Origin of the sequence: Vibrio anguillarum, from assembly GCF_003390515.1 — a bacterium.
Lineage (GTDB): Bacteria > Pseudomonadota > Gammaproteobacteria > Enterobacterales > Vibrionaceae > Vibrio > Vibrio anguillarum.
On the sequence record NZ_CP031479.1, the window covers coordinates 2,380,018 to 2,471,043 of the forward strand.

A 91,026-nucleotide genomic window follows, 5' to 3' on the forward strand; every position below is an offset into this window, starting at 1 on the left:
GCAAGTGGATCAGTTTTTAGGTTGATGCCTTGCTCTTTTTTAAACTCATCAACGAGATAGTTGATCATGCGGTTATCAAAGTCTTCACCACCAAGGTGTGTGTCACCGTTAGTTGCTAGAACTTCGAATGTTTTCTCGCCTTCAACTTCATCGATCTCGATGATTGAAATATCAAATGTACCACCACCAAGGTCATATACCGCGATAACGCGATCGCCACCTTGTTTGTCCAAACCATAAGCAAGTGCAGCCGCTGTTGGTTCGTTGATGATACGTTTTACTTCAAGGCCTGCAATACGACCTGCATCTTTCGTTGCTTGACGTTGTGCATCGTTAAAGTATGCAGGAACCGTAATAACGGCACCAGTAACTGGCTCACCAAGAAAATCTTCAGCTGTTTTCTTCATTTTCTTCAGAACTTCAGCTGAAACTTGAGGAGCGGCCATTTTTTGGCCTCTTGCTTCAACCCAAGCATCGCCATTATCAGCCTTCACGATTTTGTAAGGCATGATTTCAATATCACGTTGAACTTCTTCGTCTTCAAAACGACGACCGATCAAACGCTTAATTGCAAATAGCGTATTGGTTGGGTTTGTTACCGCTTGACGTTTTGCAGGCTGACCTACTAGCGTCTCACCATCTGTATATGCAATTACCGATGCGGTTGTACGTTCACCTTCAGCGTTTTCAATAACGCGAGGTTTGTCGCCATCTAAAACAGCAACACAAGAGTTAGTAGTACCTAAGTCAATACCAATGATTTTACCCATCAGGCTATCTCCAAATAAATTCTATTTTTGTTTTATGCTACCCCCTATGTGGGGGAGGGAGAACAGGGTTTCAACCCTTACTCACAAACTAAACAAGGATGTTCGTTTCTCGTATGCCCAATAAATAAGGTCACTCAGCACCTTTTCAAGGGCAAAATTGAAAAAAGTTATGATATTTCGACTAAACAGCGTAAATAACGACTTTTTCAATCCCGAAATCACTTAGTGAAGGTTTCTATCTCGACATTAATCGATTTCGACATAAAAAAGAGAGGCGACGTACACCTCTCTTTGGCACTGAATAAATTAACGCCAATAAAGCATTTGGCTTATTTCGCAACTCTTTACTTTGATACCATGACCATCGCAGGGCGAATCACTCGGCCATTCAACTCATAGCCCTTTTGCATCACAAACATCACAGTATTAGGTTCATGATCTGGGCTCTCTTGAATTGACATTGCTTGGTGCAATTCTGGGTTGAATGTTTCGCCTTCAGGATTAATCTCTTTCAGGCCAAACTTTTCAACTACGCCAATGAAAGTTTTGTGTGTCAGTTCCACACCTTCCACCAGCGGTTTCACCACTTCGTTCTCAGCGTCAGCAGCTTGAATCGTGCGCTCTAGGTTGTCTAACACTGGCAACAACTCTTCAGCAAAACGGCTCAGCGCATATTTACGCGCTTTATCGATCTCTTGCTCTGAACGGCGGCGCATATTTTCAACTTCCGCTTTCGCTCTTAGCACCGAGTCTTTTTGCTCTTGAATTTTTGCTTCGCTCGACAGTAGCGCCGCTTCTAATTGCGCAATTTGGGACTCTTTCTCATCGACTTCAACTTGTTCGTTCCAATCGATATCCGCGTCAGTACCAACGACTTCAGCTTCTTGACCCACTACTTCTTGCTGTAGTTCTTCTTCTTTGATTTTGTTTTCTTCGTTGTTCATGATATCTCCAGAATCCAACTATTTTGCGCTTAACCTCCACAGTTCAAAAAGTTAAGCACACAAAAATTCGCACAAAGGCATAACTTGCCCTTATTATGGGGATGAACAATCCTGATTCAAGCCTAATTAGTTTGGAAAATTTATGAAAAAACCATTTGAAGTGATCGCTATCATTGGAAAACCAAGAGATCAACAAGCCATTCAAACACATAAAGAGCTTTATCAATGGCTAACTTCAATGGGATATCCGGTCTTTATTGATGATCGTCTCAGCGAAATATTGGAAGGTGTACCTGCGGAACATTTCGCTAGCTTGCTTGAAATCGGCAAAAAAGCAGACCTTGCGGTTGTGGTTGGGGGCGATGGCAATATGCTCGGTGCCGCACGCGTATTATCACGCTTCGACATTTCCGTGATTGGGGTGAATCGTGGCAATTTAGGATTTTTGACCGATCTCAACCCAGAAGATTTTCAACCAAGGCTACTTGCAGTACTCAATGGCGAATATTTAGAAGAACAACGCTTCTTACTGGAAACAGAAATTCATCGCCACGGGCAAGTCAAAAGCCATAATGCAGCGCTTAATGAAGCCGTATTACACCCCGGCAAAATTGCACATATGATTGAATTTGAAGTCTATATAGATAATAGCTTCGCTTTTTCTCAACGCTCTGATGGCCTTATCGTTTCTACCCCAACGGGCTCTACCGCTTATTCACTTTCTGGCGGCGGGCCGATTTTATCCCCCAGTTTAAACGCCATTACACTGGTTCCCATGTTCCCGCATACCCTTTCAAGCCGCCCCTTAGTTGTGGATGGCAACCGCCAGATAAAACTGCTGGTTTCGCCTGATAATCGCGGAACACAGGAAGTTAGCTGCGATGGACAAGTATCCCTACCGGTTTCCCCCGGTGATGAAGTGCATATTTACCAAAGCCCAAATATTCTAAAGCTCATTCATCCTAAAGATTACAGCTACTATCACGTGTTAAGAAAGAAACTGGGTTGGTCGAGTAAATTGTTTTAAACCAACCTCTTCACCTTCTATTGACTGTCGACCTCGATTAATAATATCGAGGTCTTTTTTACAGGGAATCATTAATATTTAATGGGTTTTAAAATTTCTATTTATTTTCTATCATAAATTTACTTATCCTATAGCTGATTATTTGTGAGCCATGATTTATTCCATATTCAAGTTAAGGACTTCGATCACAATTATTATTTCTATCAATTTACTTACTGATCAACTTGGTTAAGAATCGTTCCATCAGTCAACCAGCTATAACTCACCACGGATTTAGATATGAGTAAAAATCTAAAAATTCAAGATAAGTTATGGTCAAGCTCCCTAGCTTGGTACACGCACGACTATCAAATCTCAATTTTACCATCTTTTGCACACGCCTAACCTGCTTGGTTGTTTCTGCATTCTTTCGAATCCATCAAACAATCAGCATCAACACTAAATCTATTTATATCGCTTTTCGATACTTGCATTCATCTTTATTAATTTAAAGTTGTTACTTGGTTATTCTCAAATAGATTTATTTCACTCGAATTTTATCGCTAATTATTTGGCGCGATATTTTGCACTCTAAATATATAAAGGGTGTTGACTAATATCGCCTGACGAAATTTAAATTATTCAAAGGTATTATCATGGAAAACTTTAAACACTTACCAGAACCCTTCCGCATTCGTGTTGTTGAACCAGTAAAACGTACAACACGTGAATATCGCGAAGAGGCCATCCTTAAAGCGGGTATGAACCCATTCCTTATCGATAGTGACGATGTATTTATTGACCTTCTCACTGATAGCGGCACAGGCTCTATTACTCAAAGAATGCAAGCAGCAATGCTAATGGGTGATGAAGCTTACAGTGGCAGCCGCAGCTACTATGCGCTGGCGAATGCGGTGAAAGATATCTTCGGTTATGAGTTAACTATCCCAACTCACCAAGGCCGTGGTGCAGAGCAAATCTATATTCCTGTTCTAATTAAAAAGCGTGAAAAAGAAAAAGGCCTAGACCGTTCAAAAATGGTGGCGCTGTCTAACTACTTCTTCGACACCACTCAAGGTCACACTCAGGTTAACTGCTGCGTGGCGAAAAACGTCTATACCAAAGATGCGTTCGATACATCTGTCAATGCAGATTTCAAAGGTAACTTTGATATCGCGAAACTGGAAATGGCGATTGAAGAAGCAGGGCCTGCGAACGTGCCTTACATTGTCAGCACGATTACTTGTAACTCTGCCGGTGGTCAGCCTGTCTCTATCGCTAACTTAAAAGCGGTATACGAGATTGCTCAACGCTACGATATTCCTGTCATCATGGACTCTGCGCGCTTTGCTGAGAATGCTTACTTTATTCAGCAACGCGAACCGGGTTATCAAAATTGGACTATCGAAGAAATCACTCGTGAAACCTATAAATACGCAGATGGTTTAGCCATGTCTGCGAAGAAAGATGCAATGGTTCAAATGGGCGGTCTGTTGTGTTTCAAAGATGAATCGATGATGGACACTTACACGGAATGCCGCACGCTTTGTGTGATTCAAGAAGGTTTCCCTACTTATGGTGGTCTTGAAGGTGGTGCAATGGAGCGTCTTGCTGTCGGTCTATACGATGGCATGCGTCAAGACTGGCTAGAGTACCGTATCGGTCAGGTTCAGTACCTTGTTGATGGCCTAGAAGCCATTGGGGTTGTGTGTCAGCAGGCTGGCGGCCACGCAGCATTCGTTGATGCAGGCAAACTATTACCTCATATCCCTTCGCATCAATTCCCAGCTCATGCTTTGGCCTGTGAACTCTACAAAGTCGCCGGTATCCGCGCGGTGGAAATCGGTTCGCTACTATTAGGCCGTGATCCTGCAACGGGTAAACAACACCCTTGTCCTGCTGAGTTGTTACGCCTAACCATTCCTCGTGCTACTTACACTCAAACGCATATGGACTTCGTTATCGAAGCATTTGGGAAAGTAAAAGAGAATGCCCACAACGTAAAGGGACTCGATTTCACCTACGAGCCACAAGTGCTACGCCACTTCACAGCCCGTCTAAAGGAAGTTGAATAATCACTAACTAAAGCGCGCCTAATTGGCGCGCTATTTCCTTCTAAATCGAGCAAAACAAAATCTATAAATTTAGCGGGCTTTTTCCTCAACATGAAACTTAAACAAGAGTAACGATTATGAACAATAATCCATCTTTAGTAGGCGGAGCTTGTATCATAGCAAGCGTCTGTGTCGGAGCCGGAATGTTAGGTTTACCGAGTGCGGGAGCAGGCGCTTGGACGACTTGGTCTCTTATCACAATTACCTTCACCATGATCATGATGACACTCTCGGGTTGGATGCTATTGGAAGCATTCAAGCGTTACGATCTTAAAGTGTCTTTCAACACTGTGACCAAAGACATCCTTGGCGATAACGTCAACCGAATTAATAATTTAGCAGTTTATTTTGTCGGCGGTATCTTACTTTATGCTTACATCACATCTTCAGGTTTAATTCTAGAAGGTGTTTTAGGTATCAATAACAAAATCACATCAGTCCTGTTTGTTGCTGTTTTCTCTCTTTTCGTTTGGCACTCTACTCGAGCAGTCGACAGGATCTCTATTGTTCTTATTGCCTTTATGGTACTGAGCTTCGTATTTGGTGTTTCTGGTTTAGCCGTTAACATAGATACTAGCGTACTTTTCGACCGCATTAACGAAGAATCCAATTATGCCCCATACGCTATGGCAATGTTACCTGTGGCGTTAACTTCATTTGGTTATCATCACTCAGTGGCCAGTATGCGTTCTTACTATGGGTGTGAGCATCGCGCAAAATACGCCATTTTGGGCGGTACCGTTATCGCACTATGTCTGTACTTCCTGTGGATGGCCAGTATTTACGGTAACCTACCACGTAGCAATTTCGGCCCAGTGATTGCCCAAGGTGGTAACGTTGAAGTTCTGTTAGCAGCGTTAGGCTCTGTGATTGATTCAGACAAGGTATCGCACGCAATCAACACCTTCTCAATGGCAGCCATTCTTTCTTCGTTCATTGGAGTAGGCTTAGGTGTTTTTGATTTTCTGGCAGACCTGTTTAAATTTGAAGACAACAAACAAGGTCGAACTAAAACGTGGCTAGTGACATTTATTCCACCACTCACCCTTTCTTTATTGTTCCCTTTCGGCTTTATTCTGGCGATTGGCTATGCGGGTGCTGCTGCAACAATCTGGGCTTGCTTAATTCCAGCGTTATTGGCTCGTAAATCACGCACTTTAGAAGGTGGTCAAGAAGGATTTATGGCACCGGGTGGCAACGCAATGATCGGCATGCTGATCTTATTTGGTATCGCAACCGCAGTATTCCACTTTATGTCAATGATGAACCTATTACCGACATTCAGCGGTTAAGTCAGTTTCACTACACCAATGGCAACCCACTAATGACGAGAATTACGATGGTCTTTGAAAGCCACCAAGCCTCTTTTCCAGCGCGCTCATGCGTGGAAGTTGCTCGCCTGCCTATGGATGCGAAAGTGGAAATTGAAGTGATAGCGACCAAGTAAGCGCTATTCTCTAGATGATAAAAAAGACGCATCAAGCGTCTTTTTTATGTGAATTTATGCAATGTAGATTAACCCTAGCAAACCAACTACGGCGATTGTCGCGCCAAACACCATGACACTCGATAGTTTATCAGCCAATGTCGATTGGGATTTACCTTTTTCAGAGGTGCTTTTCTTTTCTAATAGCGAAAGAAGTGCTGAGTTCATCATTTACTACACCTTGTTACATTGTATACAGGTTGCGTATTCTATCTTTTTTGTGAACCTCGTCAAACTATTTAATGAGCATTTAATAATCAATTCAAAACTAATTAACCCCATCGAATGAAGTAAAATTCACTAGAAAGCCAGAGCTATCAAGCAACATAAATCACTTCCTGTCGCATGCACTAAACTCAGCGCAGTTTACAATACTCATAGTTTTCTGACAGGCATCTTTACTGTATAAAAAAACAGTTTATACTGTTCACTTATACAGTGTTATTTGATTATATAGGTACAGAAATGCTGGCTCATTTAAGTGTGAATAATTTTGCTATTGTTAAATCATTGCAGTTAGAGCTTTCCAAAGGAATGACTACCATTACTGGCGAAACCGGTGCGGGTAAATCCATTGCAATTGACGCGCTCAGTTTATGTCTTGGTGGCCGTGCGGAAGCAGGAATGGTCAGGCAGGGTGAAGAAAAAACCGAAGTCAGCGCCGCCTTTATTTTGGACAATAACCTCAACGCCACGCGCTGGTTGGAAGACAATGACTTGCTCGACCAAAAAGAGTGTATTTTACGCCGAATCATCACCAAAGATGGCCGCTCTCGTGCCTTCATCAATGGCAGCCCTGTGCCTCTTTCACAACTCAAAGCTCTAGGTCAATTACTGATCAACATCCACGGTCAACACGCCCATCATCAACTGATGAAAAGTGAGTATCAAATGAGCATGCTGGACCAATACGCAGGTCACGTGAATCTTGTCAAAGAGACACGCTTAGCCTACCAAATGTGGCGTCAAGCAGATAACCAGCTCAATCAACTCAAAGAAAATAGTCAACAAAACCAAGCTCAAGTTCAACTGCTGGAATATCAAATCAAAGAACTCAATGAATTGGCGATTGGTGAAGAAGAGTTCACCGAACTCGAACAAGAGCACAGACGTTTAGCCAACAGTGGCGAGCTTGCTACCACTTGCCAGCAAGCCATTGAACTTATTTATGAGGGGCAAGAAGTCAATGCGCTAAGTTTGCTGCAGTCAGCCAACCACGCCTTGCTTGAACTGGCCGAGTTAGATGAAAAACTTGCCACCTTACCCAACATGGTGGCTGAAGCCATCATCCAACTCGAAGAAGCCAACAGTGAATTGCGAAACTATCTGGACAGTATCGATGTCGATCCTGAACGTATGGCTTATGTAGAAGAACGTTACTCTAAAGTGATGTCCATATCGCGCAAGCACTACATCGCTCCTGAAACGCTTTACCACCACCACCAAGATCTGCTCAAACAAATAGCGCAACTTGACTGCTCTGAAGATAAATTACAAGAACTGGAAAGTAACGTTGCCAAACAGTATCAGCAGTTTGCAACCTGTGCCGACAAACTGCATAAGTCTCGTAGCCGTTATGCGAAAGAGCTGGATAAATTAATCACCAATAGCATGCACGAACTGAGCATGGAAAAAGCCAAGTTCTGCATCGAAGTTAATCATGAAACAACGCATCCATCACCACTGGGTTTTGACACCGTAACCTTCTTAGTCTCGACCAACCCAGGTCAACCGCTGCAGCCTATCGCTAAAGTCGCGTCAGGCGGAGAACTGTCACGGATATCTCTAGCAATCCAAGTGATCACCGCTCAAAAAGTAGACACTCCTAGCCTTATTTTTGATGAGGTCGATGTCGGTATCAGTGGGCCAACTGCTGCGGTGGTCGGAAAAATGTTAAGGACATTAGGCGAATCAACTCAAGTACTGTGTGTGACTCACTTACCACAAGTGGCAGGTTGCGGGCACCAACAACTGTTTGTCAGCAAGCAAGCCAAAGCAGGAAAGACAGAAACACAAATGAAACGGTTAGACAATGAACAACGCGTCGCTGAACTTGCTCGCCTTTTAGGGGGTAGCCAAATCACCGAATCTACCCTTGCTAATGCGAAAGAACTGCTGATCGCCGCCTAAGCTGACATTTTTCTTTTTAGGTTTGCAACCAAACTCAAAATTTGCAGTCTCAACTAGCTCGTAGCTCAGTCTATTTTTTACTTCTGCTGCGAGCTTGTTTATTATCAGTCCAGTTTTACGACCTATTGGCAAAGAATTTTGAATATGCAGTTAAAAAAGTGGTTAATCGCAGTCCCTTTAGCAATGACAATGCTAACTGGATGCTCTTTATTAGAAAAACTCGTTTATCGTATTGATATTAACCAAGGCAACTACGTTGAACAGCAAGCCGTCGATCAACTCAAGTTCGGTATGAGCAAAGAACAGGTTAGGTTTGTCATGGGGTCGCCGATGCTTATTGAAAACGGTTATCCCGATACTTGGTATTACATTTATCACCACACGGAAGGCCACAAAGAATCGATACAGAAAAACCTGATTGCGACATTTAATACCGCAGGTGCTTTGATGGAAATCAGTGGCGACTACCCTCCTAGCGAACGGTTTTTTGAAGGCGTAAACTGAACGAAAACACGTTCAAACAAATGATACCCAAAGTGCACCTCACAATGAGTGACACTAACGGACAGGGCTCATAACGAGCCCTTTATCTTGCACCCAATACCGCAGCAACGTTTACTGTTGCGCTTTTGCCTGCTCGGCTCTCTTGCGACGGATCTCTTTAGGATCGGCCAATAACGGACGATAAATTTCGATGCGATCACGGTCTCTGACCGTCGAATCTAGCTTAACGTTACGACTAAAAATCCCGACCTTATTTTTTGATAAATCAATCTCTGGGTAGAGCTCAAGCACACCGGACTGTTGAATTATCGTTTCGACGGTTGAGTTTTTGTCTACCACCAAATTCAGTACTCTTTGCTCGTGAGGCAATGCATAGACTACCTCAACATGGATCATCTCAGATTCAATACTCATTACTGATACACCTGTTTCGCTCGTTTGGTAAATGCGTTAACCATATTACTGGTCAATTCATTGAATATCTTGCCAAAAGCCAATTCCACCATTTTGCTCGAAAATTCAAACTCCAGTTTAAGTTCAACCTTGCAGGCCTGTTCATCAAGTGCAGTAAAATACCAACCGCCTTTTAAAGCCTTAAAAGGACCATCGACCAAATTCATCAAAATAGCTTCACTGGCCACCAACACATTCGACGTTGTGAACGTCTTACTTATCCCTGCCTTTGAAACATCCACCGAAGCCACCATCGACAAATCGGAAGATTCAATAACGCGAGAACCAGAACAACCTGGCAAAAATTCAGGATAACGAGCAACGTCATTCACGAGATTAAACATTTGTTCTGCACTAAAAGACACTAAAGCAGAACGACTGACTTGCTTCATATTCTCTCCTCATCACCACCGAAAGAGTCTGGTGTGTAACAATTTTACTTTTATTCTTATCCTACGCAAATAAAAGGATTTCCTAAGCTCAAACCAAACCGTATAATGCCACCACTATGGTAAAGAAAAAATCAAACTCAAAAGCAGGTAGCAATACCATTGCTGTAAATAAAAAAGCTCGCCACGAATACTTTATCGAAGATGAAGTAGAAGCTGGCATGGAGCTCCAAGGCTGGGAAGTCAAATCTCTTCGTCAAGGCAAAGCTAATATCGCAGAAAGCTACGTTTTCATGCGAGACGGAGAAGCCTTTGTTTCCGGAATGACAATAACGCCACTGCAGCAAGCATCCACTCACGTGGTTGCCAACCCAACTCGCGTGCGCAAGCTGTTAATCAGCCGCCGTGAACTGGACAACCTTTATGGACGCATCAACCGTGAAGGCATGACACTTATCGCACTATCACTGTATTGGTCTCGCTCTTGGGTGAAAATCAAAATTGGTGTAGCGAAAGGTAAAAAACTGCATGACAAACGTGATGATTTAAAAGAAAAAGATTGGGCAAGAGAGAAAGCACGCGTAATGAAGAGCTCATTGCGTTAATCTTGACCACTTAGACGCAGAAAGCTAGACAGACAAAGGTTTTCTGGTAGTATGCGTCAACACACTTGGGGCTGATTCTGGATTCGACGGGAATTTTGCAGTCTGAGGTGCATGCCGTGGGGCGGTTTGCCACGTTAAAAGCCGCAAAAAAATAGTCGCAAACGACGAAAACTACGCACTAGCAGCTTAATAACCTGCCAAGAGCCTTTCTGCCCTAGCTTCCGCTCGTAAGACGGGGAACAACAGAGAGTCAAAACCAAACAAGCTCGTGCCGCGTCTCCCGCCTGAGAGACAAAGCATTAAAACTAATTCAGGATAGCCATTAGATAGCGTGTCGGTTCGCAGTTTGATGGTGAAATTAAAGATCGAATAAGCATGTAGTACCAATGATGAATGATTTTCGGACGCGGGTTCAAATCCCGCCAGCTCCACCAAATCATAGTTTAAAGACGTCTCCGGACGTCTTTTTTCTTTTCTAATCCCTTGTCATATCTAGCTTTAAGTGGTTCAGGGAGTCTCATCGAGATTCACTTAATCTCTGTCACTTCGTAACATTCCTCGTAACACCGCTACAGCTCACCTCAACCACTTTGTTCATTCAAGGTAACTGTTCATTTATTACGAACAACTTGCATCACTGTACAAACTATTAACGCCCCACTTCCTATCGCAGCTTTCATCGCTGAAATCATCCATTCTGTTCATCAAAACTTTTGACTTACAGATTATGAGTAACAATTTACTCACAAAGAATCTCATTACACATTAACGAGTAAATAGTTACTCATAACTTAAAAGAAAAGAACTTTAAGAGTAAAATTTTACTCATTGATAAGTAGAGGTGTTGTCGATGGAAGAACTAACCGTACAAGCTTTTATCAAAGGTGAATGGATAGATATTGGTATTATCTCGTTCCCTAAAAGTAGCCAACATAATTTCCGAGTGACTGAACTCAACTACCTCAGCGACTATGCTCTAGAGCATCACGATAAAGATGAATTTCACGCTGTTTCACTCAACCACCCTGTCTCATTCTTTTTTGATGACATGGGTAAACCCAGATGGTTAAAGTTTCTAGACGATATTATGCCTAGCGGCGCTAGTAGACGGTACTGGGTTAAATACCTAGATATTGAAGACCTTAGTTCAGATGAACAAGACTATGTTTTGCTCAAGTTTGGCACGATGTCGCCTATTGGCAACTCAAACCATTTGGCTTAAAAGTCGGACTGCTCCCCTCTTCTCCCGATGCGTTAAAATCGCTATTGATAGATGGTGAGGATGGGTAAAATGCTCAGTATCAGCGCTCTTGATTTAGATTAAGTTGCTATAACAAGCTAACATTTTAAAGTGAGTTGGAAATATATGGACGCGGGTTTAGTTCCTTTTGAAGCAGGAAATTGATGATTTTACCAAGTAGCTCTAAATAATGGCAGCTCAATGACTATCGCTTAATAAATAGAAGGCGCGCCAATCTCAACTTAGGACGCCACCCTGATGTTTCTCTTGTACAAATGCGGAGGTCAGTTTACACACCCGCAGTTATGCATTCGTTTGTTGCTGATGGGTAGCGACTGTCGTGAGTTTATCGGCGCGGAAAAGCTTGTAAGCCATAATGCCAATAACCAACGCTTTGATAATCATCATTTGTGGGTTACCGAAATAGGCAGCCATACCAACAAACCCCGATAAGAACATGAGCAAACGGAACCTTTTCAGGTCAGTCATATACAGTGCCAACAAAATTAACGCGAGATCGCCAAACTGCAAGGCTTCGGCAAGTGTGGGGTTATTGATAAAGCTGCTTACGGCCACATAAGCAATATAAAGAATACCGCTCGCCATCAAAACCGCAGCAGAATTGATCACCATTTTGCTGGTGTTAGTAAAATCTTTCACATATCGATATGCGTTAATGGCACCAACCGACAGGTTAAGGATGACTTTAGGCCACCAGCCCATCAAAATTGACCAAGCAATGTCATTCGCAGCCGAAGCAAATGCAGCATAGCGAGTAAACTTCATCGAATTAAAAATAGTGAGTGATATATAGAATGCGACAGATGTCCATCCTAATACTTCGCGTAATATATCAAGCAAAATACGGTCTCTTTTTACATAGAATCATCATCCACAACAATGAAACTATCTGCTACTAATAAGGCCTGTAGTGGTTTATAAACCCACCACCTGACCGTTGGGCGCAGGATAATATCACGGCATTCGGTATAAATCCTAGAAAAGACTCTTATCAATACACGCTTATTCTCGAAAATATGTTTCTCAATTTTGGAAACAAAAATGCAAACTCAACAAACGCATCACCACCCCCCTTTTGACACATTCAATCATCCCTGAATAAAAATTGACTGACGTACGCTAACTCATTCAGCGAGGAGAACGAACCGCAACCACTTTCGTCTCGATCAACTGATAGTGAATCCCTGCTTGGTCAAACGACTGGCGCAGCGCCGTTAAATTCCGGTGATAGGTCACTTGCCGACCAGATGCCGTCTTCACTTTCATTACCATATTACTCATACACTTATCCTCTACACTTAACCGATTGGTTGCATCAAACTATGCTATTTTGAATATTTATCACCAAACAACTTGGAGTTGCAGGTAGCAAGGAAATCATTATTGTGCGAACTCTTTGAGTGCCGCCATCGCCTTTTCTGCCTTCTCTTTTTGCACAAAAATATGGTCATGATAATAGCCCGCCATCACATTAGCGCTGATGCCATACGAAGCTAGCTTAGTTGCAAAAGCGGCCGTTAAACCCACCGCCTCTAAACTTGAATGAACCGTCAGCGTAATTAAGCTGAATACCGATTCAAAATCGAGCTGCGCCGCAACGGCCTTTTGCTGCTCAACGACCAAGGTCAGCCCTTCACGCTCTTGAAATGTCGCCACGGGTTCTAAATGCAAATAATCGACTAATGCCCCTTGCACAGTACAAAACACATAACTTCCGCCCACCAACTCGGGTGACATGGATTGCAGTAAAACCTCTAAATCAGTAATCGCTGTCATATTTTTCTTTCTCATTCAAATTGAAGCCGAAGTGCAGAGTAAAGCCCTCTGTGGAATAAGTGAAATTAATAATATTAATGGTTAATTAGTCATTCTTATTGAATAGAACATCACTTGAGTTCTATGGCGACTTTAGGCTAGCTGTCTGCGCACGAAAAACTTAAAACAACTCAGTTGATCACACTTGTATTGCAATCAATTGAGCCTTTGGTATTAGATAGTTAGAATAGCGTTCACTTTGAGGAGCGATTATGTCTATCGAGTTCTACAACCAAAATGCCCAACTGTTTTTTGCATCAACCAAAGAAGTAGATACCCATTCGCTGATGGAACACTTTACGCCCCATATTCCAAAAGGGGGCATCATCCTTGATGCTGGTTGTGGTTCTGGCAGAGATGCAAAAAGTTTCATTGAGCAGGGTTATAAAGTGGTGGCATTTGACGCCAGTGAAGAATTAGCAAGCTTAGCATCTCAACTGCTTCAAATTCCGGTCACCGTTTCAACCTTTGCTGATTTTCAAAGTGATCAATCTTTTGATGGTATTTGGGCTTGCGCATCGTTACTGCATGTTGGTGAGTTGGATCTTCCAGATACCTTTACTCATTTAGCTTCTCAGCTAAAACCATTAGCCCCTCTATATTGTTCTTTTAAATATGGGACAGGGGAAGTAGAACGTGATGGCCGTCGATTTACCAACGGTGATGAACAACGTTTAGCACAGTGGATCGCTCATGCCCCATTGAATGTGGCAAAAATCTGGATAACCAATGATTTAAGAGCGGATCGCCAAAACGAACAGTGGTTGAATGCTATTTTAATAAAAAGTGAAGAGCGATGAGCGCTCATAGAAACAAGGGTCTAGCCACTTTATATAGCGGTCCAAAATTAAGTGCGGGAGGGAAACAAGACCCGCTACTTCCTAAGTTAATCCAAGCCATTAACCACGCTAGTGAAATAGAGATCTCGGTTTCTTTCGTTCAACCTTCCGGATTGGATTTACTATTTGACCCTATTCTTGACGCTCTAAAAAGTGGAGCCTCACTCAAATTACTGACTTCGGACTATCTAGCAATAACCCACCCAGTCGCATTACGACGCCTTATGATATTGGCGGAACGTGGAGCGCAATGCCGTATTTTTACTTGTGAAAGTCAACATAGCTTTCATATGAAATCTTACATTTTTGTTAAAACAGAACAAGGGACCATCAGTGAAGGGTGTGCTTGGGTCGGTTCAAATAACATCAGTAAAACAGCATTACTACAAAGCTATGAGTGGGCTTTACGCCACGATTTTGAGCAACCAGCCACTTCACCCGCAGCGCAAGAATTTGAATATATTCGTGAGCAGTTTTCAGCTATTTTTTCTCATGAACAGAGTATGACTCTCTCCCATCACTGGATAGATGACTACTTACTGCGCTACAAAAAACTGTCAATGCAACGTTCATTAACACTGTTGGATGGAGCCGATGAAGCACCGGAGATACCTACCCCAAACTCAATGCAAGTGTTGGCTTTATCAGCGCTAAACCAGAGCCGTGAGCAAGGCTATGTACGTGGCTTGGTTGTCTTAGCGACTGGAATGGGAAAAACATGGTTAGCCGCTTTTGATGCTCAACAGATGCAAGCAAAACGCGTCTTGTTTGTTGCCCATCGAGAAGAGATTCTGACTCAAGCTGAAAGCACATTTAGTAAATTAATACCTAACGCTAAAACTGGCTTATACAACGGAGCTGAAAAAACAGAGAAAGCTGATTATCTTTTTGCTTCAGTCGCCACCTTAGGTAAAAAAGCGCAGTTAGCGCGCTTCAAAGCCGATGATTTTGACTATATTGTTGTCGATGAATTTCATCACGCGAGTGCACGTAGTTACCGAGATTTACTCGCTTATTTCCAACCAGCGTTTCTTTTAGGCTTAACCGCAACACCCGAGCGCTCTGATCAAGCCGATATATTATCGCTTTGCGACAACAATTTAGTGTTTGAGCGTAACTTGGTGCATGGCATTGATGAGAAAATTTTAGTGCCATTTCATTACTACGGTATTTACGATCAATTCGTCGATTATCAAGAAATCCCTTGGCGCAATGGTAAATTTGACCCCACAGCTTTGGACAGTGCATTTGCAACCAAGCAGCGTGCCGAACATATTTATCAACATTGGTTTGGCAGAAAACAACAGCGCACATTAGCTTTCTGTATTTCTAAACGTCATGCCGATTACATGGCGAAATACTTTTCCAAACAAGGCATTCGCGCTATCGCCGTCTATAGTGACTCTCGAATACGTCGAAACGACGCCCTAAAACAGTTGAATGAAGGAAGTATCGACATTCTTTTTTCTGTCGACCTGTTCAATGAAGGAACCGATCTACCCGCGATTGATACCATTTTGATGATTCGTCCCACCGAATCAAAAATACTCTTTTTACAGCAATTAGGCCGCGGTTTGCGCCAATCTCCGAGTACAGGTAAACAGCAATTAATGGTGTTAGATTTTATCGGTAATCACTCTTCATTTTTAAATCGGCCCGCAACCCTACTCAATGTGGGTTCACTGAAAGAAATAGTCAAAACGACCAACCAAACCACTTCGTTAGCGGCCGGTTGCTATGTCAACTTTGATCCACAACTGCTGCAATTTTGGCAAACCTTAGCAAAACAGATACGTTCAACTGCGGCTGAAGATTACCAAGATCTCAAGCATCAACTCGCACACCGACCAAGTGCCGCCGAATTTTTCCACCATGGCTATGATCTCAGTAAAGTACGCCGCTTGATGAAAAGTTGGTTTAGGTTCGTGGCAGACCAAGAAAGTGACTTAGCACTGACTCAACGACTGACGAAATATGACGAGTTTTTGCTCAAAGCAGTCGAAATCACAGCGATGAGCAAATGCTTTAAAGCCGTTTTACTTGAAGCACTATTAGAGCTTGATGGTTTGCGAAAGCCCCCAACATTGAATGAGCTAGCGATTCAAAGTCATAAAGTGTTATCACGTAGACCTGATTTGATGCGACGAGATCTCACCGAACAAGCCAAGCAATTTAGCGCAACAGGATCCGAATGGCTAAATTACTGGAATCGAAACCCAGTCAAAGCGTTTACAAGCCCAGACTCTTCTGGCCATGCATGGTTTAAGGTGGATAATCACCGCTTTTTACCCACTTTTGCTGTAGACAATGCCGATTTGCCACAGCTTCATGATCTTATTCAAGAACTTGTCGATTTGCGTTTTGCCGAATACATACAGCGAGTCAGTAAGCAAGAAGCACATTCAAACTCGAAGCCAATCCAAACTTCGGCCAAGATCCTTCCGTTACCAAGCCAAGCAAGCGAAAAAGGTACCTATTTGCCCCTCTACCCCGATCTAAAAATTGCTTGCGGTCATTTCAAGCAAGGTACTCATGATACTCAAGATCAATATTTAGTCGCCGATGGTTACGGTAAGCTTGACCCAACAAGACATTTCATTGCCCCCGCTTCAGGTAATTCAATGAATGGAGGTAAAAACCCGATTCAAGATGGTGATTTACTACTACTTGAATGGGTCACACCAAAGAGCGCAGGTTCAATTTCTAATCTGGTCATGGCGATTGAAACTCAAGATGAAACGGGTGATAACCACTACTTGCTACGCGTAGTACGCAAAATAGGACCAAACCATTATCAGCTTGAGGCACAAAACGCTGACTACGCTCCCATGCTCGCAACCGACAGCATGCGTACTTTTGCTCGGCTCAAAGCTATCCTCCGTTAATATTGCATGCTTCCTGATGCTCGATTGGGGAAATAAACATAAAACCAAAATAACCGTCAGTTATTTTGTGATAAGCAGCAAATAAAGAGACGATAAATTTGCGCTTAAAATAGCGATTCAAATCACCTTTTCAGCGCATTTACTCCCATAAATCTTCTTCACACATCACATAAAACCGCGCGAATGTTACTAGCCACGGTTTATTTCCATTTGGAAGTGGAAATAGGGCTTATCCACCCTTGATCCCTTTTACGCTATTTTCTTCTCCAAGCTAAACATTTGGAGAATCCCACGGTGCAAAACTCTCAACCCATTAGCATGGATGATGCACAGATTATAGAGCTTGGCTTGTCGCTCACCGAACGAGCCATTGCCTTGCTTAATTCACACGCTATCTACCCCGATTCGCTACAGAAAAAAATGCTCGAAACACACATCAAAGCGATGGTTTGGCGCTCATTTAGCGGTGAGTCGTTACCTGAACTCGATATGGAGATGTTTGATGAAATCTCTCCCATTTGTTTCACCTTGGCCGAGCAAGTGTGTCGTTGGATGGAAAACCTCGCTTATGAAGAAGCGCATCTGCTTTCGGTCCATTTTGAAGTAGCTAAAGAAAACGAATTAAACCCAACAGCAGGAGAAACAACATGTCAGTAATCAAAGTCGTTATTGGTGATCGCATGGGCAAAGGTCAGAAAGTAGGAGCTGGTGCTCAAGCGGCAGGCGCTGAAGTGACCGTTATTCCCGGCATGGCCGCAGACATGAAGCTAGGTGATGTCATGCATCAGCAGCAAGCCGATTTAGGGATCTCTTTTTGCGGCAGCGGCGGCGCTGGTGCTATCACAGCGCAAACAAAATATGGCTATCAATGCCGTTATGGAATGCGCTCTGTTGAGGAAGGAATAACCGCGATCAATGAAGGCTGTGTGGTTTTGGGTTTCGGCTTTATGGATAAAGAAGAGCTGGGCGAAAAACTGGTGAAGGCGTTTGTGGCTAAGCATGGCGTCAAAGCATGAAAGAGCAGTTAACCACTAAGGTAACCGTGAGTGGCAAGGGCGAAACAAAGCAGCAGGCTTTTGCCGCGGCTTTAAGCCAAGTACAACCCACGTTGCTTAAGAATAACGCAAAAGTTCTCCTCCGGATTGAGCCGTTAGACGTCAACGTTTTGCAAGCAGAAGAGAAAGTAAAGCGAGAGAAATTCCTTTTCTTCTTTCTTGCAAGAGATCGACGCCAATACAGCGTCAAGCTAGAGGTTACGGTCAGCCTGACCCACATCGATGTGGAACAGGTCGATTTCAAACGTTAACAGGTCACTATAAGGATCCCTGACATGTTTCTTATCATTCTCTTTAAGTCCATCATCATTGGTGGCTTAGTCGGTATCGGCGTTGGAGTAGGCGCGGCAAGGATGTTCCATGCTCCAACTATCCAAGGTATGGGTGCATTTCGTACTCTGGGAGAGTTGAACTCGTGTGAAGGCGACCCTGCCTCTCACTTCTCTTTTGGGCTTGGATTCTTCTTTAATGCTTGGGCCTCAACGGTTGCGGCAGGGGCATTCACTCAAGATGTTGACCACCGCATCATCCCGAACTGGGGCGCGGCGGCGCTGATGATAAAAAACCGCGACCTTGCCACTACCTTGCATGATCCAAAACGAATGGGCATTGCTTGCGCCATTATCGGTGCAATTGTGGTTGCGTTTCTTAACTCAACGGCGGCGGCCGTTCCTGCGGCGCTGCAAGTCACGGCAGTAAAGGTATTAGTACCAGCGGCAAACTTACTGGTGAATACCGTCATGCCGGTTATTTTCTGGCTAGCGGCAATTGAAGCGGGTAAGAAATCGGGCTTTTGGGCCACTATCTTTGGTGGTTTAGCTCAGATGATTATGGGCAACGCCGTTCCTGGTTTGGTGCTGGGTATTTTGATTGGTAAAGGTGTTGAAGAGAGTGGTTGGAACAAAGTAACCCAGATCATGATGGCGGCGATTATTGCACTGTTTGCGTTAAGTGCTTTCTTCCGCGGGTTCGACATGAAATTTATCGAAGCTTTCCATATGCAAGTTCCTTTGTGGCTTGAAAACATCCATCTCATGATCAGTGGTAAATAAGGAGTTGACCATGGACGAAAAAATGAAACACAACTTTTGGTATGCCGACTGGTCTTTCCCGATCTTTGTGGGCTTGCTTTCAGCCGGGGTTTTTGCCGGAACGCACATGTACTACTTATACGGTGTCGGTGCTTTTAACGAAGTGGCGTTTGTTTCCATGCTGCGAGCAGGGATGGATACAGGCGCGTACGGTGCGGTGGCCGCTTTTGGTGCAAGCTTTCTGTTTGCTCGCATCATTGAAGGTTCGCTCGTGGGCATTTTGGATATCGGTGGCGCAGTGCAAACCGGTGTGGGTTTAGGGATTCCAGCTTTACTACTGGGTGCTGGCATTGTTTATCCTCTTGAAAATTTCACCGCTTCGTTAATCACAGGCATGCTCGCTGGTTTGGCGATTGGTGGCTTAATTGTGCTGGCACGTAAATTTACCATCAACCAAAGCGATTCAACCTACGGGGCTGATGTGATGATGGGAGCAGGCAATAGCTCCGGCCGTTTTCTTGGACCATTGATCATTTTATCTGCGATGGCCGCTTCTATCCCGATTGGGATCGGCTCTCTAGGTGGCGCATTAATTTTCTATGTGTGGGGTAAACCGATTACGGGTGGTGCAATTCTCGGAGCGATGGCGTTAGGAGCTCTTTTTCCTATCGCACTGTAAAACAAGCTGGGGTTTAAATTCTACTGAGAATCGCTCTTCGCGCCGATGAGCGAAGAGCGTGAGATGCAAATTATGTATGACATCCTGATCAAAAATGCCCAACAAGCGGGTGGGTGTAGTATCGATATCGCCCTTCAGGGCAACAAAATAGCGGCGGTGGGCGATCTTGCTGGTTCATTGGCAAAACAGACCGTCGATTTAGATCATGACGTTTTTGTGAGTGCTGGTTGGATTGACGGCCACACTCACTGCTATCCGAACTCGCCTATTTATAACGACCACCCCGATAACGTTGGGGTGTCCGGTGGCGTGACGACTGTCATTGATGCGGGCAGCACAGGCACAAACGATGTGGATGATTTTGCGCAGCTTGCAGCGCAATGCACAACCCATGTGCACGCACTACTTAACATCTCGAAAATTGGCTTGTTGCGCCAAAATGAACTGGCCGATGCTAACGACATTGATCTGGATAGCGCAAAGCAAGCACTGCTTCGTCATCCCGAATTTATTGTCGGCTTAAAAGCACGCATGAGCGGTAGTGTTGTCGGCCACAATGGCTTAATGCCACTTCATGCAGCCAAAGCATTACAACAGCAATGCGGCTGCGTTCCATTGATGGTGCACGTCGGTAATGCGCCGCCAGATTTGGATGAGATTGTCGCTCTGCTGGGCAAAGGCGATATTCTCACTCACTGCTTTAATGGCAAGCCTAACCGCATTCTTGATTGTCATGGGGAAATAAAAAGCAGCGTTCAACAGGCCAGAGCTCGAGGCCTGAAACTTGATATCGGCCACGGCAGTGCCAGTTTCAGTTTTGAGGTGGCGGAGCAGGCCATCGCACAAGGGATTTTGCCCGATACAATCAGTTCTGACATTTACTGTAAAAACCGGCTCAATGGCCCGGTTTACGGTCTTGCCCACCTGATGTCGATGTTTTTTACGCTCGGATTATCCCATGAGCAGATCATTGAGCGCGTGACGAGTCAAGCAGCGCAAGCACTTCGCCTAGCGAAAAAGGGGCACTTAATTGCAGGCTATGATGCCGATTTAACGCTCTACACCATCAATAAAGCGTCGGTTAACTACACCGATACTCATCACCAGCATCGAACTGGACAACAGAGATTTACGCCTCTTGCTGCCATTATTGACGGCAAGCTTGTATTGACTGAACAAGGACAACAGCATTATGTCTTCCATTCTTGAAAAATATCACTTGAAACAAGTGATCAACGCATCTGGCCGTATGACAGCTCTTGGTGTTTCTACTCCGCAACCCGAAGTGGAACAGACTGTCTGTTTTGGGATGAACAACTACTTTGAAATGAGCGATTTGGTGAACAAAACTGGCCAATATATTGCTCGTTTGCTGCAAGTTGAAAATGCAGTCGTCGTCTCATGTGCTTCTGCGGGGATTGCACAGAGTGTCGCGGCAGTCATTGTGCGTGGTAACCCTTATCTGCTTGAGCATCTGCATGCAAAAACGCACCCGATCGCAACGGATATTGTGATCCCCAAAGGGCATAACGTCAATTATGGTGCCCCGGTTGGCAGCATGGTAAATCTTGGCGGCGGTAACCTGATTGAGGCCGGTTGGGCTAATGAATGCAGCGCAGAACAATTAGCCGCGGCAATCACCCCCAATACCGCCGCCATTCTCTACATTAAATCGCACCATTGTGTGCAAAAAAGCATGTTAACCGTGGCACAAGCGGCCAAAGTGGCTCAAGACCACCAGCTTCCGTTGATTGTTGATGCAGCAGCAGAAGAGGATCTACAACTCTATTATCAGCAAGGGGCTGATCTGGTTATCTACAGTGGTGCGAAAGCGATTGAAGGCCCAACCAGCGGTTTAGTGATTGGGAAACATCAATATGTTGAATGGGTTAAGCAGCAATCTGCAGGGATTGGCCGTGCCATGAAAGTCGGTAAAGAAGGCATTTTAGGCCTAACGCATGCCATTGAGTTGTACTTAAGCCGCCAACAAGAAACTGGCCAACAAATGGTGTATAAAATGACGCCATTTATCGAGGGGTTAAACCGTATTGAAGGGATAAGCGCGCGCGTGGTTTGGGACAGTGCAGGCCGAGATATCGCACGTGCAGAAGTGAGTTTTGATGCCAAACAATTTGGTATCAGCGCTAATGAAGCCGTCACACGCCTCCAAAATGGTAACCCAGCGATTTACTGCCGCGCTTACAAATCCAATGAAGGTTCAGTTGAATTTGATGTCCGCAGTGTTTCATCTCATCAACTTGAACTTATTCTTAGCGCCATGAACCAACTGAATCAGGAGTCATTAGAATGTCTTTAAGCCCTAATTTTTACGCTGACCGTGTATGTCTCAATGTGCTGGCGGGCTCTCATCATAATGCGATTGAAGTCTACCAAGCCGCAGAAGGCCATGTGTTGGTCGGTATGCTCTCGAAAGATTACCCAGATACCGCAAGCGCTGCGGCTGATATGAAATCGTGCGCTGAAAAAATAGAGAATGCTTTATCGATTGGCCTTGGCGCAGGGGATCCCAAACAATCGGATATGGTGACGGCTTTAGCCGGAATACTACAGCCTCAGCATGTCAATCAAGTCTTTACTGGTGTGGGGGCTACGCGTCAAGCGCTAGGTCAACATCACACTATCGTGAATGGTTTGATTTCACCATCAGGCACTGTTGGCTTGGTTAAAATCTCAACTGGCCCGAAAAGTTCAGGTATGGAAGAAGCGGTTGTTCCCGTTGATACGGCGATTGCCATGTTGCAAGATATGGGCTGCAGCTCAGTCAAATTCTTCCCAATGCAGGGGCTAAAATGCAAAGCTGAGTACCAAGAAGTTGCCAACGCCTGTGCTCGTCACCACTTTTGGTTAGAGCCAACGGGTGGTATTGATCTAAACAACTTTGAAGAGATTTTACGCATCGCTCTCGATGCTGGAGTCGAAAAAGTCATTCCACACATTTATAGCTCAATCATCGATGAGAAAACCGGACAGACTCGCCCCGAGGATGTGAAAACCCTGCTGGCCATGACTCAAAAACAACTGGCACATTCATAACACCGACGCCGGAGCATGTGCTCCGGCATAACAAAGCGTTGGCTATCTATTGCCTTTAGTGCATTTTACCTTTTAGATAGCGCTGTTCATGCTGGAATGGGAATCGATGATGTACAAGCTACCGCACCCTCGCCTAATTCATCTGTTGGATGCTGTATCCGCCTCGCCTTTGACTCAGGACGAACTTGCGCAACGGCTTAATGTTTCGACACGCACCATACGCACCGATGTCGCGCTGCTCAATAATGTGATGGTCAATCATGGCGCACATCTTCTCCACCAGCGCGGTTCCGGTTACCAACTCAATATTTACAACCCATCAACTTTCGAGCATTTTTTGTCGAGGGTGCAAAATGCAGAAACGATTCCAAGGACCAGTAAAGAGCGCATCATCCAGATTCAAGTACTGCTATTAACGGCAGAACAAGGCGTAAAAATTGACGAATTGGCCGAGACATGGAATCTAAGCCGCACCGTTATTCAAAATGATATGGTTGATGTACGCAGCCAACTGGCCACATTTGGTTTATCGATTGAAAGTAAACCTCGTTTGGGCATGCTGATCCAAGGCCCAGAAATGGCGATTCGCTCCCGTTTAACACAACTTATCTACATCGAACAAAAAGAGACAAAACAAGCTCTGGGCTTTATTAGTACGATTTTCCCTGAAAAATCTCAGCAAATTTTTGCAGCGCGCTTTCGTGAAGTGTTGACCAACCATACACTCTATATCAACGATATTGGGCTGCGTTGGTTAACCCTTTATGCTGCCGTCACACTGCACAGGCTCGCGTGTGGCAAAGAGCTTACCGAATTTTCTAAAAACGATGTTCATGAAACGACGCTACCAATTGCCAAAGCGTTATTTTCTGCGCTACCGATGCTGTTACCCGCCAATAACCATGAAATTGCCGCCTTGGCGATTCACATTCAAGCGAGAATTGCGACGAATCAAGCACTCCTTAGCCAGGGTGTACAGCATGAAGCCGATGCTCTAGTCACTCACATCTTTGATTATATCTATCAAAATTACCCTTACGATGTGCGTGACGATGCGCTATTACGCCGCGATCTTCACAACCACGTCTGCCATATGATCATTCGTGTCAAACATCATGTCGCCACAATTAACCCATTGGCCGAACATATCAAACAGCACTACCCACTCGCTTACAGTATTACCTTATCGGCCATCGCAGACTGGATCAGAGAGACGGGTTACTGCATGACACAGCACGAAATAGGCTATCTTGTGATTCACATTGGTGTGGGGCTTGAGCGTAATTACCATTTAGGTCATCGTACACCCAAAGCGCTCCTGTATTGCGACGCCGGTAATGCCGCGACACTTGGGCTAGAAGCGATCATCCGCCGCCAGTATCCGCAATTGGATATGAAAACGGTTTATTCCCCTGAACAGTTGATCACCGCTGATGCCACGCAAGCGGACCTCATTATTACCACCATGCCCTTAGCCAATAGAGAGATTCAGAGCTTTGTGGTTGACCCCTTCCCTACCCAACATCAATTGGAAGAACTGGGCAAACAAGTGTTGGTTGATCGCACGCACTCTTATCTTTTGGATAAGTATTTTTCCAAGGCTCAATTTCTCTACCTTGATGACGTCATTGAGCAATCACTCCTCTTTGAGCAGGTTTGCTCGCATCTTGAATCAACGGAGTTGGTAGAGGAAGGATACCGAGCTTCACTGCAAGAGCGAGAGAGTTTGGTTTCAACCATGATGGGCGAATACATTGCTCTACCTCACTCAATTGAACTATTTGCTAAACGTTCGATGGTTTACACCGTCGCTGCACCGCGTGGAATTGAATGGGGTAATGGTGAAAAAGCCTATCTGATCTTTTTCCTCGCCTTAAGTAAATGTGACTATGAAGAGGCGATGGGGCTGTATGATCTTTTCCAAGTGCTGATTAATAAAAAATTAGGTAAAAGTCTGTCGCAATGCGAAACCTTCAAGCACTTCAAAACACTGGCGCACTTGGAATTACAATAAAATATATCGCTGTGTGATGCTTCCTAGATGCCCTCTATTTTTTAGATACCGTCTGTTTTTAGGTTCCGTCTGTTTTTAGAAACACTCGTTTTTTAGGGACCAGTCTTTTATAAACAAGCCGTTTAGAGAGAAAACCAAGGCACAACAAGGCCCTCGCTAAGAGGGCCTTAATATCAAGATTACTGAGTGAAGAGGGTTTACAACACGTCGAAGCGATCGGCGTTCATGACTTTGGTCCAAGCAGCGACAAAGTCTTTGACGAACTTCTCTTTGTTATCGTCCTGCGCGTAAATTTCAGCGTATGAGCGCAAAATGGAGTTTGAGCCAAACACCAGATCAACACGAGTCGCTGTCCATTTTGTTTTACCGCTCTTACGCTCAACCATATCGTAAGAGTTACGGCCTGTTGGCTTCCAAGTGTAATTCATGTCGGTGAGGTTAACGAAGAAATCGTTAGTCAACGCCCCAACACGGTCTGTCAATACACCATGTTGACTGCCGCCATAGTTTGTACCGAGCACTCGCAATCCACCAATCAATACGGTCATTTCTGGGGCGGTCAGGCGCAATAGTTGCGCTTTATCTAACAGCATCTCTTCTGGGTTAACCACGTAATGTTTCTTTTGCCAGTTACGGAAACCATCCGCCAGTGGCTCAAGCACATCAAACGATTCCACATCCGTTTGTTCAAGCGTTGCATCACCACGCCCTGCAGTAAAAGGCACAGTAATATTAACGCCTGCCGCTTTGGCCGCTTGTTCAACACCGACGTTACCCGCCAAAACAATGGTATCGGCGATACTAATACCCGCTTCAGCGGCAATTTTCTCCAGGACAGTCAACACTTTGCTAAGTCTTTCTGGCTCATTACCTTGCCAATCTTTTTGAGGAGCCAAGCGAATGCGCGCACCGTTCGCGCCACCACGTTTATCGGAACCACGGAAAGTACGAGCACTATCCCATGCGGTGCTGACCATCTCACTGATGCTTAAGCCGCTGGCCGCTATTTTTGCTTTTACTGCATCCACATCATAATCTTTACGACCTGCGGGGATGGGATCTTGCCAAATGAGATCTTCTGCCGGAACATCAGGGCCAAAGTAACGCGCTTTAGGTCCCATATCACGGTGAGTAAGCTTAAACCAAGCTCGCGCAAACACTTCAGAGAAATACGCTGGGTCTTTGTAGAAACGCTCTGAGATCTTGCGATATTCAGGATCCATCTTCAGCGCCATATCGGCATCGGTCATCATAGGGTTATAACGAATGCTTGGGTCTTCCACATCAACCGGTTTATCTTCCTCTTTGATGTTGATTGGCTCCCACTGCCACGCGCCAGCAGGGCTCTTCGTCAGTTGCCATTCGTAGGTAAACAACAGGTGGAAGAAGCCGTTATCCCACTGGGTTGGGTGCGTAGTCCATGCACCTTCAATACCACTGGTGACGGTATTACGGCCAATGCCGCGACTGGCATGGTTATTCCAACCCAAGCCTTGTTCATGCAAGTCCGCCCCTTCAGGATCTGGCCCTAAGTTCGCAGCGCTACCATTACCATGCGCTTTACCCACCGTATGCCCACCCGCTGTCAGCGCAACGGTTTCTTCATCATTCATTGCCATGCGCTCAAAAGTGACGCGCATGTCATGTGCGGTTTTAAGCGGATCTGGATTACCGTCAACGCCTTCAGGGTTTACATAAATCAGGCCCATCATCACGGCAGCAAGCGGGTTTTCTAGATCACGCACACCGGAATAGCGGCTATTTTCTCCGCCACTTGGCGCTAGCCACTCTTTTTCTGAGCCCCAATAAGTGTCTTTTTCTGGGTGCCAAATATCTTCACGACCAAAAGCGAAACCAAAGGTTTTAAGCCCCATGGATTCATAAGCCATATTACCCGCCAAGATCATCAGATCTGCCCAACTGATTTTGTTGCCGTATTTTTGTTTGATTGGCCACAATAAGCGACGAGCTTTATCTAAGTTGGCATTATCAGGCCACGAGTTAAGCGGAGCAAAACGCTGGTTGCCAGAGCCCGCACCACCGCGACCATCTGCAATTCGGTAAGTCCCAGCGGAGTGCCATGCCATGCGGATCATCAAACCGCCGTAATGCCCCCAGTCGGCAGGCCACCACTCTTGGCTATCGGTCATTAGTGCTTTGAGATCTTTTTTCAAGGCATCAACATCCAATGTTTTTAGCGCATCGCGGTAATTAAAATCCGCACCCATTGGGTTGGTTTTCACGTCGTGCTGGTGAAGAATGTCAAGATTCAGTGCTTTTGGCCACCAATCCATATTGGATAGTTCAGCAGAAGTTACTCCGCCGTGCATGACAGGGCATTTACCGCCCGAATTCATACCTTTATTCTCCATTGCGTTCTCCTTGCTTCGCATTACTGCGGCTATTTAAGTGTGCTTGATTTATTCTAAAAACACTCAGCACGGTCGATATTGGCTGAACATTCACTGTATTAAATTCAAATGCAACAAAACTTAGAACAACATCATGTATATACAATAACAACGAGAGGTGATGAGCCTGCGGTCACGACTTGTTCGAAAAACCTTTTTCTTCAAAACCTTGCCACGATTATTGTTTCTGCTGCGTTCTGTACAGACTAGACAAGATGAGCATTAAACACTAATTCACTGTGGCTATTAATTTGATAGGCATCCTCTAACGCAATACGGCTAAGTTCACCCCTAAAGTCTCTCCTAACCACAGAACTTGTCCCTCAGAATGGTCATACCTATCGTCTCCAGAAACCGGATGGATCAACACGCTAAGACCTTCCCGATGTTCATCTAGCCACTCAATAAATCCGTGGCTATTGTCAGCAAGGTGTACTTCAAACATCGGCTTTAAGTGCGGGCCAACAAGCCTTGGTACTAAGCCAAACATGGCTTGTACATCATGTCGTTGTTGGGCAATTTTTTGTTGTACGCGTTGTGCTTTTGCTTGCTCTGCGAGATCAAAATAAACATGGGCATGAAACATAAAATAACTCCTCTTGATTTTTAAGCAGTGTACTACGCCAAAAGAGCATAGAAACCACAACAAATTTGCTGATGATTTTCAGCTAATTTGAATATACCGACGCTATTTAGCCTATCAGCACGGCCATATACCTTATTACTTATACTGATTAAAACGTTAAAGACTTATAAGATGACCGAAATAAAAGGTTAACAGAACAGTCATTCCATCCAATGAATAACCCTGCCCTTACTTATTTATTCACCAAACATATATTACAAATATAATGAGTCGTTACCATATGAAATTCTAATTGTCATAATCAGATAAGCTCATAGTATTGCTCTCCAATTTACGAGACTTTTTGCTCTTTCTCAGCAAATGGATATTAGAGAATTTTATGAAAAAACACTTTGAACTCATCGACAAACCCACTTTTTTTGGTGCGCTTGCTCTACTGTGTTCAGTAATCGTGCCGCTGTTGGTTTGGCCAACACAAGGGGAATACTGGATCAGCGTCGCCAAAACCTTTATGACCGATAAACTAGGGTTTCTCTATCTTGGACTTGGTTTAGCGGCTTTTTTCTTTATGATTTACATTATCTTCAGTGATATTGGCCAAATAAAACTTGGTGATGCTGACGAAAAACCTGAATTTGCAACGGGATCATGGGCCGCCATGCTATTTTGTGGGGGAATTGGAGCCAGTATTTTATACTGGGGCACCATCGAATGGGCATACTATTATCAAAATCCTCCCTTCCAATTGGAAGCGGGCAGTGAAGAAGCAATCCGCTGGGCTGCTACATATGGCATTTTCCACTGGGGGCCAATAGCGTGGTCCATCTATCTTATACCTGCTCTGCCGATTGCCTATTTCTTCTACGTACGTAAGCAGCCAGTACTGAAAATATCTTCAGCATTAATGCCAGTAATTGGTGAAGCGAGAAGCTACGGAAAATTAGGTAAATTGATTGATGTTTTGTTCATTTTTGGTTTACTCGGTGGTGCAGCAACGACCCTTGGTTTAGCAGCTCCGCTGATTAATGAAGGCATTAGTTACTTATTTGGAATCCCCTCTACCACCACCAGCCAAATTGGGGTCTTACTACTGTGTACGGCATTATTTGCTTATTCGTCCTACAAAGGGATGGATGACGGAATTAAGGTTCTGAGTAACATCAACTTCTGGGGAGCATTAGCGCTGTTGGCCTTTATTTTAGTCGCAGGCCCAACGATCTTTATATTGGAAACGGGCCTCGACTCTATTGGTCGTATGCTGTCAAATTTCTTTATCATGGCTACATGGGCAGAACCATTTGGTGGATATGGCTCATTTTCAGATACTCATTTCCCACAAGATTGGACCATTTTTTATTGGGCATGGTGGTTAGTATTTGCACCTAGCATGGGCTTATTTGTTGCGCGAATTTCTCGTGGTCGCACTATTAAACAAATGGTCGCAGGTTCCATTTTCTTTGGCTCGATGGGCTGTGCACTCTATTTTATGGTTCTTGGTAACTATGGATTATCGTTGCAATTAACGGGGCAGCTGGACGTGGTATCGATTCTAAATCAACACGGCGCCACTAAAGCGATTTTTGCCATACTTGAACAACTGCCAATGAGTACCATAGTGATTGCCGTTTTCACTATTTTATGTATCATTTTTACGGCAACAACTTTTGACTCCATCTCATTTATTTTAGCTTCTGTGGTGCAAAATAATGTGACTGAAGATCCTCTACGCTGGAATCGTCTATTTTGGGCATTCGTACTATCCTTTATGCCTTCGGTTTTACTGTTTATGGGGGGGCTCTCAACCCTACAAACAGCAGCCATCGTCGGTGGTTTGCCATTACTCATCATTGCTGTAATGTTAATGATTTCAGGGCTCAAAGCAGCAACTCTAGACTTAGCCCACCAAGAAGGCTACGAAGATCCAGTCATCAATATCGAAGATTTCCCTGATGTAGACCCTTGGTCAAGAGAGGGAATGGCATTAGCAAAATTCGAACGCTTAAAAGATGAAGCAATGACAGCGGCAGAACAAGAAAGAGAAAGCCTAGCTGCAATCTGGAAGTTGAAGAAAGTGATTCGGTTAGAAGCACTGGCACGTGGTGAGAATGGTTTAGAACTTGGGGAAGCTCCTGAAGATCAATTAACAGAGATACAAAGTCTAACAGAAGCAGCAATGGCTGCTCGTGAGCATAAACTACAAGCCTCAGAGGCAGCACAAGCAGCAAGAATTGAGTTTAATGAATTGCTCAAAGAGAAAGAACAATAAGCTGACTCTTCAGACACCATATTAACTTAACTGTATGAAATCGCCCTGCACTTCGGTTAAGGGCGATAAATTCTAACAAGTCACTTTTTCTAAACTTAGGTTTGTTGATTAAGCCAGCTAATAAACGCCGCAATACAATCATTTTTTCCGTTATGTATCAGATAATAGCCCGCATTTGCTTTGAGCGGTTTAAAGGGGGAAACCAAACGCTCTGTTTCTAATTCATTATCAATCAATGCCATTCTAGCCATCGCAACTCCAACTCCGGCTTCTGCGGCCGACATCGCCATATCAGTACGATTGAAAAAATGACCTTGTTGAGTCGCTATGTCTACCCCCATTTCTGACGCCCAATAAAGCCATTCGTAATCTCGCGACGCATTTGCCCACGGCATAGCATCATGCAGTAGCACGACACCATTCCAGCTTTCTTGCTGATAATGGCTATGCTGTAATTGTGGATGAGCTTGCAGGTAGGCTGCGCTCATCACTGGTAGCAGGTACTCTTCAAATAGCAGTTCCGCGTTCATTTTTTTGTAGGGCAATGGACCATAATCAATCGCTAAGTCGTAGTCTCGTCGGTCACTGTCTACCAGCGCTCCCTCAGCGAATATTTGAATTTGGATATCTGGATGTTTTCTATGGAAGTTTTCTAGACGAGGTACAAGCCATTTAAATGCAAATGATGGGGTTGACTTCAGTTTGATTTCGTTAATATTTCGACTTTGATTAAGATAGGCAATAGTACTTTCAATATCTTGAATATTCTGCTTCACCACTCTAGCAAGAGTTCGTCCTTCGTCAGTTAAGCGAATACCACGAGAATGCCGTTCAAATAGTTTAAAACCGATCTTCTGCTCTAACAGGATAAGCTGCTGACTAATAGCTCCTGTCGTTAAATGTAAACTCTTTGCTGCTTCACTAAAACTGTTGTATTGCGCCACTTTCACAAATGTCGACAATGTGGATAAGGTATTACCTTTCATCGCTTTTGCTTATAGATATTCTAAACACTGGTGATAATTTATATCGATTGTTAATAAAAGGTAAAGCAATAAAACTACGTGCAACAACTATCTTAGGAGCAAGTAATGGACGTGATCGTCTTAGGTAGCGGCGTCATCGGGCTAACCAGCGCATGGTATTTATCACAAGCGGGCCACCGAGTAACGGTGGTGGATCGCCAATCACAAGGTGCAAAAGAGACCAGTTTTGCTAACGCAGGGCAAATATCTTACGGCTACTCTTCCCCTTGGGCTGCACCCGGCATCCCACAAAAAGCATTAAAGTGGCTGTTTGAAGAGCATGCACCGTTGAAAATAAAACCATCTATCGACCCACAGCTGTTGGCGTGGATGGGTAAAATGTTATTGAACTGCCAACAGGATCGTTACAACATCAATAAAGCCAGAATGCTGGCGATTGCCAATTACAGCCGCGTTTGTTTGGCTGACCTGAATCAGCAACATAACCTGCAATATCAAGGCCGTCGGCTTGGAACGTTGCAAGTATTTCGCAGCGAAAAACAGCTACAAGCGATACAAAAGGACATCAAACTACTCGAGCAAAGTGGGATTCGTTATCAGCTTCTTGATGTCGATGGGTGCATTAAGCAAGAGCCGGGGCTTGCTCTTGTACGCGATAAATTGCGAGGTGGTTTGTACCTCCCCGACGATGAAACTGGGGACTGCTATCTGTTTTGCCAACAATTAACAGAGCTCGCGAAAAGCCGTGGGGTGCAATTTCTGTTTGATACACAAATAAAAACATTAACCACTGAAGGCAAAAAGATCACCGCTGTCCAAACCGATAAAGGTGAGCTAAAAGCAGACAAATATGTCGTCGCACTCGGCAGTTACTCTACCGCTTTACTGGCGACATTGGGTATCTCCATTCCTGTTTATCCAGTGAAAGGGTACTCACTAACGCTGCCGATTGTCGACGCCGAACTGTCCCCACGTTCAACGGTAATGGACGAAACATATAAAGTGGCCATCACTCGTTTTGAGGATCGAATTCGTGTCGCGGGCACGGCAGAGTTAGCCGGGTTTGATCCTGCCTTGCCTGATGCGCGCAAAGCAACCATTGCAAAAGTCGTGACCGATCTCTTTCCTCAAGGCGGTGATTTAGCACAAGCTGAATTTTGGACAGGCTTTAGACCAATGACGCCTGACGGGACTCCGATTATAGGCTCCACTCCATTTGAAAACCTCTACACCAATACCGGACATGGAACCTTAGGGTGGACGATGGCTTGCGGATCTGGACAGCTTCTTGCCGACATTGTCAGTGAGCAAACTTGTGCTTTACCAATTCATGAGTTGAATCTCTCTCGCTACCTCATCAACTAGTCACAATAGAAAATGCTTATTATTAGCTAAACCTTAGTGGAAAGTTATTATGCATAATGATTCATCCGAGAGGATTTAATTTCCAACCTTTCGGGTGACCAACCCATATGCGCTGAAATTTTAGCCAATTCTAATTAACCCACCTATCATTTAACATTTCGTTAGCATTTTGTGTTCCTCATCACGCTAACGATTATTCACAGATAAATAAATTAACATCTAAGTTACAAAAAGATTAATATGTTGCCCACAAAGCAAACACAACACTCACCAAAACTACTAAAACAGGGAAATGCATATGCAGTCATTTGTTGATTTTCTGAATGGAATAATCTGGAGCCCGGCGCTAATTTATTTATGCCTTGGTGCGGGTTTATTCTACTCAATTGTGACCCGATTCGTTCAGGTCCGTCACTTTTTTGAAATGTGGCGACTTCTTCTTTCCGGAAAAAGCTCAACCAAAGGGATATCCTCTTTCCAAGCTTTGGCCGTTTCACTTTCGGGACGCGTCGGTACGGGTAACATTGCAGGCGTAGCCGCGGCAATTGGTTTTGGTGGCCCTGGTGCTATTTTCTGGATGTGGGTAGTGGCCTTTTTTGGTGCCGCGACTGCTTATGCTGAATCAACTCTGGCACAGATTTATAAAGAAGAAGATGAAGGTGAATTCCGTGGTGGCCCCGCTTATTACATCGAAAAAGCGATGGGACAAAAATGGTATGCATGGATCTTCGCCATTTCCACCATCTTTGCTTGTGGTGTGCTTTTACCTGGCGTGCAATCCAACAGCATTGGTAATGCCGTAGAAGCGGCTTTTGGGGCTGGCCCAATCATTGAAACCACTATCGGTAGCTTCACTTTTGCTAAGATTTTTACTGGTACCGTAGTGTCAATTATTTTAGCTTTCATCATCTTTGGTGGTGTTAAGCGTATCGCCAACTTCACACAGGTCGTGGTGCCATTTATGGCTTTGGCCTATGTCATTACTGCGTTTGTTATCATCCTGCTTAACATCAGTGAAGTACCACGTATTTTTGCCATGATCATTGGTGATGCGTTCACACCAATGGCAGGTATTGGTGCTGCGATTGGTTGGGGGGTAAAACGAGGTGTTTACTCAAACGAAGCAGGCCAAGGTACTGGACCGCACGCTGCGGCTGCCGCGAGTGTTGATCACCCAGCCCAGCAAGGTTTAGTGCAAGCATTTTCTATCTACATTGATACTTTGCTGGTCTGTTCCGCAACCGCGTTCATGATTCTGATCACTGGTGCTTATAACGTACACGGCGGCGCAGAAGGTGCATTTTTAGTACAGAACATCGCGGCGGATATCAGCGCCAATGGCCCAGTATTTACCCAAATGGCGATTGAGAGCGCACTACCGGGCGTGGGTAAACCTTTTGTTGCGTTTGCTCTGTTCTTCTTCGCCTTTACCACGATTTTGGCATACTACTATATTGCTGAAACGAATATTGCTTACATTCGCCGCACCTTTAAAGTCGATGGCCTGATGTTCCTTCTTAAAGTAGTGATCATCGCAACGGTATTCTACGGCACAGTGAGAACCGCGAACCTTGCTTGGGCAATGGGTGATGTGGGCGTGGGTTTGATGGCGTGGCTAAACATAGTCGGGATTTTGATCATCTTCTTTATGGCTAAACCAGCTATTGCAGCACTCAAAGATTATGAAGAGCAACAAAAACAAGGTGTCGATGAGTATCTTTTCAACCCAGTAAAACTCGGCATTAAGAATGCGACATATTGGGAAGGAAAATATAAACGCAAAACGGGACAAGAACCAACCGTAGAAGAAAGCTCCGTGGGTGTTGAACAACCATCATCCTAACGGATTAGCTAAGCTCATCAGCAAAAAGCATTCAAGGTAAACGTAAAAAGGGTTAGCAAACGCTAACCCTTTTTCTTTTTCATCAACCCGTATTAGGCTGCGATTTCTTGTGTCGTCAACTTTTCGACAACAGCGTTTTGCGCTTTCTTTTCACCAATCGGTAAAATAACACGGCCATATTCATTATTCAGAACTTGAGCCATTGCAAAATAAATCGCACTTGCGCCACAGAAGATGCCTTCAAAGCCAGCAATCGTGCCGATAAGTTCGCTACCAGTGAAATCACGCGCAGCTAGTAAAGCAAATAGAATGGTCAGTGAGCCGAATACCACTTGTTTAGCAAGTGGGTAGCACAATGAACCGATAAACATGAAACCAGTGAAAATGCCCCACAACGCTAAGTACCAACCCATAAAGTGAGCAGGGCTTGCTGGTAGTCCCATGTATGGCATGACAATCAGGCCAACCAATGTGAGCCAAAATAGGCCGTAAGAGGTAAACGCTGTGGTACCAAAAGTGTCACCACGTTTGAAACACATGATACCCACGATGACTTGACTTAAACCACCGTAGAAAATACCCATCGCCAAAATCATAGAGTCGATAGGGAAAAAGCCTGCGTTATGGATATTAAGCAGGATAGTCGTCATGCCAAAACCCATTAGGCCTAGCGGCGCTGGATTGGCCAATTTAGTAGACATTCGCGAGTACCTTAAAAAATGTTGATAAAAATTACGCGCGGATTTTAGTGGAGTAGCACACAAAATGGAAAGAACGTTAACGAAAACTAAGATTGTAAATTTAACCACTTGATTGTTCAAAAAGAGAGCAGAGCAACCGAATTCGATCGTGCTGCTCTCCTTTTGCTAAATGTTACTCTCTATTGACAGTTTATTTCATCCCAAAACCAGTTACTTTGCGTGGGTGATTCCCATACTCCGGGGTTATTTTTAGCCATAAAACACTTTCCATTATGCGTAATTTTATCGCCATTTTTTGCAACAGTAACCCCTGCAACCCAGCTTGAAAAATCACTGCTTGGTGGCGTAGGCTCTGGCGTGACGGGCGGTTCTGGCTCATTGACCACTGGTGGTGGCTCAACAGGGTCAGGTGTTGTGGGCGCTGTTGGTTCACCCGTAATAAGCTTCCAAGGATCACCTTGAGTGGGTTCATTACCTTGTGACCACCACTTAGCTTCATAAGTAGCGCCTTTATAGCTCACCTTATCGCCCGTGTTATATACCTTTGTTGCTTCCCAGCCGACGATGCCATCCACTGGCGGCTCTGGTGGCGTACCGGGATCAATCGCATCCACAACACGCACTTGGGGCCAGCTAGAATGTGAACCATAAAAGTTAGTCACACATTTTTCGTAATCACCAGCAACAAGGGCTGAATACGCAGTTTGGAAACCAACCAGTTCACATTCAAACGAGTAGCCACCTGGGCGATCAGAGTAATATTTCCAATTACCATCCCAGTTGGTATACAGCACATCCGTCGCACCGTTCAAATTTAAGCTACCGTAAGGCGTTTGCTGCCAACAGGTATTCTTTTCATCAGACTCAATCGGTATTTGATAATGATCGGCTAGCCCTTCCCAGTAGCGAATACGATTAACCGGTTGACCTTTATCTTTGTTCTGTTCACCGCACTCAATGCCGCCATTGATAACGTTAATTGTGGTGCCAAAACCATAGCCAATACCAGCATCGCTTTCACGTTGCGAAGGTGTCCATGTACGGTCAATTACGTGCAACATTGCCGGTTTCGGTGCTTGAGGTGTTAAGAAAAACCAAATCGCTGAGGCTAAATTCAACCAAGAATCCGCTACTAATCCGGGGTTATTGAGCAGTACTTTGGCATCACCATCAAACATCACTTCAGAAAAAGCGCCATAGTTGAAATGGTAAGAGAGCTGCTTCGCGCCTCGACCAAAATAACCTTGCCCAGCAGCGCACGGCCAACGAGCATTTTGCCAATCATTTTGGCCACAACCGGTTGTGTAGCCACTTTGCCCTTCAGACCAACCCATTTCACGCACATGAACTAATGCTTGCTGCCATTCTTCAAGCCTATTCGGATTATCAGATACGTTGTCTTTCGCAATGTGACCACCCGTTTCTTGTGAGAAATGGGCAAAAGCCGTCACAATGGATTTTTTACAAATTGCGTCTGAATCTCGGCCATCCGTATATTCGCCACAAAATGCGGGGAATTTGCCAATTGCCCGTAAGAAGCGTGTGTAGGTGTATTCGGGAGCCGCCATTTGAGTTAAGAAATCCCACTCGTACTGTGGAAAAACTCGTTCAACACGCTTGACGTTTTCAGGGTTAGAACTTAAACCCGGTACTATTGCTTCAACAATCGCATTCGAACGCGTTTCTAGTGCTTTCGACCAGATGGCATACATGGGATCCGCTGTTTTGGCTTTTTCTGCCGCTTGTAGCTCTACTTTAGAGACAATATAACCCGCGGAATTTTCAGGGTCAGGTAAGATATTTAACGCGTAACTGTTTGCGGCTAAGACACTGCTAATCAGCATGGCTAAATGCTTTGTTTTCAACATATCAATCCCTTATTTTTTGCTTAGTGGGTACGGTGAAAATAGTATGGATAGCCGAGCCATTGTTGACAGTGAAACTTATTAATTAAATGTCAAAATGCGAGTGGTTTCATCATGATGTAAACCAATTATCGTACGGCGACATCGCCCTTTGAAGGCAAGTCGATAAATATGAAAAAGCCTCAAAAAAGCTTGAGGCTTTTAGAGTTCAATCTATTTTTCATCAGGTTAAGTGAACAACCAATGCCTCAAATTTCTCAAGCATCATCGCACCGGCAATGGCTTAGCGCACATGAGCGTGGCCAGTAAAAAAGTGATGAACTGGGCCGCGACCTTGGCCAACATCCAGTTCATCGGCATAGCCAATGGCTTGCGATATGTACTGCTTAGCCAAATACACGGATTTGTGCAGGTTATTTCCTTGAGCAAGATAAGAAGCGATCGCAGAAGAGAGCGTGCAACCCGTCCCATGGGTATTTTGGGTTGGAAAACGCTTCGCACTGAGTAATTCTGACGAAGATTGCATGATCAAAAGATCGTTGCTGTTTTCATCTTGTTCTAAATGCCCACCTTTTAGCAGCACCGCCTTTGCACCCAACGCTCGTAAATCAGCCACCATACCGCTCATTTCGACTCCAGATTGAGGAACCGGCTTGCCAGTAAGTACTGCTCCCTCAAATAAATTGGGGGTAATGATGTCAGCCAAAGGGATCAACATTTCTTTTAATGTACTGATTGCCGATTGCTCAAGTAATAAATCACCACTGGTCGCCACCATCACGGGGTCTATCACAAGGCTCTTGGGTTGGTATTGCTGCATTTTTTTGGCAACGATCTTGATGATACTGGCATCGGCTAGCATGCCAATTTTAACGGCCACGATCTTCAAGTCGCTAAAGACGGCATCTAACTGGCTTTCGATATGATCAAGTGGAATGGGGAAAATGGCGGAGACGCCTTGAGTATTTTGTGAAGTAATGGCGGTAATAACGGAACACGCGAAACTGCCAGTTGCCGATATCGCTTTGATGTCGGCTTGAATGCCTGCCCCTCCACCGCTATCAGACCCTGCGATGGTGAGTACAACAGGTATGTTTAATAGCGTCGTTTCTTGTGTGTGTTTCTGTATTGGTTGTGCCATGGTCGCTCCTATGACAAGACATACAGGAACTGACTTTGACCGTGGTTTGGAAAGTTCGATAATCGAATTTACAAAGGTTAGCCGTTGTTATTCGGCTCGTGACAAAGTGCTCATAGTTCCCTACGTCAGTATTAACTGAATCAGGTTCGACGGGTCTCGAATTTCGATCTCAGCCGATGCAGAATCTGCATCGGCTCCCCGACTATTTCGCAGCAATCATAACAGGGCACTCACCGGAGGAGTACGCTTTTTTAAAGGAATTATTCCCACTCAATGGTGGCTGGTGGCTTACCTGAAATATCGTAAACCACACGAGAAATACCATTCACTTCATTGATGATACGGTTAGAAACCTTACCCAAGAACTCATAAGGCAGGTGCGCCCAATGTGCTGTCATAAAGTCAATGGTTTCCACAGCGCGTAGCGATACAACCCAATCGTATTTACGTCCATCACCCATAACGCCTACCGAACGAACAGGTAAGAAAACCGTGAAAGCTTGTGACACTTTGTTATACAGATCAGCGGAATGCAGCTCTTCAATGAAAATAGCATCGGCGCGGCGCAGCAAATCACAGTACTCTTTCTTCACTTCGCCCAACACGCGTACGCCAAGACCTGGACCAGGGAACGGATGGCGGTAAAGCATGTTGTAAGGCAGACCAAGCTCTAGGCCAATCTTGCGCACTTCATCTTTGAAAAGCTCACGCAGTGGTTCAACCAATCCCATTTCCATATCATCAGGCAAACCGCCAACGTTATGGTGAGATTTAATCACGTGCGCTTTACCTGTTTTAGAGGCAGCCGATTCAATCACATCTGGGTAAATCGTGCCTTGCGCAAGCCATTTGGCATTTTTCAATTTCTTTGATTCTTCATCGAAGATATCAACAAACACATGGCCGATGATTTTGCGTTTCGCTTCCGGATCAGACTCACCTTGCAGTGCGTTGAGGAAACGATCTTCTGCATTAACATGAATGATGTTTAAACCAAACTTGTTGCCAAACATATCCATTACTTGCTGAGCTTCATTCAGACGCAATAGGCCGTTATCAACGAATACGCAGGTTAATTTATCGCCAATCGCTCGGTGAGCCAGCATCGCCACAACTGACGAATCTACACCACCCGATAGGCCAAGGATCACCTCATCGTCGCCGACTTGCTCTTTAATACGAGCAACCGCATCTTCGATGATAGACTCAGCCGTCCATAGACGCTCACAACCACAAACGTTGAGAACGAAATTCTCAAGCATTTTTAGACCGTTTTTGGTGTGCGTGACTTCTGGGTGAAATTGCACGCCATAATATTTTTTCTCTTCATTCGCCATTGCCGCATAAGGACAAGTTTCCGTTTGCGCTGTTTTGACAAAATCAGCCGGAATTTGCACCACTTTATCTCCGTGGCTCATCCAAACGTCTTGCGTTAGCTCAAGGTCGCTAAACAGGGCCGATTCACCCATTAGCTGTACAGCTGCATAACCAAATTCACGTTCCTCAGAACTGGCCACTTTTCCGCCCAACTGTTCAGCCATGGTTTGCATGCCATAGCAAACACCAAACACAGGTACGCCAGAATCAAACACATATTGTGGCGCACGCGGAGAGTTGGCTTCAGTCACGCTTTCAGGGCCACCAGAAAGAATAATGCCATCTGGGTTGAATTCACGGATGTCCGCTTCTTCAACATCCCAGCTCCACAGCTCACAATAAACACCGATTTCGCGAACACGGCGGGCAACCAGTTGTGTGTACTGAGAGCCGAAATCTAAGATCAGAATACGTTGGTCATGGATATCTTTAGTCATTTAAGGTCAATCTCAATCATTAATGTAGTGGATGGGGAGCATCGCGCTCCCCATAAGCTTCAAGCTATTCGTGGTTCGTCATTAACCCAAGCGGTAGTTTGGCGCTTCTTTGGTAATTTGAACGTCGTGCACGTGTGACTCTTTCATACCTGCACCAGAGATACGAACAAACTCGGCTTTAGTGCGCAGATCTTCGATAGTGGCCGAGCCAGTTAAGCCCATGCTTGAGCGTAAACCACCCATTTGTTGATGAACGATCTCTTTTAGACGGCCTCGATAAGCGATACGACCTTCGATCCCTTCAGGTACAAGCTTGTCAGCCGCATTGTCAGATTGGAAATAACGATCAGAAGAACCTTGAGACATTGCACCCAGCGAACCCATACCGCGATAAGCTTTATATGAACGACCTTGGAACAAAATAACTTCGCCCGGAGCTTCTTCAGTACCTGCAAACATGGAGCCGACCATCACGCAAGATGCACCAGCAGCAATCGCTTTACAAATATCGCCAGAAAAACGAATACCGCCATCAGCAATCACAGGAATACCGTATTGATCAGCCACTTCAGCTGCATCAGAAATCGCCGTAATTTGAGGAACACCAACACCCGTTACAATACGCGTTGTACAGATTGAACCCGGGCCAATACCGACTTTGACCGCGCTTACGCCCGCGTCAATTAGAGCTTTCGCACCGGCACCCGTTGCAACATTGCCGCCGATAATATCGAGATCAGGATAAGCGGCGCGCGTTTCACGAATACGGTTAAGTACACCTTCTGAATGGCCATGAGAAGAGTCAATCAGTAGAACATCCACTCCTGCTTCCACTAATGCTTTTACGCGCTCTTCATTGCCAGCACCGGCACCAACAGCCGCACCAACACGTAAACGCCCTTGTTCATCTTTACAAGCATTCGGTTTGCGTTCTGCTTTATGGAAATCTTTCGCGGTGATCATACCAGTCAGTTTGAATTCATCATTCACTACCAAGACTTTTTCAACACGCGCTTTGTGCATGCGCTCTTGTACATCCTGACGAGATGCGCCCTCTTTAACTGTGGCTAAGCGATCTTTTGGTGTCATGACTGCTTCAACTTTTTTTGTTAAATCAGTAACAAAGCGAATATCGCGGCCGGTGATGATACCGACAAGCTCATTGTGATCGCTCACCACAGGGAAACCGGCAAAACCATGTTTCTCTGTCAAAGCAATCACATCTTGAATGGTTGCATCAGGGCGAACTGTTACTGGCGCAGTGACTACACCCGCTTCAAAAATTTTGACAAGACGGACTTGTTCAGCCTGCTCTTCAATGGGCATATTTTTGTGGATAAAACCAATACCACCCTCTTGGGCAAGAGCGATCGCAAGGCGAGCCTCTGTCACTGTATCCATAGAAGCTGAGATCATCGGAATGTTCAGTGCGATATTTTTGGTCAGCTGAGTATGGAGATCGGCTGTGTTTGGGAGAACGGTGGAGTGTGCTGGTACGAGAAGAACATCATCGAATGTCAGCGCTTCTTTGGCAATTCTTAGCATTTGCAATATCTCACAATTAAGAGGAGTGAATAAAAGGTAAATCCAAGTTGTCTCAATTTGCCCTAATACACAATGAACAGGATAAATCGATTTGGATTGATATTGCGGTCGGATTATACGCCCGAGGCAATCGCTTGACCACTCATTTTTTCATTTTTAATTTGCATTCCAACCCTTGATATGTATTATATTGCCGCTAATTTCCATACCCTCGTCTAGGGGATTAGCCTTGCCTTCTTTGACCAACGAAAACATCTACACTGTCTCTCGTCTCAATGCTGAAGTACGCCTGTTACTTGAAAATGAAATGGGCATTGTGTGGCTCGTTGGTGAAATATCGAACTTCTCCGCTCCGGTTTCTGGCCATTGGTATCTCTCACTCAAAGATTCTCGCGCGCAGGTAAAATGTGCGATGTTCAAAGGCAATAATCGCTTTGTGACCTTCAAACCTAAAAATGGCCAGCAGGTACTTGTTAAAGCGCGTCTTTCTCTTTATGAACCCAGAGGTGACTACCAAGTCATTATCGAGAGCATGCAACCCGAAGGGGATGGTCGTCTCCAGCAAGAGTTTGAAAAGCTGAAGATGCAGTTGGCCGCGGAAGGGCTTTTTGCACAATCCAATAAGCGCCCCTTGCCGGAAAATCCTCAATGCGTCGGAGTTATTACTTCAAAAACTGGCGCAGCCCTGTTTGATATTCTTGATGTGCTCAAGCGGCGCGATCCAAGCTTGCCCGTCATCATTTATCCTACACTGGTTCAAGGCGAACAAGCGGCCATTCAAATTGCTCAAGCAATTGGTAGAGCAAATGCGAGGCAAGAGTGTGACGTATTGATTGTGGGTCGCGGTGGCGGTTCTTTAGAGGACTTATGGTGTTTTAACCACGAGATCGTAGCGCGCACAATTGCCGCTAGTCAGATCCCAATTATCAGTGCCGTCGGGCATGAAATCGATGTGACGATTGCTGATTTTGTGGCTGACGTACGTGCCCCAACCCCCTCCGCTGCTGCAGAATTAGTCAGCCGAGACAACAGTAATAAGCGACAAGCTTTCGCCTCATACCAGCACAAGCTACAAAGTGCGATGCGCTATTACACCAGTCAACAAGCGCATCATTTACGCGCTTTGGTTCACGCGCTAGAGAAACAGCACCCCACTTATCGCTTGCAGCGTCAAAGCCAGCAACTTGATGACACAGAAATGCGCCTACAGCGGGCGATACAGCGCTATATTTCGACTCAGCGCGAGCACATTGGCCAGCAATACCATCAACTGCAGTTGCATTCTCCCGTACAAACCTTAGCGAAGCAGCAGCATCGACTAGCCAAAAGCGAGCAACGATTGCTGGACGTAATGGAGAAAAAGCTCCTGCGCACAGCACACTGTTTAACGCTAGCCGCAGAGAAGCTTGACGCAGTAAGCCCATTAGCGACACTAAAACGAGGCTATTCGATCACGCGAGATAGCTCAGGCAAAGTGATTCACCGCGCTTGCGATCTAAAAACTGGCGATCAATTGATTACGCGAGTGGCGGATGGCGAAGTTTTCTCTACCGTTAATTAATCACTTAATCTTGTGCTTGAAACTCAAATCGAATCTTAGATTTTGATTTGAGCTCATTGCATGAATTACAGAAAAAGTTTGCTGCGCCACACGCCTGCAATTTCTCCAGCTCCGAATCACACTCAGGGCAAAAACCAATTTTGTTAAAGTGATGTTTGCACTGAGCACAATGGTAACGCCCATCCCACACCAGTGGATTTTGGCAACAAGGGCAAAGATTTTCCTGCATATTGATCCCATCTCTCTTTGTGTCTTTCACATAACATCTTTCACATAGTGTGATTTTGGTAGATGTTTTATATCGTTCGTTTTAATAGATAGCTCGTTTGCGTAGATAGATCGTGCATGTGATAGCCGACACTTCATCAAACGGCACGTATGGTCTCGGATTATCGAGAGTTCAGCTTTGATCTCTATCACAATACCTTTAGGCTCACCAACCACCTCATACACATTAGGCTATGATCGATAAAAGATCTCTGCCTGATCATTTGCTTTATCTGCTCCGTTCAGCGATCTACTCTCAAAAGAACATTTATATAACCACACACCGAAAGCATAAGTTACATATTCTGCATATGGATTTATAACGATATAAAGCTCCATTTAACAACTAAAAAACCAAAGAAATCAGGATATGTGAAAATGATCTTTTGGCGAAATGTTCTACTCATTTTGTTTGATACTTATACAAAGCAGCAACGTTGCCATGCTCTGTTTTTCACTCAATCATTTTGGCACTGCACTTCATTTCCAGACCGCCACGTTAGTGAGACTCTATCGCCAATGATAAATTTTAGGCAAAAAAATACCCAAGTCTAAACTTGGGTATTTCAATTATGAGGAAGGCTACTTGCTGCGTCCTTTCATCATCGTCATTAAGCGTTTACGTTTACGCTCTTGAGATAAGGTCAGCTTATTCACTTTTCCTTCAAATGGGTTATCACTGCTTTGGAACTGGATACGAATAGGCGTACCCATGATTTCTAAAGACTTACGGTAATAGTTCATCAAATAACGTTTGTAAGAATCTGGCAGCTCATTCACCAAGTTACCGTGTACAACGATAATCGGCGGGTTATAACCACCTGCGTGAGCGTATTTAAGTTTTACGCGGCGGCTACGAACCATAGGCGGTTGGTGATCATCGGTTGCCATTTTAAGAATGCGAGTCAATACCGATGTACCAACACGTGTTGTCGCCGATTTATACGCTTCTTGAACCGATTCAAATAGATGACCAACACCCGTACCATGCAATGCAGAGATAAAGTGGATACGAGCAAAATCGACAAAGCCTAAACGGCGGTCTAGCTCTTTCTTGACACGTTCTTTGACGTCGTTATCGAGCCCATCCCACTTATTGACTGCAAGCACTATCGAACGTCCGGCGTTTAATGCAAAACCTAGCAGGCTAAGATCTTGATCTGAGATATTCTCACGAGCGTCAATGACTAACAGAACAACGTTTGCATCTTCAACGGCTTTTAAGGTTTTGACGACCGAGAATTTTTCAACCGTTTCGTTAATGCGAGTACGACGACGCACGCCAGCAGTATCAATCAATACATACTCGCGCTCATCACGCATCATCGGGATGTAGATGGAGTCTCGCGTCGTTCCGGGCATGTCGTAAACCACAACACGCTCTTCACCGAGAATGCGGTTGGTGAGTGTCGATTTACCGACATTCGGACGGCCAATGATCGCCAGTTTTATCGGCTGATCTTGCAGACGTTTGTATTCAGCTTCGGCTTCTTCTTCGGTGTAATCTAACTTTTCTTCTTCGGCATCTTCAAAGTCGGTTAGATCTTCGATTTCGCCTTCAGCCTGCTCGATCATTTCTTCAGCAAGTGGATTCAAAGCTCGGTCGATAAGGATCCCAACACCACGGCCATGAGCGGCAGCAATTTGGTACATTTGATCGACGCCCAATTGCCAAAACTCAGCACTTGCAGCATCAGCGTCAATGCCATCCACTTTATTCACGACTAAAATAGCGCGCTTTTCAATCTTACGCAGATGTTGGGCGATCACTTCATCAGCCGCCGTTAAACCAGCGCGACCATCAACCATAAATAGCACAACATCAGCTTCATCAATCGCGGCCAATGACTGTTGAGCCATTTTCGTTTCTACACCCTCTTCACTACCATCAATACCGCCAGTATCGATAACAATGAAGTCGTGCTCACCCAATTTAGCTTGGCCATATTTACGGTCACGCGTTAAACCGGGGAAATCCGCCACCAACGCATCGCGAGTGCGAGTTAATCGGTTAAACAACGTAGATTTACCGACATTGGGACGCCCAACAAGAGCAACAACAGGAACCATACTAACCTCTACAATATTTTCTCTTATGTAGTTATAGGTAAACACTTGCTAGCAAGCATTAAATTTTTACCTATAACCACATCTATTTATTCAATAAAACGGCCCCTAACTGTTACCAGCCAGGAGCCGAATGTGAATTATATCACGATTTATTTTTTAATCGTCAGTTTCTTTACATTGCCATTACGGGTCATGCTGACATAACCATCATCGACAGCGAGAGGACTCACCGCAAAACCGCTCTTATCAACCAACTGTTGGGCAACGAATTCACCACTGCTGCGATCAATCCAATGTAGATAACCTTCACTGTCACCTAGCACAAGGTAGCCATTGATAATCGCTGGCGCAGTTAGCAAACGGTGTTCAAGCTGTTTGTTGCTCCAAAGTTCGGTACCGCTTCTTGTATCCACAGCCACCACATGATCTTTGTCGGTCACCACAAATAATCGGCCACCATCGCTAGCCATGTCTGTTGCTGAAGAGTAATTCCGCTTCCAAGCTGGTTTGCCCGAACGCAGATCAATGGCGATCAACTGGCCATTAAAACCAACCGCATACAGCATGCCGCCAATCACGATAGGTGAGGCATCAACATCGACTAGGCGGTCAATTTCAGTGGCACCTTTAGGCATGCCAATCGGTTGTTGCCAAATCAACTGACCACGCTCAACGATAGCGGCAGCAAGACGGCCACCTGAGGTTCCCCAAAAAACACCGCCCGATACCGCAACAGGTTTGCTGTCGCCTCTCAACGTTAAATTAGGAACTTCAGTACTGATGGTCCATTTTTGCTCACCCGTCGCTTGGTCTAAACTCACCAAAGTGCCACGACTGGTATTAACAATGATCATGTTCGCATCTGCAGCCGGAGCTGCTAGCACTTCACCGTCGACTTTAACTTGCCATACAAGCTCACCCGTAGCTTCATTAAGCGCAGTGACTAAACCGTTTTCACTACCAATGTAAATTTGGCTATAGGCCGCCGCTATACCGCCGGATAAACGCATAGTGCCATCTTGTTCAAGATCGGTTTTCCAAAGCTCTTTACCCGTTTTAGGGTTCAAGGCTTTCACCAAACCATCACGACTAGCAATAAATACTTTGTCGTAAGCGTATTCTGGAGATAACTTTGAGAAGTAATGCCCTACGCCATCACCAATCGATGTGCTCCACTGAGTTGTGGGCGTAAATTCACTCGTTACCATTGGCACAGGAGCCATAATAATGGTGTCTTCTTCGCTAGCACACCCTGCAAGTGCTCCAAGCACAACGGCAGAAACGAGCACTTTGTTGAACAACTTTTTCATCAACTTGTGCCCTTATTTGGCAAGATCGTCCAGTTTCATCTGTAGCGTTTGGCTTGCATCGTCAGCTTGTTGTGCTTCCGTGTATGCCGCATAAGCCGCGTCCGTGTCGCCTTTACGCAATGAGATATCACCACGCAGTTCCGCAATGCGTCCCGCCCACCCTTTCTCTGTGATGGTCGTAAGATCAGCTAAGGCGGCATCAAACTGGCCTTGTTCCGCTTTAATACGGGCCACGCGATAGGTCGCTAACGGTAGAATAGCATCATCTTTGGTGTTTGCTTTTGCCCATTCAAGCTGTGCTAAAGCTTCATCAATTTGACCCGCTTCTACTTGAACTTTTGCAAGTTGTAGTGCGGCTAAGACGGCATATTCTGTACCTTTATTACTATCAATAAAGCTCTCAACAACCATCTCTGCTTCTGCGCCTTTTGCAGCTAACTGAGTTACCGCTTTGCTATAACTTTCAGAAGCGGCTTCTTGCGCAGCAATAACGCTATCTTGGTAGTAACGCCAACCAAACAAGCCACCAAGGCCAATTACAGCACCAAAGATCACGGCTTTACCGTTCTCTTTCCACCAATCTTTTATCGCTTCAACTTGTTGTTCTTCAGTATCGTAGAGTTCCACTTCCTGTCCTCTTTAATAGATGTCTCAAATGCGCTTGCTTACACAAGATGCGTCAGTTTGCTCGCGACTTCAGTTTGAGAAATCGTAATTTGTTCACCACCGATAAGATCTTTGAGAACTACTGTGCTTTCTGCGACTTCATCTTCGCCTAATACCAAAGCCACCGCAGCGCCCACTTTATCAGCACGTTTAAATTGTTTTTTGAAGTTACCACCACCAAAATGGTTCATAACACGCAGCCCCGGAACCTGTTCACGCAACTGCTCAGCAAGTTTCATTGCTGCCATCATAGTGCCTTCACCCGCACTGACCATGTACACATCGACACTGCGACGCACGTCGGTCAGTTCCAGTGTTTCCATCATCAGCACTAAGCGCTCTAACCCCATGGCAAAACCCACTGCCGGTGTCGCTTTGCCACCCAGTTGTTCTACCAAGCCATCATAACGTCCACCGCCACAAACCGTACCCTGAGCACCTAAGCTTTCGGTGATCCACTCAAATACGGTGCGGTTGTAGTAGTCTAGGCCGCGCACCAAGCGCTCGTTAACTTGGTATTCGATACCCGCAGCGGTAAGAAGTTCACATAAGCCTGCAAAATGTTGCTTGGATTCTTCATCTAGATACTCAGACAATTTGGGTGCGTCACCTAAAATCGCTTGAATATCTGGATTTTTAGTATCGAGTACACGCAGTGGGTTGGTGTACATGCGACGTTTGGCATCTTCATCCAACACCTCTTGATGCTGCTCTAAATAGTCAATCAAAGCGGTGCGGTAATTGGCACGCGCTTCAAGAGAACCAATTGAGTTCAGTTCCAAACGAACATGTTTGTCGATGCCCAATTCACGCCACAAACGCGCGGTCATCATAATCAGCTCGGCATCAACATCAGGACCATCCAGGCCAAACACTTCAACCCCACATTGGTGGAATTGACGATAGCGCCCTTTTTGCGGACGTTCATGACGGAACATCGGCCCCATGTACCATAAACGTTGCTCTTGGTTGTAGAGCAAACCATTTTCGATACCAGAACGGACACAACCTGCGGTACCCTCAGGGCGAAGCGATAAACTGTCACCATTGCGATCTTCAAAAGAATACATCTCTTTTTCAACCACATCGGTCACTTCACCGATCGCACGGCTAAATAGATGTGTCATCTCAACGATAGGCATACGTACTTCATTGTAGCCATATGCACTAATCACGTTTTTCACTGTGCCTTCCACTTTTTGCCAAAGTGGAGACTGAGTTGGGAGGCAGTCGTTCATGCCTCGAATTGCTTGAATTGTTTTTGCCACAATACTTACCGTAAGGTCGTTGAGATTAATTTTGTTCGATTTGAGTCACGTTGATTCGGTTCTTCTCATCGAGAATAGAGGCCTTCGCGCGAATTTTCGCTTCGAGTTGGCTGACCAGATCATCGTTATCAAAACGCTCTTTCTGGCGGACGCCGTCTTCGTAGAATGCACTTTTCTTGTTGCTGCCAGCCAAACCAAGATGAGAAGCTTCAGCTTCACCTGGGCCATTAACCACGCAACCGATGATCGAGACATCCATAGGTGTCAAAATATCTTCCAAACGTTGCTCTAACGCATTGACTGTGGCGATCACATCAAACTCTTGACGTGAACAGCTTGGACAAGCGATGAAGTTAATGCCTCGCGAGCGAATACGCAGCGATTTAAGAATATCAAAGCCGACTTTGATCTCTTCGATCGGATCCGCAGCCAGTGAAATACGCAGCGTGTCGCCGATGCCTTCGGCAAGCAGCATACCTAAGCCCACTGCCGATTTAACTGCACCGGCTCTTGCGCCTCCTGCTTCCGTAATACCAAGATGCAGAGGTTGGGCAATCTGTTTAGCCAGTAGACGGTAGGAATCAACGGCGAGAAAAACATCCGATGCTTTAACGCTGACTTTAAATTGATCAAAGTTGAGTCTTTCAAGAATATCGACATGACGCATCGCTGACTCGACTAAAGCGGCCGGTGTTGGCTCACCATATTTCATTTGGATCTCTTTTTCGAGCGACCCACCATTCACGCCAATCCGAATGGGTATGTTCTTGTCACGTGCGCAATCGACCACGGCGCGAATACGTTCTTCGTTGCCAATGTTACCAGGGTTGATACGCAAGCAATCAACGCCATATTCGGCGACTTTCAACGCAATGCGGTAATCAAAATGGATGTCAGCCACCAGCGGGATGGATACTTGCTGCTTGATCAACTTGAACGCTTCTGCCGCGTCCATTGTCGGTACTGAAACCCGTACGATATCAGCCCCGACTTTTTCTAACGCTTTAATTTGGGCGACCGTTGCCGCAACATCGGTAGTGCGCGTGTTGGTCATAGATTGAACAGCAATAGGAGCACCATCACCGATGGGCACATTACCGACATAAATACGCGTCGATGAACGACGCTTAATTGGAGATTCGTGTTGCATAGTATTTTCTAAGGTAAGGTGAATCGAGCGACTTTACCGGAAGTATACCCAGAAAGGTCTACAGGTTCACTTGCAAATGTCATTGAAACGCTTTCAGGCGCGCCAAGAATGATTTGAAACGGAGCTTCACCTTGCAAGGTTACGGTTTGCCCTGATTTTTTAATCCCAGTGGAAAGGGTTTTGCCTGCTGCATCTTTCACCTGAATCCAACAATCTGCGCTGAATGTGAGCGTTAGAGGAGCGTATGGATTCGTTGCATCCTGCGGTGGCGTCTTATCCAATACAGGATCGTCGCTCGCACTCAGGTCGGCTTCGGCTGTATCATCTTCAGGTGAAGGGATGAGTTCTGCAGCCTGAGTGTTGATTTCTACAGGGGCATCCACCGCTTCTGCTTCTACTTGAGATTCGTCAACCGTAGGTACTAATTCAGGAACGGTCGTGAAATCCTCATCTCGCAAACGCTCAACCGATGTCGACGTGATTGATGGTGAACTCTCAACCACAACATTCTCTTGTTCTTGGTTTTGCCACCACCATAATGAGGAAATACCAATAATGATGGCAAAAATACCCCATGTCAGCGTCATAATACGGCTATCGTGTTTCTCTCGCTTGGTTTTCTTCGAAAAACTTTGCATCGGTTGTTCAGCGACAACCGTAGGATAGCAATCATCAAAGGAAGCTAAAATAACTGACTCTTTGATCCCGACGGCCTTCGCATAGGAACGTAAATAACCGCGAGTAAACGTCGCCACTTGGTCCGAGGCGAAGTTATTCTCTTCTAAACTCTGAATGATAGAGAGACGTAACCGCAACCTATCGGCAACTTGCTTTTGCGTTAATCCCAACGCTTCACGCTTTGCCTTTAATAAAGTACCGGGTTGCACCGTGTCTGTTTTTACATCTGCAATAATCTGTTCTTGTTCAGTAGTCATCCGTTTTGTACATCTCATTATGTTATGGCTCGAATGGCACCGTCATCACTTTTATTGTTATTAGTTCGTAGTAATAAAATGGTGCATTCCAACACGGTGAAAAATTTGCATTCATTGATGCAGGCGACAGTTCAAATTTAACATTACGTCAGTTAGCAATTCTAATGGATATTTGACGTTAAACAACATGGCTTTAGGAAAGAAATTACAGCTAGGTCAATATTTTTCATAAAATTGACGTCAAAATCGCGGAAAATTATTTCAAATGGTAAAAATGCACAAAGCCAGAGGAATCTCTGGCTTTGCTTTATCATCCGATTTAGACCGATTTGACAGGAATGACATCGCCACCCATTTGTTTCATTTTGGTCCGTTTGGTTCTATCAATCACATCACCGACTAGCTGTCCACAAGCGGCATCAATATCATCTCCACGAGTTTTACGCACCGTCACTGTGTGTTCATACTGCATCAGTGTTTTTTGAAAACGGTCAATACGTGAATTACTCGGTTTTTTATAAGGTGAACCGGGATAAGGGTTAAATGGGATCAGGTTAATTTTGCACGGCGTGCCTTTCATCAACTTAGCCAATTCGTGCGCGTGGTCCATATCGTCATTGACGTGATCCAGCAACACATATTCCACCGTAACCTTGCCACGGTTAGCGTTTGAAGTGGCGATATAACGACGCACTGAGGCCAAGAAATCTTGAATATCCCAGCGATCATTGATCGGCATAATTTCGCTGCGTAATTTGTCATTGGGTGCATGCAATGAAATCGCTAATGCAACATCGATTTGCCCTGTCATTTGATCAAGACCAGAAACCACGCCCGAAGTGGACACGGTGACACGACGTTTTGACAAGCCAAAACCTAAATCATCCAGCATGATCTCTAACGCTGGGATCAAGTTTTTCATGTTGAGCAGAGGCTCACCCATCCCCATCATTACTACGTTAGTAATCGGACGACGACCCGTCTCTTTCTCAAGGCCAATTTCTCTCGCTGCGCGCCAAACTTGCCCGATAATTTCAGACACTTTGAGGTTACGGTTAAAACCTTGCTGAGCCGTTGAACAGAATTTGCATTCCAGAGCACAGCCAACTTGGGAAGAGACGCACAAAGTCGCTCGGTCTTCCTCTGGGATGTAAACCGTTTCAACATCTTGATCGCCAACACGCATCGCCCATTTAATCGTACCATCAGACGAGTGTTGTGCTTGTGAAACGATCGGCGCGCGAATTTCACAGCGTTGTTGCAGTTGTTCACGCAGTTTCTTGTTGATATTGGTCATTTGTTCGAAGTCATCACAACCAAAATGGTAGATCCACTTCATGACCTGATCAGCGCGGAACGCTTTTTCACTGAGCTCTTCAGCAAAAAATTTACGCAGACCTTGGCGATCAAAATCAAGCAGATTGACTTTTTCAATAGTCATGTGGCCTCTCAACGACGGAAACAATAAATAAGGGCGCGAATTGTACAGCCTTTATGCAGTAACAACAAGGGTTGTACAACCCTTCAATTACTAAGTCATTCAATGCTTGGCGGATTGTTTTTACTCTGCAGCTCCCAATCATACGAGTATAAAAAAGCCTCACAACGTGAGGCCTTAATCGAAATAATTTGGGATAAAAAACGCCAAGATTAACGAGAGAAAATCTCTGATTCTGGGAAGAAAAAAGCGATTTCACGTGCCGCCGATTCAGGACTATCACTGCCATGAACTGAGTTATGGCGCATGCTTAATGCGTAATCAGCACGAATGGTTCCACATGCCGCTTCTTCTGGGTTAGTTTTACCCATTAATTCGCGGTAACGAGCAATAGCATCTTCACCTTCAAGCACTTGAGCCATGATCGGCCCTGAGGTCATAAATTCTTTTAGTGCTGGAAAAAACGCTTTGCCTTCATGCTCAGCATAAAAGCCGCTCGCTTGCTCTTCGTTCAAATGTACCATTTTCGCAGCGATAATACGCAAACCTGATTTTTCGATACGGTGATAGATTTCACCAATCAAGTTACGTTCTACCGCATCGGGTTTAATGATAGAAAATGTTCTTTCTAGAGCCATAAGGTTATCCTTTTTCTTTTGTTTTTTTAGTTATAGTGAACCGCCCAAAACAGAGAGTTGAGCGGTTTTTCATTATTGAGCTTGGTCGGTCAAAATGCGTGCTAATGTACGCACCCCCATTGCCGTTGCACCTGCGGCCCATTTATCGCTTGCTGATTTTCGGTAAGTACCAGCGCAATCAAAGTGCAGCCACCCTTTTTTGTAATCTTCAACAAAGTAAGAGAGGAAGGCCGCTGCGGTACTTGCTCCCGGTGAATAATCACCTGAGCTGATGTTAGAGAGATCCGCAAAGCTTGAAGGTAACATAGAGCGATGAAACTCAGCCAAAGGCAGAGGCCATAAGCCTTCTTTCTCTTGGTGAGCTGCCACCAATGCCTGCTGGGATAAGCTATCATCAAAGCTGAGTAGTGCATGGTAATCATTGCCGAGTGCATTTTTGGCGGCACCCGTTAATGTCGCGCAATCAATAATAAGCTGTGGTTTTTGCTCGTTGGCATAAATCAAGCCATCGGCCAACACTAGGCGGCCTTCTGCATCGGTGTTCATTATTTCAACTGTGGTGCCGTTTTTATAAGTGATGATATCACCCAGTTTCAAGGCGCGTCCGGAAACCATATTTTCTGCACAACACAAAATGAGTTTCACACGTTTATTAAAACCACGCATGATAGCCAAACCAAGACCACCGGTGATCGTTGCAGCGCCCCCCATATCTGCTTTCATCGCCGACATAAAGTTGGACGTTTTTAAACTGTAACCACCAGAATCAAAAGTAATGCCTTTGCCAATTAAGCAAGCAAAAACAGGAGCACTTTCTTTTCCTGTCGGATTGTAATCGAGTTGCAGCATAGCTGATGTGCGCTCGGAGCCGCGACCAACCGCATAAATACCTTCCCAACCTTCGGTGAGTAGATCTTTATCTTTGACAATGCGGTAGCTGACATGCTCAGGGGCTAGCGATTTGATGAACTCAGCCGCCATGGTCGCTAACTGACGCGGCGCGACTTCTTCGGCGCTTTTATTGATGATATCGCGCGTCCATTCCGTCGCTTTAATACGATATTCTAACTCGGCTTGATCTGACTCACTCAGCGGTTGCCATTCTAGTGTGTTGAGTTTTTTCGCTTCACGATAACCTTGGTAGAAAGCCCAAATATTTTCTAAGTGCCAACCGTCACCTTGTAGGCTGATAGCTCTGATAGCTTGCCCATCAAGCTTACGCGCGGCACGTTGAACCGCGCTGAGTTCATGCTCACTCTCAATAGCATGAATTGTGGCACCATTTTCTGAAAACGAAACAATCGCCTTTTCTCCCCACTGAGGCTGGGCAGCTTGTTGGCTGATAAATACGGACATCTTTGTAGACATGGTTTCTCCTTGCCTGAATATGGCCTCACCTGTGCCATTACGATTAAATAACCAAGGGATGTTAGCATTTTGTAGGGTCAAAATGTCAACTTGATAAAAAAACGGACCATTCGGTCCGCTCTTTTTAGTTAAAATTGTTAACTCTGTGATGTTTTACTGAATAACCATCATGTTAGCAATAGTCTTAGTCGATCTCTTCCATCCAACATAGAATAATCGCTTCGAGAATTTTTTCGTTGGAACGGTTTGGCTCATCATCAAACTCTTCCAGTTCCATCACCCACTGGTGTAGATCCGTAAAACGTACATTTTTAGGATCTACGTCTGGGTATTGCTCACAAAGCTCGATCGCAATATCACGAGAATCGGTCCATTTCATTTTGCTTTCCTTTTACAAACAGTGAACGGGCGTTGATACGCTCAATAGGATTAATGATCTTCAGAAGCCAGATTGAGTGTGTACTTTGGAATTTCAACCACTAAATCTTCGTTAGCGACTCTAGCTTGGCAGCCAAGGCGAGATTCAGGTTCAAGACCCCATGCTTTATCAAGCATGTCATCTTCCAACTCATCACTCTCATCAAGTGAGTCAAACCCTTCGCGAACGATAATATGGCAAGTCGTGCATGCGCAGGATTTTTCACACGCATGTTCAATAGCGATACCATTTTTCAGCGCCACATCCAGTACGGTTTCTCCTGCTTGCGCTTCCAGAACGGCACCTTCAGGACAAAGCTCTTGGTGAGGTAACACAATAATCTTAGGCATAATTTTTCTCTTTAAATATCATCTACCGATTGACCAGCAAGTGCACTGCGAATGGATTTATCCATACGGCGTGAAGCAAAATCTTGGCTGGCTTTGTCTGTCTCTTTAATTCCTTGCTCGATGGCATCGGCGCTATCACCATTACGCAGCACAATTAAATCTTCTATTGCATTCAGAAGGATCTGCTTTTCTGACTCAGATAACAATTCATCACCATCGGCCTGTAAGGCAGAGATCAAACCTTCGATAACACGATCGGCTTCTACACGTTGCTCTGCCAGAGCGCGAGTCTGCATATCTTGTTTGGCAAACGTCATCGAATCTCGCAGCATATTTGCTACTTCATTATCACTCAGTCCATACGAGGGCTTAACTTGAATTTCCGCCTGAACTCCCGTACTTTTTTCCATCGCTGTCACGGAGAGTAAGCCATCTGCATCAACTTGATAAGTTAGGCGGATATGCGCGGCACCCGCCGTCATTGGTGGAATACCTTTTAGTGAAAAACGAGCCAATGAGCGGCAATCGTCTACCATCTCACGTTCACCCTGCACCGTATGGATGCTCATGGCTGTTTGACCATCTTTGAAGGTGGTGAATTCTTGAGCTTTCGCAACAGGAATGGTGGTGTTACGTGGGATGATTTTTTCCACTAAGCCACCCATGGTTTCAATACCCAGCGACAGGGGAATTACATCCAGCAGTAACATTTCTGAATCGGGTTTATTACCCACCAAAATGTCGGCTTGAATTGCTGCACCAATCGCGACAACTTCATCAGGGTTGATGCTAGTTAGTGGTGTGCGACCAAAAAATTCACCGACTAAATCTCGAACCAGTGGCGTACGAGTTGAACCGCCGACCATCACCACTTCCAACACTTCATCTGCAGCAATCTCGGCATCTTTGAGTGCTCGACGACACGATAGTAAGGTTTTCTTTACTAGTGGCGTGATGAGTTGGTTAAACTCATCGCGAGTTAAACGCCCTTGCCAACCCAGCACAGAAACCTCGACACTATCGGTATCAGATAAGGCGATTTTCGCTTCGGTGGCCGCATCAAGCAATGCTCGTTGCTGCTCTGCAGTGAGCGGTTCAGCTAAGCCGATTTGGCTCAAAAAATGGTCAGCAATCAAATGGTCAAAATCATCACCACCGAGCGCGGAATCGCCACCAGTCGCGAGTACCTCAAACACGCCTTTCGACAGACGTAAGATAGAGATATCAAACGTACCGCCACCTAAATCATAAACCGCAATCACACCTTCTTGCGCTGAGTCTAAGCCATAGGCAATCGCTGCTGCGGTAGGTTCATTGAGTAAACGCAGTACGTGCAAGCCGGCAAGTTGAGCGGCATCTTTGGTGCCCACGCGTTGCGCATCATCAAAATAAGCAGGTACGGTAATCACCACGCCCGCTAATTCACCACCTAACGACGCTTCGGCACGCTGAGCAAGAGATTGAAGAATATCGGCGGAAACTTGAATCGGGTTCTTATCACCTTGCGCCGTTTGCAAAATAGGCAAACCGTTGTCACTGGCTTTGAAGCGATAAGGCAATGTGGGATAACGCGCCTGAATGTCAGCCAGTGAACGGCCGATCAAACGCTTCACAGAAATGATGGTATTGGCAGGATCAACTTGCGCGTGTGCTCTGGCATCAAAGCCTACGCAACGCTCTTGAGCCGAATAGTGGACCACCGAAGGGAGGATCGAGCGTCCTTGTTCATCAGCAAGCGTCGTCGCATTACCGCTTCGAACCGATGCGACTAATGAGTTGGTTGTCCCCAAGTCGATACCCGCTGCGAGTTTATGCTGATGCGGCGCAGAGCTTTGACCGGGTTCTGCAATTTGAAGTAATGCCATGGGTTGGTCCTTATTATCGAACTAGCCGAGTAACTGTTCTTCGACTCTTTCTATTTCATTTTTGAGCTTGGCAATAAATTTAAGCTTGCGAACCGTATCAGCCGCAAGGTTCCATTGAGCCTGATTAAGTTGTTGCTCAACCAAGGTAAGATGCTGTTTATACATCTTGCTAACTCTGTTTTCAAAATCGAATAACGCACTTTCAACATCAGACTGTGAGGCGATGGCTTCAAGCTCTTCTCGCAGCTCCATTTGCTCCATTAAAAACAGCGGATCTTGCATGGTTTGGTGTTCTGCGCGTAACTCTATGCCTTGTTCAAGCAACAAGTATTCTGCGCGACTGATCGGCGATTTTAATGTTTGATAAGCATCATTGATTTGTGAGGCGTTTTGCACAGCAAGCAGGCGATCTCGCTCAGACGCAGTGGCAAAGTTGTCGGGATGAAACCGTTTTTGCAGCGCACGAAACTGAGAAGAAAGAAGGCTACCATCCAGTGCAAACTGACTTGGTAGCCCAAATAATTCAAAATAGTTCATTAACACATTGCTCCTAGTGCTCGACACTAGGCTCAAGTGAGCCTAGTCACGCCGAAAGCCAATCCGTTACACGTTGAAGCTTTCACCACAACCACATTCGCTTTTTGCATTCGGGTTGTTGAACTCAAAACCTTCGTTTAGCCCTTCTTTGACATAGTCAAGCTGTGTGCCATCAAGGTAGACGAGGCTTTTCGAATCGATAATCACTTTGACACCATGATCTTCAAACACTTCGTCTTCTTCGTTAACGTCATCAACGAATTCAAGCACGTAAGCCATACCCGAGCAGCCTGTTGTTTTCACTCCAAGACGTAAACCTACGCCTTTGCCTCGGTTATCTAGGAATGCTCGAACGCGATGCGCTGCTGTTTCAGTTAAGGTAATGGCCATACTACAACCTTAGATTCTTAGTTTGAACTTATGGGAGTGAACCATCATTCACTCCCTTAATATTATTGTTGGTGTTTCTTTTTATAATCGGCAACCGCAGCTTTGATCGCATCTTCCGCCAAAATCGAACAGTGAACTTTCACTGGTGGAAGCTCTAGCTCTTCCGCGATTTCAGAGTTCTTAATGGCTGCCGCTTCGTCAATGCTCTTGCCTTTCACCCATTCAGTAACCAGTGAGCTCGAAGCAATCGCGCTACCACAACCGTAGGTTTTAAATTTTGCATCTTCAATGATGCCTTCTGGCGTCACTTTAATTTGTAGCTTCATTACATCGCCACAAGCTGGAGCGCCAACCATACCACTACCAATTGTTGGATCTTCTTTATCAAAAGAGCCAACATTACGTGGGTTTTCATAGTGATCAATTACTTTTTCGCTGTATGCCATGATAGTTACCTCTAATCCTCTATTTCCTTGGGAATAAACCAGTGCCTTTTAAAGGACTAGTGATGTGCCCATTCAACGGTGTTTAAATCCACACCCTCTTGATACATATCCCATAGAGGAGACATGTCACGTAATTTGCTTACGGCTACGCGGATTTGTTCAACGGCGTAGTCCACTTCTTCTTCGGTCGTAAAACGGCCAAATGAGAAACGAATCGAGCTGTGTGCCATTTCATCGTTCAAACCAAGCGCACGCAGTACATATGACGGCTCTAAGCTGGCCGACGTACAAGCACTACCTGATGATACCGCTAAGTCTTTTAAAGACATCAGTAGCGATTCGCCTTCAACAAAGGCAAAACTAATATTCAGGTTGTGCGGAACACGCTGATCTAAATCGCCATTCACACTCACGGCTTCCATGTCTTGTACACCAGCGAGTAGACGGTCACGCAATGCTTTTGCGTGGTCAAAATCTTTTTGCATGTCTTGCTTGGCAATGCGGAATGCTTCACCCATACCTACGATTTGGTGCGTTGGTAATGTGCCTGAACGGAAACCACGTTCATGGCCGCCACCGTGCATTTGCGCTTCAAGACGGATACGAGGTTTACGGCGAACATATAATGCGCCAATCCCTTTAGGTCCATACGCTTTATGCGCAGAAAGGGAGATAAGATCCACTTTCATTTCTTGAACATCAAGGGGAATTTTACCGGCAGATTGCGCTGCATCTACGTGGAAAATTATCTTGCGTTCACGGCAAAGCTCACCGATCGCCATGATGTCCTGAATTACGCCAATTTCGTTGTTCACGTGCATGATCGACACCAAAATTGTGTCATCACGCATTGCCGCTTCTAATTTTTTTAGATCAATCAAGCCATTCGATTCTGGCTCAAGATAGGTCACTTCATAACCTTCACGCTCAAGCTGACGACATGGATCAAGCACCGCTTTATGCTCGGTTTTACAGGTAATGATATGCTTACCTTGCTTGGCATAGAAATGCGCCACACCTTTGATCGCGAGGTTATCTGACTCTGTCGCACCGGACGTGAATACGATTTCGCGAGGATCAGCATTAAGCAGTTCAGCAATTTGCTCACGCGCAGTGTCTACGGCTTCTTCTGCCTGCCAGCCATAACGGTGCGATCGCGATGCTGGATTACCAAAAACACCATCCATCGTCATGTACTGAACCATCTTTTCAGCCACGCGAGGGTCAACTGGACAGGTAGCTGAATAGTCAAAATAAATAGGCAGTTTCATTTTCTACTCCAATGTAAACATTGCCGCTATGAGCGGGCATTAAGACCTACGGGCACCGAGCCGATAATCACGGTATTGGTATTTTTATTGGTTAACCCGTGGTTCACCGTCAGGCCCAAGCCTTGGCGGTCAGAAATTTCTAGTACTTCATTATCAATCATTAACTCGCCAAGAGTAATGTTGTTCAGAAAGTCACTAATGCGAGAGCTAAGATCTCGCCATAACGTATGTGTTAAGCAGCGAGTACCACCTTGGCAGTCGGCTCTTCCATTACATTTTGTTGCATCAACTGATTCATCAACAGCGGCAATCACAGTACCAATCGAAATTGAGCAGGCATCTGCACCTAAGCGGTATCCACCACCTGGACCACGCACACTAGCAACTAGCCCCGCTTTACGCAGTTTAGAAAACAGCTGCTCAAGGTAAGAGAGCGAAATGCCTTGCCGTTCGGAAATATCCGCCAGTGGCACTGGGGTTTGTTGCGAATGCAGAGCCACATCTAACATGGCTGTAACCGCATATCTTCCTTTAGATGTAAGTCTCATATCACCGTATCCACATTGATTATGTGGTTGGAATTTTTCCATACCTGACTAAATAGGTCAAGTATTTATTTGACTAATTTAGTCAGGTATTTAACCCTATTATTAATCTGGATAATTATTGATTGCTGCGATGCTTCTCAATTGAGGTCAACACACCACGTAATATATTGATTTCTTGAGACTCTGGACGCGAACGAGAAAATAGCCGACGGAGTTTATTCATGATCTGTCCCGGCTGTTCTTTTGAAATAAACTGTGTCTGTATCATTACCTTTTCAAGATGCTGATAGAACATTTCCAATTCGTGATGCAGAGGATACGCTTCTTCTGGCTGGGCTTGATAACCTTTTTTTTCATTATTTAGATAGGCAACACGCACCTCATAACTCAATGTTTGTACGGCCATAGCAAGGTTTAACGAACTGTATTCAGGATTAGCCGGAATGCATACATGAAAATGGCATTTTTGCAGTTCATCGTTGGTCAGCCCGGTTTTTTCTCGGCCAAACACTAAAGCAACCGGGTATTGCTGCCCTTCTTGCGCCAATTTTTCACCACATTCACGTGGTTCAAGCATTGGCCATTCTAAAGTTCGTGAGCGTGCACTTGACCCAACCACCAGGCCACAATCTGCGACAGCCTGCTCTAGCGTATCCACGACCTCCGCATTTAAAGCGATGTCGCTTGCTCCAGCAGCTAGAGCGATCGCTTGAGCGTCTACCTCGCATTGAGGCGAAACCAAAATCATTTTACTTAGGCCCATGACCTTCATCGCTCGGGCAGCAGAACCAATATTTCCTGAATGAGATGTCCCTACTAAAATGATTTTTACATTGTCTAGCATTACGTTGTACGCCACTCTATTTTAAACGACAGAATACTAACATAAACCTGACTAAAATGGTCAGGTCCTTTAGCTACACATGAACAACCGAGCAAAAAATAGCCACTTCCTTTTTAATAAAACTTTGTTATACTGCTGCCCGCTTTTTCGTTCTTTAACATCCGTTGGGAAAACTGTATGCATCCAATGCTAAACATTGCTATTCGCGCTGCGCGAAAAGCTGGTAACCATATTGCTAAATCACTAGAAAATACTGAGAAAATCGAAACAACTCAGAAAGGGACTAATGACTTTGTTACTAACGTAGACAAAGAAGCAGAAACTATGATCATCGATACAATCAAAAGTTCTTACCCAGAACACAGTATCGTTGCTGAAGAAAACGGGCTTATCGACGGTAAAGATAAGGACGTTCAATGGATCATCGACCCACTGGATGGCACAACAAACTTCGTCAAAGGTTTACCCCACTTCGCCGTTTCCATCGCGGTTCGCATTAAAGGCAAAACAGAAGTTGCTTGTGTTTATGACCCAATGCGCAATGAGCTGTTTACCGCTCAACGTGGTGCTGGTGCGCAATTAAACAACTCACGCCTTCGTGTTAAACAGTTAAAAGATCTTCAAGGCACTATTCTCGCTACTGGTTTCCCATACAAACAAAAGCAACATGCCGAATCTTTCATGAAAATCATGTCTGCACTGTTTGTTGAATGTGCTGATTTCCGTCGTACTGGTTCTCCTGCGCTTGATTTATGTTACCTGGCTTCAAACCGTGTCGATGGTTACTTTGAACTGGGTTTAAGACCTTGGAATTTAGCCGCTGGCGAGCTGATCGCTCGTGAAGCAGGCGTTATTCTTACCGATTTCTCTGGCGGTACTGAATACATGAAATCGGGCAACATTGTAGGTTCAAGTGCCCGTGGTGTTAAAGCGATTCTGAAACACATTCGTGATAACGGTAACAGCGCTATTCTTAAATAGGTTGCACTAAATACCATCAACACCGTCAAAATTGATTCAAGCCTCGTATAGCAATATACGAGGCTTTTTTAGTTTCGTTTTATACTTTGCTACTTAGAGTGACCGCGGTGTGGGATGGGGTAGAAAAAAGCCGCAGAATATTCTGCGGCTTTGGCTATTTAAGAAACTTTCAGGCTGCTAAGGAAGTTCGTCGAACTCCGCACCCTCTTTTTCCACTTGAGGTGGAAGCAGGTGCTCACGGGTAATTCCTAATTTCAATGCCAACGCTGATGCGACATAGATAGATGAATAAGTACCCACGGTGATACCGAGCAGTAAAGCGGTGGCAAAACCATGTATGTTCGCACCACCTTGTACAAAGAGTGCGATCACCACCAGCAAGGTGGTTCCCGATGTAATCAAAGTCCGGCTCAAGGTTTGGGTAATTGAGCTGTTCATGATCTCGGCTGAATCACCTTTACGCAATTTACGGAAGTTTTCACGGATACGGTCAAATACCACAATCGTATCGTTGAGCGAGTAACCGACAACGGTCAGCAAAGCGGCAACAATCGTTAAATCAACCTCAATTTGCATAATAGAGAAGATGCCAAGCGTGATGATCACATCGTGTGCAAGTGACATCACCGCACCCGCAGCGAGCCGCCATTCAAAACGAACAGAGACATAAAGCAAAATACAGATGAGCGAAGCCAAAATCGCTAAGCCTCCGGCTTCAGCTAATTCATCGCCCACATTCGGGCCAACGAACTCAATACGGCGCATCTCGACACTTTTTCCTGTCCCCTCTTTAATAGCAGAAAGAATTTGGTTGCCTAACGTCTCGCCAACCATGTCAGCACGTGGACGAAGACGAACCATCACTTCGCGCGCGGAACCGAAATTCTGCACCGTCGCATCGCCAAACCCTTTCGCTTCCAAAGCACTGCGGATATCTTCAAGATTAGCTGGGTGTTCAAACCCAACTTCAATCAAAGTACCGCCGGTGAAGTCCAGTCCCCAGTTCAACCACTTGGTTGATAAAGTGAAAATAGACGCACCAATCATTAACAGAGAGAATAAAAACGCAAATTTAGACCAACGCATAAAGTCGATCGTTTTATCTGCTTTTAGAATCTGAAACATAGTAATTCCTAGCCTTAGATCGACAATTTTTTAATGCGTTTACCACCATATAACAGGTTCACAATACAGCGAGTCCCGATAATAGCGGTAAACATTGAGGTTAAAATACCGATAGAAAGTGTGACGGCAAACCCTTTGATGGCTCCAGTACCCACAGCAAATAGAATGATTGCCGTAATCAACGTAGTGATGTTGGCATCAGCAATGGTACTGAACGCGTTAGCATAGCCTTGGTGGATAGCTTGTTGTGGATTTCGTCCATCACGGAGCTCTTCACGAATACGCTCGAAGATCAGAACGTTAGCATCCACGGCCATACCAACCGTCAATACGATGCCCGCAATACCCGGCAAGGTCATTGTCGCCCCTGGGATCATCGACATCACACCAATAATGAGCACAAGGTTCGCCATCAATGCAATATTGGCAATCAAGCCAAAACCACGGTAGTAAAGCAGCGTAAAGAGCATCACCGCAACCATACCCCAGATGCAGGCTTGAATGCCCATATCGATATTTTGCTGCCCCATTGATGGACCAATGGTACGCTCTTCAACAATAGAGATTGGCGCAATTAACGCACCTGCACGCAGTAAAAGTGCAAGGTTTTGAGCTTCTGCAGCAGAATCAATTCCCGTGATACGGAAGTTACGCCCAAGAGCCGACTGAATCGTTGCTTGGTTGATCACTTCTTCATGCTTATCCAGAATCACTTTGCCATCAGGTGTCCGACGGCCGCTGTCTTTGTACTCTGCAAATACCGTTGCCATAAGCTTGCCAATGTTCTTTTTAGAGAACGCCGACATCTTATTTCCGCCTTCGCTATCTAACGAAATGTTCACTTGCGGGCGACCATATTCATCCATGCTAGAGCTGGCATCCGTGATACTTTGACCACCTAGAATCACGCGTTTTTTCAAGACAACCGGGCGACCATTACGATCAGATTTGATTTCACTCCCAGCAGGAGCACGACCAGAAGCCGCGGCGGCTAAATCAGCCTTGTCATCAACTTCACGAAACTCAAGAGTCGCGGTTGCGCCAAGAATCTCTTTAGCACGAGCAGTATCTTGAACCCCCGGTAACTCAACCACAATGCGGCTGGCACCTTGACGCTGCACTAAGGGTTCAGCGACCCCTAATTCGTTAACACGGTTACGCAAAATCGTGATGTTCTGCTCAACGGCGTAATTTCGAACTTCCTGCAAACGCTGCTCAGTAAATTGAGCAATCAGCGCAAAGCGACCGTCAGCCTTAGACGTAGTAAAAGTCATATCAGGATGTTTCGACGTTAATGCTTGCTGTGCTTGCTCTAATTGCTCATCGTCACGCAAAGTGACTTCCACTCGGTCGTTGCCCACTGAGCGAATGGCGCGGTAGCGAATTTTTTCATCACGCAGTTCGCTGCGAAACGCTTCTTCTTGCTGGCCAATCAATTTTTCCATTGCGGCATCCATATCCACTTCCATTAAGAAGTGAACACCACCACGCAGATCAAGGCCAAGCTTCATCGGTGCCGCGCCAATCGATTCCAACCAAGAAGGCGTTGAAGGAGCAAGGTTAAGTGCAACAATTGTATCTTTGCCTAACGCTTCACTCACCACATCACGCGCACTGATTTGAGTATCGGTATCGTTAAATCGAACAAGAATTGATCCATTCTCTAGAGCAATGGATTTATGAGAAAGGCTCTCTTTATCAAGAGCTTTGGTGACAGCATCCAGCGTTGACATATCAACAGAGGCGCCACGCGCCCCTGTAATTTGAATTGCCGGATCTTCACCGTAAATATTTGGAAGTGCATATAAAGCAGAGAGAGTGATGGCGAACACCACTAACAAATACTTCCATAACGGATAACGGTTTAGCACAGCAAGGATCCTTTAGCTGTTATAAAGACTTAAGCGTACCTTTTGGTAGCACCGCTGTAATGAAATCTTTTTTGATCACAATTTCATTGTTCACATTCAGTTCGATAGAGATGTAATCGCTGTCTTCTGCGATTTTAGTGATTTTACCCACTAAACCGCCACTGGTTAACACTTCATCACCTTTAGTCATGGCGGCCATCAAACTTTTATGCTCTTTAACACGTTTGGCTTGTGGGCGGTAAATCATGAAGTAGAAAATAACCGCAAACATACCAAGCATGATCAGCATTTCATAACCGCCACCTTGTGATGCACCTTCACCTGCTGCGTGTGCTACAGAAATTAAACTCATTGAAAACGTCCTCTAAAATATTGTTGTGTAATGTAATTCTAATTGGGCTGCGTTGGCTTAATTTCAAGTTTATCACTTCACAAATCAAGCAAAACGCAGCAAAACCGTTATTGGCCCATTGGTGGAACTTCACGATTGCGACGAGCATAAAACTCCTCAACAAACGCGTCGAAGCGATCTTCTTCAATCGCTAAACGAATGCTTGCCATCAGGCGTTGGTAATAACGTAAGTTATGAATAGTATTTAAACGCGCACCCAGAATTTCGTTACAACGATCCAGATGGTGTAAATACGACTTCGAATAATTTTTGCAAGTGTAACAGTCACAATGCGGATCCAGCGCAGTTGTATCGGTTTTATGTACTGCATTACGGATCTTGATCACACCACCCGTCACAAATAGATGGCCATTACGTGCATTTCGCGTTGGCATCACACAGTCAAACATATCGATACCGCGACGTACCCCTTCCACTAAGTCTTCAGGTTTACCGACACCCATCAGGTAGCGTGGTTTGTCTTCTGGCAATTGTGGACAGGTGTGCTCAAGTACACGGTGCATGTCTTCTTTAGGTTCACCCACCGCTAAGCCACCAACCGCGTAGCCATCAAATCCGATCTCAGTTAAACCTTTCACGGAAACATCACGCAAATCTTCGTAAACACTGCCTTGCACGATACCAAATAGCGAGTTGGTGTTCTCTAATTTGTCGAAATGGTCACGTGAACGCTGCGCCCAACGTAAAGACATCTCCATTGATTTTTTCGCTTCGTCGTGCGTCGCAGGGTACGGCGTACACTCATCGAAAATCATCACAATGTCAGAGCCCAGATCTTTTTGAATTTCCATCGACTTTTCTGCGTCCATGAAAATCTTGTCACCATTGACTGGGTTACGAAAATGCACCCCTTCTTCTGTGATTTTGCGAATATCACCCAAGCTAAACACTTGGAAACCACCTGAATCGGTGAGGATCGGGCCTTGCCAGTTCATAAAATCATGCAAGTCGCCGTGCATTTTCATCACTTCTTGGCCAGGGCGCAGCCACAGGTGAAAAGTATTACCGAGCAAAATTTCTGCGCCCGTCTCTTTTACTTCTTCCGGTGTCATGCCTTTTACTGTGCCGTAAGTACCTACAGGCATGAATGCCGGTGTTTGCACAGTGCCACGTTCAAAGGTTAATTGCCCACGGCGAGCATTTCCGTTTTTCTTTTTAAGTTCGTATGTTAACTTCACGAAGCCTCCAATGTCAGAGAAACAGTCTGACGTATCATGATTAGGTGCAAGCACCCCTCTAGAGCGGTCGCCAATTCCTAGCGAAAAACGAAGCGGAGCTTCTTCTCCTAGCGTAATGCTAGCACTCGTTAATTGGTGTTCTTGGTGATAAACATCGCATCACCATAACTAAAGAAACGATATTGATGTTTCACGGCATGCGCGTACGCGGCCATAGTATGATCATAACCTGCAAAAGCGCTGACGAGCATAATCAGTGTCGACTCTGGCAAGTGGAAGTTAGTGATTAAGCAATCCACCAACTGATATTCATAACCAGGGAAGATGAAAATTTCAGTGTCACCGAAAAAAGGAACCAGCTCAGTGCACTTTTTAAGCGCATCTTGCGCGGCACTTTCCAGTGAGCGCACCGACGTAGTTCCAACAGCGATCACTCGGCCACCACGCGCTTTCGTCGCGTTGACGGCATCGACTACCTCTTGTGGCACTTCAACATATTCAGCATGCATATGGTGATCGTGAATATTGTCGACTCGTACTGGCTGGAAGGTTCCAGCGCCAACATGCAAGGTTACATAAGCAAATTCGACGCCTTTCGCTTTGATTTGCTCAAGCAGAGCCTCATCGAAATGCAAACCGGCGGTCGGTGCAGCGACAGCTCCCGGTTTTTGGTTGTATACGGTTTGATAACGCTCTTTATCAGCATCTTCATCAGGGCGGTCAATGTAAGGCGGCAACGGCATATGGCCAATCTCGTTTAAGATCTCCAGTACCGTCTTTGACGCTGTAAAACGAATCTCGAACAGCGCGTCATGGCGAGCCACCATGTGTGCATGATATTCGTCATGCTCTCCTAAATACAACTCACTGCCCGGTTTTGGCGGCTTAGATGAGCGAACATGAGCTAAAATCGTCTGTTCATCCAACATTCGTTCGACCAATACTTCCAGTTTGCCGCCTGAAGCTTTGCGCCCAAACATGCGAGCCGGGATGACACGTGTATTGTTAAAAACCAATAAATCGCCGGGCTGAACTCGGTCAAGAACGTCTTTAAATGAGCCATCCGCCAGTTCACCGCTGTTACCGTCTAATTGCAGTAAGCGACTCGCCGTACGTTCAGCCGTTGGGTAACGAGCAATCAGCTCATCGGGAAGTTCAAAGTGAAAGTCTGAAACTTGCATAGTTCTTATCTTGTTCGTTTTGAGTGGATGACGTAATTTTTTTTAAGCGCCGTAGTATATACGTAAACACCTTCGCTCGTCAGACCCAGATCTAAATTTAATGTAATTAAACATGAAAATGGCACCCAATCTTTACGCATCAATCAAAGTAAAAATAGCGGGAGCTCTCAGATATTTTGCGCAGAAAAAACTATAGTTGAATCAGGTCAATAATAAAAAGGAGCTCGTTATGATCAAAATAGAAGACATGATGACTCGCAACCCCCATACCCTGTTGCGTACACACACGTTAGCCGATGCTAAGCACACTATGGAAGCGTTGGATATTCGCCACATCCCTATCGTCGATCCACACAAAAAACTGCTCGGTATCATTACTCATCGAGATATTCTTGCCGCGCAAGAGTCGAGCTTAAAAAACATCTCTGAAGATCAATCATATACACTGACAACGCCGTTATATGAGGTGATGCATACTGAAATCATGACGGTTGACCCGCGAGCGGGGTTAAAAGAGAGTGCTATCTACATGCAAAAACATAAAGTAGGCTGCTTACCCGTTGTAGATAAAGGCCAACTAGTGGGCATTATTACTGACACGGACTTTATTGGGGTAGCTGTTACCTTACTTGAGCTACAAGAAGAGAGTGAACCGGACGAAGTCGATATTGAATAACGCTCACTCCCTAATATAAGTGCCTCACATAAAAAAGAGCGGCTTACGCCGCTCAAAGGTGTTACACAGATAATGATTGGGAAGTATCGCTAATTAAAATTGGTCTTCTTCAGTAGAGCCCGTTAACGCGGTCACGGAAGAGCTGCCACCTTGGATGGTATTGGTCATCCGGTCAAAGTAACCTGTTCCCACCTCTTGTTGGTGTGCAACAAAGGTATAACCTCTTGATGCTGCTTCAAACTCTGGACGCTGAACTTTCTCAACGTAATGACGCATACCTTCACCTTGCGCGTAAGCATGTGCTAACTCAAACATGTTGTACCACATGTTATGAATGCCCGCTAAGGTGATGAATTGATATTTGTACCCCATGTCCGACAACTCTTGCTGGAAACGAGCAATAGTGTCTGCATCCAAGTTTTTCTCCCAGTTGAAAGAGGGAGAACAGTTATAAGCCAGCAGTTGATCTGGGTATTGCGCTAGAATTGCTTCGGCAAATTGGCGGGCTTCATCCAAATCAGGCTTAGCGGTTTCACACCACACGAGATCAGCATACGGCGCGTAAGCGAGACCGCGTGAAATCGCTTGCTCAATCCCAGCATTCACGCGATAGAAACCTTCTTGAGTACGCTCACCTTGGATAAAATCACGATCGTATGCGTCGCAATCCGAGGTCAGTAGATCCGCCGCGTTTGCATCAGTACGAGCAATGACCAAAGTGGTTGTCCCTGATACGTCAGCGGCCAAACGTGCCGCAATCAATTTTTGAACCGCTTCTTGAGTCGGAACCAGAACCTTGCCGCCCATGTGTCCGCATTTTTTTACTGACGCCAACTGATCTTCAAAGTGCACACCGGCCGCCCCTGCTTCAATCATCGACTTCATCAACTCGTAAGCATTGAGTACGCCACCAAAACCGGCTTCAGCATCAGCAACAATCGGTAAGAAGTAATCAATACCACCTTCATCTTCCGGTGATTTTCCGGCCGCCCACTGAATTTGATCGGCACGACGAAACGAGTTGTTGATGCGCTTGACCACCGATGGAACAGAATCGACTGGATAGAGCGATTGGTCTGGGTACATGGTGGAAGCGGTGTTGTTGTCTGCCGCTACTTGCCAGCCGGAGAGATAAATCGCCTCAATTCCCGCTTTGGCTTGTTGTACCGCTTGGCCACCTGTCAATGCACCCAAGCAGTTCACATAACCTTTTTTGGCACTGCCGTTAACCAGTGACCACAATTTATCAGCGCCACGTTGGGCCAAAGTGTTGGCTGGAGTGATTGAACCGCGCAGGTCAACCACTTCAGCAGCAGTATAAGTACGCTTTACATTTTTCCAGCGTGGGTTGGTTGCCCAATCTTTTTCTAGAGCTTCGATTTGTTGGCGGCGAGTTAATGTCATGGTCTATCCCTCTTATTTTGATGCGCAAGCGCACTGTCATCCTTTTCTCAGCAGTACGACCTATTCTGCTTTTGAAAACAGCTTCACGTTATTGGTTGTCAGTAATTGGTTATTAGTTATTGGTTTTAAATCTCATCAATCTAGGTAGTCATAACCCGGAACGGTGAGAAAATGTGCCAGCTCATCGCTGGTAGTTAAGCGAGCCATCAATTGTGCCGCTTCGCTAAATCGTCCTTGTGCAAATCGCTGCGTGCCGATTTCCTGTTTCACGACTTCAATTTCTTGCGCAAGATACTGCTCAAAAAGCGCTTTGGTAACAATCTGACCGTTATCCAAGGCTTTTCCATGCTTGATCCATTGCCATATTGACGCTCGAGAAATCTCTGCGGTCGCCGCATCTTCCATCAACCCATAAATGGGGACACAGCCATTGCCGGAGATCCATGCTTCGATGTACTGAAGTGCAACTCGAATATTATGACGCATGCCATGCTCGGTACGTTCCCCTTCACTCGGGGTCAATAGCTCATTGGCATAAATCGGCGCATCAGACAGACGCGTAACATCTAATTGGTTACAACGCTCGCCAAGTACTTGGTCAAAGACCGCTTTTGCCGTATCCGCTAAACCGGGATGGGCAACCCAAGTACCGTCATGACCATTATTGGCTTCGAGCAATTTATCGTGATGAATTTTATCGAGAACCAACTGATTTTCTTGGGGATCTTTAGCTGGAATGAACGCGGCCATACCGCCCATCGCAAATGCGCCACGCTTATGACAGGTGTAGATCAGCAAGCGTGAATAGGCGTTAAGAAACGGCTTTTCCATTGTGACAACTTGGCGATCTGGTAGCACCCGATCCGGATAATTTTTCAATGTCTTGATATAACTGAAAATGTAATCCCAGCGGCCACAATTTAAGCCGACAATGTGTTCTTTAAGCGAGAATAATATTTCGTCCATCTCGAACACGGCAGGTAAGGTTTCAATCAATACGGTGGCTTTAATGGTGCCAGTTTCTAACCCAAAATACTCTTCGGTAAAATGGAAAACGTCACTCCACCACTTTGCTTCTTGATAGGCCTGAAGTTTTGGAAGATAAAAATAAGGGCCACTGCCTTTTTTAAGCAATGATTTGTAGTTGTTGTAAAAGTAGAGTGCAAAATCAAACAGCGAACCCGGAATACTTTGCCCTGCATATTTAACATGCTTTTCTTTAAGGTGCAGACCGCGTACCCGACAGATGAGCACCGCTGGGTTATCTTTAAGCTGGTAGCACTTACCATTGTCAGGATTGGTATAGCTAATAGTTCCTTCAATGGCATCACGCAAATTGACTTGCCCATCCAGCACTTTATCCCATGCTGGTGACATCGAATCCTCAAAATCCGCCATGAACACTTTGACGTTAGCATTCAATGCATTGATCACCATTTTTCGGTCGGTTGGCCCCGTAATCTCCACTCGACGATCTTGTAAATCGTGTGGGATACCGAGAATTTTCCAGCTTCCTTCGCGAATATCTTGCGTATCCTTGAGAAAATCCGGCAGTTCTCCGTTATCAATACGTGTTTGTCGCTCTTCTCGAGCATCCAGCAGCGAATCGACACGGCTTGCAAATTTAGCACACAGAGTGGACAAGAAGATTTGGGCTTCTGAAGGGAAAATAGCTTGGTGATGTGGGCCAACGGCACCAACAACCTCAAGCTTGGCTTCGTGGTGTTCTTTGCTGAGTGCTAACTCTGTTTCTGGGGTCTGTGCAAACATAACGTTCTTCCTTAAAACCATTGCAACTACATTTGTAATTTAAAAACCACAAATTCAAATGCTCATTTTTTGCTATCCACTGACTTATCTCTACCGACACTTTCTCTCAGTCAATCCAATATTTCAAGCCTAACCAAGCTAGACATAAGTCTTACAAAACCTTATTAAACCTTACATTAACTCATCATTCAGCAAAAGAGATAAAGTTAATGAAAGGTTAAAAACAAAGTTTTATCCCGTTTCAAACCTATGTTTGATTTCCTTGTTAAATGTAAAAGTTATTACGTTATTTTATTACACAACTCAAAAAGGCAGGTTTTAGTTTTAAACAGACGTTCGAAATGATGTGAGACGCAGTAAGGCTTGAATTTACGACTAACCGAGCAAGACAGATGCCTTATTTTTAAACGCAAGAGAAAATAGGATGTGTAAAATTGTGGCTGTAAAGATTTTTGATTTTATGAAAACTTCATCAAGAATTGTTTGTAAAATTTTACAAGTTTAAAAACACTAACAGAATAAAAAACTGAAAAAAGCCACATTAAAAGTGACTTTTTGATTTTTTAGGCAAAGGAAAGAGTAAGACTAATCGCTAAAGTAAACCAGAAACCACATCCGCTAACTGCTTAAAAGTGTGAGTTCGCGATGAACTTGGCCGCCAGACTAAACCAATCTCTCGATACGCTTGCTGGCCAGGAGGCTCGATGACCACTAAATTTTGGTTTTCAACTAAGCCATGATTGATTGCCATTTGTGGAATGAAAGTCGTCCCTAAACCATTGGCGACCATCTGCACTAAGGTATGTAAACTGGTTGCGGTAAATGGATTAATTTTCTCTTTGGCGGTTAACTTGCAAGCCGACACAGCATGATCCGTTAAACAGTGCACATTTTCGAGCAAAAACACCGATTCATCAGGCAGGTCAGCATACTTGATTGGCACACGGATGCTATCCATTTGATGACGGCTGATCACCATTTTGAATGGATCAATCCCCACGACTCGGCTCTCCATTTTGCCGATATCGACAGGCAAAGCCAAAATCAACACATCAAGCTCTCCATGACGCAGTGCAGCCAAAAGGTTCGTCGTCGTATCTTCTCGTAATAATAAGTTCAACTTCGGAAAGCGGACATTCACTTCTTGCACTAAATCACACAGTAAAAATGGAGCAATGGTTGGAATACAACCCAGCTTAAGCTGACCTTGCATCTCATCGCCTTGGCAAACCTTGCCGAGTTCCACTAAATCTTGTCCTTTGGCAAGTAACTCTCTTCCTTGGCTAACAACCAGCTCTCCCGCTTGGGTAAACACTAACGGAGCTTTCTTATCCTTTTCATAAAGCGGGCAACCTATTAATTCCTCTAAATTTTGGATCCCTTTACTTAGGGTAGATTGACTAACGAAACAACGTTCAGCGGCATCACTAAAGTGCCGTGTTTCGTAGAGTGTTACTAAATAGTGCAACTGCTTCAAACTGGGCCATTTATTCATCGTTCTACTACTATCTTATTTGAGTACCGTTTCTGATTCCGTCATTAGAGCTCATCGCTTTTTTCGATGAGACCAATCTATTTATTTCGCTTTTTACTATCCTACAATCTGTACTATAGTTTGTCTCGTTCAAAAACGGACTGGACCAGTGCTCATCACTGGTTTGGAACTAAACCTTATTCTTAGGAGCAAAAAAATGGTACTAGTTGGTCGTAAAGCCCCTGATTTTACTGCAGCAGCTGTTCTTGGTAACGGTGAAATCGTTGATAGCTTCAACTTCGCAGAATTTACTAAAGGTAAGAAAGCGGTTGTTTTCTTCTACCCACTAGACTTCACTTTCGTTTGCCCATCAGAGCTTATCGCTTTTGACAAACGCTTCGAAGATTTCCAAGCGAAAGGCGTTGAAGTAATCGGTGTATCTATCGATTCTCAATTCTCTCACAACGCATGGCGTAATACCGCTATCGAAAACGGCGGTATTGGCCAAGTGAAATACCCGCTAATCGCTGACGTGAAGCACGAAATCTGTAAAGCGTACGATGTTGAGCACCCAGAAGCAGGCGTTGCTTTCCGTGGTTCTTTCCTCATCGACGAAGATGGTCTTGTACGTCACCAAGTTGTGAACGACCTACCACTAGGCCGTAACATCGACGAAATGCTACGTATGGTTGATGCGCTTAACTTCCACCAAAAGAATGGTGAAGTGTGCCCAGCACAGTGGGAAGAAGGCAAAGCCGGTATGGATGCATCTCCAAAAGGTGTTGCAGCATTCCTAGCTGAGCACTCAGACGACCTAGGCAAGAAATAATTCTCCTTAGCCCGCGCTCAACTCGGGTCAATGGTTGGACATATAATAAAGCGTAAAACGCATCGCCAATCAGTTAAGAAGTAAAGTCCTTATCCAAGCCCAAAGCTAACGCTTTGGGCTTTTTCGTTGTCGTTCATTTAGCGAAAATGAGGCAGCATTGGTTGGTAAACTTTACCCCTATTTCTTACCTCAATCACACAGACGTCACTACTCTAACTTGCTAACATTAACCAAATTTTTCCAGCAGGATTTTGCTATGAATATTCAAGTTGAAGTGTGTATTGATAATATTGAATCGCTACACAACGCCATTAAAGGCGGGGCTACTCGCATTGAATTGTGTTCGTCGCTCGCATTGGGTGGACTGACGCCCAGCTTTGGTTTAATGAAAAAGGCCGCACAAATATCGAGCGTTCCTGTTTACGCGATGATTCGTCCACGTCAAGGCGACTTTCTTTATGATCAGGATGATCTCGATTCGATGTTGATCGATATCGAGATGGCAAAACAGGCGGGACTAGACGGCATCGTCTTTGGTATTTTGAATCCGAATCGCACCATCAACCTTGAAGCAAGCTTACTGATGATGCAAGCCGCGCAAGGATTGGGTACCACTTTCCACCGTGCGATTGATCAATGCCACAGCTATGAACAAGCGATTGAAGACATTGCAAAATTAGGGTGTGAGCGTGTACTTACTTCAGGGTTAGCGCCAGATGCCTATGCAGGACGAGCCGTAATTGCACACATGGTGAAACTGGCGAATGGTCGATTCTCTATTATGGCTGGGGCTGGCTTAAACGCATCAAACGTGACTGACATTATCCGTGAAACGGGCATCACAGAAGTGCATTTGTCCGGCAAAACCACGCGTGCAAGTAGCATGGATATGATCGCCAATGCGGTGAAAATGGGCCAAGAGTCTGTCGATGACACCCTCATCCCAATTACCGATCCGGCTAAAATCCAAGAGGTATTACGCCAGCTTTCTTAACTTCGGCGACCGTTATGTCTTGATGTAAGGTGAACAACTTTCCTTCACCTTACTTTACCCAAAAGGCTATTTGAGGATGTCATCAATCGATTGTTTACCTAAGTGGCGCACATCCTTACCTTTGACAAAATAGATGATGTATTCGCAGATATTCTGGCAGCGATCGCCCACGCGTTCGATGGCTCGTGCAGACCACATGACTTGTAATATATGTGGGATATTTTTAGGGTCTTCCATCATATAGGTCATTAGTTGGCGGATCACGGCTTCATATTCGGCATCCAGCTTATCATCCAAGCGGTACACTTCAGCAGCCGATTCAAGATCCATCCGCGCAAAAGCGTCCAACACTTGGTGCAACATTGCAATGGCTTGCCGGCATAAGGGTTCAAGAGAAACTCGAAATTTGCTCTCTTTAGGTGAAGGGCTTTCGATAGTGACGTAGGCAATTTTGGTGGCAACATCACCAATTCGTTCAAGGTCGGTAATGGTTTTGATGATCGCCATGATCAAGCGCAGATCCTTGGCTGTCGGTTGTCGCTTAGCGATAATACGCGTGCAAGCCTCATCAATAGAAACTTCCATCGCATTCACTTTGTGATCATCCCGAACGACTTTTCTGGCCAGATCGGCATCATCTTTATGCAATGCTTGCATCGCAAAAGAGAGTTGTTGCTCCACCAGCCCGCCCATCGTCAATACATGAGTGCGAATCGATTCAAGTTCAACATTGAACTGTCCTGAAATGTGGCGACCTAGATGCATCATCGTTCCTTTTGAATATCGCTATTGACGAAAGTATTAACCGTATCGACCAGTAATATAGTCTTCCGTCTGTTTTTTCAATGGGGAGGTGAAAATAGAGTCAGTATCCGCATACTCAATCAATTTTCCCATATGGATAAAAGCCGTATGGTCGCTCACTCTTGCCGCTTGTTGCATGTTATGCGTCACAATCACCACTGTGTATTTGGTTTTGAGATCGTTAATCAACTCTTCGATGGTCAACGTAGAAATTGGGTCTAACGCGGAGGTTGGCTCATCAAGCAACAGCACCTCTGGCTCAATAGCAATCGCTCTGGCGATCACTAAGCGTTGCTGCTGCCCACCCGAAAGGCCAAATGCATTTTCATGTAGGCGATGCTTCACTTCATCCCATAACGCAGCGGCTCTTAAAGCTCGCTCAACGGAGTCATCTAAAGTACGGCTATTTTTAATTCCCTGTAGACGAAGTCCATACACCACGTTTTCATAAATGGATTTCGGAAATGGGTTAGGTCGTTGGAATACCATCCCCACTCGGCGGCGCAACGTGGCAACATCTACATCTGGGTGATAGACGTTTCTACCATGCAGTTTGACTTCACCTTCAACTCGACACCCTTCGACCAGATCGTTCATCCGGTTAATACAGCGCAGTAAGGTTGACTTACCACAACCTGAAGGGCCGATAAACGCCGTCACTTGCCCTTTGGGAATACGCATTGAGATATGGCTCAGCGCACAAGTCTGTTTATAGAACAGATTCAGATCTTCAATCGCAATCGCCGTTTGTTGATCGCTCAGATTATTAACATCTAACGGGGCGTGATAACCCAAAGTTTGATTGATGGAAAACATAATTAATCTTGCCCTAACGTTCGATATTTCTCACGCAAGTTATTGCGGATACTGATGGCCGTTAAATTCAGTGCCACAATCACTGTCACCAATAAAAATGAAGTGGCGTACACCAGTGGCCTAGCCGCTTCGATGTTGGTCGTTTGGAAACCAACATCGTAAATATGAAAACCTAAGTGCATGAATTTTCGCTCAAGGTGTACAAAGGGAAACTCGCCATCCACAGGCAAACTTGACGCCAGTTTGACCACACCCACCAGCATCAAAGGGGCAACCTCACCCGCGGCTCGCGCAATGGCGAGAATAAGCCCAGTAATAATCGCAGGGCTTGCCATCGGCAATACTATGCGCCAAATCGTCTCAAAATGGGTAGCGCCCAATGCTAACGAGCCATGGCGTACTGCGCTGGGAATCCGTGTTAACCCTTCTTCCGTCGTCACAATCACTACGGGTAGAGTTAACACCGCTAATGTGAGCGCCGACCACAGTAAGCCAGGCGTGCCAAAAGTGGGGGCCGGTAACCTTTCGCTATAGAGTAGCGTATCAATCGATGAGCCTATGGTGTAAACAAAAAAACCAAGACCAAACACCCCATAAACAATCGATGGCACACCAGCAAGGTTGATAACTGCAACTCGAATGATACGAGTAAACAGATTCTCTTTTGCGTATTCGTGCAGATAAATAGCCGCTACAACACCAAGTGGCATGACAATAATCGACATCAACAACACCAACAGCACTGTACCAAAGATGGCTGGAAATACGCCGCCTTCAGAGTTCGATTCTCGGGGATCTTCTGATAGGAAGAGCCACACCTGCTTTCCCCACTGGACCAATTTTTGCCCCAAAGTCATATCATTGGGATACCAAATATCGAGAATTTGGCTAAGTGGAATCGCCACTCGTTGCCCACTCATCTCTTCAACAATCAACGACGGCCCATTCATTTGCTGGCGCAGCGCATCTAACTTTTGTTCGGCAATAGCTAATTGGCTATCCAAATCCTGCTTTTTATGAAAATAGTGCTCTAAATAGGTTCGTTCTAGCTTTCCATTGAGTTCTTTACGACGCTTCTCTAAACGTAATTTTTCGGCGGCAAAGCCAATGACTCGGATCTCTTGGTCAATCACATCGTCAATTTGCTCTCTCAATAACGCGACATCCTGCATTCCTGCAGCGAGCATGGTCTGAACATCCGAACTCTCGCTTCCATCGGTTTGCACATAAACAATCGGCTTGCCATAAAACTGTCCGTTACTCTTACGTTCTATTACCGCCCACCCGCTAGGCATTTGTTTATCCGACAGTTTAACATCCAGTATCGAGACAAAGTCCGCATGATTTCGCTCTCGGTTAGCGACTTTGATACTGAGCCGCTTCACTTCCCCAGCATCCAGTATGGCTTTGGGCCATGTAATATCTAACGCTCTTAAGTGTGTTAATGGCACATTTTCCTCAGAGTAGAGCTGACCAACCAGTGCTTGCCCCTCTTGAGTTTGCCATTGATAAAGTGGCGTCGGCCAAAAATAGGTTAATCCTTTCCAACCAATAAACAGGAGCAAGCCCAATACCGAAATCAGGCTGATGCTGACAGCACCGCATGTTAACCATATCCAAGGTGAACCTGATTGAAACCACTTAAACATTTGTGATGATTTTTCCCAATTGATTACAAAGCGCGATATTTGGCACGCAACCTTTGTCTGACCCATTCAGCAATCGAGTTCACACAAAAGGTGAACATGAGTAGCAATAGTGCCGCTAAAAAAAGCAACCGGTAATGGGAGTTCCCCACTTCCGACTCTGGTAACTCAACCGCAATCGTTGCCGATAAGGTGCGCATCCCTTCTAAAATATTCCAATCTAAAATGGGTGTATTACCCGTCGCCATAAGAACGATCATTGTTTCTCCGACGGCTCGCCCCAAACCCATCATGATCGCCGAGAATATGCCAGGACTTGCCGTTAACAACACGACTTTGGTTAATGTCTGCCAAGGTGTTGCGCCTAATGCTAATGACCCATCAGAAAGATGTTTAGGTACGGAAAAGATCGCATCTTCCGCAATAGTGAAAATGGTTGGAATGACGGCAAAACCCATCGCAAAACCAACCACCAGCGCATTACGCTGATCAAAATCGATGCCGTTTTGCGCGAGATAAATCTGAATATCGCCATCAAATAGCCAAACTTCAATTTGGCTGCTATACGAAAAGATAACCACTGCACTAACGACTAATACGGGGATTAGTATCAATGCGTGCCATCCATTTGAGAAATTTCGCACCCATGCTCTCGGTAATAGGTGCCAACCTAGCCCAACGAGTAACATCACAATGGGTAAAAATAGCAGCAGCGCTCCGACCGCCGCGAGATGGCTTTCAATTAATGGTGCAAACCACAACCCCGCTAAAAAACCAATAATGACGGTTGGTAACGCTTCCATCAATTCAATCGACGGCTTCACCACTCGGCGCATTCTCGGTGACATAAAATAAGCCGTGTAAATCGCGCCAAACACCGCAATCGGTATCGCAAATAACATTGCGTATGCTGCGGCCTTAAGAGTGCCAAAGGCTATCGGTACTAGGCTAAACTTAGGCTCAAATTCATCGTTCGCTGACGTCGATTGCCACACATATTGAGGCTCTGGATAACTTTCGTACCACACTTTTTGCCACAATGATGAGAGTGATATTTCAGGATAATCATTATCCACTTTTGCCACGCTGATCTTCTGCTCGCTTAACGTAGCGAGATAAAGCTCATTATTGGACATGGCGGCCAATTGAGGGGCTTTGTTGTACATCCTCTCAAACAACACCAGTTTTTCACTGGTCGTATAATGACTTTGGATTGTGCCATTAGGGTAGAAACTGTAAAAACCTTTGCGATAAGTATCCGGCAGTAACAGCATCACCTGCGGCGCTAATTTAAACTTACGAATCTGAGTCAGTTGACGTTCTTCATTTTGCAGCACATCAAACCATTGTGACACTAAGCCGTTACGGTGAGTCACCAGTAGCGAATAAGCACCGGACAATAAGTTGATTTGTGCCACGGCTCGATCGGAATTACCTTGGCTTAAATCAACCACTTCTCGCACGAAATAACCTTGACGACTCTTAACTGCAACAACCAATTCGGACCCTGAGCGAAGATAAAGCGTTTTACCATCTGGCGTAAAAAGCAATTGGTCCAAAGAAGGAAATGAGCCTTGAAACACAAAGCGCTGAATTGGCTCAACGTTATCACTCGTTAAGGTTTGTACTATCACCTCATCATTATCGAGATAAGAAGCGAAGAAAAGTGCCTCATCAGTAACGGCGAAGGCAAACTGGCGTAACGTTTGCGTTTTATGAGTCAGCCGAAATGTAGAAGGTAAACTGACGCGCTCAAGATAAGGAGAAAACTGGCGACCTTCCATGCTATGCAGATAACTGAATTTAGGGCGAGCAATAAAGACCTCTCCCGCCACATTGCTAGCGGCAAACCACCCATCCAGCGGGGGAGCTTGGCTAAAAAGATCAACGCGAATGGGGAGACTATCCGACCACAATGCGTGTTCCGTTTTGCCGTCCAAGGGCCAAAAGTTCATGCTGCCGTTAAGGTCAACAACAAAGGCATTCTCGCCGTATTCATCTATGGCCAAAAATTGAGGATTGGAAGTGGTTATACTCACTTGCGCCACGTTCCTTTCAATTTTTGCGCTACCAAAAAGAGGGAAAACAACCATCGCAAGATAGACAAAAATCAGAACTAAAGCGCCAAGTACACTCACGCCACCAAAACTCACTGCAAGGCGAACCAAACGGTCTTTTATCAACCGTTTTCTGTCACGTTCCTTCAATGAAAATTCACTTGGTGCCATTGCTCTCTCTACCCTTTTTCCTGTCTGCGTATAATATGTAATTTTCGTGACAAGTATATTACAACTCGCAATAAACGACTGAAAATAAAACAACTATACTCAACTTGCCTACTTGAAATAAAAATGTCACATAAAAGGCATAGTTTGCATAATCATCAATACCCGAATTGATTGCTGTGCAGAATCGCACAATCAGCACACAGAGGGTGAGTCAGTAAAAAACGTCAATTGAGTTAAAAGGTAACATGAATGAGTACGGACAAGTTGTATATCGACAAGGAATTGAGCTGGCTTTCGTTTAATGAACGCGTATTGCAAGAAGCCGCAGATAAAACCGTGCCTTTAATCGAGAGAATACGGTTTTTAGGTATTTTTTCTAACAATCTGGATGAGTTCTATAAAGTTCGCTTTTCCGATGTAAAACGGCAAATTTTGATCAACCGAGAACGTGGTGGTAACGATACTACCAAGCATTTGCTGACACGAATGCAAAGTAAGGCATTCAAACTCAACCAAGATTTCGACAATCTCTATAATGAGCTTATTTTAGAAATGGCACGCCGCCGTATCTTCTTGGTTAATGAAACGCAGTTGGATGAGACTCAGAAAAAATGGATCACTAAGTATTTCCATAAAGAAGTGCGCCCGCATATTACACCGCTGCTCATGACTGACGACATTGATGTCATGCAATTTTTGAAAGATGAATATGCCTACATTGCCGTTGATCTCAAACACAATGACCGCAGCCAATATGCGCTGATTGAAATCCCGACAGACCACCTACCGCGCTTTGTCATGGTGCCGGAGCAAAAGGGCAAACGCCGCAAAACCATCATCTTATTGGACAACATCATTCGCCACTGCCTCGATGAGATTTTCCGCGGTTTTTTTGACTATGAAGAGCTCACGGGGTACGCGATGAAAATGACACGTGATGCGGAATATGACTTGCGACGGGAAGTCGAATACAGTTTGTTAGAACAGATGTCAGAAGGGTTGAATCAACGCTTAAGTGCTATGCCCGTACGCTTTGTTTATGAACGCGAAATGCCGACAAAAATGCTTAAATTCTTGTGCGAAAAACTCAAAATATCGCACTATGATAGCCTTCTTCCTGGTGGTCGTTACCATAACTTTAAAGATTTTATTGGGTTCCCAAACGTGGGGCGTGACTATTTAGAAAACAAGCCGCTACCACCCATGCAATGTGCTGACTTTGAAGGTTTTGCCAATGCATTTGATGCGATTCGCGCTCAGGATATTCTACTTCACTATCCTTACCACTCATTTGAACACATTACCGAGTTGGTAAGACAAGCCTCATTTGATCCCAAAGTGATCAGCATCAAAATTAATATTTATCGTGTTGCCAAAGATTCTCGCCTAATGAACTCGCTCGTCGATGCGGTACACAATGGCAAACGAGTGGTGGTAGTGGTTGAGTTACAAGCACGGTTTGATGAAGAAGCCAACATTGAATGGTCACGTATTTTAACCGAAGCGGGGGTCCAAGTAATTTTCGGTGCTCCCGGATTAAAAATTCACTCTAAATTGCTGCTCATTAGCCGCAAAGAACAGGACAACATCGTTCGCTACGCACACATCGGCACGGGCAACTTCCATGAAAAAACCGCCCGTATCTATACGGACTTTTCACTACTGACCGCCGACAATGAAATTGCTACCGAAGTACGAAACGTGTTTGGCTATATTGAAAACCCTTACCGACCAGTTAAATTTAGCCATCTCATTGTGTCGCCAAGAAACTCTCGGATTCAGCTTTATCGATTAATCGACAGTGAAATCGCCAATGTGAAACTTGGTAAAAAAGCCGCAATCACTTTAAAGTTAAATAACTTAGTGGATAAAGGGTTGATCAATAAACTGTATGGTGCGAGTAGCGCGGGCGTACAAATTAAGATGATCGTCCGGGGCATGTGTTCACTGGTTCCGGGAATTGAGGGCGTGAGTGACAATATCAAAATCATCAGCATCGTTGATCGCTTTTTGGAACACCCTCGTGTCATTATTACGCACAATGATGGCAACCCGCTGGTGTATATCTCCTCTGCCGACTGGATGACGCGCAATATCGATCATCGTATCGAAGTAACGACACCAATTCGTGACCCACGTTTGAAACAGCGTATGATTGACATTATGAATTTACAATTTACCGATACAGTGAAAGCGCGCTGGATAGACAAAGAGATGAGCAATAATTATGTAGAACGTGGTAACCGTAAAAAAGTGCGTTCGCAATTTGCCATCTACGACTATCTTAAGAATGTAGAAAGACAGACCAGAAAGAGCAAAGAACCCTTACATGACAATCAACCCAACTAATACTATTCGCGATATTGCGGCCATCGATTTAGGCTCTAACAGCTTTCATATGGTGGTGGCCAAAGTCGTCGATCAAGACCTGCAACTGGTGAGCCGCCATAAGCAACGTGTACGCTTGGCGGCTGGGTTAGATGAACAAAAAAATTTGGATGCCGATGCCATAGAGCGAGGACTTGAATGCTTAGCGATGTTTGCCGAGCGGTTGCAAGGTTTCGAACCTGAAAACGTGCGTATCGCGGCCACGCATACACTGCGTCAAGCCAATAATGCTCATACATTCTTGCAACGAGCCAAACAAGTACTGCCTTTCCCTATTGAAATCATTCCCGGAGCTGAGGAAGCACGCTTAATTTATTTAGGCGTGGCACATACTCAACCTCAAGCAGCGTCTATGTTGGTGGTGGATATCGGTGGCGGCAGTACCGAGATGGTGATTGGCCAAGGGTTTGATCCAGACCTAATCAACAGCAAGCAAATGGGATGCGTCAGCTATACCGACCGTTACTTCGCTGATGGTAGGCTTTCAAGCAGAAACTTCGCTCATGCGATATTAGCCGCCGAGCAAAAAATCGAATCTATTGCGGCGAAATATCGCAAAAAAGGGTGGGAAGTCGCCTTCGGCTCGTCAGGAACCATCAAAGCCATTCACGAAGTACTGATTGGTTTGGGCTTTGATGATGGCATCATCACGCTTGAGCGAGTCAATAAACTCATTGAAAAACTCTGTGAATGGCAAAGTATTGATGAGATCGAACTCAGCGCATTGACTGACGATAGAAAACCCGTTTTTGCTGCGGGAGTTGCCATTTTAAGCGCGGTTTTAAAATCGCTGCGTGTGAAAGAGATGCATTTTTCTGATGGTGCATTACGAGAAGGTTTGCTTTATGAGATGGAAGATCGGTTCAAGTATTCCGATATCCGTTTACGTACCACTGAAAACCTCGCGATGAAGCATCTAGTCGACTTAGAGCATGCCGCTAAAGTCAAAGGCCATGCAAAAGAGTTTCTACAGAATGTGACCCCAGAGCTAGGATTGAAAAAAGGCAGCGAACTGTTTGATCTTTTGGAATGGGGAGCGTTATTGCATGAGGTGGGATTGAGCATCAACTTACAAGGCTTTCACCGACACTCTGCTTATATCTTGCGTCACACCAACATGCCCGGTTTTAACAGCGAGCAACAGCAAGTGCTATCGACCTTAGCGCGCTTTCAACGCAAATCCCTCAAGCTGCAAGAAATGAATGATTTCACCTTGTTTAAGAAAAAGCACATTATTGGCCTCATCCGCGTGTTGCGTTTAGCGATTGTTGTCAATAGCCAACGTAATGATGATCCTCTTCCTGAGTTAACGCTCAGCGCAAAAGATGATGAGTGGAAACTAGAATGTGAAGACGCCAATTGGTTAGAAAATAATAAATTATTACATGCGGATCTGATGTGCGAACAACAGTATTGGCGAAGTGTCGGTTGGCAGCTCAATGTTTAATTTGAATTGGGTTTGATTAAAAATAGCGAGCGAACAGCTCGTTATTTTATGCCCACTTTAGCTAGTTCTTGCAAAGCAAACTCGGCACTGACAGGCACATAACCATCTTTCCCAACAATCGCTTGTCCTTGCTTAGAAAAAATGAAACGGATAAATTCTCGCTGCATGGGTGGCAGATCCTGATTAGGATGTTTATTCACATACACATACAAATAGCGAGATAACGGATAAGCACCTGATAGAATATTTTCATAACTTGCGGCAATAAACTGATCGCCTTGTTTGGCTATCGGAATCAATTTCACACCAGAAACCTGATAACCAACACCAGAATAACCGATAGTATTGATCGACGAAGCAACCGATTGTACAACCGATGCCGATCCCGGCTGCTCGTTTACTCCCTTTTTGAAATCGCCACCACACAGTGCGTTTTGTTTGAAATAGCCATAAGTTCCCGACACCGAATTTCGGCCAAACAGTTGAATTCCCCGCTTAGCCCAATCCTCATCAACGCCCAATTGCGCCCAAGTATTGGTCGGTTGTGTAGCACCGCAGCGCAACGTGGATGAGAAAATACTGTCTAATTGAGTAAAATTAAGCCCTTTGATTGAATTATCTCGATGTACAAAAATACCAATGGCATCTATCGCAACCCGCAATGCCGTCGGCTTATAACCGTGTGCGCGTTCAAATGCTTCAATCTCACGACCACGCATCGGTCGACTCATTGGGCCAAATTGCGCCGTTCCTTCAGTTAAAGCAGGAGGCGCAGTGGAAGAACCTGAGGCTTGAACTTGAGCATTGATATTTGGGTAGATCGTCTTAAACTCTTCAACCCAGAGCGTCGTCATTCCTGCCAGAGTGTCTGACCCCACTGAAAGTAAACTACCTGCAACACCGTTAGTTTTTGAGTAATCCACGAGCGGCTGAGCGCTCACGGCGTTCGTGGTAATCAGTAAGTAAAAACAGAGAAAGGCTGTAAATATGCGATGTATCATGACAGCACAACCAAACGTTTAGGCAAAATAAAAGAGAATTTGCTGCCAACCCCCACTTCACTGTGAATCTGCAAATGCGTGTCATGATGTGACAATGCATGCTTAACAATCGCGAGCCCAAGCCCACTTCCTCCAGTATCTCGCGAACGTGCTTTATCGACACGATAAAAACGTTCCGTTAAACGATGTAAATGCTGTGGCTCAATCCCTTCCCCTTTATCCACCACGTCTAAACAAGCACCTTGCGCGTTTTGATACCAACGCACATTAATTTCCGCTCCCGGAGGCGTATATTTGACGGCGTTATAAACAAGGTTTGATATAGCACTGCGCAGTTGATCTTCATCGGCCAATACTTTAAGTCGCTTATCGACATCAAAATGCAGTCGATGATGATGATCGCCACTTAAACTGATCGCTTCTTTTTCAAGTACTTCCAACATAGCCGGAACATCAACCACTTCATCCAGCTCATGCATTGGCGCCGCTTCAATTTTTGACAACGTCAGCAGTTGATTGACTAAACTGTTCATACGGTTTAACTGCTCAGTCATCACTCCATGTGCCTTAGGCCACATCGGCCCTACCAGCATGTCAGGGTCTTCTGTCATCTCAAGATACCCTTGCAACACCGTCATCGGCGTTCTCAGTTCATGAGAAACGTTAGCAAAGAAATTTCGGCGCATGCCTTCTAACTGTTTCAACTGAGTGACATCACGCACAACCATCAAATGCTCACCTTCTGTGTAAGGCACAATACGCAGCTCTAACATGCGCTCAACATTAAGTGGAGAGCGCATTTCAAGTGGTTCTGTGAAATCATCTTTTTGCAGATATTTGATAAAATCAGGGGCGCGCAATAAATTTGAGATAGGTTGACCTGCATCGTCTGGCCAGCGAAAACCGAGCAGGTGTTGTGCAAGTCGGTTACACCAAACAATGTTCCCTTCGTCACGGAACACCACCACCGCATCGGGTAGCGATTCAGCCCCGTTACGAAAGCGGCGGATCAAATTGGTCAGTTCTTTGCGTTTTTTACGTTGACGTTGCTGTAAACGGTAAATCCCATTAAACAGGTATTCCCAATTTCCAGTCCCGGAAGGCGGCGTTAAACGTTTTTCATCCCACAACCAAGCCGACAAGCGCATTTGGTTATGCAAATGCCAAATCAGTTGCAACGCCGTAGCCGCTAGCAGCAGCCAAGCCATATGGCCAAAGATCCAGCCAACGATAATCCAAGGAGAGTAAAAAAAAGCCAGCTCCCAAGCCAGCCTTTTCCACGTTAAACGTTCAACCATTTCGTACCTTAATTAATCCTTTATGTTCTGGATGAAAAGCGATAACCGGCACCACGTACTGTTTGAATTAATTTATCGTGGCCAGCCTCTTCTAACGCTTTTCTCAGACGGCGTATATGAACATCGACAGTGCGGTCTTCAACATAAACGTTGGTACCCCACACATTGTTCAATAACTGCTCACGGCTATAGACGCGTTCTTGGTGCGTCATAAAGAAGTGTAGCATTTTGAATTCCGTCGGCCCCATCTCTAAGGCATTATCATTAGCCGTTACTCGATGAGAGACAGGATCTAACTTCAATCCTTGCACGTCGATCACATCTTCCAGTGCTGTCGGTGTGACGCGCCGGATAACCGCTTTCAAACGAGCTACCAACTCTTTAGGCGAAAAAGGTTTGGTTATGTAATCATCCGCACCCACTTCAAGGCCGCGAACTTTATCTTCTTCTTCACCACGGGCGGTTAACATCACAACCGGAATGTTGCGTGTTAATTCTTCACGCTTCATATGCTTAATAAAGTTGATACCACTCCCGCCGGGCAACATCCAATCTAATAACACAAGATCGGGAAAGGGTTCAGCCAGTTTACTCACCGCCGTGTCGTAATCTTCCGCTTCAACAGCTTGATAACCTTTTTGCTCAAGCACGAAACACAACATTTCGCGAATGGGTGCTTCGTCTTCAACAACCAGAATCCTTCTAGACATTTGAATAACCTTTCTATGTAATCAACGCTATGCATTATGGGAAACAATTATGACACTTTTGTGACCTTTGCAAACAATTTTTCATATAAGTTTCTTATCAAGTTCATGATTATATTTTGAAATTGATTTAAGACTTTAGCTTTCAAATCCCCTATCATGTTGCGTCTTCTAATTAAGTAAGAGAAAGAATATGTGGTTTAAAAACTGTATGGTTTATCGTGTTAATCGCGATGTAGAATTCAACGCCGATCAGCTCGAAAAACAACTGGCCGAATTTCGTTTTACGCCATGCGGCAGCCAAGATAAGCAAAAATTTGGTTGGGTTAACGCAATGGGTAAACACGGCGACATGATGACCCACGTTTCTGAAGACCGTATTCTGATCTGCGCGAAAAAAGAAGAAAAGATGTTACCTGCTTCGGTCATTAAAGATTCTTTGAATGCCAAAGTTGAAGCGATGGAAGTGGAAGAAGGGCGACCTCTCAAGAAAAAGGAGAAGGAAAGCCTCAAGGAAGATATTGTCATCGATCTCCTACCTAGAGCATTTAGCCGCAGCAATCTCACCTTTGTGCTTATTCTACCCAAGCAAGGCTTCATTTTAGTCGATGCAGCAAGCTACAAAAAAGCTGAGGACGTTTTGGCGCTGCTACGCAAAACCATGGGTAGCCTACCCGTAGTACCTGCGATCCCAGAACAAGCGGTAGAAACAACACTTACTCAGTGGGTTAAAAGTGGCGAACTGCCACAAGGGTTTAGCTTGTTGGATGAAGCTGAATTAAAGTCGTTATTAGAAGATGGCGCAGTGATCCGCTGTAAGAAACAAGAACTGACAAGCGATGAGATCTTAAGCCATATTGAAGCCAATAAAGTTGTCACTAAACTGGCATTGAACTGGCAAGATCGCCTGAGCTTTATTCTGGCTGAAGATTGTAGCATTAAGCGTTTGGCATTTAGCGATGAGCTCAAAGAACAAAATGAAGATATTCCACGAGAAGAGCAAGCGGCTCGCTTTGATGCCGATTTCTCATTAATGTGTGGTGAAATGTCGGCATTTTTGCCTAACTTATTTGACGTTCTCGGCGGCCTTCCTCACCCGAACGCTTAACAAAAGCATCATGCAAAAGCCCAATACCCTTAAAAGTGTTGGGCTTTTTTGTATCACTTACGATCCCTACTAGGCATAAGGTTATTTTTAACGTAAAATTTGCGCCCCTCCAATACCATCAGGTGGTATTGGCCTGACTTGAGATCAGATTAGAGAAAAACAATGAGCACACATACCCCTTTTGTCCCCGAGCTACTATCACCGGCGGGCAGTCTAAAAAACATGCGTTATGCGTTTGCTTACGGTGCAGATGCCGTTTATGCCGGCCAACCTCGTTATAGCCTTCGTGTACGCAACAACGAATTTAACCATGAAAACCTGCAAATCGGTATCGATGAAGCACATGCTTTGGGTAAAAAATTGTACGTGGTTTGTAATATTCAACCCCACAACTCAAAACTTAAGACATTCATCCGAGATCTAAAGCCTGTGGTTGAAATGGGACCAGATGCGCTCATTATGTCTGACCCTGGGCTTATCATGATGGTTCGTGAAGCATTTCCTGAAATGCCTATTCACCTTTCAGTTCAAGCCAATGCTGTTAACTGGGCAACAGTTAAGTTCTGGGCATCCCAAGGCGTTGAACGAGTGATTCTATCACGCGAACTTTCGTTGGAAGAAATTGAAGAAATTCGTGAGCAATGTCCAACGACCGAACTCGAAATTTTTGTTCATGGCGCATTATGCATGGCTTATTCAGGTCGCTGTCTATTGTCTGGCTACATTAATAAACGTGATCCAAACCAAGGAACATGCACTAATGCATGTCGTTGGGAATACAAAGTTGAATCAGCCAAAGAAGACGAAACCGGTCAAATTGTCGAGAAATTTGATCCAGCAGCAGTTCAAACTATCAAGGTACAAGAAGAGCGCCCTGATAATACACTTGGTTTAGGCAAACCGATTGATGATGTGGTTTTGCTTTCAGAAAGCCATCGTCCAGAAGAGAAGATGGCCGCTTTTGAAGACGAACATGGCACCTACATTATGAACTCAAAAGATCTACGAGCCGTACAGCATGTAGAACGATTGACGAAAATGGGCGTGCATTCATTAAAAATAGAAGGCCGTACTAAATCTTTCTATTATTGCGCTCGTACAGCTCAAGTGTACCGCAAAGCAATTGATGACGCAGTTTCAGGTAAACCATTTGATGAAAGCCTGATGGGCACTTTAGAAAGCCTTGCACACCGTGGCTATACCGAAGGTTTCTTGCGACGCCACACACACGATACTTATCAAAACTATGACTATGGCTATTCAGTCTCAGATTCACAGCAATTTGTTGGCGAATTTACGGGTAAACGTCGTGGTGAAATGGCTGAAGTTGAAGTTAAAAACAAGTTTATCTTAGGTGATAGTTTAGAGCTGATGACCCCAAAAGGGAATATTGTCTTCAGACTTGAAGCAATGGAAAACCGCAAAGGTGAAACTGTTGATGACGCAAAAGGAAACGGTCACTTTGTTTATATCCCGGTTCCTGAAGAGTTGGATTTAAACTTTGCTCTGTTAATGCGTAACTTGAATGCTGGCCAAGATACTCGTAATCCCGTAGGCAAGTAGTCATGGCATTATTGATCACCAGTAAATGCATTAACTGTGATATGTGTGATCCGGAATGCCCAAATGGCGCAATCTCTATGGGCAACCGGATCTATGAAATTGATCCTAATCTATGTACTGAATGCAAAGGACATTACGACAAGCCCACCTGTCAATCCGTATGTCCGATAACAAACTGCATCATTACCGATCCAGAACACATAGAAACTGAACATCAACTACTTGAAAAATTCGTCGTTATTCAAGGTTTAGCCTAATCATTGTAAAAGAGCCCAATCGTTAAGATTGGGCTCTTTTTTTTATCGGTGTGCTAAGCCTTTACTGTTGAGATAGTTCAACATATGAGGTCGAGATTCTTGTGCTAATTTAGCCGTTACCTCTGTAGACCAAGCCGCTTGCTTGGTATTGGAAGAACGCGTCTGATAATAAGCCCTCATCGTCTCATCATATTGCTCTATTTCAGCATAACTCAAAGCATGGTAGGTATTCTCATGAACAATTACCTCAGGAGATAAACGAGGTTTTAGTTGTGGATTCTGAGCCGGATACCCCAAACACATACCAAATAACACTGCGCAATATGAAGGAAGCTCTAATAACTCATCCACTTCTTTAGGTGAATTTCTTAAGCCGCCAATATAAACACCACCCAATCCCATCGATTCTGCCGCCAATAAACAGTTTTGTGCCATGATCCCAGCGTCTACAGCGCCAATCAAAGTGAGTTCAATCAGCTCTGGTTTTACTTCAGGATTAATGGCGTAATGACGTTGGTAGTCAATGCAGAACACTAAAAACTCAGCAGCGCTTGCAACATAAGCTTGGTTGCCCGCCAGTATAGCCAACTGCTCGCGTTTATCTTTATCCGTAACACGAATGATTGAATTAACCTGTAATAGGCTCGATGATGATGCCGCAATACCAGCAGAAATAATTGTACTCAGCTGATCTGGAGTTATCTTCTGATCGGTAAAAGATCGGATAGAACGATGTGCAAGAATAGTTTCAATGACTGGATTCATCTTATATTTTTCCCTACGAGGATATTGCCACTATCTTAGCAAGCATTACCTACTGATGCCGTAAAAATGCAAACTTAAAATTAGCACAGAAAAGATCGGTTTAATGCAGTATGGGGGCGATACTTTTATTGAAGTTATTGAAGAACAGGAATGTTCTAAAAAATAATAAGGAGATGAAAAATAGCAAAAAGCCTCAGCATTTCTGC

The 91,026-nt window shown here is 44.9% G+C and carries 81 protein-coding genes, 1 other RNA gene, 4 pseudogenes and 1 riboswitch (1 of these 87 only partly in view); of the genes and pseudogenes, 35 read left to right on the forward strand and 51 right to left on the reverse strand.

Annotated elements, in window-relative coordinates; genetic code table 11:
* Positions 1-770 carry the start of a molecular chaperone DnaK gene (dnaK, locus tag DD616_RS14170; protein WP_013857431.1) on the reverse strand. 1,138 nt of this gene lie to the left of the window's left edge, so only the first 770 of its 1,908 coding nucleotides appear in the window; the start codon lies at positions 768-770; the stop codon falls past the left edge of the window.
* 344 nt (positions 771-1,114) lie between these two features.
* Positions 1,115-1,714 (reverse strand): nucleotide exchange factor GrpE, encoded by a 600-nt coding sequence (gene grpE / locus DD616_RS14175; RefSeq protein ID WP_038148829.1) that lies wholly within the window; start codon positions 1,712-1,714, stop codon positions 1,115-1,117.
* Between the two features lie 142 nt (positions 1,715-1,856).
* On the opposite strand from grpE, the gene nadK reads away from it, so the two are divergent.
* From nadK to DD616_RS14195, 4 genes and pseudogenes are all read left to right on the forward strand, one after another.
* Positions 1,857-2,741, forward strand: coding sequence for an NAD(+) kinase (gene nadK, locus DD616_RS14180; RefSeq protein WP_013857433.1), 885 nt, complete (start codon positions 1,857-1,859; stop codon positions 2,739-2,741).
* A 635-nt stretch (positions 2,742-3,376) separates the two neighbouring features.
* Positions 3,377-4,795 carry a tryptophanase gene (gene tnaA / locus DD616_RS14185; protein ID WP_094125721.1) on the forward strand — a complete coding sequence of 473 codons (1,419 nt, stop codon included), beginning with the start codon at positions 3,377-3,379 and terminating at the stop codon, positions 4,793-4,795.
* Between the two features lie 116 nt (positions 4,796-4,911).
* Positions 4,912-6,126: an aromatic amino acid transporter gene (locus tag DD616_RS14190; RefSeq protein WP_026028108.1), complete on the forward strand. Its 1,215-nt coding sequence runs from the start codon at positions 4,912-4,914 to the stop codon at positions 6,124-6,126.
* A gap of 53 nt (positions 6,127-6,179) precedes the next feature.
* Positions 6,180-6,281 (forward strand): annotated as a pseudogene (locus DD616_RS14195) (Rid family hydrolase); the annotation flags it as partial.
* Positions 6,282-6,335: 54 nt separating this feature from the next.
* On the opposite strand, the gene DD616_RS14200 reads toward DD616_RS14195, so the two are convergent.
* Positions 6,336-6,491 carry a hypothetical protein gene (locus tag DD616_RS14200; RefSeq protein WP_017047959.1) on the reverse strand — a complete coding sequence of 52 codons (156 nt, stop codon included), beginning with the start codon at positions 6,489-6,491 and terminating at the stop codon, positions 6,336-6,338.
* 294 nt (positions 6,492-6,785) lie between these two features.
* On the opposite strand from DD616_RS14200, the gene recN reads away from it, so the two are divergent.
* Together recN and bamE are read left to right on the forward strand one after the other, a co-directional pair.
* Positions 6,786-8,450, forward strand: a complete 1,665-nt coding sequence (gene recN / locus DD616_RS14205; protein ID WP_029388392.1) for a DNA repair protein RecN — start codon at positions 6,786-6,788, stop codon at positions 8,448-8,450.
* A 144-nt stretch (positions 8,451-8,594) separates the two neighbouring features.
* Positions 8,595-8,954 carry an outer membrane protein assembly factor BamE gene (gene bamE / locus DD616_RS14210; RefSeq protein WP_026027472.1) on the forward strand — a complete coding sequence of 120 codons (360 nt, stop codon included), beginning with the start codon at positions 8,595-8,597 and terminating at the stop codon, positions 8,952-8,954.
* Positions 8,955-9,065: 111 nt separating this feature from the next.
* On the opposite strand, the gene DD616_RS14215 is transcribed toward bamE, so the two are convergent.
* Positions 9,066-9,368, reverse strand: a complete 303-nt coding sequence (locus DD616_RS14215; protein WP_010319507.1) for an RnfH family protein — start codon at positions 9,366-9,368, stop codon at positions 9,066-9,068.
* Positions 9,368-9,799: an SRPBCC family protein gene (locus tag DD616_RS14220; protein ID WP_013857438.1), complete on the reverse strand. Its 432-nt coding sequence runs from the start codon at positions 9,797-9,799 to the stop codon at positions 9,368-9,370. Before DD616_RS14220 ends, DD616_RS14215 begins: the two co-directional genes overlap by 1 nt.
* Before the next feature lie 116 nt (positions 9,800-9,915).
* Here DD616_RS14220 and smpB point away from each other — a divergent pair, with 116 nt between their 5' ends.
* The 5 genes and pseudogenes from smpB to DD616_RS17345 form a co-directional block, all read left to right on the forward strand.
* Positions 9,916-10,401, forward strand: coding sequence for an SsrA-binding protein SmpB (smpB, locus tag DD616_RS14225; RefSeq protein ID WP_013857439.1), 486 nt, complete (start codon positions 9,916-9,918; stop codon positions 10,399-10,401).
* Between the two features lie 67 nt (positions 10,402-10,468).
* Positions 10,469-10,835: a transfer-messenger RNA gene (ssrA, locus tag DD616_RS14230) on the forward strand.
* 416 nt (positions 10,836-11,251) lie between these two features.
* Positions 11,252-11,605 (forward strand): annotated as a pseudogene (locus DD616_RS14235) (type II toxin-antitoxin system HipA family toxin); the annotation flags it as partial.
* 2 nt (positions 11,606-11,607) lie between these two features.
* Positions 11,608-11,691 (forward strand): annotated as a pseudogene (locus DD616_RS14240) (transcriptional regulator); the annotation flags it as partial.
* A gap of 114 nt (positions 11,692-11,805) precedes the next feature.
* Positions 11,806-11,928 (forward strand): annotated as a pseudogene (locus DD616_RS17345) (integrase); the annotation flags it as partial.
* Between the two features lie 16 nt (positions 11,929-11,944).
* On the opposite strand, the gene DD616_RS14245 reads toward DD616_RS17345, so the two are convergent.
* The 3 genes from DD616_RS14245 to DD616_RS14255 form a co-directional block, all read right to left on the reverse strand.
* A complete protein-coding gene (locus DD616_RS14245) occupies positions 11,945-12,502 on the reverse strand; it encodes a hypothetical protein (protein ID WP_208871829.1) in 558 nt (185 codons plus the stop codon).
* A 288-nt stretch (positions 12,503-12,790) separates the two neighbouring features.
* Complete coding sequence (locus tag DD616_RS14250; RefSeq protein WP_208871830.1) at positions 12,791-12,943, reverse strand: hypothetical protein; 153 nt, start codon at positions 12,941-12,943, stop codon at positions 12,791-12,793.
* A 99-nt stretch (positions 12,944-13,042) separates the two neighbouring features.
* Positions 13,043-13,438 carry an ACT domain-containing protein gene (locus DD616_RS14255; RefSeq protein WP_208871831.1) on the reverse strand — a complete coding sequence of 132 codons (396 nt, stop codon included), beginning with the start codon at positions 13,436-13,438 and terminating at the stop codon, positions 13,043-13,045.
* A 251-nt stretch (positions 13,439-13,689) separates the two neighbouring features.
* Here DD616_RS14255 and DD616_RS14260 point away from each other — a divergent pair, with 251 nt between their 5' ends.
* The 11 genes from DD616_RS14260 (at position 13,690) to DD616_RS14310 (ending at position 25,034) form a co-directional block, all read left to right on the forward strand.
* A complete protein-coding gene (locus DD616_RS14260; RefSeq protein WP_088731932.1) occupies positions 13,690-14,277 on the forward strand; it encodes a class I SAM-dependent methyltransferase in 588 nt (195 codons plus the stop codon).
* Entirely contained in the window at positions 14,274-17,201 is a 2,928-nt protein-coding gene (locus tag DD616_RS14265; protein WP_208871832.1) for a DEAD/DEAH box helicase family protein, read from the forward strand. The genes DD616_RS14260 and DD616_RS14265 overlap by 4 nt, the downstream gene beginning before the upstream one ends.
* A 294-nt stretch (positions 17,202-17,495) precedes the next feature.
* Positions 17,496-17,858 carry a transcriptional regulator gene (locus tag DD616_RS14270; RefSeq protein ID WP_228209387.1) on the forward strand — a complete coding sequence of 121 codons (363 nt, stop codon included), beginning with the start codon at positions 17,496-17,498 and terminating at the stop codon, positions 17,856-17,858.
* Positions 17,849-18,217: an SFCGS family glycine-rich protein gene (locus DD616_RS14275; RefSeq protein ID WP_017042958.1), complete on the forward strand. Its 369-nt coding sequence runs from the start codon at positions 17,849-17,851 to the stop codon at positions 18,215-18,217. The genes DD616_RS14270 and DD616_RS14275 overlap by 10 nt, the downstream gene beginning before the upstream one ends.
* Complete coding sequence (locus DD616_RS14280) at positions 18,214-18,507, forward strand: DUF4312 family protein (protein WP_010320376.1); 294 nt, start codon at positions 18,214-18,216, stop codon at positions 18,505-18,507. Before DD616_RS14275 ends, DD616_RS14280 begins: the two co-directional genes overlap by 4 nt.
* 24 nt (positions 18,508-18,531) lie before the next feature.
* Positions 18,532-19,308 (forward strand): DUF4311 domain-containing protein, encoded by a 777-nt coding sequence (locus DD616_RS14285; protein ID WP_017045612.1) that lies wholly within the window; start codon positions 18,532-18,534, stop codon positions 19,306-19,308.
* A 10-nt stretch (positions 19,309-19,318) separates the two neighbouring features.
* Complete coding sequence (locus tag DD616_RS14290; RefSeq protein WP_017045613.1) at positions 19,319-19,966, forward strand: DUF4310 family protein; 648 nt, start codon at positions 19,319-19,321, stop codon at positions 19,964-19,966.
* Positions 19,967-20,011: 45 nt separating this feature from the next.
* Positions 20,012-21,175, forward strand: coding sequence for an amidohydrolase/deacetylase family metallohydrolase (locus DD616_RS14295; RefSeq protein ID WP_208871833.1), 1,164 nt, complete (start codon positions 20,012-20,014; stop codon positions 21,173-21,175).
* On the forward strand, positions 21,159-22,283 hold the full coding sequence (locus DD616_RS14300) for a DgaE family pyridoxal phosphate-dependent ammonia lyase (RefSeq protein ID WP_208871834.1): 1,125 nt from the start codon (positions 21,159-21,161) through the stop codon (positions 22,281-22,283). The genes DD616_RS14295 and DD616_RS14300 overlap by 17 nt, the downstream gene beginning before the upstream one ends.
* Positions 22,274-23,020: a 2-dehydro-3-deoxy-phosphogluconate aldolase gene (dagF, locus tag DD616_RS14305; protein WP_208871835.1), complete on the forward strand. Its 747-nt coding sequence runs from the start codon at positions 22,274-22,276 to the stop codon at positions 23,018-23,020. The genes DD616_RS14300 and dagF overlap by 10 nt, the downstream gene beginning before the upstream one ends.
* Positions 23,021-23,108: 88 nt before the next feature.
* Positions 23,109-25,034, forward strand: a complete 1,926-nt coding sequence (locus DD616_RS14310; RefSeq protein WP_231140393.1) for a BglG family transcription antiterminator — start codon at positions 23,109-23,111, stop codon at positions 25,032-25,034.
* A 197-nt stretch (positions 25,035-25,231) separates the two neighbouring features.
* Here the strand turns inward: DD616_RS14310 and katG are convergent, their stop codons facing one another.
* A complete protein-coding gene (gene katG / locus DD616_RS14315; RefSeq protein ID WP_208871836.1) occupies positions 25,232-27,406 on the reverse strand; it encodes a catalase/peroxidase HPI in 2,175 nt (724 codons plus the stop codon).
* 304 nt (positions 27,407-27,710) lie between these two features.
* Positions 27,711-28,031 carry a DOPA 4,5-dioxygenase family protein gene (locus DD616_RS14320; protein ID WP_017046265.1) on the reverse strand — a complete coding sequence of 107 codons (321 nt, stop codon included), beginning with the start codon at positions 28,029-28,031 and terminating at the stop codon, positions 27,711-27,713.
* Between the two features lie 379 nt (positions 28,032-28,410).
* Between DD616_RS14320 and DD616_RS14325 the strand changes: the two genes are divergently transcribed.
* On the forward strand, positions 28,411-30,297 hold the full coding sequence (locus DD616_RS14325) for a BCCT family transporter (protein WP_208871837.1): 1,887 nt from the start codon (positions 28,411-28,413) through the stop codon (positions 30,295-30,297).
* A 95-nt stretch (positions 30,298-30,392) separates the two neighbouring features.
* Here DD616_RS14325 and DD616_RS14330 read toward each other — a convergent pair whose 3' ends face one another.
* The gene (locus DD616_RS14330) at positions 30,393-31,283 is read right to left on the reverse strand and encodes a LysR substrate-binding domain-containing protein (RefSeq protein WP_208871838.1); all 891 of its coding nucleotides are present in this window, start codon (positions 31,281-31,283) and stop codon (positions 30,393-30,395) included.
* A 105-nt stretch (positions 31,284-31,388) separates the two neighbouring features.
* On the opposite strand from DD616_RS14330, the gene DD616_RS14335 reads away from it, so the two are divergent.
* A complete protein-coding gene (locus DD616_RS14335; RefSeq protein ID WP_088728663.1) occupies positions 31,389-32,648 on the forward strand; it encodes a D-amino acid dehydrogenase in 1,260 nt (419 codons plus the stop codon).
* 298 nt (positions 32,649-32,946) lie between these two features.
* Complete coding sequence (locus DD616_RS14340) at positions 32,947-34,491, forward strand: alanine/glycine:cation symporter family protein (RefSeq protein ID WP_017043180.1); 1,545 nt, start codon at positions 32,947-32,949, stop codon at positions 34,489-34,491.
* A 92-nt stretch (positions 34,492-34,583) separates the two neighbouring features.
* Here the strand turns inward: DD616_RS14340 and DD616_RS14345 are convergent, their stop codons facing one another.
* The 5 genes from DD616_RS14345 to guaB form a co-directional block, all read right to left on the reverse strand.
* Positions 34,584-35,192 carry an acetate uptake transporter gene (locus tag DD616_RS14345; RefSeq protein WP_208871839.1) on the reverse strand — a complete coding sequence of 203 codons (609 nt, stop codon included), beginning with the start codon at positions 35,190-35,192 and terminating at the stop codon, positions 34,584-34,586.
* 179 nt (positions 35,193-35,371) lie between these two features.
* The gene (locus tag DD616_RS14350) at positions 35,372-37,060 is read right to left on the reverse strand and encodes a chitinase (protein WP_208871840.1); all 1,689 of its coding nucleotides are present in this window, start codon (positions 37,058-37,060) and stop codon (positions 35,372-35,374) included.
* Positions 37,061-37,340: 280 nt separating this feature from the next.
* Positions 37,341-38,198: a bifunctional hydroxymethylpyrimidine kinase/phosphomethylpyrimidine kinase gene (thiD, locus tag DD616_RS14355; protein ID WP_013857483.1), complete on the reverse strand. Its 858-nt coding sequence runs from the start codon at positions 38,196-38,198 to the stop codon at positions 37,341-37,343.
* A gap of 100 nt (positions 38,199-38,298) precedes the next feature.
* Positions 38,299-38,409, reverse strand: a riboswitch (TPP riboswitch).
* 49 nt (positions 38,410-38,458) lie between these two features.
* On the reverse strand, positions 38,459-40,012 hold the full coding sequence (gene guaA / locus DD616_RS14360; RefSeq protein WP_088731909.1) for a glutamine-hydrolyzing GMP synthase: 1,554 nt from the start codon (positions 40,010-40,012) through the stop codon (positions 38,459-38,461).
* An 81-nt stretch (positions 40,013-40,093) separates the two neighbouring features.
* Complete coding sequence (gene guaB, locus DD616_RS14365) at positions 40,094-41,557, reverse strand: IMP dehydrogenase (protein WP_026028100.1); 1,464 nt, start codon at positions 41,555-41,557, stop codon at positions 40,094-40,096.
* A gap of 229 nt (positions 41,558-41,786) precedes the next feature.
* Between guaB and xseA the strand changes: the two genes are divergently transcribed.
* On the forward strand, positions 41,787-43,118 hold the full coding sequence (xseA, locus tag DD616_RS14370) for an exodeoxyribonuclease VII large subunit (protein WP_208871841.1): 1,332 nt from the start codon (positions 41,787-41,789) through the stop codon (positions 43,116-43,118).
* A gap of 4 nt (positions 43,119-43,122) precedes the next feature.
* Here the strand turns inward: xseA and DD616_RS14375 are convergent, their stop codons facing one another.
* The 19 genes from DD616_RS14375 to trmJ all read right to left on the reverse strand — a co-directional run bounded on the left by DD616_RS14375 (position 43,123) and on the right by trmJ (position 60,897).
* The gene (locus tag DD616_RS14375; protein WP_010320394.1) at positions 43,123-43,347 is read right to left on the reverse strand and encodes a zinc ribbon domain-containing protein; all 225 of its coding nucleotides are present in this window, start codon (positions 43,345-43,347) and stop codon (positions 43,123-43,125) included.
* Between the two features lie 620 nt (positions 43,348-43,967).
* A complete protein-coding gene (gene der / locus DD616_RS14380; protein WP_029388206.1) occupies positions 43,968-45,455 on the reverse strand; it encodes a ribosome biogenesis GTPase Der in 1,488 nt (495 codons plus the stop codon).
* Positions 45,456-45,604: 149 nt separating this feature from the next.
* Positions 45,605-46,765: an outer membrane protein assembly factor BamB gene (bamB, locus tag DD616_RS14385; protein WP_026027694.1), complete on the reverse strand. Its 1,161-nt coding sequence runs from the start codon at positions 46,763-46,765 to the stop codon at positions 45,605-45,607.
* A gap of 12 nt (positions 46,766-46,777) precedes the next feature.
* Entirely contained in the window at positions 46,778-47,392 is a 615-nt protein-coding gene (locus DD616_RS14390) for a YfgM family protein (RefSeq protein ID WP_013857490.1), read from the reverse strand.
* Positions 47,393-47,430: 38 nt separating this feature from the next.
* Entirely contained in the window at positions 47,431-48,699 is a 1,269-nt protein-coding gene (gene hisS / locus DD616_RS14395; protein WP_017044251.1) for a histidine--tRNA ligase, read from the reverse strand.
* Between the two features lie 25 nt (positions 48,700-48,724).
* Positions 48,725-49,849, reverse strand: a complete 1,125-nt coding sequence (gene ispG / locus DD616_RS14400; protein WP_010320399.1) for a flavodoxin-dependent (E)-4-hydroxy-3-methylbut-2-enyl-diphosphate synthase — start codon at positions 49,847-49,849, stop codon at positions 48,725-48,727.
* A gap of 8 nt (positions 49,850-49,857) precedes the next feature.
* On the reverse strand, positions 49,858-50,802 hold the full coding sequence (gene rodZ / locus DD616_RS14405; RefSeq protein ID WP_094132401.1) for a cytoskeleton protein RodZ: 945 nt from the start codon (positions 50,800-50,802) through the stop codon (positions 49,858-49,860).
* A 301-nt stretch (positions 50,803-51,103) separates the two neighbouring features.
* Positions 51,104-52,225, reverse strand: coding sequence for a dual-specificity RNA methyltransferase RlmN (gene rlmN, locus DD616_RS14410; protein WP_026028096.1), 1,122 nt, complete (start codon positions 52,223-52,225; stop codon positions 51,104-51,106).
* Between the two features lie 209 nt (positions 52,226-52,434).
* Positions 52,435-52,860, reverse strand: coding sequence for a nucleoside-diphosphate kinase (ndk, locus tag DD616_RS14415; protein ID WP_013857494.1), 426 nt, complete (start codon positions 52,858-52,860; stop codon positions 52,435-52,437).
* A gap of 72 nt (positions 52,861-52,932) precedes the next feature.
* Positions 52,933-54,228 (reverse strand): aminopeptidase PepB, encoded by a 1,296-nt coding sequence (pepB, locus tag DD616_RS14420; RefSeq protein WP_208871842.1) that lies wholly within the window; start codon positions 54,226-54,228, stop codon positions 52,933-52,935.
* 184 nt (positions 54,229-54,412) lie between these two features.
* Positions 54,413-54,607, reverse strand: coding sequence for a Fe-S cluster assembly protein IscX (gene iscX, locus DD616_RS14425; RefSeq protein ID WP_010320404.1), 195 nt, complete (start codon positions 54,605-54,607; stop codon positions 54,413-54,415).
* A 50-nt stretch (positions 54,608-54,657) separates the two neighbouring features.
* A complete protein-coding gene (gene fdx / locus DD616_RS14430; RefSeq protein ID WP_010320405.1) occupies positions 54,658-54,996 on the reverse strand; it encodes an ISC system 2Fe-2S type ferredoxin in 339 nt (112 codons plus the stop codon).
* An 11-nt stretch (positions 54,997-55,007) separates the two neighbouring features.
* Positions 55,008-56,861 (reverse strand): Fe-S protein assembly chaperone HscA, encoded by a 1,854-nt coding sequence (gene hscA, locus DD616_RS14435; RefSeq protein WP_208871843.1) that lies wholly within the window; start codon positions 56,859-56,861, stop codon positions 55,008-55,010.
* 21 nt (positions 56,862-56,882) lie between these two features.
* Positions 56,883-57,398 carry a co-chaperone HscB gene (gene hscB, locus DD616_RS14440; RefSeq protein WP_026028094.1) on the reverse strand — a complete coding sequence of 172 codons (516 nt, stop codon included), beginning with the start codon at positions 57,396-57,398 and terminating at the stop codon, positions 56,883-56,885.
* A gap of 66 nt (positions 57,399-57,464) precedes the next feature.
* A complete protein-coding gene (gene iscA, locus DD616_RS14445; RefSeq protein ID WP_010320408.1) occupies positions 57,465-57,788 on the reverse strand; it encodes an iron-sulfur cluster assembly protein IscA in 324 nt (107 codons plus the stop codon).
* A 62-nt stretch (positions 57,789-57,850) separates the two neighbouring features.
* On the reverse strand, positions 57,851-58,234 hold the full coding sequence (gene iscU / locus DD616_RS14450; protein WP_010320409.1) for a Fe-S cluster assembly scaffold IscU: 384 nt from the start codon (positions 58,232-58,234) through the stop codon (positions 57,851-57,853).
* Between the two features lie 56 nt (positions 58,235-58,290).
* A complete protein-coding gene (locus DD616_RS14455; protein ID WP_013857499.1) occupies positions 58,291-59,505 on the reverse strand; it encodes an IscS subfamily cysteine desulfurase in 1,215 nt (404 codons plus the stop codon).
* A 26-nt stretch (positions 59,506-59,531) separates the two neighbouring features.
* On the reverse strand, positions 59,532-60,053 hold the full coding sequence (iscR, locus tag DD616_RS14460) for a Fe-S cluster assembly transcriptional regulator IscR (RefSeq protein ID WP_026027698.1): 522 nt from the start codon (positions 60,051-60,053) through the stop codon (positions 59,532-59,534).
* A 115-nt stretch (positions 60,054-60,168) separates the two neighbouring features.
* On the reverse strand, positions 60,169-60,897 hold the full coding sequence (gene trmJ, locus DD616_RS14465; RefSeq protein ID WP_026027699.1) for a tRNA (cytosine(32)/uridine(32)-2'-O)-methyltransferase TrmJ: 729 nt from the start codon (positions 60,895-60,897) through the stop codon (positions 60,169-60,171).
* A 177-nt stretch (positions 60,898-61,074) separates the two neighbouring features.
* On the opposite strand from trmJ, the gene suhB reads away from it, so the two are divergent.
* A complete protein-coding gene (suhB, locus tag DD616_RS14470; RefSeq protein WP_013857502.1) occupies positions 61,075-61,878 on the forward strand; it encodes an inositol-1-monophosphatase in 804 nt (267 codons plus the stop codon).
* Positions 61,879-62,055: 177 nt separating this feature from the next.
* On the opposite strand, the gene secF is transcribed toward suhB, so the two are convergent.
* The 5 genes from secF to queA form a co-directional block, all read right to left on the reverse strand.
* Positions 62,056-63,003, reverse strand: coding sequence for a protein translocase subunit SecF (gene secF / locus DD616_RS14475; protein ID WP_013857503.1), 948 nt, complete (start codon positions 63,001-63,003; stop codon positions 62,056-62,058).
* Positions 63,004-63,017: 14 nt separating this feature from the next.
* A complete protein-coding gene (gene secD / locus DD616_RS14480; protein ID WP_017047928.1) occupies positions 63,018-64,874 on the reverse strand; it encodes a protein translocase subunit SecD in 1,857 nt (618 codons plus the stop codon).
* Positions 64,875-64,893: 19 nt separating this feature from the next.
* Positions 64,894-65,226 carry a preprotein translocase subunit YajC gene (gene yajC / locus DD616_RS14485; protein ID WP_013857505.1) on the reverse strand — a complete coding sequence of 111 codons (333 nt, stop codon included), beginning with the start codon at positions 65,224-65,226 and terminating at the stop codon, positions 64,894-64,896.
* A gap of 107 nt (positions 65,227-65,333) precedes the next feature.
* Positions 65,334-66,464 carry a tRNA guanosine(34) transglycosylase Tgt gene (tgt, locus tag DD616_RS14490; RefSeq protein ID WP_026027700.1) on the reverse strand — a complete coding sequence of 377 codons (1,131 nt, stop codon included), beginning with the start codon at positions 66,462-66,464 and terminating at the stop codon, positions 65,334-65,336.
* Between the two features lie 128 nt (positions 66,465-66,592).
* Complete coding sequence (gene queA, locus DD616_RS14495; RefSeq protein ID WP_088720945.1) at positions 66,593-67,645, reverse strand: tRNA preQ1(34) S-adenosylmethionine ribosyltransferase-isomerase QueA; 1,053 nt, start codon at positions 67,643-67,645, stop codon at positions 66,593-66,595.
* A gap of 229 nt (positions 67,646-67,874) precedes the next feature.
* Between queA and DD616_RS14500 the strand changes: the two genes are divergently transcribed.
* Positions 67,875-68,321 carry a CBS domain-containing protein gene (locus tag DD616_RS14500; RefSeq protein WP_208871844.1) on the forward strand — a complete coding sequence of 149 codons (447 nt, stop codon included), beginning with the start codon at positions 67,875-67,877 and terminating at the stop codon, positions 68,319-68,321.
* A 93-nt stretch (positions 68,322-68,414) separates the two neighbouring features.
* Here the strand turns inward: DD616_RS14500 and aceA are convergent, their stop codons facing one another.
* From aceA to DD616_RS14515, 3 genes are all read right to left on the reverse strand, one after another.
* Positions 68,415-69,725 carry an isocitrate lyase gene (aceA, locus tag DD616_RS14505; RefSeq protein ID WP_013857509.1) on the reverse strand — a complete coding sequence of 437 codons (1,311 nt, stop codon included), beginning with the start codon at positions 69,723-69,725 and terminating at the stop codon, positions 68,415-68,417.
* A gap of 135 nt (positions 69,726-69,860) precedes the next feature.
* Positions 69,861-71,495 (reverse strand): malate synthase A, encoded by a 1,635-nt coding sequence (gene aceB / locus DD616_RS14510; protein WP_208871845.1) that lies wholly within the window; start codon positions 71,493-71,495, stop codon positions 69,861-69,863.
* 592 nt (positions 71,496-72,087) lie between these two features.
* Positions 72,088-72,990, reverse strand: a complete 903-nt coding sequence (locus tag DD616_RS14515) for a hydrogen peroxide-inducible genes activator (RefSeq protein ID WP_013857512.1) — start codon at positions 72,988-72,990, stop codon at positions 72,088-72,090.
* A gap of 196 nt (positions 72,991-73,186) precedes the next feature.
* Here DD616_RS14515 and DD616_RS14520 point away from each other — a divergent pair, with 196 nt between their 5' ends.
* Positions 73,187-73,798: a peroxiredoxin C gene (locus DD616_RS14520; protein ID WP_010320425.1), complete on the forward strand. Its 612-nt coding sequence runs from the start codon at positions 73,187-73,189 to the stop codon at positions 73,796-73,798.
* 157 nt (positions 73,799-73,955) lie between these two features.
* Positions 73,956-74,792 (forward strand): copper homeostasis protein CutC, encoded by an 837-nt coding sequence (locus tag DD616_RS14525; RefSeq protein WP_013857514.1) that lies wholly within the window; start codon positions 73,956-73,958, stop codon positions 74,790-74,792.
* Positions 74,793-74,858: 66 nt separating this feature from the next.
* On the opposite strand, the gene phoU is transcribed toward DD616_RS14525, so the two are convergent.
* From phoU to DD616_RS14545, 4 genes are read right to left on the reverse strand one after another with little or no spacing between them, the layout of a single operon-like run.
* Complete coding sequence (gene phoU / locus DD616_RS14530) at positions 74,859-75,557, reverse strand: phosphate signaling complex protein PhoU (RefSeq protein ID WP_010320427.1); 699 nt, start codon at positions 75,555-75,557, stop codon at positions 74,859-74,861.
* Positions 75,558-75,593: 36 nt separating this feature from the next.
* Complete coding sequence (gene pstB / locus DD616_RS14535; protein ID WP_010320428.1) at positions 75,594-76,412, reverse strand: phosphate ABC transporter ATP-binding protein PstB; 819 nt, start codon at positions 76,410-76,412, stop codon at positions 75,594-75,596.
* A gap of 2 nt (positions 76,413-76,414) precedes the next feature.
* A complete protein-coding gene (pstA, locus tag DD616_RS14540; protein ID WP_208871846.1) occupies positions 76,415-78,061 on the reverse strand; it encodes a phosphate ABC transporter permease PstA in 1,647 nt (548 codons plus the stop codon).
* A 23-nt stretch (positions 78,062-78,084) separates the two neighbouring features.
* The gene (locus DD616_RS14545; RefSeq protein ID WP_208871847.1) at positions 78,085-80,286 is read right to left on the reverse strand and encodes an ABC transporter permease subunit; all 2,202 of its coding nucleotides are present in this window, start codon (positions 80,284-80,286) and stop codon (positions 78,085-78,087) included.
* Positions 80,287-80,535: 249 nt separating this feature from the next.
* Here DD616_RS14545 and ppk1 point away from each other — a divergent pair, with 249 nt between their 5' ends.
* The gene (ppk1, locus tag DD616_RS14550; protein ID WP_013857518.1) at positions 80,536-82,635 is read left to right on the forward strand and encodes a polyphosphate kinase 1; all 2,100 of its coding nucleotides are present in this window, start codon (positions 80,536-80,538) and stop codon (positions 82,633-82,635) included.
* A complete protein-coding gene (gene ppx, locus DD616_RS14555) occupies positions 82,616-84,121 on the forward strand; it encodes an exopolyphosphatase (RefSeq protein WP_017046241.1) in 1,506 nt (501 codons plus the stop codon). Before ppk1 ends, ppx begins: the two co-directional genes overlap by 20 nt.
* Before the next feature lie 41 nt (positions 84,122-84,162).
* Here ppx and DD616_RS14560 read toward each other — a convergent pair whose 3' ends face one another.
* From DD616_RS14560 to phoB, 3 genes are read right to left on the reverse strand one after another with little or no spacing between them, the layout of a single operon-like run.
* Positions 84,163-85,122, reverse strand: a complete 960-nt coding sequence (locus DD616_RS14560) for a PstS family phosphate ABC transporter substrate-binding protein (RefSeq protein WP_208871848.1) — start codon at positions 85,120-85,122, stop codon at positions 84,163-84,165.
* Positions 85,119-86,420 (reverse strand): phosphate regulon sensor histidine kinase PhoR, encoded by a 1,302-nt coding sequence (gene phoR, locus DD616_RS14565; protein WP_013857521.1) that lies wholly within the window; start codon positions 86,418-86,420, stop codon positions 85,119-85,121. Before phoR ends, DD616_RS14560 begins: the two co-directional genes overlap by 4 nt.
* Positions 86,421-86,440: 20 nt before the next feature.
* A complete protein-coding gene (gene phoB / locus DD616_RS14570) occupies positions 86,441-87,130 on the reverse strand; it encodes a phosphate regulon transcriptional regulator PhoB (protein ID WP_013857522.1) in 690 nt (229 codons plus the stop codon).
* 190 nt (positions 87,131-87,320) lie between these two features.
* On the opposite strand from phoB, the gene rdgC reads away from it, so the two are divergent.
* From rdgC to DD616_RS14585, 3 genes are all read left to right on the forward strand, one after another.
* A complete protein-coding gene (rdgC, locus tag DD616_RS14575) occupies positions 87,321-88,235 on the forward strand; it encodes a recombination-associated protein RdgC (protein WP_047689059.1) in 915 nt (304 codons plus the stop codon).
* A 162-nt stretch (positions 88,236-88,397) separates the two neighbouring features.
* On the forward strand, positions 88,398-89,798 hold the full coding sequence (trhP, locus tag DD616_RS14580) for a prephenate-dependent tRNA uridine(34) hydroxylase TrhP (protein WP_017046237.1): 1,401 nt from the start codon (positions 88,398-88,400) through the stop codon (positions 89,796-89,798).
* A 2-nt stretch (positions 89,799-89,800) separates the two neighbouring features.
* A complete protein-coding gene (locus DD616_RS14585) occupies positions 89,801-90,055 on the forward strand; it encodes a YfhL family 4Fe-4S dicluster ferredoxin (protein WP_013857525.1) in 255 nt (84 codons plus the stop codon).
* A gap of 42 nt (positions 90,056-90,097) precedes the next feature.
* On the opposite strand, the gene nfsA is transcribed toward DD616_RS14585, so the two are convergent.
* Complete coding sequence (nfsA, locus tag DD616_RS14590) at positions 90,098-90,820, reverse strand: oxygen-insensitive NADPH nitroreductase (protein WP_208871849.1); 723 nt, start codon at positions 90,818-90,820, stop codon at positions 90,098-90,100.
* Positions 90,821-91,026: the final 206 nt, after the last annotated feature.

Excerpts from the sequence above, each read along its gene's own strand:
- grpE (WP_038148829.1), bottom strand. The coding sequence starts at position 1,714 with ATGAACAACGAAGAAAACAAAATCAAAGAAGAAGAACTACAGCAAGAA.
- nadK (WP_013857433.1), top strand. The coding sequence starts at position 1,857 with ATGAAAAAACCATTTGAAGTGATCGCTATCATTGGAAAACCAAGAGAT.
- tnaA (WP_094125721.1), top strand. The coding sequence starts at position 3,377 with ATGGAAAACTTTAAACACTTACCAGAACCCTTCCGCATTCGTGTTGTT.
- DD616_RS14190 (WP_026028108.1), top strand. The coding sequence starts at position 4,912 with ATGAACAATAATCCATCTTTAGTAGGCGGAGCTTGTATCATAGCAAGC.
- DD616_RS14200 (WP_017047959.1), bottom strand. The coding sequence starts at position 6,491 with ATGATGAACTCAGCACTTCTTTCGCTATTAGAAAAGAAAAGCACCTCT.
- recN (WP_029388392.1), top strand. The coding sequence starts at position 6,786 with ATGCTGGCTCATTTAAGTGTGAATAATTTTGCTATTGTTAAATCATTG.
- bamE (WP_026027472.1), top strand. The coding sequence starts at position 8,595 with ATGCAGTTAAAAAAGTGGTTAATCGCAGTCCCTTTAGCAATGACAATG.
- DD616_RS14215 (WP_010319507.1), bottom strand. The coding sequence starts at position 9,368 with ATGAGTATTGAATCTGAGATGATCCATGTTGAGGTAGTCTATGCATTG.
- DD616_RS14220 (WP_013857438.1), bottom strand. The coding sequence starts at position 9,799 with ATGAAGCAAGTCAGTCGTTCTGCTTTAGTGTCTTTTAGTGCAGAACAA.
- smpB (WP_013857439.1), top strand. The coding sequence starts at position 9,916 with ATGGTAAAGAAAAAATCAAACTCAAAAGCAGGTAGCAATACCATTGCT.
- DD616_RS14250 (WP_208871830.1), bottom strand. The coding sequence starts at position 12,943 with ATGAGTAATATGGTAATGAAAGTGAAGACGGCATCTGGTCGGCAAGTG.
- DD616_RS14255 (WP_208871831.1), bottom strand. The coding sequence starts at position 13,438 with ATGACAGCGATTACTGATTTAGAGGTTTTACTGCAATCCATGTCACCC.
- DD616_RS14260 (WP_088731932.1), top strand. The coding sequence starts at position 13,690 with ATGTCTATCGAGTTCTACAACCAAAATGCCCAACTGTTTTTTGCATCA.
- DD616_RS14265 (WP_208871832.1), top strand. The coding sequence starts at position 14,274 with ATGAGCGCTCATAGAAACAAGGGTCTAGCCACTTTATATAGCGGTCCA.
- DD616_RS14275 (WP_017042958.1), top strand. The coding sequence starts at position 17,849 with ATGTCAGTAATCAAAGTCGTTATTGGTGATCGCATGGGCAAAGGTCAG.
- DD616_RS14280 (WP_010320376.1), top strand. The coding sequence starts at position 18,214 with ATGAAAGAGCAGTTAACCACTAAGGTAACCGTGAGTGGCAAGGGCGAA.
- DD616_RS14285 (WP_017045612.1), top strand. The coding sequence starts at position 18,532 with ATGTTTCTTATCATTCTCTTTAAGTCCATCATCATTGGTGGCTTAGTC.
- DD616_RS14290 (WP_017045613.1), top strand. The coding sequence starts at position 19,319 with ATGGACGAAAAAATGAAACACAACTTTTGGTATGCCGACTGGTCTTTC.
- DD616_RS14295 (WP_208871833.1), top strand. The coding sequence starts at position 20,012 with ATGAGCGAAGAGCGTGAGATGCAAATTATGTATGACATCCTGATCAAA.
- DD616_RS14300 (WP_208871834.1), top strand. The coding sequence starts at position 21,159 with ATGTCTTCCATTCTTGAAAAATATCACTTGAAACAAGTGATCAACGCA.
- dagF (WP_208871835.1), top strand. The coding sequence starts at position 22,274 with ATGTCTTTAAGCCCTAATTTTTACGCTGACCGTGTATGTCTCAATGTG.
- DD616_RS14310 (WP_231140393.1), top strand. The coding sequence starts at position 23,109 with ATGCTGGAATGGGAATCGATGATGTACAAGCTACCGCACCCTCGCCTA.
- katG (WP_208871836.1), bottom strand. The coding sequence starts at position 27,406 with ATGGAGAATAAAGGTATGAATTCGGGCGGTAAATGCCCTGTCATGCAC.
- DD616_RS14320 (WP_017046265.1), bottom strand. The coding sequence starts at position 28,031 with ATGTTTCATGCCCATGTTTATTTTGATCTCGCAGAGCAAGCAAAAGCA.
- DD616_RS14325 (WP_208871837.1), top strand. The coding sequence starts at position 28,411 with ATGAAAAAACACTTTGAACTCATCGACAAACCCACTTTTTTTGGTGCG.
- DD616_RS14330 (WP_208871838.1), bottom strand. The coding sequence starts at position 31,283 with ATGAAAGGTAATACCTTATCCACATTGTCGACATTTGTGAAAGTGGCG.
- DD616_RS14335 (WP_088728663.1), top strand. The coding sequence starts at position 31,389 with ATGGACGTGATCGTCTTAGGTAGCGGCGTCATCGGGCTAACCAGCGCA.
- DD616_RS14340 (WP_017043180.1), top strand. The coding sequence starts at position 32,947 with ATGCAGTCATTTGTTGATTTTCTGAATGGAATAATCTGGAGCCCGGCG.
- DD616_RS14345 (WP_208871839.1), bottom strand. The coding sequence starts at position 35,192 with ATGTCTACTAAATTGGCCAATCCAGCGCCGCTAGGCCTAATGGGTTTT.
- DD616_RS14350 (WP_208871840.1), bottom strand. The coding sequence starts at position 37,060 with ATGTTGAAAACAAAGCATTTAGCCATGCTGATTAGCAGTGTCTTAGCC.
- thiD (WP_013857483.1), bottom strand. The coding sequence starts at position 38,198 with ATGGCACAACCAATACAGAAACACACACAAGAAACGACGCTATTAAAC.
- guaA (WP_088731909.1), bottom strand. The coding sequence starts at position 40,012 with ATGACTAAAGATATCCATGACCAACGTATTCTGATCTTAGATTTCGGC.
- guaB (WP_026028100.1), bottom strand. The coding sequence starts at position 41,557 with ATGCTAAGAATTGCCAAAGAAGCGCTGACATTCGATGATGTTCTTCTC.
- DD616_RS14375 (WP_010320394.1), bottom strand. The coding sequence starts at position 43,347 with ATGCAGGAAAATCTTTGCCCTTGTTGCCAAAATCCACTGGTGTGGGAT.
- der (WP_029388206.1), bottom strand. The coding sequence starts at position 45,455 with ATGGTTCCTGTTGTTGCTCTTGTTGGGCGTCCCAATGTCGGTAAATCT.
- bamB (WP_026027694.1), bottom strand. The coding sequence starts at position 46,765 with ATGAAAAAGTTGTTCAACAAAGTGCTCGTTTCTGCCGTTGTGCTTGGA.
- ispG (WP_010320399.1), bottom strand. The coding sequence starts at position 49,849 with ATGCAACACGAATCTCCAATTAAGCGTCGTTCATCGACGCGTATTTAT.
- rodZ (WP_094132401.1), bottom strand. The coding sequence starts at position 50,802 with ATGAGATGTACAAAACGGATGACTACTGAACAAGAACAGATTATTGCA.
- rlmN (WP_026028096.1), bottom strand. The coding sequence starts at position 52,225 with ATGACTATTGAAAAAGTCAATCTGCTTGATTTTGATCGCCAAGGTCTG.
- ndk (WP_013857494.1), bottom strand. The coding sequence starts at position 52,860 with ATGGCTCTAGAAAGAACATTTTCTATCATTAAACCCGATGCGGTAGAA.
- pepB (WP_208871842.1), bottom strand. The coding sequence starts at position 54,228 with ATGTCTACAAAGATGTCCGTATTTATCAGCCAACAAGCTGCCCAGCCT.
- iscX (WP_010320404.1), bottom strand. The coding sequence starts at position 54,607 with ATGAAATGGACCGATTCTCGTGATATTGCGATCGAGCTTTGTGAGCAA.
- fdx (WP_010320405.1), bottom strand. The coding sequence starts at position 54,996 with ATGCCTAAGATTATTGTGTTACCTCACCAAGAGCTTTGTCCTGAAGGT.
- hscA (WP_208871843.1), bottom strand. The coding sequence starts at position 56,861 with ATGGCATTACTTCAAATTGCAGAACCCGGTCAAAGCTCTGCGCCGCAT.
- hscB (WP_026028094.1), bottom strand. The coding sequence starts at position 57,398 with ATGAACTATTTTGAATTATTTGGGCTACCAAGTCAGTTTGCACTGGAT.
- iscA (WP_010320408.1), bottom strand. The coding sequence starts at position 57,788 with ATGGCCATTACCTTAACTGAAACAGCAGCGCATCGCGTTCGAGCATTC.
- iscU (WP_010320409.1), bottom strand. The coding sequence starts at position 58,234 with ATGGCATACAGCGAAAAAGTAATTGATCACTATGAAAACCCACGTAAT.
- DD616_RS14455 (WP_013857499.1), bottom strand. The coding sequence starts at position 59,505 with ATGAAACTGCCTATTTATTTTGACTATTCAGCTACCTGTCCAGTTGAC.
- iscR (WP_026027698.1), bottom strand. The coding sequence starts at position 60,053 with ATGAGACTTACATCTAAAGGAAGATATGCGGTTACAGCCATGTTAGAT.
- trmJ (WP_026027699.1), bottom strand. The coding sequence starts at position 60,897 with ATGCTAGACAATGTAAAAATCATTTTAGTAGGGACATCTCATTCAGGA.
- suhB (WP_013857502.1), top strand. The coding sequence starts at position 61,075 with ATGCATCCAATGCTAAACATTGCTATTCGCGCTGCGCGAAAAGCTGGT.
- secF (WP_013857503.1), bottom strand. The coding sequence starts at position 63,003 with ATGTTTCAGATTCTAAAAGCAGATAAAACGATCGACTTTATGCGTTGG.
- yajC (WP_013857505.1), bottom strand. The coding sequence starts at position 65,226 with ATGAGTTTAATTTCTGTAGCACACGCAGCAGGTGAAGGTGCATCACAA.
- queA (WP_088720945.1), bottom strand. The coding sequence starts at position 67,645 with ATGCAAGTTTCAGACTTTCACTTTGAACTTCCCGATGAGCTGATTGCT.
- DD616_RS14500 (WP_208871844.1), top strand. The coding sequence starts at position 67,875 with ATGATCAAAATAGAAGACATGATGACTCGCAACCCCCATACCCTGTTG.
- aceA (WP_013857509.1), bottom strand. The coding sequence starts at position 69,725 with ATGACATTAACTCGCCGCCAACAAATCGAAGCTCTAGAAAAAGATTGG.
- aceB (WP_208871845.1), bottom strand. The coding sequence starts at position 71,495 with ATGTTTGCACAGACCCCAGAAACAGAGTTAGCACTCAGCAAAGAACAC.
- DD616_RS14515 (WP_013857512.1), bottom strand. The coding sequence starts at position 72,990 with ATGAATAAATGGCCCAGTTTGAAGCAGTTGCACTATTTAGTAACACTC.
- DD616_RS14520 (WP_010320425.1), top strand. The coding sequence starts at position 73,187 with ATGGTACTAGTTGGTCGTAAAGCCCCTGATTTTACTGCAGCAGCTGTT.
- phoU (WP_010320427.1), bottom strand. The coding sequence starts at position 75,557 with ATGCATCTAGGTCGCCACATTTCAGGACAGTTCAATGTTGAACTTGAA.
- pstB (WP_010320428.1), bottom strand. The coding sequence starts at position 76,412 with ATGTTTTCCATCAATCAAACTTTGGGTTATCACGCCCCGTTAGATGTT.
- pstA (WP_208871846.1), bottom strand. The coding sequence starts at position 78,061 with ATGTTTAAGTGGTTTCAATCAGGTTCACCTTGGATATGGTTAACATGC.
- DD616_RS14545 (WP_208871847.1), bottom strand. The coding sequence starts at position 80,286 with ATGGCACCAAGTGAATTTTCATTGAAGGAACGTGACAGAAAACGGTTG.
- ppk1 (WP_013857518.1), top strand. The coding sequence starts at position 80,536 with ATGAGTACGGACAAGTTGTATATCGACAAGGAATTGAGCTGGCTTTCG.
- ppx (WP_017046241.1), top strand. The coding sequence starts at position 82,616 with ATGACAATCAACCCAACTAATACTATTCGCGATATTGCGGCCATCGAT.
- DD616_RS14560 (WP_208871848.1), bottom strand. The coding sequence starts at position 85,122 with ATGATACATCGCATATTTACAGCCTTTCTCTGTTTTTACTTACTGATT.
- phoR (WP_013857521.1), bottom strand. The coding sequence starts at position 86,420 with ATGGTTGAACGTTTAACGTGGAAAAGGCTGGCTTGGGAGCTGGCTTTT.
- phoB (WP_013857522.1), bottom strand. The coding sequence starts at position 87,130 with ATGTCTAGAAGGATTCTGGTTGTTGAAGACGAAGCACCCATTCGCGAA.
- rdgC (WP_047689059.1), top strand. The coding sequence starts at position 87,321 with ATGTGGTTTAAAAACTGTATGGTTTATCGTGTTAATCGCGATGTAGAA.
- trhP (WP_017046237.1), top strand. The coding sequence starts at position 88,398 with ATGAGCACACATACCCCTTTTGTCCCCGAGCTACTATCACCGGCGGGC.
- DD616_RS14585 (WP_013857525.1), top strand. The coding sequence starts at position 89,801 with ATGGCATTATTGATCACCAGTAAATGCATTAACTGTGATATGTGTGAT.
- nfsA (WP_208871849.1), bottom strand. The coding sequence starts at position 90,820 with ATGAATCCAGTCATTGAAACTATTCTTGCACATCGTTCTATCCGATCT.